The sequence below is a fragment of the uncultured Thiodictyon sp. genome (genome assembly GCA_903837595.1).
Classification (GTDB): domain Bacteria; phylum Pseudomonadota; class Gammaproteobacteria; order Chromatiales; family Chromatiaceae; genus Thiodictyon.
This window is the reverse complement of record CAILVI010000494.1, coordinates 1-81,399: the sequence shown is the minus strand read 5'-3', so window position 1 is coordinate 81,399 and position 81,399 is coordinate 1. Positions and strand designations below refer to the sequence as shown.

Below are 81,399 nucleotides of genomic sequence, written 5' to 3'. Positions count from 1 at the left end.
TCGCGGCTAAAGCCGCTCCCACCGGCTAAAGCCTCGACCGGTTGCTGACGGGCCGGCTGGCCGTCCTGGAATTCCGGCTGGTCGCAGAAGGCGACCAGGTCCGGATAGGTGCCGGCATTGGCGGCGCGGATGCGCACCTTACATGTCGGCGGCGTAGACTTGGCAGGGACGGCCCTTCATCTGGGTCCGTAGTTCGCTGGCGACATTGACCACGATGGCATTGTGGGCCGCGCTCGCCCCGGTCATGGCGTAGACCTCGCCGCCGAGATACTCGCTACGGTCCTCCAAGTTCGCGCGCTCGCCGGCCAGCCAGTCATCGAAGCTTACATGGGGCTTGGGTTGCAGTGACATGGGGGGCCTCCCGGTGTTGGGGTTGGGGCGATTATAGACCCGGACCTTGGGTGGGCGAGGGTGCCGCGGTCCCTCTCGGCGTCGGTCGCCCTGAAGGGCGACCGACATGCCCCCGGTCAAGGCCGCCAAGCCCGGCGCCGGTGTAAACTCCCCTGATCGCCACCATGTTCCCAAGGCTTCTGCCCGCCCGCGGGCCAGCCCCGATACCCCACCGACTCCGGAGTCACCATGAGCACCACCGAGACCGCCACCACCGTCGGCGCCGCCGCGACGGCCAACGCGACTGCCATCGCCCGGGCGACCCCCATGCAGTATCTTGACAAGGCCATGAACGGTCTGCAGGACCTGGGGCTGGTGCCCGCCGAGGGCGCCAAGCAGCTCGATCCCATCATCGCGCTCCTGAACCAGATCTCGGAACTGGACGAGGCGCGCGTCACCGCCATCGCCCGCACCCTGAACCAGTCCTCGCTCTTCAACGACGTGGTGCGTCGCGAAGTCCAGGCCATGGAGATCGGCAGCCGCTACGAGGAGATCACCAACGCCTTCAACAGCATCCGTGATGACGCCAAGACCATGGTGGACCAGATCGCGGACGGCAAGCTCGACAGCTTCGAGCGCCTGGGCAACGTCTGGATGAAGGTCACCCGCGGCGACATCGCCAGCCGTTTCGACAAGATCAAGGGCACCTATCTGGACGTGACCGCCGCCACCAGCGACCAGATCCAGCGCGAGCAGCGGATTCTGGAGGCCTATCAGGATTTCCGCGGGGCGCTCAAGCAGTCCGAGGTGCTGGCGTTGGAGGTGCTCAAGACCGCCCAGGGCCGCCTCGACGCGGCCAAGGAGGCCGTCCAATGGGCGATGAAGGTGATCGACTCGGCCGGCGCCCCCGGTGCGTCCCAGGACGCGGCGGACCGTGCCCGTCTGGAACTGACCCGGGACGAGCAGGTGCGCGCGCTGCAACAGGAGGAGAAGCGCTACCAGATCGCCAAGGACCTGTCGGATAACCTGACGGTGTCCTACAACACCTCCGAGGTCGTCATGGCGCGCCTGCTCCAGACCACCAATGCCAAGGAACGGGTCTATTCGCAGGCGATCAGCTTCTTCAGTACCAATGAGGTGGTCCTGACCGCGCTCACCGCCTCCTTTACCGGCATGTTCGGTCTGCACGAGGCGACCCAGACGGTGGAGGCGATGAAGGATGGGGTGAGCAAGTCACTGGAGGTACTGGCGGAGATGGGCGGCAAGGTCCAGGAGGCGGCGGTGCGCGCCGGCTATGGTCCGACCATCCGCGCCGATTCGGTCAAGAAGCTAGTGGAGTCGGTGGTCTCCTGGCAGACCAAGTCCTACGAGATCATCGAGGAGATGCGCACACAGAGCACCCAGAACGCCAACGAGATCCGCGACGCGGTGGAGGACGGCAAGCGCAAGCTGGCGCGCCTGGCGGAGCAGGGCAAGGGGCTTGAGCTGACCATCGGGAAGAACGCGCCATCATGAGCGAGCCGGTGGCGATTGATCGGGCGGCCACCAAGCCGCCGCTCGATGAGGTCATGCTCGCCATGGACGTGGTGGATACGCTGCGGCGGCGCGAGCGCCTTGCCACGAGCGAGCTGGACGACCTGGGCCGCGAGGAAGACCTGGTCGCACGCCTGCGCAAGATTTACGCGGACCAGGGCCTGGAGGTCCCGGATCGCGTGATCGAGCAGGGCGTGGCCGCGCTCAAGGAGGAGCGTTTCACCTATCAGCCGCCGCCGGACACCCTCGGCACCCGGTTGGCGTTGCTCTATATCCGGCGCGGGACCTGGGGCAAATGGCTGGGCGGTATCATTGCGGTGGGCGTCCTGGCGGTTGGAGTCGGCTATGCACTCTGGGTTGCCCCCGCTGCCTCCATCGCCAAAGACCTGGCCCGCGTCCACACGCAGGCACTCGCGGCTGCCAAGACCGACCAGGCGCGCGACGCCATCGAGCGCACGTTCAACGCCGGCGAGGCCGCCCTGCGCACCGGGGACAAGGGGCGGGCCAAGGCGGCGCTCGGTCAGCTTCAGTCCGACCTCGCCATCCTCGCACAGGAGTATGTGGTGCGGATCGTCAGCCGTCCGGGGGTGCAATCCGGGCTTTTTCGCGTCCCGAACGTCAACACCGGGGCGCGCAATTACTACGTCATCGTCGAGGCGGTGGACCCGGCCGGGCGCGTGCTCCGGCTACCGATCGCCAACGAGGAGACGCGCCAGACCTCGAGCGTGGATATTTGGGGCCTGCGGGTGGACCAGCCCACCTATGAGGCGGTCAAGCGCGACAAGCAGGACGACGGCATCATCGAGCGGGACCGCTTCGGCTATAAGCCTCGCGGCGCGTTGGTGCCCCATTATGAGATGACAACGACCGGTGGGGCGATCACCAAATGGTGAGTAAAGATATGGTTTCCGGCAGACAGACCCTGGCGCGCCTCGAGGAGGCGGTCACTGCCGCGCGCGCCCAGGCCGCGGCGGTGCAGGGTGAGCTCGCGGCGGTCAATCAGCAGCTGCAGGCGCAGCGCGATCGTGAGACCAAGGACTATCAGGACCTGGCACGGCTGCGTTTGGGCGAACTCGGCGATACCACACTAGTGGAGCGGCTGGACCAGGCGCAGCTCACCGTGGCGGCCTTGCTCGCCCCGCGCCAGACAGCCCTGGCCGAGCTGCAGGCGCAACTGGAGACGGCCGCGGCGGCAGCGCGTGCGTTGGCAGCACAGCGCACCAGTGAGGCCGCGGCGGTCGACGCGGCCGCCCAGGCCTTGGACGCGGCGCAGGCCAGGACCCAGGCGCGGCTGGCGGCGGACCCCGACTACCAGGGCCGGCGCGAACGCGCCCAAGCGGCGCAACGCACGGCGGCCCAATCGGAGGAGAAGGCGACCCAGAGCGCCGCGGAGCGCGAGCAGAAGGGGGCCTCCTACCGTGCCGACCCGCTCTTCATGTACCTGTGGGAGCGCCGGTTTGGCCTGCCCGAGTATCGCGGCTGGGGGCTCACCCGGTCTCTCGACGGCAAGGTCGCCCGGCTCATCGGCTTTGCCGACGCCCGCGCCAACTATGACCGCTTAAACGCGATCCCCGAGCGCCTGCGTGAACACGCCGCCACCCTCAAGGCCCAGGCCGAGGCCGATTTTGCCGTGCTGCGCTCCCTGGGCGAGGCCGCCCGGGTGGCCGACGGCGTCCCGGCACTGGAGGCGCAGTTGGCGCAGGCGCAGACCCAGCTTGCCGCCACTGAGGAGCGACTTATCCAGGCCGAGTCCGCCCGTGAGGTGCTCCAGGCGCGGACCTCACGCTATACCTGCGGTGAGGACGAGCATTCCCGGCAGGCGCTGGAGTTCCTGTCCGCCGAGCTCACGCGCGATGATCTGCTGGAACTGCGCCGGGCGGCCCTGGCCACCCCCACGGCGGACGATGACCTGATCGTCGCCCGCCTGATGCAGGCAGAGGATGAGCGCCGTCGGCTCGAGGCGTCCGTGCAGGGGCTGCACGAGGCGCTCGCCGACCAGCAGCGGCGTGTCGCCGAGGCGCAGGCACTGTGCGCGGACTTCAAGACCAGCCGCTATGACCGCGCCGGCTCCAGCTTTGATAACGAGGCGGTGATCACCACGGCGCTGGCCGAGTTTGTGCGCGGCACAGCCGACCGCCAACGGGTCTGGCGCACCCTCCAGGAGCAGCAGCGCTATCGCTCGGAGTAATCCGACCCCGACGTTGGGTCCGGCGGCTCCGGCGACGGTACCGTCTGGGGTGGCGACCGGGCGAAGTCGTCGGTCACCTCGGTGGCTCCTCTCAGGCTCAAGGAGCCTGGGTTGGTTGCGCCATGCACCTGCTTGTGCACATTTTGCAGCAAGACCAATTCCTCCCAAATCTCAGCGGGCCAACCCGAGCCGGCATGACCAACATCCAACAGTTCCAAGAAGAATTTGGAAAATGCCTGGTCATTATGCCATACGGCGATGAGGTAAGCCAGTACCGCCGGAAACTGTACCTCGATTGCGCAACGGCTATTGCTGACGGGTGCACCGGGCTTCTTACCGGTACGTGATGACTCACTAAGAGCTGGCGCTATGTCTGTTCTCGGCAGGCGGCGCAATAGCGAACCGATCAAGGGTGCGATGCTGTCTCTGGGATGCTCGAATTCCAGGTTTACGAGATGCAGGTTTGATCCGTCGAATCTTATCCGATGTGTTGTTTGGATGCCAATAACACGCGCCCTCAACCTCAGTTCAGCCGGATGGTCAGGGCACGCAACCGCAAGGCTGATGCTCTGATCTTGCTCATACCAATTGACCGTGTGCAGGATGAATCGCCCGGCGGCGATCTTCTCCAGGACCTTTCGGAAATCTTCGGGATTACGGGTGCTGACCTGGACCTCGGGGAACAGGTCGGCCGACCCCTTGCGTTTGACACCTTGCGCTTGGCCGCTAAGCATTTTCAGCAGTTTTTCCAATCTAACGTGACTCTCGGGCATAAGGCTGGAAAAACGTACAACAATCAGATATTGATTGTTTGGTAATAGTGCGGTACGCAGGATTTTGGCATGAATCGAAATATGCTGATCCCGCACCCATGGCAGATTGACCAGTAACGAACTGACTCCTCTTGGCAGAGGTTCCGACGCGGTGAAAATCGCTCCGCCCCAAGAGATTTCCTGATTCAAGGCTGACATTGACTCGCCCTTGTCCGGCAAAATCAGCTGGACGGGCGCCTGTAAAGAAAACCGCTGGTGACGGCGGCGTTCTATGGTAGCCGGCATTTCCTGGGACTTTTTCCAGACTTCAACTCCTGCCATTTTGCCGCCTCGGCGTCGCATTTAATCAATGCATCTAAGGTTAGCTGTAGAATCAGCAGTGGCAACTATTGCGAATCCGTCACGGCCAGTGCACGGGCCCGACCAGTACTGGCGGTAGTATAACGAGGCAAAGTCCCAAGAAAGACAAGATAGCCTGAGACTGTTTTGAGACTTTTGGAAATTAATATATTGTATTTATATTGGTTCTGTGAGATCGCTGGCTGAACGCCGCAATCCGCCGTTCGACAGCGGATCTCCATGTGGCGCGGCAAAGTCCCAAGAAAGACATGACAAACTGTCATTTTTGTGACATTCTGTCAGGAATATTGTTCTATCCTAATCGCTTGCTGCAATGAAACCGCTTGCCATGCTCCGTCATCTGACCGCTCTGTATGTGGAGGACGACCCCATGCAGCGCACCGTGACGAGCGAATGGCTATTAAGTTTTTTTAACAATGTACGGATGGCCGAGAACAGTGAGGACGGCCTGCGGTTATTCGCGGAGGGCCCCGTCCATCTGGTGATCACCGACCTCAAGATGCCGGGCATGAACGGTCTCGAGTTGGCCGCGGCGATCCGCCGGCAGGATCGCACGGTCCCCATCCTCATGCTCAGCGCCTATACTGAAACCGCCGATCTGCTGGCCGCGGCCCGGCTCCATCTGGTGGATTACCTGCTCAAACCCTTGTCCTGGGAACGCCTCAAGGCCGCACTCGAGTGTGCGGCCCTGGGTCTGCTCGCCGAGGGCCGGGTGTTCGTCCAGTTGGATGCCGACACGACGTATTGTGTTGCCGACGGCTGTCTGCACCGTCTGGAGCAACGGATCCCGCTGACCCTCCGCGAACGGGCACTGCTCGATCTGCTGGCGGCGCATCGTGGCCAGTGGCTGAGCAAGCAACGCCTGCTGGACAGGCTCTACGGTGCGACTGATACCGGCAGCGAGGCGAGCCTGAAGAATGTGATCCTGCGCCTGCGCCATAAGATCGGGACGGACGCGATTGTCAATCGGTATGGCGTTGGCTATCGGCTGGGTGATCAGCAGGGGACCTTGGTCGCAAGACCACCCACCGCCATGTGATATCCGCAACCGGCACGTCTCCAGATTGGCGTATCCTTGGGCGCTCACCGATCGGTCCGGGCACGCGTCACCGCCATGAACACCACCATTGCACCCCCGCCTCCCCCGACCGGACGCGCACACACCGGTCGCTGGGGGCGGGTTATGGCGACCCTCGCCAACAGTTCGTTGCGCAGCATACTGGTCGCCACCTTCACCGCATTGGTGATCGGCACCGTGGGCGCGGTTGGACTTTTCTCCCGACAGGCCGGGCAGCAGGCCGTGACGACCCTGGCCAACCAGTTGATGGCCGAAATTGGTGAACGGATCGACCAACGCTTGGCGCGGCATCTTGCGGGACTGCGCAACGTCGTCGAGACCAACGAACTCCTGATCCGGGAAGACCGGCTCGACCCCCTCGACGCAGCCGGGCTGGAGCGACATTTCGCCGCCCAACTGGGGCTGTTGCCGAACGCGGACAGCATCGGTTTGGTGAGCGAACGTAGGGATGTCACGATGCTGGCGCGTCATTCGACGAACGCCCTGATTATTCGCCGCTTCGGTGCCGCGACCGGTTACCGCCTGCAACACTATCGGGCCGCGCTGGACGGCCGACAGGGCGAACTGATCGAGTCGCGCCAAAACTATGACCCCCATAACGACCCGCCCAACAACCCCTGGTATCCGGCGGTGCGGGCGGCCGGACAGGGCAGTTGGCGCCTGTCGGTCAGTCTGGCCAAAGGGCAGGATCAGCCGTTACTGGTCTGCTTCTATGCCTTACCCTTCGACGAAGGTCGGGTGGGAACTCAGGGGGTGCTGGTCGCCGGCATGACGCTGGTCGGTATGAGCGAGTTTCTGCGGGGTCTGCGGGTCAGCGCCAGCGGACAGGCCTTTCTGGTCGATCGCGAGGGGTTGTTGGTGGCCACCTCCACCGGTGAGACCCCCTTCGACAGCCGGGCGCGAATCGATCACACGCAAAATGTCGCGGTCGAGACCCGGCGTCTGCCCGCGGTTGCCAGCACCAATGCGGTGACCCGCCAGGCCGCAAGCCAACTGCTGGCCGCTCAACCGGCGCTGAAACAGTTGACGGCGCCACTGAGTTTCGATTTCGATTTCAATGGACAACGCTATCTGGCCCAGGTCAGCGCGGCGGGCCCGGGGATCGGCCAGCCGGACTGGCTCACCGTGGTCGTGGCGCCGCAGCGGGACTTCACGGCCCTGATTGCCGCGCCGCTGCATCAACTGATCCTGCTCGCTAGCCTGGCATTGCTGATCGCCGTATTGCTCGGCCGGTTGGCCGCTGGCGCGATCAGCCGACCCTTGCGGCAGTTGAATGCGGCAACCCGGCGGGTGGCCGACGGTGACTTTGGTCAGCCACTCCCTCCCGCGCCAATCCGCGAACTGCGGGAACTGGGCGAGTCGTTCGGCAAGATGACCGCGCGGTTGCACGATGCGTTCTTCGAATTGCGCGACCTCAACCGGACACTGAGGGACGCCGAGCAGGAGCTGGCTGAGCAAAACCAGCAATTGGAGCGGCGGGTTGCGCAGCGCACTGCCGAGCTGACCACGGCGCAGGTCCGGCTCGAGGAGGCGATGATGCAGGTTGCGGAGTCAGAGACCAAATACAGGACGATCTTTGAGCAATCCCCCCTGGGTGTCGGGCTGACCGAGTCAGCGACCGGGCGCCTGCTCGAATGTAACCGACGCTTCGGGGAGATCCTTGGGCGTACACAGGCACAGCTGGTCGCGATCGATTGGATGAGCATCACCCACCCGGACGATCTGCCGCTGGACCTGGGGCACATGGCGCGCCTGAACGCGGGGGAGTCGGCCGGTTTCGAGATGGACAAACGCTATCTCCGCCCTGATGGCGCGGTGGTCTGGGTGCATCTCACGGTGGCCCCGCTGATCCTGCGGGCGGGAGGCAAGCGCTGTCATCTGGGCCTGGTCGAGGACATCGCGGCCCGCAAGGCCGCCGAGGCGGCACTGCGGCAGAGCGAGGCGCGCCTGCGCAGCTATTTCGAACAGCCGCTGATCGGCATTGCCATCACCTCGCTGGAGAAAGGCTGGCTGGAGATCAATGACCGGCTATGCGTCATCCTGGGCTATTCGCGCGATGAGTTGAGGCACAAGACCTGGGCGGAACTGACCCATCCCGATGACCTGACGACCGATGTCGCCGAGTTTGAGCGGGTCCTGCGCGGCGAGATCGACGGTTATTCGCTGGAAAAGCGCTTTGTGCGGGCCGATGGTCAGACGGTGCCCACGGAAATGAGCGTCGCCTGCGTCCGGGCGCCCGACGGCAGCCCCGAGTATATCGTCGCACTGATACAGGATGCGACGGAGCGCCGCCGGGCCGCTGAGGCATTGCGCGAGAGCGAGGAGCGTTTCCGTCTGGCCTTCGACGGTGCCAATACCGGGATGTGTCTGGTGGACATCCAAGGACGGCTCCTGCAGGCCAACGACCAGATGAGCGCCATCTTCGGTTACAGTCGGCAGGAACTGGAGGCGATGACCGTCAACGACCTGGCGTGTCCCGAAGACCTGAACCTGAGTCCGGCGGTCATCGCGCGTGCGGTGTACGGCGGCGACGACCGCACGACCTTCGAAAAGCGCTATCGGCATCGCCAAGGCCAGGTTGTTTATGCCCAAATCGCCTCGTCGCTGGTCCGCGACGCCCAGGGTCGACCCCGGTATTTCATTTCCCAGGTTGCGGACATCACCGAGCGTAAGCGCCTTGAGCTGGAGGCCCAGCAAGCCCGCGCGGCCGCCGAGGCGGCCAACGCGGCCAAGAGCAACTTCCTGGCCCATATGAGCCACGAGATCCGGACCCCGTTGAATGTTGTATTGGGCCTGGCCCAGGTGCTCAGCCGCGGGCCACTCACGGCCAATCAGCGCGACATGGTCGCGCGCATCCAGATCGCCGGACAATCGCTGCTGGCCATCATCAACGACATCCTCGACCTCTCCAAGATCGAGGCCGGCCAGTTGCGTCTGGAGTCTCATCCCATCGCCCTGGAGACCCTGTTGCAGCGGCTCGACACCCTGCTGGCGCCGGCCGCCCAGGCCAAGGGGCTCACTTTCAATATTTTGTGTCCGTCCAAGCCATTGGGGCTGCTGATGGCCGATGCCCTGCGGCTGGAGCAAGTGTTGATCAACCTGATCGGCAATGCAGTCAAGTTTACCGACAAGGGTCAGGTGACCCTCTCGGTTGCTACGCTTCGGACTGACCCGGCGGCCGTGCGCCTGCGGTTCGCGGTGCGCGACACCGGCATCGGTATTGCCGCGCCGGCGCTGGACCTGTTGTTTACCCCCTTCACCCAGGCCGAGGAAGGAATCACCCGCCGCTTCGGCGGCACCGGGCTGGGTCTGTCCATCAGCAAGCATCTCTTGGCACTGATGGGCGGTGAGATCAAGGTCGAAAGTGAGCTGGGGCAGGGCAACACCTTCTGGTTCGAGCTGTCGTGTGACTGGGCGACAGTCGGTGAGCGAAGGCTGACATCTGCCGCGCCGGATCGCACATCGCCTTCGCCCGCGGGGCGGCGGCTGGCCGGCGTGCACGTCCTGGTCGTGGACGACAGCGCGATGAACCGGGACCTGGTCGAGCGGGCGCTGGCGCTCGAAGGTGCGACCGCCACCCTGGCCGCCGATGGTCAAGAGGCGATCCAACAACTCAGGGCCGGGCCCGCGACCGTCGATGCCGTGTTGATGGATGTAAGGATGCCGGTGATGGATGGCCTCACGGCCACCCGACTGATCCGCGAAGAACTCGGGCTGACCGGGCTTCCCGTCATTGCGTTCACCGCCGGGGTGTTGACTGACCAGCAGGAGGCCGCGCGCGCGGCCGGCGTCAACGGCATACTGGTCAAGCCACTGGACCTGGAAGAGATGGCAGTCCTGTTACTGAAATGGGTCAAACCCAGATGGTCGGTTACCGACCCAGTCACCGCGGCTCAGCCGGTTCAGCCAATCCCGGTCATGCAGGCGGCCACCGGCCATGATGCGGCGGGGGAGTTCCCCGACATTGCCGGTATCGACAGGGTTCGGGCCGCCGAAAGCCTGCGCCATAACCGGGACCTATTCCTCCGGCTGCTGAAGCAGTTCGCGGCGCAACACGCCGACGCGGCAGACGCAGCGGCCCGTGATTTGGCCCAGGGCGAGCGCGGGACCGCCGCCCGGCGGATGCATACCTTGCGGGGCGGGGCGGGCCTGATCGGTGCGCTCAACGTCATGGCATTGGCCGGGGAATTGGATGAGGCCATTGACCGGGGCGAGACGGACTTGGAGGATCGGCTGGCGGCCTTAAGGCGACTGCTCGGCGACCTGATCACGGCCAGTGCCGCTTGGCTGGAAACGCCTCCGGCCGGGCCCACGGTGCCGGCCCAGGCGTTACCCCTTGCGACCTGCCGCCTCGGGGCGTTACACGAACATCTGTGCCGTCGTAACCTCAAGGCCTTGCGGTCCTTCGAGGAACTGCGGCCGGGACTGGCGGGCGCCCTGGGCGAGAGCAGAGTGCAGACGCTCGGGCATGCCATTCGCGGATTTCGGTTTGAGGAGGCGCTGGCCGTCCTGGAGGAATCGGTGGTGTGGCGGGGATCACGAAACGACATGCAAGCCGCTGCCATGGCACCCACGGCGCGACTCTTGGTCGTCGATGATGATCCCGCGGCGATTGAAGTGCTGGGGAATGCGTTGGAAGACCTTGGAGATGTGTGTTATGCAACGGGTGGAGCCGATGCCCTAGCCCTGATGGTGAATGGCCCGATCGACCTGGTCCTGCTCGATGCCAACATGCCGGACATGGATGGTTTTGCGACCTGCCAGCTCCTGAAGCAGGAGTATCCCGACATCCCGATGATCTTCGTCACGGCCTTCAGCGAGGAGGGGCATGAACTCCGGGCACTCCAGGCCGGCGCAGTGGACTTTATCCACAAGCCCATCAAGCCGGCCGTGGTCCGCGCCCGGGTTGGTGTGCACCTTCAACTGGGTGCAGTGAACGCTGAACTGCGCGCACTCAGCGACCGGGATCCACTGACCGGCATCGCCAACCGACGCGCCCTGGACAGCCGACTGGCCCAAGAGTGGTGGCAGGCCGCACGGCAGCGACAACCGCTCGGTTTGCTGATGATCGACGTCGATCAGTTCAAGCGCTACAACGACCACTACGGTCACCTCCAAGGTGACGACTGCCTGCGGCAGGTGGCTGCGGCATTGGCCACGGCCGTCAGCGGAGCCGACAACCTGGTGGCTCGCTATGGGGGTGAGGAGTTTGCGGTCGTGTTGCCTGGCAGTTCACCGGAGGATGTCGTCGCGTTGGGCGCCAAGGTCTGCGCCGCGGTCCGGGCACTGGGCATTCCTCATGCCGATTCGGATGCGGCGCCCCAGGTGACCGTGAGCATTGGCGCCGCCTGTGCCATGCCGTCGCTGTTGGCGACGAATCAAGACGGCTGGGCATCCGATTCACCCGCTGCCGGGGATGCAGCCGGCTTGCAGTCGATCAAAGGACTGCTGGCGCGGGCCGACCGGGCGGTCTATGCCGCCAAGGCAGCCGGCAGGAATCGAGTCTGCGTCGACGACTCGCAGACCGCGACTGAACCGCTTGCCCCTCTGCCCGAGTCTGGTCCGGTCAGGCCGGGTCTATCCGATAGACCCGTTCCGTGAGCTCGGTGAGCCCCCGTTGGCGCATCCCAGGCGACTCCGGCAGTGCGTCAAACGCGGCGAGCGCCGTGATCCGGTGGGTCTCACCGAAGAGGCGCTCCACTTCCGCGTTCGACACCGAGAAGGGCGGCCCTGAAATCATGGCCTGGTCATAGTCCAGGGTGATCAGCAGCCGCGGCACCCCGGCGGGTAGCAGCGCATTAAGGTGCGTGGCATAGCGTTCGCGCAGCGCGGGCGGGAGCGCAATCAGGGCGGCGCGGTCGTAGACGGCCCCGACCCCGGCCACCTGGGCGGCGCTCAGGGCGAAGACATCCCCGCACAGGATCTCCAACTCGTCGACTCGGTAGCGGCGTAGCCCCGCGTCATCCGTGACGGTGGGTGTCAGGCCGTTGTCCACAAAAAAGGCGTCGATCGCCAGCCGACTCAATTCGACCCCGAGCACCCGATAGCCCTGGCCGGCGAGCCACAGCAGGTCGAGGGTCTTGCCGCACAGCGGGACCAGCACCTGGGTCCCGACCGGGACCTCCAGGCCGGGCCAGAAGGTGCTGAGATGGCGGTTGACCGCGTCGAGGTGCCAGCCGGTCTCACCGCGGTGCCAGCGTCCCAGCCAATAGTCCGGTTCCATGCCGGCTAATCGGTCCGCACGATGAGTGACTCGACGACCCAGCGCAGCGGGTCGGCGCTCGCCGGGAAGACGGAAACGGCGTCCAGCGCGTCGGTCAGCAGGTTGTGCGCCATCTCCTTGGCCTCCACCAGTCCGACCACGGAGGGGTAGGTGGATTTGGCCAGGTCCTGGTCGCGCCCGCGGGTCTTGCCGGTGACGGTGGTCTCGGCCACCACGTCCAGTACGTCGTCCTGGATCTGGAAGGCCAGACCGACGCACTTGGCGTAGCGGTCCAGGCGCGCGGCATGGTCTGCCGCCAGGGTGGTGTCGGCCAGAATGGCCAGGCGTACGGCGGCACGGATCAATGCACCGGTCTTGTGGATGTGGATGTGTTCCAGCATCACCCGGTCCAACTGCTTGCCCTCGGCCGCCAGGTCCAGCGCCTGGCCGCCGGCCATGCCGCGCGATCCGCTGGCCTGGGCCAGGGCCGCCACCATGGCGACGCGGGCGGTTGCACTCAGGTCGGGCGCCTCCGCCAGGGTCTCGAAGGCGAGTGTCTGCAAGGCATCGCCGGCGAGGATCGCGGTGGCCTCATCGAACGCCATGTGACAGGTGGGACGGCCGCGGCGCAAGGCGTCGTCGTCCATGGCCGGCAGGTCGTCATGGATCAGTGAGTAGGCGTGGATCAGCTCCACCGCCGCGGCCGGGCGGTCGAGGAGGGCGGGGGAGACCCCCAGGGCCTCGCCGGCGGCATAGCACAGCAGGGGGCGGATGCGTTTGCCCCCGGTGAGCACGCTGTAGCGCATGGCCTCATGCAGGCGCGCGGGCTCCAGGGTAGGGGCCGGCAGCAGTTGTTCGAGGGTGGCCTGGACGCGTGCAATGCAGCGCGCCCGAAAGGCGTCCAGTGCTTGTTCAGTCATGGATGATCCGGGGAAACGGTGGTGGGGACCTGGTTGAAGGGCTCGGGCGTGGCGCCCGGGCGGTTGTCAGTCAGGATGCGTACCCGTTGCTCGGCGCTCTCCAGGGCCTGGCGGCAGGCGCGGGTGAGAGTCACGCCGCGTTCAAACGCGGTCAGTGACGCCTCCAGCGTCAGGTCGCCCTTCTCCAGTGCGTCGACGATGGCCTCCAGTTCGTTCAGCGACTGCTCAAAAAGGGGCGGAGACGGGGCTGCTGGTTTCTTCATAGGGTTTGCATCAAGGTTTAAAGGTACGGTAGCGTACCGCGGTTTTGCGGTCAAACCGGCGGAGCCCCTGACCGTCTCGTCGCCCACTTGCCCTAGGGAGCTATGATCCGCCCATGACAGGCACCTACGACGCCTCAGCCATCGAGGTCTTAAGCGGTCTCGACCCGGTGCGCAAGCGCCCCGGGATGTATACCGACACCACACGCCCGAACCACCTGGCCCAGGAGGTGATCGACAACAGCGTCGACGAGGCCCTGGCCGGCCATGCCCGCATCATCGACGTGGTGCTCTACGCCGACGGTTCCCTCGAGGTGGCCGACGACGGCCGCGGCATGCCGGTGGATATGCACCCCGAAGAGGGCATGACCGGGGTGGAGGTGATTTTGACCAAGCTCCACGCGGGCGGCAAGTTCGGCGGCGGGAGCTATCGCTTCTCCGGCGGATTGCACGGGGTAGGCGTGTCCGTGGTCAACGCACTCTCCAACCGCCTGGAGGTCTGGGTGCGGCGGGCCGGGCAGGAATATCACATGGCCTTTGCCAACGGGGACAAGGCCAGCGACCTGACGGCGGTTGGCACGGTGGCGCGCGCCCGTACCGGCACCCGGCTGCGCTTCTGGCCCGATCCTAAGTACTTTGATACCCCTAAGTTCTCGCCCAAGCCGTTGATCCACCTGTTGCAGGCCAAGGCGGTCCTGTGTCCGGGGTTGACCGTGCGCTTCCGCGACGAGGCGGCGGCGCAGCAGCTTGAGTGGTGCTATCAGGACGGGCTCAAGGACTATCTGATCCAGACCCTGGGGGCCTGCGAGACGGTGCCCAGCGAGCCCTTCGTCGGCGACCTGGAGAGTACCAACGAGGCGGCCAGCTGGGCCCTGGCCTGGACCCCGGAGGCCGGCGAGCCGGTGACCGAGAGCTACGTGAACCTGATTCCGACGGTGCAGGGCGGCACCCACGTCAACGGTCTGCGCAGCGGACTCACCGAGGCAGTGCGCGAATTCTGCGAATTCCGCAACCTGCTGCCCCGCGGGGTGAAGCTGGCCCCGGAGGACGTGTGGAACCGGCTGGCCTACATCCTGTCGGTCAAGCTCATCGACCCCCAATTCTCCGGCCAGACCAAGGAGCGGCTGTCCTCGCGCGAGTGTGCCGCCTTCGTCTCCGGGGTGGTCAAGGACGCCTTCAGCCTGTGGCTCAACCAGCATACGGGCGAGGGCGAGCGGATTGCGGAACTGGCCATCAATGCCGCCCAGGCGCGGCTGCGCGCCGGGCGCACCGTCATCCGTAAGAAGATCACCCAGGGTCCGGCCCTGCCGGGGAAGCTGGCGGACTGCACCTCCACCGACCCGGACCGCAGCGAGCTCTTTCTGGTAGAGGGGGACTCGGCCGGCGGCTCGGCCAAGCAGGCGCGCGACCGTGAGTTTCAGGCGATCCTGCCGTTGCGCGGCAAAATCCTCAACACCTGGGAGGTGGACTCCGCGGAGGTGCTGGGCTCCCAGGAGGTGCATGATGTCGCGGTGGCCATCGGCGTGGACCCGGGCAGCGACGACCTGACGCGCCTGCGCTTCGGCAAGGTCTGTATCCTGGCGGACGCGGACTCCGACGGGGCGCACATCGCGACCCTGCTCTGCGCCCTGTTTCTCAAACACTTCCGGCGGCTGGTGGCGGAGGGCCATGTCCATGTGGCCATGCCGCCGCTGTATCGGATCGATGTCGGCAAACAGGTCTTTTATGCGCTGGACGATGGGGAGAAACAGGGTATCCTCGACCGGATTGCGGCCGAACGGATCAAGGGCCAGGTCAATGTCCAGCGCTTCAAGGGGTTGGGCGAGATGAACCCGGCCCAGTTGCGCGAGACCACTATCCACCCGGACACCCGCCGGCTGGTGCAGTTGACGATTGAGGCAGAGGACGAGAGCAGCAAGGTGCTCGACATGCTGCTGGCCAAAAAGCGCGCCGCGGACCGGCGGGCGTGGTTGCAGGAGAAGGGGGACCTGGCGGAGGTTTGACAAAGGAGCGAGGGCGTCCTGCCCCCGCGTCCCTTCCACCAAGAGACTAAAGCCGATAGCCATGACGCCACCGTCACTAGCCATTCATAGCCCCGACCTTTTCGCCAAAGCTACCTCGCCCCCTTGGAAGGAGTTATTGATTGAGAAGCAGGATCGCCTGTGGGAGACGGTGCGCAATGCCGGGGAGCAGCCGCGCACCCATCTCTCCAGTCGGGCGACTTATGTCGTTGATGATGCCATCGCCTGGCTCGCCGAACTGCCGATGAATTCGCTTCATGCCGTAGTCACGGACCCGCCCTACGGTCTGATCGAATACAATCGCAAACACCACGATAAGCTCAAGAGCGGACGCGGCGGGGTTTGGCGAATTCCACCGTCTTTCGATGGTGCGAAGCGCAGGCCATTGCCTCGATTTACCGTTCTTACCTCGGACGAAATCGTCAAGCTTGATCGCTTTTTTTGCGACCTGGGGGAGGCACTGCTGCGCGTATTGGTGCCGGGGGGACATCTGCTGATCGCGTCCAATCCCTTGCTCTCAACGCTCACCTTTCATGCCCTACAGCGATCCGGTTTCGAGAAGCGTGGTGAAATCATTCGCCTCGTGCAGACGCTGCGCGGTGGGGACCGTCCCAAGGGTGCGGAAGACGAATTCCCCGAGGTATGTATGATGGCTCGCTCCTGCTGGGAGCCTTGGGGAATTTTCCGGAAGCCATTTGCGGGCACGGCGGCCGAAAATCTCCGCCTCTGGGGAACCGGGGGCCTGCGCCGTATCTCCGCCGCTGAGCCTTTCAAGGACGTGATTAGCTGCTCCCCCACGCGCGGTCGTGAACGCGAGATCGCCCCACATCCCTCGCTTAAGCCTCAGCGATTCATGCGCCAAGTGGTGCGTGCCGCGCTCCCATTGGGTGTCGGCATCGTGTATGACCCCTTTGCCGGGAGCGGATCGACACTGGCCGCCGCCGCCGCCATCGACTATACGGCCATCGGCACGGATCGCGACCAGGGTTATCATGCCTTAGCGCGTGCGGCTTTTGGGCCACTCTGCGCCTTGAGCGTTGGTGAGCCATGACGCCTGATACTTTGTTTGACGAGTTTGCAATGGGCTTTCCAGCCCGCAAGTTTTCGGCTGGGCTGTTGTTGGCCTTTATCGATCTCTATATTGAATTGGGTATCCCTGGCTCGGAGACTGGGAGCTATGACGCTGTCATCGCGCGCTTCCCGCGCCAGACCACAACAAGTGGTGGTAAGCGTGCCAACACGCTGATCCTCAAGAGGTCAGACGGTAAGGTCTTGAGCCTGCGGCCCTTCTACAACGCGGTCGAACGCTTGTTTCGCGCCGAGCATAAACGATTTGACTATCCCTCGTGTGCGCCGCACGCGACTCAGGCGTGGCCCGACTATATCCCGTGGTTAGACGCCCTGGCGATCTACAGTCTTGTCGATCTGGAGGAACTTCGCGGACGGGTGATCGACTATGTTCTCAATAGCCTAAAGAGTCAGGCATTCGATCCCGCGGCGATTCAGATTGATCCACCCCTATTTCGTCTGATACTGGAAGGCTTCGATATGACGGCGCGCAAAGGCGAGCCGACGGGCGCTCCTTACCAAGGAATCGTATTCGGCTTTCTGCGTGCCGATAATCCGCATCTCCAAGTTGAAATCGACAAGGTGAGAACTGGCTCTAAACGACTTCAGCGAGTGGGGGACATCGATGCATGGGAGGGTGCGCGCCTTGCGATTTCAGCGGAGGTTAAGCAGTATGAGCTTAAGCCCGAGGATGTTCCTGATCTGGAAGGATTCGGCAATGAAGTCGGTCGGCGCGGTACGCTGGGTTTGGTGGTGTCCCTGGGATTTCGAGAGGGTGTCCGCGAGCTGATTGGCGCGATCGGGCTAAAGCCACTGGACTTGGACGATTTGCTGCGGATCGTAGAGCTTTGGGACCCAGTTAAGCAGCGTACCGCGGTTTCGTCTCTCGTTTACTATGCCCGGCATGTGGAGAAAAACTCTTCGCTTTCTGAGCGTATAGATGTTTTCCTGAAGGCCGCCGTTGGTGTCGAGCAGATCACGGCGCCCTGAAATGATTGATAGACACTAAGGTCGGCGGTGGTCCAGCGGCAGTTGCCTCTCATCATGACCCATCACAGGCTGACCGCTGTGAATTTATGCTACGCTTCGCCGGCACACTTCGTTGAGGCCTGCCCATGGAAACGCTTGATATCTTCTCGGTCCGGAACCTTCGAACACGCTCCGGTGATCTGCTCAAAGACGCCGAACTCGGCCAAATGTCGCTGATCACCAAACATGGCCGGCGGGCCATCCTCGCCTTGCCGTTCGACCGTCGACTGCTGGACCAGGGGGTCCACCGTGCCCTGGCTTTACGCCTGTTCGAGGGGCGGCAACTCACCCTGGCGCAGGCGGCCAAGGTTGCCGGGCTGTCCTTGGACGGATTTATCGACCTGCTCGGCTCGCTCGGTCTGGTCGCCGTGGACTATCCGGCCGATGAACTGGCGGCCGAGCTGAACGCTGCCTTATAGGATCAACCCTGCCCGACTGCCGGAGGTTTAGTCCCCATGCGCCCATTCCGATACGCCCATGCCGCCGGCGACGACTGGCGCGAGATTGCCGACACCTGCCTGAGCCAACTCGGTGAGATTCCCGCGGCCGCCAATCTGGGCTTTCTCTATGTCACCGACTCGCTGACGGACGACTTGGCCGACCTGCTTGGCCGGTTGAAGGACGCCACGCGGGTGCGCGACTGGGTCGGTGCCGTCGGTATCGGTATCTGTGCCACCGGCGCTGAGTATTACGAGGAGCCGGCGGCGGCCGTGATGTTGGGCGAGTTCCCGCCCGACGGCTTTCGGGTCTTTCCGCGCCTGGCCGATGACCTGGACGCCTTCGACACGCGCAATGGTGAGTGGATCGCGGAGCGCCACCCGCTGTTGGCCCTGGTCCACGGGGACCCGACGGACGGCGTCACCGAGGACCTGATCGAGCAGCTTGCGACGCGTACCGTGGCGGGTTTTCTGGTGGGCGGGCTGGCCAGTTCCCGGGGCCATACCTGCACCATCGCCAATGGATTGCACCTGGGCGGCCTCTCCGGCGTCCTCTTCGCCGAGGGGGTCGGGCTCATCACGCGCCTGAGCCAGGGTTGCTCACCCATCGGACCGCAGCGGACCGTCACCAAGGCGGAGCGCAACATCGTGATCACCCTGGACGGACGGCCAGCATTGGACGTGCTAAAGGAGGACATCGGCGAGCTCTTGTCGCGCGACCTGATGCACATCGGCCGTTCGATCTTTGTCGGGCTGCCGATCGTCGGTTCCGACACCGGCGACTATCTGGTGCGCAACCTGGTGGGCCTCGACCCCAACGAGGGCCTGGTGGCGGTCGGCGACCTGATGGAGTCGGGCCGCAAGCTGATGTTTTGCCGCCGTGACGGCGCGACCGCCCGCGACGACCTGAACCGGATGCTCGTGTCACTCAAGGGTCGGCTGCGGGCGCCGCCCCGGGGCGGGGTCTATGTGACCTGTCTGGGGCGGGGGGTCAACCTCTTTGGGCCGGACTCCGCGGAACTGCGGCAGATCCGCGACACCCTGGGCGAGGTCCCGCTGGTGGGCTTCTATGCCAACGGCGAGATCTCCCAGGATCGGCTCTATGGCTACACGGGCGTGTTGATGCTCTTCACGTAGGGTGGATAAGGCGCGCGCGGGGTGTTGCCGGCCAAGCACAGGGCTGGTCGCGCCGCATCCACCAAGCCTGGCGGTGCGGTGGATGCGCTGCGCTTATCCACCCGACGAACTCAGGCCGCCTGCGTTGTCAGTTCCTCCGCCCAACACCCTGTCGGCGGCCCCAGCACCAGCCCCGGTCCCTCGAAGCGGACCAGATAGAGTGTGCGCTCCGGGTCTTCCTCCAGATGACCGATCTTGAGGATCACCCCGCGGGTTCCAGGGGATGCGATCAGTGCATCCTCGGCCAGGTCCGGGATACCCCCGTCGTTGATGATGTCGGCGGCGGCATAGACCAGGTCGCCGGGGCTGAGTTGGTCGAGGGTCATGGGGTGTGCTCCCTTAGCGGTGGGTGTGTTGGATTGGCTGTTCGGGTCTGTCATTAATCCGACCAAGATACTGCGCTGTGCTGTTGCAGAGGCGACAAGGCCAGCGGCGGTTTGCTGTCTTCGATTAGGAAAAACAACGACATGCCGGGTCTTTGGTGGCTGGCATGGGGATTGCTTTTTCCTCGCTAACAGCAAAAGCAAGACTCAAGCCATCCGGAGCACCTGACCATGTTGACCCTGACCCCCAGCGCACTGAAGGCCGTCACCCGTTTCATCAAGGGGTCGGCCGACCCGGTCGCCGGCCTGCGGATCTCGGTCACCGGCGGCGGATGTTCCGGCCTGCAATATGCGCTGGCCCTGGAGGCCGCGGCGCGCGCCGACGACGCGACCGTGGAGTGCGGTGGGGTGAAGATCTTCGTGGACCCCACCAGCGCACCGCTGCTGGCCGGCATCACCATGGACTTCAAGGACAGCATGGAGGGCAATGGATTCACCTTCGTCAATCCCAATGCCACCCAGAGTTGCGGCTGCGGCAAGTCGTTCAGCGCCTAAACGGCCCCGCGACACCCGGCGCCGGCCGCGTCGGTGCGGTTCAGATTCATCTTCTTTCCCGGAGACACGCCATGTGGGATTACTCGGACAAGGTCAAAGACCACTTCTTCAGTCCGCGCAACGCCGGTGCCGTCGCCGACGCCAATGCCGTCGGTGACGTCGGGTCCTTGTCCTGCGGCGATGCACTGCGCCTGTCGCTCAAGGTCGATCCGCAGAGCCAGGTCATCAAAGACGCGGGTTTCCAGACCTTTGGTTGCGGCTCGGCCATCGCCTCCAGTTCCGCACTCACCGAGATCATCAAGGGCATGACCCTGGACCAGGCCCTGACGGTCACCAACCAGGACATCGCCGACTTTCTCGACGGCCTGCCCCCGGAGAAGATGCATTGCTCCGTGATGGGGCGCGAGGCGCTCCAGGCGGCCGTGGCGAACTATCGCGGTGAGGTCTGGAAGGACGACCATGCAGAAGGCGCCATGGTGTGCAAGTGCTTCGCGGTGGACGCGGTCCTGATCGAGGAGACCATCCGGGCGAACGGGCTCTCCAGTGTGGAGGAGGTCACCAACTATACCAAGGCCGGCGGTGGATGCTCTGCCTGTCACGAGGGGGTGGAGGAGATCCTGACCCGCGTGTGCAAGGACCAAGGCCGGGCCTTCAATGCCACCGCGTCCGCACCCGCGCCCGCCGTTCGGCCCAAGCTTGGGACGCTCGCGCGCATCCGCCGCATCGAGGGGGCCATCGAGGCGATCCGCCCGAACCTCCAGCGCGACCGCGGCGACGTGGAACTGGTGGAGGTGGACGGCAAGACCGTCTATGTGAACATGACCGGGGCCTGCGCCGGTTGTCAGATGGCCTCAGTGACCATTGAGGGCATCCAGCAGCGGATCATTGAGGACCTGGGCGAATTCGTGCGCGTCCTGCCGGCAGCGGCCATGCGGGCACGGGCCTGACCCCGATCTATCCTCGTGACACCGCTTTGCGGTGTCACGCCTGTGTCAGGCGCTGCGCGCCGCGCCGACCCGATCTTATCCAACCGAGGCACGACCATGACCGACGGCATCTATCTGGACAATAACGCTACCACCATGGTCTCGCCGGAGGTGGTGCAGGCCATGCTGCCCTATTTCACCGAGCAGTTCGGCAATCCGTCCTCACTGCACCAGTACGGCAATCGGGTCGGGCAGGCCATCAAGCAGGCCCGCCAACAGGTGCAGGCATTGCTGGGCGCCGAGCATGACTCGGAGATCATCTTTACCTCCTGCGGTACCGAGTCGGATTCCACCGCGATCCTTTCCGCGCTGAAGGCCCAGCCGGAGCGCAAGGAGATCATCACCACGGTGGTCGAGCACCCGGCCATCCTGGCGCTCTGCGAACAATTGGAGAAGGAGGGCTATAAGATTCACCGTCTCAAGGTGAACGGCAAGGGCCGGCTCGACATGCAGGAATACATGGACCTGCTGTCGGAGCGGGTCGCACTCGTCACCGTGATGTGGGCCAACAATGAGTCAGGCACCCTGTTCCCGGTCGAGGAGATGGCGGACCTCGCGCGCTCCGCCGGGGTGATGTTCCACACCGACGCGGTGCAGGCGGTTGGCAAGATCCCCATCGATCTCAAGGACACCAGCATCGACATGCTGTCGCTCTCGGGTCACAAGCTCCACGCCCCCAAAGGGATCGGCGTGTTGTATCTGCGCCGCAACACCCGCTTCCGGCCGCTGCTGCGCGGCGGACACCAGGAGCGCGGCCGGCGTGCCGGGACCGAGAATTCAGCCTCCATCGTCGCCCTGGGCAAGGCCTGTGAACTGGCCCTGCAACACATGGACACCGAGAAGCGGACCGTGCGCCAGCTGCGCGACCGCCTGGAGCAGGGCATCCTGGCGGCCGTCCCGCATTGCTTCGTCACCGGGGACGTGACCAACCGCCTGCCCAACACCTGCAACATTGCATTCGAATACATCGAGGGCGAGTCGATCCTGCTGCTCCTGAACAAGCTGGGCATCGCCGCCTCCTCCGGCTCGGCCTGCACCTCCGGCTCGCTGGAGCCATCCCATGTCATGCGCGCCATGGGCATCCCCTATACCGCCGCTCACGGGACGGTGCGCTTCAGCTTCTCCCGCTACAACACCATGGAGGAGGTCGAGACCGTCATCCGCGCCGTGCCGCCCATCGTCGCCCAATTGCGCAAGCTCTCACCCTATTGGGGCGAGAACGGGCCCATCACGGACCCCGAACTGGCCTTCGCACCTGCCTACGCCTGAGGATTGCTATCCCGTCGGTCGGCCGTCAGGCCGACCGACCGGGAGCGCCGCACCCCCGTGCGGCCCGGCCCATCCGCCGCACGCGATGCCGTGATCACGCCGCACTGGGGTGCGGCGCTCCCAGTGGCCGGGCCGATGATCAAGGCCATCGCAGCCCCTCTCGCCGTCCCTTGTCCCTTGCCCGCCTTGAGGTTAGTCTGTCGCCGACGCGTCGGGAGGCGTTCAACTCCCCCGCGCCCGCCTCGTAGCGACCGGACCCCCACCCGAGCGGAGCAACGCCCATGGCCATGGAACTGATCCTCAACTTCCCGGACCCGGCGCACGTCGTCGTCGAGCTGATCGGGGAGGGCCGCCCCCGGCGCACCGCGCCACTACCCTTCGCGGGTCCGCTCACCGCGGCCGACTAGGACGGCCTGCACTGGTACCTGGAGGTCTATCCGACCCACTACGCCGCCGAACTCGAGGACGACCGCGCCGCCGCCATCGCCGCCAAGCTCGATGTCTGGGGCCACGCCCTCTTCAACGCCGTCTTCCAGCAGAGCTAGGATGCCGGCAAGCGCTATGCCGAATTCGCCGCCCAGGCCGCCCGCTCAGCATCGACAGCGGCCATCCCTCCGTCCTCGACCAGCCCTGGGAACAGCTGCGCCACCACGAGGGTACCTGGCTCTTCCTCTCCAACCCGCGCATCAGCGTCTGCCGCCGCCCAACCTGCCCGAGGGCCAGCCATCCGACTTCTGGGGCCGCGCGCGCGAGCTGTGGGGCATCGAGGGCGCCTTCGTCGCCGGCACCCGCCGCCTCTTCGGCGGTCAGGGCAATCCAGCCGCGACGGGTCCAACCTTTGCGTCCACTGGCGGCCGTGACATCTGTCTTCGCGTAGACTGAAAGCGGAGCTTTCAGATCCGCATTCCCAAGCGGAGCTTGGGAAGGAGGAGTGAACGAGGATTGAGGACAGACCTTTAGTCCCTGGTTTTCTTGAGGACGGTATGAACTATCGACGCGAAATAGTGGCCTGCGCGCCTTGGCCGTTATGCCGGTTATGTTGTTTCATGCCGGCTTTAGACAGTTTAGTGGCGGCGTTGACGTCTTTTTCGTCATGAGCGGCTATCTGATCACCACGCTGATTCTGACTGAGTTGGCACTCGGTCGCTTCTCGCTTAGCGATTTCTATGAACGGCGGGCGCGCCGCCTCCTGCCGGCTCTGTTCCTGGTGATGGCGACCTGTATTCCTTTCGCCTGGTGGCTGCTGCCATCCAACGAGATGAAGGATTTCTCCAAGAGTCTCGTGGCCCTCTCGCTGTTTGCTTCTAATATCTTTTTCATGCGCGATACGGGATATTTTGTGCCCGCCGCCGAGCTCAAGCCCCTGTTGCATACCTGGAGCCTGGCGGTTGAGGAGCAGTTTATGTCTTGTTTCCGCTGTTTCTCTTGCTCGCCTGGCGCTTGGGTCGAAAATGGATGGTGGCGCTGCTGGCATGCTTGGCCACCATGAGCCTGGCGGCGGCGCATTGGGGTCCAATGAGCGGACGCGCTACCGCCTTTTTTCTGCTGCCGCCACGTGGTTGGGAGCTGGTGCTCGGTGCCTTGGTCGCCTGCTATTTGTTCAATCGGCAACGCCCGGCAACTGTCGGCATCATCAAACAGGGCTTGGGTGTGTTGGGTCTGTTGCTGATCGTTTATAACATCTTTGCGTTTAGTGCCCGCACGCCATTCTTCGGCTATGCCCTGGCGGCCACGATCGGTGCGGGCTTGATCATGCTATTTGCCTGGCCGGGGACCTTGGTGGGAACCCTGTTGGGGAGTAAGGCGTTGGTCGGTATCGGACTGATCAGCTACAGTGCCTATTTGTGGCACCAGCCACTGCTTGCGTTTGCGCGACAGTTCAGTCCGCGCGAACCGGCTTGGCTTTTTCTCCTGCTGGTGATCGGCTCACTCGTGCTCGCCTATGTCAGCTGGCGTTTTGTCGAGCAGCCATTCAGGCGCAAGAATGTTGTCTCAAGAAAGGCGGTGATGGTGTTCTTCGCCATAGCAACCAGTTCTTTCATTGGCTTTGGTCTGACAGGGAAGGTGTTGAACGGATTTGAGATGTTCGGGCTGAATGAGGCGCAGCGTAAGATCATGCTCACGAGATCAGTCAATCCGAAATACGAGCAATGTTATACCGCGGGGCTTGACTATCGCAAGCCGAGCGATGCTTGCACGTATCACGTGAGTGATCCGGATTGGGTCGTGTTAGGCAACAGTCATGGGATTGAGCTTGCTTATGCCTTGGCGGAGAAGTTGAAGGCTTTTGATACAGGTGTGAAGCATCTTACGTTTAATGGCTGTCCGCCATCATTTGGCAGGGTTGTCGGGGTTGACGGGTGTTCAGCGTGGACACAGGAAGCGGTTGATTACATTGCGCATAATGATCGGCTCAGTCATGTTGTCATATCATACAAGACCTATCTTGCTGATGTTGTACGGTCGCGTCCTTCGGCAGACGACTTCCGGCCGGCGAATGACGCCGGGCGATCGAAAATATGGAAATCCTATGTTGATACGGTGAAATATCTGGTCGCGGCCAAGAAAAATGTGATCGTTGTGATGCAGGCGCCGCAATTGCCGAAACACGTTCAAGCTTATATCGCGGCGGAGCCATATGACTTCACCTGGGTGGGCGCCCTGAGCCGATCTCAGTGGGACCGCAGTTCAGCGTTTATTCTGTCGCGACTGGGCGATTTGCCAAAGGCAGCGACCATCATTAATCCGGCGGAGTTTTTCTGCAATCAAATGACCTGCGCCGCCGTAAGAAACAATATCGCCTTATATCGTGATGACCAACATATGTCTGTCGCCGGTGCTGAGGTCATTGCTGCGGAAATCATCAGGCGGACACTAGGGTCGCCGGGTCGCCAGACACTGGGGGCCGCTGGCGAACAGTGAACCGACATCCGCAACGATCGGGGGCGTGCCGCGCGGCTCTGCTATCATCGCGCCCCCGGCGATGCGCACCAGGGCCAGGGCCGGCCGGCAGGTCAACCCAACGCATCCCCTCCCAGTAAACAACCTTCTGGTTGTGGAGTAGTCACAATGAATCAGTCTCTTGCCAAGCATGCCGCGATCGCGGCGACCGTCAGTCTGCTCGTGGCTGGGTGTGCCTCCGACGGGTCCGGGATGACCGAGACCGGGCAGGGGGCGGCCATCGGCACCGCCACCGGCGCCGCCTTGGGGGCGATCATCGGCTCAGCGAGTGGTCAGGCCGGCCGCGGGGCGCTGATCGGCCTAGTCGGCGGGGCGCTGATCGGGGGGGCGGCTGGAGCCTACATGGAGAGTCAACGCAAGGACTTTGTGAAGGCCCTGGCGCCGGAGATCTCCTCCGGGGTCATCAAGGTCGACAAGCTGCCCGGTGACAAGCTGCTGGTGCGCATGACCGGGGAGACCACCTTCGAGGTGAATTCGGATCAGATCAAGCCGAGCTTCGACAGCACCATGGACCGGATCGCGAAGATCATGAACAAGTATGGTAAGACCGAACTGGTGGTCGCTGGCCATACCGACAGCACCGGCTCGGCGGAGCTGAACCAGCAACTCTCGCAGCGGCGCGCGGCGTCCGTGCAGCGCTATCTGGAGGGGCAGCAGGTGTTGCCCGGCCGCATCTATACTGCCGGCTTCGGTCCGTCTCAACCGGTGGCGAGCAACGAGACCGACGCCGGTCGGCGCCAGAATCGCCGGGTGGACATCACCATCGTGCCCATTACCGAGGGGAGTTGAAACTAGCCGTACCTCGTGACACCGCTCGAGCGGTGTCACGCATGTGTTTGGCGCGGTGCGCCCCGGGGCCGCCGCAGGCCGCATAGCGGCCAACACAGGGGTGACACCGCCAGAGCGGTGTCACCAGAAAGAAAACCTTACCCGGGAACTGAACGGATACGCCAGCAATTGTGGATACGCGGGTTGCGGGCGAAGTCGCGGGGCAGGGTGTCGCGGCCGATGTCGATGATCTCCAGCTCGGGCAGGGCCTCGCTTTCCATACGGAACCGCCGCAGGTTGTTGGAGAAAATCAGGGTCCCGCCCGGCTCCAGCAGGCGCATCGTGGCGCGGATCAGGGCGACATGGTCACGCTGGATGTCGAGCGTCTCGTCCATCCGCTTGGAGGTGGAGAAGGTGGGCGGGTCCAGAAAGATCAGGTCGAAGCGGCGCCGGCCCTCGACCAGGCGCAGCCAGTCCAGGCAGTCGGCGTGGATCAGCTCATGGGCCAGTCCCCGGATGCCATTGAGCTCCAGGTTGCGCCGCGCCCAATCCAGATAGGTGCGTGACAGGTCCACCGTGGTGGTGGCCGTGGCCCCCCCGCGGGCGGCATAGACGGTGGCGGTGCCGGTGTAGGCGAACAGGTTCAGAAAGCGCTTGCCGGCGGCCAGGGTGCCGATCAGCCGACGGGTGTCGCGGTGGTCCAGGAAGAGCCCGGTGTCCAGATAGTCCTCGAAGTTGACCAGGAAGCGGTGGCCGCCCTCGGTGACCTCATGGAAGCGGCCGGTCTCGGCCATGCGTTCGTACTGGCGTTCGCCCTTCTGGCGCTCACGGACCTTGAGATAGACCTGGGTCTCGGCGATCTGGAGCACCTCCGGGATGACACTCATGGCCTCACGCAGCCGGCGCCGCGCATCCCGCGGGTCGATCGACGCGGGGGCGGCATATTCCTGCACGACGATCAAGCGTTGCTCGCCCTCATAGACATCCAGGGCCACCGCGTACTCGGGCAGATCGGCGTCATAGAGCCGATAGCAGGTGATGTCCTCGGCCTTGAGCCACTTACGCAGTGCCTTGAGGTTTTTGGTGAGCCGATTGGCGAGCATGGCCGCGCCGTCGCTGCGTTCCGCGGGCGCAATGGGGCGCGGTCGGTTGGAGACGAAGTGCTGCGGGTCGACCTCGAAGTGCAGCAACCGGCATTCGATCGGGCCGTTGTACAGCGTGTGCATGCGCAGCGCCCGCAGGCCCATCTGTTTGCCCAGGTCGGGGTTGCCGGTCATGACGGCAGCGCGCCAGCCGGTGAAGCGCTCCTTCAGCAGGGTGCCCAGCCGCGCATAGAGTGCGGGCAGGTCGATGTCGGTGCCGAGTCGCTCGCCATAGGGCGGGTTGACGACGACCAAGCCCAGGTCGCCTTCTCTGCCTGGCCAGCAGTCGGCCAGTTCGCGTCGCTCGAAATGGGCGCGTCCGGCGAGTCCGGCCCGCTCCAGGCAGGCTAGCGCCACCCGGATGGCGGTGGGGCTGGCGTCATAGCCGCGTAGCGGGTTGCGTCGCTCCAAACCGGCGCGGCGCCGCTCCTGCGCCTCGTCGATCAGGCGTGCCCAGATGGCGGGCTCATGTCCAGCCCAGCCCAGGAAGCCGAAGTCCTGGTGCAGCAGTCCCGGGGCGATGTCCGCGGCGATCAGCGCGCCCTCGACCACCAGGGTGCCGGAGCCGCACATGGGGTCCAGCAGGGCGCCGCCCGCGGCGGCGATGGCCGGCCAGCCGGCGCGCATCAGTAGTCCGGCCGCCAGGTTCTCCTTCAGCGGCGCGGCTGAGCCCTCTTCGCGGTAGCCGCGCCGATGCAGTGAGCCACCCGAGAGATCGAGCGCGATGGTGGCGCTGCCCTGGAAGGCGTAGCAATGGATCAGTAGGTCCGGGTGGTCCGGGTGGACGTTCGGCCGCGCCCCGCAGTGCTGGATGAAGCGGTCGGCAATGGCGTCCTTGACCTTGAGGGCCGGGAACTGGCTGTGGTTGACCCCGGCGAGGTTGCCGTCAAAGCCCACCGCGAAGGTCCGTTCCAGTGACAGGTGATCCTCCCAGTGGATGGCCCGGGCGCCGGCGTAGAGTTCCTCGGTGTCGGGTGCCGGGAACTGCGCGAGTGGCAGCAGGACCCGGTTGGCCACCCGTGACCAGAGACAGGCGCGGTAGCCGTCCTCCAGGGTGCCCGTGAAGCGGGCGCCGCCGCGCGCCTCCACCGCCCCGGCGAGCCCCAATTGTGCCAACTCCTCGGCGAGCAGACTGCCCAGGTGCTTGGGTGCGGTAGCGAAAAAGGTATAGCGATGCATGGGGCGGGGCTCTGGAATGCGGACCGGTCCGCAGGGTGCTGCGGCAGGCGAAGCAGCCAAGGTTATCACGTCGCGCCAGTCGTGCCCGGTCAGGCCGGAGGCGCTAAATCACGCACTACTGGCGAGGCTCCGCATCAGACCAACCGGGCTTTGCGCCCAAGCGCACGACCGCGAGATCGTACCCGTTGGCTGGAAATAGTTACTCGCACGCCGCTCCGACCTTGCCGCGTGATTGGGCGTGCGGTTGCCCGCTGCCGATCAGGTACTGCGGCCCTTCAGCAACTCGGCCAGCCCTTCCAGTGCCTTGTGAGTGGTCTGCGGGCCGCTGTCGCCGAGCGTCTTGCCGCCTCGGCCGGCGGCCACGGCGGCGCGGTGCTCCTCATAGCGCTGGTGCTCGTTGTCGTGGCAATACAGACACAGCAGTTCCCAGTTGCTGCCGTCCGGTGGGTTGTGGTCGTGGTTCATATTCTTGTGATGGACGGTCAGCTCACGCAGGTTGAGCCGGTCGAACTCGCGACTGCAGCGTCCGCATACCCAGGGGTAGAGCTTGAGGGCCTGTTCGCGGTAACCGACGGCGCGCCCATCGCTGGCCGCACGCGCCTCACTGACGATGCGGTCGAGTTTGTCGGTATCGATCGGTCGACCGGTCTTACCGTGGCGCGGGGGAGTGTTCGGAGACATGGCTTGACCTCATCATGCCTGTTGAATACCGGCGACATACCAGTCGCCGGCGGCGCTTGCCCAGGCGTGCTGGACGTGCCAGAACTCGCGGAACTCCTGGGCCAAGCCTTGCTGATCCTCGCGGATCAGGCCGGAAAATAGGATGCTAGCCACCGCTAGGTCGCCGTCGCGCTGCACGGATGCCAGTTCGGCGTTCAGCCGCACCACCTCGGTGTACTGGGTGCCGCTCAGGCGATCACGGTCCCGCTGCAATTCGGCGAACAGTTCCGGGGTGGTGTAGTCGCGGATGTCCTGGAAGTCCGCCTTGTCCCAGGCCGCTTGCAGGCGGATATAGTGGTCTTTGGCACCCGCAATGAAAGCTGCGGCGTCGAACCAGACCGGGAACTGGTTGCTGCCCGCGAACGGATGCGGTGGCGCACCCAAGCCGGTGCCGCCCCCCGCGACGCCTTGTTCCGCTGCGGCCAGGTCGGTGAGCGCGGTTTTGCTATAGGCCCCGGCCGCCGCGGGCTGGGGCCCGGCCTGGCCGCGGCGCAACCGGCGAAACAGCATGAAGGCGCCGACTGCCAGCGCGGCAATCAGGAGGAAGTCCATGAACTGAAAGCCTTGGAAGGCGCCGCCGAAGAACAGGGAGGCGAGCAGCCCGCCGGCGGCCAGCCCGGCCAGGGGGCCGAGCCAGCGGCTGGCGCCGCCAGCCTGTGGGGGGCGCGCTCCGGCGATGCCCTGTGCGCCCTGGCTGGGCGCCCGTTGGGGTGCTGCGGTCTGGCTCGGCATGCTGTATTGTTTGCCGACACTGCCCCCGCCGCCCATGCGCCTGGCATCGGCCGGTGGGGATGCGATCAGTAGGCCGGCGACCAGCAAGGTAGCCGCTGAGAGGAAGAGTGTCTTGAGTCTCATGGTCGGGCGAGATCCTGCATAGGGGTAGGTGGATGGGGCAATGGCCGATGCGGATGGCGTCGCGGCCCGGTCGCGCTGCCGGGGCCGACCCTTCGCCTCTGGGTCAAAGCGAACTAACAGTGTAGTATCAGGGCCAGATCCGGACTACGCAACCCCTTGCGTCCGGCGCCGACGCAGGCCCAGAATCGCGAGCCGGTTTGCGTCGCAATTTGCAAACGACGCGCTAGTGGTTATTGTTAACTATTTGTTAAGGATGGCTTACTTTATTGGTATGGATATTGCTTATTGCGGTAACCAAGCGCCAGAACAGGCCTGTAACCAGAGGAACACCATGCACCACCCATCATCTCCAAGCGCGCGCGCCAGCGCTTTCCGGCACCGCTTCGATCGTGGCCTTGTTGGTGGGCTCATCGTTGGCCTCGCGCTCACCGTCGCGCTGGTGAGCGCGGCGGCGGCCGGCGCTTTGGCCGAGGTCAAGGAGCGCGGGGTCCTGCGCCACTTGGGCGTCCCCTATGCAAACTTCGTTACCGGTGCCGGAGACGGCATGGACGTCGAGTTGATGCGCGCCTTTGCGGCACATCTGGGGGTACGCTACGAGTTCGTGCAGAGCGACTGGGCCGAGATCATCGGCGACCTGACCGGCCGCAGGGTCAAGAGCAAGGGCGATGACTATGAGGTGCTGGGTGAGACACCGATCCGCGGCGACGTGATTGCCAACGGGATGACCGTGATTCCCTGGCGGGCCAAGGTGGTGGCCTTCGCGGCGCCGACCTTCCCGAACCAGGTCTGGTTGGTCTCCCGGGCGGACCTGCCGGTGTCGCCCATCCGGCCCAGCGCGGTGCTGGACAAGGACATCGCCGCCACCAAGGCCCTGATGCCGCGCCGCACCCTGCTCGGTAAGGCCAATACCTGCCTCGACCCCGAGCTTTATGACATCAAGGCGACCGGCGCCAAGATCACCATGTTCCAGGGCACTTTGAACGAGTTGGTCCCGGCGGTGATCAATGGGGAGTCGCAACTGACCCTGCTCGACGTGCCGGACGCGCTGGTGGCCCTGCAAAAATGGCCGGGAGAAATCAAGGTCATTGGGCCGGTCAGTGAGCGGCAGGACATGGCCCCGGCCTTCCGTCCCGCGGACAATGACCTTCGCGAGTCCTTCAACCAGTTTCTAAAGAAGCTGAAGGCCAGCGGTGAGTTCAGGCGCATCGCCCTGGCCTACTACCCTTTTGTCATCGATTATTTCCCGGATTTCCTGCCGGAATCGCGCTGAGCTTGAAGGTTTAGAGTACAGATCGAGCATGCACGTGCCCAAACCCCGGGGGACGCTCCGCGGCATTGCGCCCAGGTATGGGCTGCCGACCATCCTCATCACTGTCGTCCTGACGCTGTATGTGGGTTTCCTGCTGGTGGCCAACTACTGGTCAGCGACCAACCTGCGCCAGACCATGGAGCAGCAGCGGCGACTGGAGAGTGGGCGGCGGGTGGCGGCGCTGCAGTATTTCTTCAGCGAGCGGCGCGACGACTTGGCCAACCTGGCCCTATCGCGGGAGGTCGCCGGGTTCTTCGAGAGTCGCGCCTTGGGGATGAGCCTGCAATATGGGCTTAAGGCCAGCCTGGTGTCCATTGGCACCCGCTTTGCCAAACTCATTGACCGCAAGCGCATCGGTACCCGCCCGATCTACCAACGCCTGGTCCTGCTCGACGACACGGGAGAGGTGCTGGTCGATGAGCCGGACTTGGGTGAGACGGCCGGCCTCGGTCGGCCCTGGAAGGAGCTATTGAACCCGGCCGACCTGGACGGATCGATCCGGGTGCTGGACGATGGCCACACGCTGGTGGTGTCCCTTGCCTACTCCTTCAAGGGGGTCTATGCCGGGCAGTTCCTTGCCCTGCTGAATGCGGATCTCCTGATGCACGAGATCCTCAATGTGGATCGCAGCACCGACGACACCTGCGTTGCCATCATTGAGGCCCAGCACCTGCGCGGTTTAGGGTGCGACTTGGCCCCCGCCCTGACGCAGATGACCCTGTCGCGGGAGATGACTGACGGCCAGCTTTTCGAGTACCGCGACGGCCCAGCCCGCAACGGCGAGCACATGATCGCACTCGTCCGCCTGGTGCCGGAGACCCAGTTCATCCTGATCGACCAGATGTCCTACGCGCAACTGCGTGGCCGGCTCGAACCCTGGCACCTGTTTCTGGGGATGGCGAGCCTGGCGGTGGTGGTGCTGCTCGGGGTCTTTCTGATCCTGCGGCTGAACCTGCGCGCCGTCGCCTTGCAGTCGCATCTGCGCGAGAGCGCTGTGCGCGAGCAGGCGGTGCAGGAAAAAAACGTGGAGCTCGAACAGGAGATCGGTGAGCGGCGGCGGGTGGAGAGCGAACTGCGCGACGCCAAGGAGGCGGCGGAGGCGGCCAACCGGGCCAAGAGCGAGTTCCTAGCCAACATGAGCCATGAGATCCGCAATCCCATGATCGGGGTGGTGGGGATGGCCAACCTGCTGGCCGAGACCCGACTCGACCAGGAGCAGCGCGAGTATGTCAACGTAGTGCTCAACTCCGCCGATGCCCTGCTCTCAGTCATCGACGACATCCTGGACTATTCCAAGGTCGAGGCCGGCAAGCTGACCCTGGAGGAGACCGACTTCGGCCTGCGCAACCTGCTGGAAGAACTGGCGGACATGTTCGCCTACAAGGCCGATGGCTTGGGCCTGGGGTTCGCCTGCATCTGTGAGCGCGCGGTGCCGGATCGGTTGCACGGCGATGTGGGCCGGTTGCGGCAGGTATTGATCAACCTGGTCGGCAACGCCATCAAGTTCACCGAGCGGGGCGAGATTGAGGTCCGGGTCGAGGTCCGACCCGGGTCCGCCAGCGGTGCGCGTCTGCACTTCGCGGTGCGCGACACCGGCATCGGCATCGCCGCGGACCGGCTGGGGTTGCTGTTCCGCTCTTTCTATCAGGTGGACACCTCGTTTACCCGTCGTTATGGCGGCACCGGGCTCGGTCTCGCCATCTCGCGGCGCTTGGTGGACCTGATGGGCGGCGAGATCGGGGTGGAAAGCTGGGAGGGGGAGGGCTCCTGTTTCTGGTTCGACCTGCCGATCATCCGTGCCACCACGGCGGAGCCGTCGGCGCCGACTTGGCCGGAGCTGCCCCGGGTGCTGCTCATGGACACCCTGGCCATCGGGCGGGACGCGCTCACCGAGACCTTGGCCCATGCGGGGGTGGCGGTCGTCGCTGCCGCCGAGACCGCGGAGGCCATGGATGAGCTGCTGCTGGCGGAGGACCGCGGGACCCCCTTTGGGCTGGCCCTGATCGTCCTGCGCGGGCCGGGCGGGGAGGGTGACCGGTTGTTCGAGCTGGTGCCCCAGCAGCCCTGGCAGGCACCGTTACGGATCGTGGCTCTGGTGCCGCAGGGGCGGCGCCGCGACTTCAAATTGACCGAGGGCAGTCCAGTGCGTGTCCTGACCCTGCCGGTCCATCGCACCGCCCTGCTGGAGGCGCTCGGATTGCCGGTGCCGAACGCCGAACCGACCCCGGTCCCGCCGGCGGATGCCTCGGCGCTCGGGGGGGGGGGCGACCGGTCGGTGGCCCCGCAAGCGTCGGCGGCCGCCGGGGATGCCACGCCTGGGGATGCCACGATCCTGTTGGTGGAGGACAACAAGATCAGCCAGAAGGTCGCGACCGCCATGCTCGCCAAACTGGGCTACCAGGTGGAGGCGGTGGACAACGGCCTATTGGCCCTCGGGGCAGTGGGGCATCGCCGTTACCAACTGGTACTGATGGACATCCAGATGCCGGAAATGGATGGCCTGGAGGCGACCCGGCGCATCCGCGCCGCGGAGGCGGCGGGTGAGTTGCACTTCGAGTCACACTTTGGCCACCTGCCGATCGTTGCCATGACCGCCCACGCACTGGAGTCGGACCGCTTGTCGTGCCTGGCCTCCGGCATGGACGATTTCATCACCAAGCCGCTGAATCGCCAAGTCCTCATCGATACCCTGGGGCGGGTCTTCGGCGGGGCGCCACCAACGCTGAATTGAGGAGGGGCGGCTTCATCGCTCGACGACCAGAACCTCGGGTCTGGTCAGCCATGCAGGTGTTGTTCAAGCAGCGCCTGTGCGTCCTGAAAGCGATAGGCGCGGATCAGCCCCTGAAGCTCGGTGCAGCAGGCCCGTTCGGCGGTGGGGAGGGCGGCCGCCGCGAGTTCCTCCGCCAGGGTCTTGCAGTCTCGCGCCTGGTGCCCGGCCAGTGCCGCCCCCAGCGCGGCATAGCGCTGCGCCAACCAGTCCGGGTCGACACTCGGCCCGGGGTCCGGTAGCGGCGCGCCCACGACCCCGTCACGGGCGGCGGCAATGGCGTCGCACAGGGCCGGGATGCCCGCGGACAGGGTGGCGAGCAGTGGCGGGTAGTCCTGCGGATGGCCCTCGCGGATGGCCTGGTGCAGGGCCGTGCAGACGGGGAACAGCTCAATGGCCGCCAGGTTGCCTAGTACACCTTTGAGGGTGTGGGCCAACTGCCGGGCGGTGGTGGGGTCCTGCTCCAGGGCTTGGGCGATCTGCGTCGGTGTCTCCCGGTAAAAATCACTGAACTCGCCGAGCACCTCCCAGAACAGGTCCAGGTCGTCGCCGACGCGCTCCATGAGCTCGGCACTGTCGATCCCGGGGATCGACGGGTATTGGTCGCCTGGATATGGCTCCATCGCTGCGGGTACCTCTCGGGTAGCGGGACTGGATTGGCGCGGCCAGCCGCGCTAAGGGGCAAGATCCTACCAGAGAAGGGCGTTCCCCCGCGGCCGATCCGTGTCGGGCGCCCCGGCCCAGCGCGTTGCGGCGAGGGCGCCACGCCGCTAATGTCGCAGTTCAGCCACATCCATACTGGCGGCGGAGGCCATGTCCATCAGGCCCCGCATCAGGCTAGCGCGCTCGCCGAGCGGGATGGTCTCGACCAGGGCCTGTTTGTCCTCCGGGCTCAGCGGCAGGTGGGCGCACAGCAGGTTGACGAGGTCGCTGTCGGCCATCTTCTTGACCTCATCCCAGGGCACCTCGACCCCGCGCAGGGTGCAATAGGACTTGAGTGAGACGAGGAAGCCGTCGCGGTCGGCGATGGTCTGGGTCTCCTCATGGCAGTCGGCGGCGAAGCGCTCCCAGTCCACTGACACCCGCCGGTAACCCCCGCGTCCAGCCACCTCGGCGCGCACCTGGAAGCGGCATATCCCGGTCAGGACCAGCACGATCCGACCGTCGGGGGTCTCGCTGTAGGAGGTGATGCGCCCGGCGCAGCCGATGCGGTGGATCTCTGGTTCATCCGCCTCCAGGGTCTCGCTGGTGGGCTGGACCATGCCGATGAGGTGTGCATCGGCCAGTGCATCGGTCACCAGGTTCAGGTAGCGCGGCTCGAACATATTCAGCGGCAGCTGCACTCCAGGCATCACCACTGCACCGGACAGTGGAAAGATCGGGATCTCGACCGGCAGGTCGGCGAAGCGGGGGAAAAAAGGGTTGCGGTTCATGGGGGGCTCCGGGGTGCGGTCGGCCGTCAGGATAGGGCAGGCGCGCCCTGACGTCACCCGCAGTTGGGGGCGGCCGTCCAGGTTCCCCAGTGTGCTCGGGTGCGCGTGCGCGCGGCGGGCCTTTGGCCTTACACTGCAGCCTGATATTCCAACCACCAGTCCCGACCCAGCGCAACCATGATCGATCGTCTTTTTCACCTCTATGAGCGCGCCCTGGCGGCCCTCCTGCTGCTCCTGATCGGTGCCGTGGCGGCCTTCGCCGTGGTGGAGCTCTTGTTCACGCTCTACCAGTACCTGACCAATAAAGACGGTCTGCTGCTGAACCAGCACGAGTTGTTCGAGGTCTTCGGCATGTTCCTGGTCGTCCTCATCGCGATGGAGTTCATGTCGAGCATTTACATGTATTTGAAGGACAAATCACTGCATGTCGAGATGATGCTGGCGATCGCCATCACCGCGCTGACGCGCAAGGTGGTGGTGCTGGATTCATCCGCGCACGACCCACTCTATCTGATGGCCCTGGCAGCCCTGCTGGCGACCCTGGTCGGCGGTTACTATCTGGTCAAGCGCCGGAAGCTGAGCCGCGTCGACGCCGAGGACTGAGCGGGGACGAGGGCAGTGCTGCGATGAGGCGACCCGCCGCACCGATTCGCCCGCCTGTACTCTGCCCCCACGGGTTAGAATGCCGACTTGAGACAATTACCCTAGCGGACGCACGCGGAATCTGTCAATGAATCAGAGTATCCCCGATGGGACCCAGGAGGGACACCAGGTCCTGGACCAGGGCCTGGACCTGGAACGCGACATCAAGCTCTTCACCGCCCTGCTCGGCGAGGTCTTGCGCGAGCACAGCCGCAAGCGCGTGCTGGTGATCGTGGAGCGGCTGCGCGACGGATTCATGCAGTTGCGTGAACAGGAGGACGCGGCCCTGCGCGAAAAGCTGATGAAGCGCATCGACGCGGTGGACCCCCAGACCATCTCGGAGGTGATTCGCGCCTTCACCATTTTCTTCGGGTTGGTGAACACCGCCGAGGAGCTCAACGCCTACCTCTCGCGCATGGACCGCATCTCCTCGGGCGAGCGTCTGTGGTTCGGTTCGTTCGACGACACGGTGCGCCAGTTCCACGCCGATGGGGTGCCCCCGGAGAAGTTCCAGGACCTGCTCAACCATCTGATCTATCTGCCGGTCTTCACCGCCCACCCGACCGAGTCGAAGCGCCGCACCATCTCGGACGCCTTCCGGCGCATCTTCCTGATCGCCCAGGGCCTGCACCGCCAGCGCCTGAACGAGGAGGAGCGTGTGGAACAGCTCCAGGCGATCCTGACCGAGATCCAGGGCCTGTGGAAGACCGACGAGGTCCGCGTCCACAAACCCCAGGTGATCGACGAGGTTCGCCAGGGCCTGCACTATTTCCGTGAGTCGCTGTTCAAGGCGGTGCCGGAGACCTATCGGAACCTGGAGAAGGCGATCCGCCGTTGTTATGGCCCGGAGAGCGCGCTGCAGGTGCCGAGCTTCATCCGCTTCGGCTCCTGGATCGGTGGGGACCGGGACGGCAATCCGTTCGTCAAGCCTGAAACCACGGAGCTCGCGGTGCGCATGCACCATCAATTGGTGCTGGAGGAGTACCACCGGCGGGTCATCGCCTTGCGCCGGGTGCTGAGTCACACCGTACCCATCTGCCAGCCCTCACCGGCCTTCATGGACAGCCTGGACGCGGACGAGGAATACTGGCTGGAGACCATGGGCCAGGGCCTGCGCCGTTTCGCCAGTGAGCCCTACCGGCGCAAGCTCGCCATCATGGACCACCGCCTCGTCGCCAACCTGGACCGGGTGCGCGCCCGGCTGCGCGGTGAGCACCACGCGGTGCCGTCGGGCGGCTACGCCGGCGACCGCGAGTTCCTCGCCGACCTCTATCTGATCCGCGACTCGCTCATCCACCATGGCGACGCCAACGCCGCCGCCGGTGCGCTGCAAGACCTCATCCGCCTGGCGGAGAGCTTTGGCTTCCACCTGGTGCATCTGGACTGCCGCCAGGAGTCGACCCGTCACACTCAGGCGGTGACTGAGCTTTTCGCCCGCCAGCCTGGCGCCCCCTATTACGAGGCCTTCGACGAGGACCAGCGGCTCATGGCCCTGGCCGAGTCGATCGCCCACCCCCACCCGTTCATCTTCGAGAAGGCGACCCTGACCCCGGCGACCCGCGAGACCCTGGAGGTCTTCGAGGTGATGGCGCGCCTCACCGCGGAGATCGGCCGCGGCTGTTTCGGCCAGTACGTCATCTCCATGACCCACACCGCCAGCCATGTGATGGAGGTGATGCTGCTGGCGCGCCTGGCCGGACTCGCCGGGCGTGACCGGCAGGGGTGGTTCTGCAACATTCAGATCTCCCCGCTGTTCGAGACCATCGAAGACCTGGGCCACATCGACGCGGTGATGACCGCGCTGTTCGATAATCCCACCTACAGCGCGCTGCTCAAGGCCTCCGGCAACCGTCAGGAGGTGATGCTCGGCTACTCGGACTCCTGCAAGGACGGCGGCATCCTCTGCGCCAGTTGGAACCTCTACGAGGCGCAGCGCAAGGTGATCGCGCTGGCCGATAACCGCCAGGTCTCCTGCCGACTCTTCCACGGCCGCGGCGGTACCATCGGGCGTGGCGGCGGCCCGACCCACGAGGCGATCCTCGCCCAGCCGCCGGACACGGTCCACGGCCAGATCAAGTTCACCGAGCAGGGCGAGGTGCTGTCTTACCGCTATGCCAACCCGGAGACCGCCCGCTATGAGCTGATCATGGGCATCAGCGGGCTCATCAAGGCCAGCCGCTGCCTGATCGCACCGCCCCCGCCGGACCGCAAGGACTATCTGGGCATCATGGACGAGCTGGCACGCCTGGGCGAGGAGGGCTACCGCAAGCTGGTGCGTGAGACCGATGGCTTCCTCGACTATTTCTATGAGTGCACGCCGCTCGATGCCATCGCCTTGCTCAACATCGGCTCGCGGCCCTCGCACCGAAAGAAGGGCGACCGGGCGCTGTCCTCCATCCGCGCCATCCCCTGGGTCTTCGGCTGGGGCCAGTCGCGCACCACACTGCCGGCCTGGTTCAGTGTCGGCCAGGCCATCGAGCGCTGGCGCGGCAGCGACCCCGAGCGGCTCGCCAAGCTCCAGCGCATGTACCAGGAGTGGCCCTATTTCCGCGCGCTGCTGTCCAACACCCAGATGTCGCTCTTCAAGGCCGAGATGCACATCGCCCGCGAATACCTGCGCCTGGCCCAGGACCAGCGGCAGGCAGCCGCGATCTACGGACTGATCGATGCCGAATATGAGCGCACCTGCACCCAGGTGCTGAATGTTGCCGGCCTGCGCTCACTGATGGAGGACACCCCGGAGCTGGCCCATTCACTGGTCCGCCGCAACCTCTATCTGGACCCGCTCAACCATATCCAGGTGGCGGTGCTCGGGCGCTATCGCGCCGAGCAGGACGAGGCGTTGGAGGAGGAATGGCTCGATCCGCTATTGCGCTCTATCAATGCCATTGCGGCGGGAATGCGCAATACCGGGTGATCCGGCCCGTAGGGGCGGGTTTCAAACCCGCCCCTACATGCGATCCCGTAGGAGCGGCCCCCCGCCCGCGACGCGGTGCCGCAGCAATCCGCGATGCCGCGTCAGCCGCACGCATCCATGTTGCCGAAGTGATCCGTTTCCTTGGTCCACCCGGTCTGCCCCTTTCTGTCCCTGACCTTGACCCACCAGATCTCATCGGGCGCAGTCTCGACCTTGATCAGGCTCTCATCCGAAAAGTCTAGGTTCTTGAACACCTTGCCGTCATACCACGCCTTGTAGAAGCCCTCGCCCTGATAGGTCAGCAGGTAGACGACGGCGCCGGCGGGGGCCTTGTGGCCGCCGATGGTCATCGGCCGCAGCAGCTTGGCCTGGCCGGGCCTGTTGGTGATGACCACCCCGGTCAGGCCCTTGACCTTCTCGCCCTTGCTGAGCGTCAATTTGCCAGTCTGGTCGCGGCCGGGGGGCCGCTCCTACGAGGATCATGGTGGGGTCAGGCTTGGGCCTGGCACTCGGCGAGGGTGGCCACTGCCCCGGCTAGATCCGGATGTCGCAGTTCGGTGCAGATGGCGACGGCGCGCTCGGCGTGGCAGCGGCCCTCGGCGCCGCGGCCCTGGCGGGCGAGGGCCTTGGCGAGGCGTCGACAGTCACTTGCGATCAATTCCTTGCGCCCGATCGATTCGGCCAGGGCCTCCCGGGCCAGTGACTCGCTCGCGGGCCAGTCGTCGCGGTCCAGACTCTGCGATCAAGATCCAATGCTTCGCGGAGGGCGGCAATGCCCCGCAGGTGATTCCCTACAAGCAGATCGCCCTCGCCGCGCAGGCGTATCGCGGCTGCGCGCTCGCTGGCGCTGGCTTGGGCTGTCTGCCAATGGGCCTCCGCCCGCCCGGCGCAGCCGAGCACCCCGTCCGCATTGTCGCGCAGGGTTTGGCACCAGCCGGCGTCATAGGCTCGCCAACCGGCGCTATCCCAGTCCCCTGCCACTTCGGCCCTGAACTCGGTGGCCAGGCTGAGCTCCAGTCAGTCGTCCCAGCGGCCGGAGAAGTCCAGAAAGTCCTTCAGCGCGCCGCAGGTCCCTTGCAGCCGCCGGTTGTCGCCCGCGAGCAGCACAGGCAGGGCCGCCTTGACCTCGGCCCAGGCAGCGTCCAGGACCGCGAAGCGGTCGTATTGATCCCAGTCGTTCTCCTGGGCCAGCGCATCGGCCCGGTCGGCCAGGCGTTCGCCGGTCTCCCCGACCGCCTCGTGCTGGACCCGGCGCAGGAAGCGCGCGGCCAGCGCGGGCAGGAGCCACCGGTCTCCGTCCTCATCCACGATCAGCAGTGCGCGGTCGCGCAGGTCATCGAGCGCCGTCTCCACCGCGGTCCGGCTGAGCCCGGTCAGGGGCAGCAGCCAGTCCGGCTGCGCGGGCTCGGTGAAGTGCGACAGCGCGGCGAGCACGGCGGTCTCGTCCGCGGTGAAGGTCTCCACCAGGTCCCCGAAGACGAACCCCAGCGGGTCATTGCCGGCCTGCGCCTCTTGCAGCCCCGCGACGGCCGCCTCCAGGGTGCGGCAGCGGCCCCGGTCGAGCCCCAGTTGGCCCAGGGTCCAGGTGATGAGCAGCGGGTTGCCCTGCGTCTCGGCATAGAGTCGGGTGCGGTCCTCCGGTGCGAGACAGGCGGCGACCCGGGCGAGTTCGGCGGCGTGGCCGAAGAAGGGGCGCCGCACGGGGAGTGTGGAGTGTGGCGCGGCGGGTCGGGCGGCCTCCGGGGTCGGGGCGGGGGTCGCGATCACCCGGGTGGGGTTCGGCAGGGGCAGGGTCTCGGGCGCAGTGCCCTCGTCCGTTTGCAGCACAGCGTGTGTGTGGTCGGGGACGTAGCGCCAGCGGCCGATGCCCTTGGTCGCGATGCGTGGCCACAGTTGCAGCTGCGCATCCTGGCCCGTGAATCGAATCCGGCCGGCGGCGTAGCCGTGCGCACGCTCCACCTTGGGTGGTTCACCATGGTGCTCCATGCCGAAGACCGAGCCCCCCTGGCACTGGCGCACCGCCTAGGGGTCGCCGCCGCGCCGCAGATAGCTGATCTTGGCCTCGTGCATATGCCCATACAGGTGGGCCGCAAACCGCCCGGCCGGGGCGATCTCCGATTCACCGAGGTCGCGCGCCTCCGGGGTCAGCCAGTTTGGGAGCGAGAAACGCTACGCGCGAAGCAGAGCTTCCGGCATGGGGTTCCCAAGTGGAGCTTGGGAACCAGGAGCTGGTGCGCGGCCCGGCCCACCCCGCGGCCCGTTGTCGGCGATAATGCCGCCCCAGTCATCACCGATCCCCGAGGTCCCAGCCGTTGCGCCCACAGTCATGAGAGTCCTGTTCGTGTTGCACAGCCACTCCTACGGGGGGGCGGAGATGCACCTGTCTGAGTTGGCACGGGGCCTGGCGGCGCGTGGCCATGAGCTTGCCTTCGCCGGACCGGCGGATTCCTGGCTGGCAAGACGCTTCCGGGCGGCCGGATTCGCCGGTTACCACTTGCCGATGCACGGCTTTTTCGATGCCTGGTCGATGGTCAAACTGGCGCGGATCGCCCGCCGCTTTGGCGCCGATCTGATCCACGGACATCTCACCCGCGGAGCCTTCTATGCCGGGATCGGCGGGCGCCTGACCGGACTTCCGGTGGTGGCCACGGCCCATTCGACCAACGCGGGTAAACACTTCGGGCGCGCCAACCGGATCATCGCGGTGAGCCAGGCGGTGGCTGACTTTCTGGTCGGGGAGGGCTATGACCCGGCGCGCGTGACGGTCGTCCACCACGGCGTGGCCGATCCGCTGTTGGTCCCGTTGCGGCCAACCCTGCGCGCCTCGCTCACAGTGCCCATGGGGGCCGTGCTGTGCGGGATCGTGGCCCGCCTGGTGCGCGCCAAGGGGCATGATCTCGCGATCGACGCGCTCGCCGATTGCCCCGAGCGCATCCAGCTGGTCCTGATCGGGGACGACTCGACCCCCTGGGGTCGGGCGATGCGCGCGCGGGCGGCGGCCTGCGGCTTGGCGGAGCGGGTACACTTTCTGGGCTTTCGCGAGGCCGCGCCGCAGTGGATGCGCGAGCTCGATATGGTGCTCGCGCCCTCGCGTCGCGAGGCACTGTCACTGACGCTGGCGGAGGCGGCGGCGGTCGGCCTGCCGGTGGTTGCCGCGTGCGTCGGCGGCATCCCGGAGGTGGTGGTGGACGGCGAGACCGGGCTCTTGGTCCCCCCGGAGGACGCGGCGGCGCTCGGCGCGGCCATGCGGCGCCTGGCCGATGATCCCGCGCTGCGCGCCCGGCTCGGCACCCAGGGGCGGGCGCGCTATCTGCACCAGTTCTCGCTGGAGACCATGACCGCGGGGACCGAGGCGGTCTACCGGCAGCTCACATGAACGGCATCTCCATCTTGATGTACCACCAGGTCGGTGACTTCCAGCGGGTCAAGACCCACCGGGCGGTCTATTGTCACCAGCGCCGCTTTGCCGCCCAGATGGCCTTGCTCAAACGGCTGGGGTGCAGCGTGCTGACCATGGACGAGGTTCAGGCCTGTCTCGCCGGTGAGCGCGCGGTGCCGCCGCGGGCGGTGGCGATCACCTTTGACGACGGGTACGAGAATTTCTACGAGGTCGCACTCCCGCAGTTGCAGCGTCACGGCTTCCCGGCCACCGTCTATGTAGTGGCCGGACTGGTCGGCGGCTGCGCCGACTGGCTGCCGGCCGACGGTCTGCCCGCGGCGCCGCTCATGGGCGCCGAGCGGCTGCGCGAAGTCCGCCGCGCCGGCATCCAGATCGGTTCGCACGCCATGAGCCATGTGCCGCTGGCCGGGCTTGCGGCCGGTGCGCTGGCGGCGGAGTTGGCCGACAGCCGCCGCGTACTGGAGGACCTGCTGGGTGAGCCGATCCGGCACCTCTGCTATCCCTACGGCAGCCATAACCTGGCGGTGGTCGAGGCCACCGCCGCGGCCGGTTACGCGACCGGCGTCACCTGCCAGCGTGCCCGGGCGACTGCCACGTTCGACCCGCTGGCCTTGCCGCGCAAGGCGATCTCACTGGGCGACGACCTGCTCGGCTTCTTGTGGAAGGTGCAGTTCAAACATCGGCCCAAGGGGGTGGCGGTGAGACGTCGCGGCCTGGGGGCCGCTCCTACGACGCCGTAGGAGCGGCCCCCAGGCCGCGACCGGCCTCCACCAGTTCCCGATAGACGGCCAGATTGCCCTCCACCATGGCATCAATGGAGAACTCCCGCGCCATCAGCGCGCGCCCACCGGCACCCAGGGCGCGCCGCCGCGCCGGGTCGGCGAGCAGGGCGCCGAGCGCCGCGCCCAAGGCGTCGCTGTCACCCGGCGGGACCAGGATGCCGTTCTCTCCATCCCGCACCGCCTCCGGGATGCCGCCGGCTCGGCTCGCGACGATCGGTACCCCGGCGCTCGCCGCCTGGAGCAGTGAGACGCCCAGCCCCTCCATCAGGGCCGGGTGGACCAGGATGTCCAGACAGGGCAGGATGTCCGCCAGGTCATCGCGAAAGCCCGCCAGGGTCACCCGGTCGGCGAGCCCCAGTTCGCGCGTCTCCCGCGCCAGGTCCGCCGCCTTGGGACCCTGGCCGAAAAAGAAGACCCGCAGACCCGGGTAGGCCGCCACCAGGGGGGGCAGGGCGCGCAGCAGGAACCGATGGCCCTTGCGCTCGATCAACTGGGCGACCACGGCCAGCCACAGGCCGTCGGCCGATACCCCGAGCCGCGCCGCCACCGCCGCCCGGTCGCACGGCCGGTCATAGCCGTCGGCGTCCACCGCGCTGCGCACCACCCGCAGCTTGGCCGGGGGCAGACCTTCGCTGAGCAGGACCCGCCCGATCCCCTCCGAGATGGCGATCACCCGGTCGTGAAGCCGGTATTTTAGGCCGACCACCCAGGGCGCCTCCGGGTTGTCCACCCGGCGCGTGTGGATCACTGGCACCCCGGTGAGTCGGGCCGCGATCCCGCCCATCAGGTCCGCCCCGATTCGGCTGTGCAGGTGGACCAGGTCCGGGTGCGTCGCGCGGATCAGCCGGGCCAGGCGCGGGAGCAGCAGCAGGTCTGCATCCCCGTGCATGGGCAACCCATGGACCCGTGCGACTGGTGCCGCCGCGCGGCCCAGGTCGCAGCCGCGGGGGCAGGCGAGCAGGTTCTCGTGGCCGCGCCCGTGCAGGCCGCGCAGCAGGTGCAGGACCTGGAAGGCCCCACCGTAGAGATGGCGCCCGCCCTCGACGTGCAGGACCCTCATCTTGGCTCCCACGGCACCATCATGGCGCCTGCCCGATGACCTGGCGGGCGGCTGCCACGACCTCGCTGACGGTCAGCTCGCGCATACAGTGGAATGCACCCTGGCAGGTCGGCCGGCGTCGGCACGGCGAGCAAGGGAAACGATGGTAGAGCACCCGGGCATTGACGCGGGTCGTCTCCACGTAAGGACAGGTGGAGCCGAAGAGCAACAGCGCCGGGGTGCCGGCGGCGATGCCCATGTGTCCCAGTCCGGTGTCCACCGCGACCAGCAGGGCGGCGCGGTCGATTAGCGCCGCGACCTCGGTCAGACTGGTCTGGCCGACCAGGTTGACCAGCGGGCGCCCGCTCGCGTCCGCCGCCTCGGCCGCGCTGTCGCTGATGCGGTCCGCCGCCTCGCGGTCGCGTGGGCCGCCGAGCAGGACCGGCGTGAGCCCCAGATCGCGGCGCAGCCGGATGGCCAGGTCCGCCCAGCGATCCTCGAACCAGTGCTTCTGGGCGCGGGTGGTGAAGGGGCAGAGGACCGCATAGCCGCTGCTGAGTCCCTCGCGGACCAGGGTCTCGTCGGCCGTGCGTGCGGCCACGCCGTCATAGTGGACGACCATCTCGAAGCGGTCGGTTGGCAGCCCCAGGCTTTGTGCAAGATATAGATACTCCGAGCCGACGCGCCGCGGGTCCCCGCCGCGCGGAATGCTACGGGTCATCAGCCGGGCGCTGCCCTCCCGCGAACCCAGGCCGATGCGCTCGGGCGCCCCCGAGAGCCAGGTGAGGATGCCGCTCTTGGCGAGCCCCTGGAGGTCGATGGCCAGATCGAACCGCTGCTCGCGCAGCACCCCCCGCATGGCCCGCAGGCCGCGCAGCAGTTCGCCGACGTGGCGCTGCTGCCACAGCCGCCGCCAGTGGGTCATTGGGCAGACGATCACCTCGTCGAGATCCGGGTGTTGGTCCAGCAGGGCGCGGCACTCGGGCTGCACCAGCCAGGCGATATGGGCCTGCGGGCAGGCGCGGCGCAGCGCCGAGACCAGCGGCGAGGCGAAGACGACATCGCCGATGGCCGAGAGCCGCACCAGCAGGATGCGGGCGTCCGGGGCGATGGCGAGTGGATGCGGATCGGGCATGGCATAGGTCCGAGGGCGTTCGGGGGGCGGGGCGGTGCGCCGGTGTGGCGTCGGCAGGGGCTCGCAGGATAAAGGGAAAGGGCTTGCGGCCCAAGTGTCGCGATGGCAGGCGTGTGGGATCGGCGTCGCACGCCGGGGCCGGACGGGGCATTTTGCCCCGTCCGGAACGTCTCGGATCTCGCTACAGACCGCAGGGCTTGCGCGCCTTGATGCCAATCTCAAACGTTCGCAGAGGTGGCCGATGCCAGTGGCAATAGGGCGGGTGCCAAGGGCTACCTGGAACGGGTCATCGCACTGAAAGCGGATGCGCCGACGGTGGTAACGGCAGAGAAGCGTCTGGCGCAACTGTGGGCCTTGATCATCATTCCGGCCACGGATCCATGCGGCGCAAAGCGCCGCAACTCTGGGGGCGCCGCACCCCAGTGCGGCCCGGCCTCGCAGTAAACCGCAACGCCGCGATGACTTGCGAGGTTTCGCCGCACTGGGGTGCGGCGCTCCCAGTCGGTCGGCCTGACGGCAACCGACCCGCCTTGGTGGCCGGAACGATGATCAAGGCCCAACTGTGAACCGCTGACTGGGCCTTGTTCATCGCTCCGGGTAGCCGCATCCGTGCAAGTTACCTAGTCCCCGCAGCGAAGCACTTTGTTCATGTTCTCGAGCGCCGCATTCAGTGCCTCGATAACTGTTGCGGCCGGATGGACTGATCTACACCCCCACTCAATGACTCCGAGCGCAGTGCGAGGCGCGAACATATGCGGACCGCGGATGGCGTTCAAGATCTCCTGAGTCTTGGGGTCGCGCGTGGGATTGAGCGCCGTCAGTATGTCTCCCCATTGGGCATTCCTTTTATGAAGAACGATAACCTCATCGAGCAGCGCCTGCGCTGTGCCCCGGCCTTTGCCGGATGCTCGCGGGCTACTCTGGGGCCGTGCTTTCTGCGTCCTGCCGGGACTTGAGTTGCGCCGCTTCTTTTCAGGCGTCTTGCCAGCCCAGAAGAATGCCGCAACTCCCAATGCGAGGGCAATGAAGAAGAGCCAGTAACTGATTCCCGCAAGCGCCCTAAGAACCAGCAGGCCAGCCATAAAAACGGACGCGATTCCCCATAACTCCATAGGAATGAAAAAAAACGAATGATCGACTCGACCACCATGCGTGTTAAGTCGTCTCCCTTCGCTCCATAAAATGGTACCAGAAAGTAACAGTGAGACGATTGCTGCATATTGCATGTACTGCGGAGAAAATCCCTTACCAAATATTAGGTTAAGCCCACCTACGATGCCAAAAAAAACGCCGAACGTAATGATACCAACCAGTCTGCCAGAGCCCTTGTAAATAATAATCGCGATCATAGGGGTACGTCCTTCAGCGGCCGGCAACGTGGTGTTGAGATGCCGGATCAGTGCCCGCTTGCCCGAACTGGAGGTCGACACGATGCCCTCCTCTTGCGTTTACGAAAAATTAACGCAAGCAGCATGGAGGAAAATTCTAACGCTGGTTCTCCTTTGGAAGCAAGGTTCTTTTGCCTCGTTGCCGGGGGACAGATTCCTATTGAGTAGAGGCGTCATCCTTGGTTCAAGGCGGTTCATGGGGGCCTGGGAGTCGCTGCCGGGCCTGGTGTTCGGACCCGGCCACCCTCATGGATGCCAAGCGCCTTGCAGCCATTTCCCTGACTGGCGACCTGTTCAAGCGGTCTCGATGGCTAGGCCCAATGGTTGGGAGTGGCGACGGCAGAGGATTATCAGTCCTCTGCGGGGGTGTGGACAAGGGAGCCAGGCATCTGAATGGAGTGGACGAGTTCACGCTCGGGCTGCGCCGGCGCCAGAGTGAACGCAGGTCGAGGCTTCAGCCGGTGGTGCCCGCGCGTCGTCGCCGGAGCCTCGCTTCGACCGCCACCGGCTGAAGCCTCGACCTTGTCTTGTCCGGAACCTTTGGGCGGTTCGCCCGTGACGGCGCGGTCGCCATGCGTCGCATGTCCTCGGTAACCGGACAGTCATCAAGACCGGTTAGGCTACCCTCCTTAATTTGCGGATGAGGCGTGGCCCGTCTGACCGGTCACGACGTGAGAAGCAGAACGATGGCTACCAGATACCAATGTCCGAACCGCGGAAAGTGCGGCAAGGCCGACAGCGGCGCGCTGATCCAGTCGGAGGACGGCAGCCCGGCCGCCTGTCCGGAATGCGGCAGCAAACTCGCGCAGCCACAGGGCGGGGGCCGCGGCCTCTTCATCGGTGCCGGCGCACTGATGGTCCTGCTGCTCGGTGTCGGCATCTTGTTGGGCCAGACCCGGACGATCGATTGCGCCGCGCCGGGCCACTGGGATTTCGTCAGCAACAGCTGCATCACCCCGCGGACCCAGGTTTGCACCGCGCCTCAGACAGTCGACGCGCTTACCAACAGGTGCCAAGCACCCACGGTCGCGGCGGCGCCCAGCTGCACCCCGCCCGCAGTCCTGGATCCGGCGAGCAACAGTTGCCAGGCGCCTAAAGCGGCGGCTGCGCCCCACTGTAACGCCCCGGAGTCGCTGGACCCCGTCACCCAGCGCTGCAAGGCACCCGCGGCGCCGCCCGCGCCGGTCGCCGCCACGCTGCTGCGCTTTCACGGCTCCAACACCATCGGCGGCAAGCTGCTGCCGGCGCTGGCCGAGGCCTTCCTGAAAGCGGAGGGCTACACCCAGGTCCACCGGGTGCCGGGTGCCAAGGACGAGGAGGTGTTCATCGTCGGTGAACGCGACGGTGCGCAGGGGCAGATCGCGGTCGAGGCCCACGGCTCCAAGACTGCCTTCACCGATCTGAAGTCCGGCAGCAGCGACATCGGCATGTCTTCGCGCCCGATCAAGTCAGAGGAACGCCAGGCGCTGCTGCCGACGCTGGGCGACCTCAGCGCCAACGCCAGTGAGCACGTGCTGGCGCTCGACGGGATCGCCGTCATCGTCCACCCCGCCAATCCGGTGAAGACGCTGACGCTGGTGCAGCTCGCCGATATCTTCAGCGGGACCCTTACCGACTGGTCCCAGGTCGGCGGCACCGCGGGGGCCATCGCGGTGTATGCCCGCGACCACAAGTCCGGCACCTGGGACTTTTTCAACGAGGCGGTCCTGGTGAAGCACGGTAAGACCCTGGCCGGCACCGCCCAGCGTTTCGAGGACAGCGGCAAGCTCTCCGTGTCCGTCGGCGCCGATCCCCTGGGCATCGGTTTCATCGGACTCAACTATGTCGGCACCAACAAGGCCATCGCCCTGGCCGACACCGGGGTGGAGGCGCGCCGACCCAGCCTCAACACGGTCCGGACCGAGGACTATCTGCTCTCCCGGCGGCTCTTTCTCTACACCGCGCAGACACCCGCCAATGCGAGTGTCTTCAAGTTCATTGAGTTCGCCCTATCCGACGCGGGTCAGTCGGTCGTCAGCAATACCGGCCTGATCACCGTGGCGCTGTCCGAACCCACACCGGCCGGGGACCCGGGCGACGACCCGCGCGCCAAGTCGGTGAAGTGGCGCGAACTGACCGCCAAGGCCGCCGCCGAGATCGGGACCCGCTTTCGCTTTCGCCCCGGTACTGCCGAGCTCGATACCCGCGCCGGCCGTGACATCGGGCGGGTCGCCGGCCTGATCGCCAGCGGTAAGTATCAAGGCCGCTCACTCATGCTCATCGGCTTCACCGATACCGCCGGGCGCCGTGACCAGAACTGCCGACTCTCCCAGGAGCGCGCCGAGATCGTTCGCCAGGAGTTGGCCGTCGAGGGGCTACGGGTGGCGCGGGTGGCCGGCCTGTGTGACGAGGCTCCGGTCGCCTCCAACGACACGCCCGAAGGCCGAGAGAGGAACCGGCGGGTCGAGGTCTGGGTGAATTAGCGCGCGGGCCCCGTTTTGTGGGTCCCAGGCTCCGGCGCGGGAACGAGAAGGCGATTGAAACAAGATACCGTGTCCATGGCGCGCACCGCGCAGACCAGCCGCCGGCCAATCTCTTGGAGTACCGCGTCGCCCGCCTCGTGTCCGGCGCTGTCGTTGACCGCCTTGAAGCCGTCGAGATCCAGATACAGCAGGGCGCAGCATGCCTGATTGCGTTGGGCGATCAGCAGGCTGCGTCCCAGTCGGTCGGCGAACAGGGTGCGGGTCGGCAGTCCGGTGAGTGCATCGAACAGGGCCAGTTCACCGCACCCGCAGATACAGTGTGTGCAGGCGTCGGTTGGCGATGGCGAGCCACTCCCGGCCGTGCAGCACCGAGGCCGCCAGCGCGGTGAGGGCCAGAAGACGCAATCGGTGCGGCCCACTGCTCGGGGCTGGGCTCAGGGATGCGGGCCCGCAGGCGCCGGTCGCCGGTGCCGAGCAGGGCGGTCACGTCCTGGGTACCGATGTGCAACTCCCGGCAGTAGCCGGTGAATGACTGCGGGTCCACGGCGGCGAGGACCAGCCCGCCGAAGGATCCGTCCGGGTTGTCGATGCGCCGCGTGATGCGGAAATGATAGCGGCCGGTGATGCGGCCCGGTTCGACGGCCGAGATGAAGAGCCGGTCTTGCGGGGTCGCTGCATGAAAGCGGAAATACTCCCGGTCGGCCACGCTGCGGTTGCGCGCCGCCGGGTCGTGGCTGATGAGGATGGTCCCCTGGGGGCCGATGAGATAGAGGTTGTGAATCGCGGTCCGGTCGAATGCCAGTGCATCCATAGAGTGCTCGGTCTGCGCCAGCGAGCCGGTTTGGCGGTAGACCCAGCGCAGGCCGTGCAGCAGCGCGTCCACGTGGTTGAGCAGATGCATGGTGTGTGCGCTGAATGCATCCACCGTCAGGCCCGCCTCGTGGGTGGCCTGGGCGATCTCGGTGCCGTAGGTCGCCTGGCTCACATAGGCGCTGCTGCCGAGGATGCCGACGCAGATCAGACCCGCCGTGAGCCACAGCAGCCACACGCGCGACTTGGGCGGGCGTGCGGGTGTCAGGTCCGGCTCGGCAGCGGCGTCCGGGGACTCGATCGGGGATTGAGTCATACTGGGCTCCATGCGGTGCGGCGCGCACTGTCAGCCGGCCATCCACGGCGCGCTGTAGCGTGCGTTGCCGGTATTCATTGTAGCCAAGGTTGGCGATCCTGCAGGGCCGTCAGTTCGGCAGGATGCCGGAATCGATCCCCCATGAGATCAAGCGGGACTGACTGCGGCGGCCCGGCTCTTGAATGGTGGCCAGGAGTTTCTTCGGTCTTGTCGTACCATACGCGAGGGTCGGCGCCGATCAAGGCCGCCAGGGCCTTGCATCACCACCGGTGGCCGTCAGTTGCTTCTCAGCACCACACAGAGCCGAAGGAAGGATGGCCATGTCATGCGCACCGCAAACGTTTTCTGGTTGGTTCTTGGCGCGGCCGATGGCGTCCGTGCTCGCCCTCTGGTGTTCGGTCGCGGCGCTGGCCGAGCCCCCGTCTCAGCAGGCACTCGCCTTGCCGGGCTGCGGCCCGGCGTGGGCCGAACGTCTGTTGGCTGCCGCACAGCAGGGTCAGGACGAGGTCGTGCGGAGTCTGCTTTATTGGGGCACCGCGGCCGAAGCAAGAGACTGCGAGGGTCGCACTGCCTTGCTGATCGCCGCGCAGAAAGGTGACCGCGGCGTCGCGCAGATTCTGCTCGAGGCGGGCGCCGACCCTGACGCCAAGGACCCGGACGGTTGGACTCCTTTGCTTCAGGCATTGCGATACTGGAATTCTCGCGCGCTCGCGTTGGAGCTGCTCGCCCGAGGCGCCAACGTCGATGCCCCAGGCAGCGACGGCACGACCGCGTTGATGCTCGCTGCACGCCAGGGTGATCCGCGGGTCGTCCGGTTGTTGCTCGCCCATGGCGCACCGGTCGATGCCAGGGACGCCAAGGGTATGACGCGCTGACGGTTGCGGCCCGGCAGGGCCACACGCTGGTCGTGAAGGCGCTGCTGACCAATAGCCCCAAAGTTGATGCCAAGACGCGCCACCAGGTCACGGCTTTGCTGGCCGCCGCGCAGAAAGAGCGGACGACAGCCGGCTCATCCCGGGTACCCCGCGCCGTGGGCGTGCCGATCAAGGCCCAGGGCGACACGGACGCGGCGGTCACTGCCCGCGACGGTGCCGGGGAGATGACGTTGTGGCGTGCCGCCTCGGATAGTTCCCCGGAGGTCGTACAGGCGCTGCTCGAGCGGGGTGCGGCGGTCAATGCCAGAGATCGCAGCCGGTCAATCGCCTTGATATCGGCCACGAGCTGTAATGGCCCCCCGGCGACCCTGCGGGCGTTGCTCGACCAGGGTGCCGATTTAAATGCGAAGGCGAGTAACGGCAAGACCGCACTGGCCATGGCCGCATCGCAGCACAGCTTTGAAAAGGCGCTGCTTCTGCTCGAGCGGGGCGCCGTTATCGATGCGCGGGGCAAAGAGGCTACCTCCCTCGTCTCAGGGGCGGCGCACTCCGGCTACCCGGAGCTGGTGCGGGCACTGCTCGAGCGCGGCGCCGATGTCGAGACCCAAAATGAGTATGGCCGCACCCTCTTGTTGGACGCCGCTCCGGAGGGCCATGGCGAGGTCGTGCAGGTACTACTGGAGAAAGGCGCCAACGTCAAGGCCGGGAACCGTGACGGTCAGACCGCCTTGGACGAGGCCGCGAAGCGGGGTGACCTCGAGGTGGTGCAGGCCCTGCTCGCAAAGGGCGCCTATGTCCAGGTCATCAATGCGTAGGGCGACACCCCCTTGTTGAGCGCCGCGCAGCGGGGCAACGCGACGGTCGTGCGGGTCTTGCTCGCACAGGGGGCCAACTCTGAGGCCAAGAACAGCATGGGCGCGACCGCGTTGGAATTTGCGGTGCGTCACGGTGACACGCAGGTCGTCCGGGCGCTGCTCGACCACGCCGCCGCGGCCCAGGTCAAGACTGAGCGCGGGGCTCATCTGGTGCTTGAGGCTGCGCAACGCGGCTACGGCGAGATCGTGCAGGCGCTGCTGGCGAAGGGTGCCGCGGCCGATGCCCGCGGTCAGAATGGCAGGACTGCATTGATGTTCGCCGCAGAGCAAAATCGGGCGGCGCTCGTGCAGGCACTGCTGGATCATGGCGCCGAGGTCGCGGCCAAGGACCAGATGGGTGCCGCCGCCGTGCACTATGCCACGCGGCGCGGCCACCGTGAGATCGTGTGGGCGCTGCTCGGCCAGGGTGCGGCGACCGACGCAAGGCTGTTGGTGGACGCCGCGGGTGGCTGCCACCTGGACCTCGTGCGGGGGCTGCTCGACCGGGGCCTCGCGGTCGAGGCCAGGGATGAGCGCGGTGTAACCGCCTTGGACTATGCCGCGGGGAGCGGTTGCCGCGAGGTCGTCCAGACACTGCTGGGGAAGGGTGCCGCGGTCGATACGCAGGACGCCCGAGGCGCAACCGCCTTGTTCAATGCCGCGCAGAGCGGTTGCGCAGAGGTCGTGCAGACCTTGCTTGACCAGGGTGCCGCGGTTCCGGCCAAGGACAAGGACAAGCGCGGAGAAACCGTCCTGCACGCGGCCGCGCAGAACAATCTCCACGCGGTCGTGCCGGCGCTCCTGGCCCAGGGTGCCGCGGTCGATGCCAAGGACCCAACAGGCCTTACCCCCTTGCTGATCGCCGCGGCCTGGGGCCACGCCGAGGTCGTGCGGGAGTTGCTCGCCCAGGGCGCGGTTCTGGAAGCCCGCGATCCGCGCCGCTGGAGGGACGCCCTGGTCTACTATGCCGAGCGCGAGGTCGAACCGGCGCAGCGGCAGTCGCCTGGACCCGAAAGGATCAGGTTGAAGCCGCCGTGCCAACCGACGCCTGCCGAGATCTGGGTGGAACTGCAACAGGAGGGCCGCTCGGACTGGGCAAAGAGCGATGCCCGCTGGACCGCGTTGATGCTCGCCTCGGTCCTGGGCCACAGGGAGGTGGTGGCAATGCTGCTCGCGCAGGGGGCCGTGGTGGACGCGGCGAGCCAAATGGGCAGGACCTCCTTGATGCTCGCCTCGCTCACCGGAGATATTCAGGTCGTGCGGGCGCTGCTCGACCGGGGTGCCGCGGTGAACGCCAGGAACTCGGATGGCGAGACGGCATTAATGGTCGCCCAGCGCCATGGTCACGCCGATGTCGCGCAGGCACTGCGCGAGAAGGAAGTCCCTGTGCGTCCACCGTTGGGCCTTGGCATCAAGTCACCTTGATCTCGATCCGCTCCCCGCTGCCTGGATCGGCCAAATGGACCGCGCAGGCGATGCAGGGGTCGAAGGAGTGGATGGTGCGCAGGATCTCCAGTGGCTGCTTCACATCGGCCAGTTGGTGATTGTCCGCCAGCGCGGCCTCGTAGGCGCCGGGCTGGTTGGCGGGGTCGCGCGGGCCGGCGTTCCAGGTGGACGGGACCACCGCCTGGTAGTTCTCGATCAGCCCGTCCTTGATGACGATCCAATGGCCCAGCGCGCCGCGCGGGGCCTCCATGAAGCCAGCGCCGCGTGCCTCGCGCGGCCAGGTGGCCGGATCCCAGCGCCCCTCGTTGAAGGTCCGGTCCTCGCCCGCTTTGATGTTGGCGATGAGACTGTCATACCAGCCCTGCATGGCGTCGACCAGAATCTTGGTCTCCAGGGTGCGGGCGGCGGTCCGACCCAGGGTCGAGAAGAGCGCGCGGGGTTCGAGCTTGAGGGTCGAAAGCGTCATGTCGACCAGCTCCTTGGTCTGGGCGTGGCCGGTGGCATACAGCATGAGCACCCGCGCCAGCGGTCCGACCTCCATAGCGTGGCCCTTCCAGCGCGGCGCCTTGAGCCAGGTATAGCCGTCCGTGACGTCGAGTTGGGAGTAGGGCGGTTGGACCCCGCCGCGCCCGTCATAATCGAGTGTGGTCTCGCCGGCGTAGGGATGCAGGCCGGCGTCCTTGCCGCCCCGGTAGTCGTACCAGGCGTGAGAGACGAACTCCTGGACTTGGGAATCGTCGTGCAGGTCCACCTCGTGGATGGTGCTGAGATCGCGGTTGAGGATGGCCCCCCGCGGGAACAGGAAGCCTTCCGGGTCCATGAGCCCGCTGGCGGGCAGGTCCCCGTAGCAGAGGAAGTTGCCGAGCCCCTCGCCGCGCTGGAACCAGTCCGGGTAGAAGCCGGCGATGGCGAGCGTATCCGGCACATAGACCTGATCCACGAACTGCTGCATAGAGGCGATGACGGTCTGTACCTCCGCGAGCTTCTTGGCGTTGATGGCCGAGTCCGAGTTGAGATCGATGGGGCAGGCCACGCCGCCCACCACGAAGTTGGGGTGCGGGTTCTTGCCGCCGAAAATGGCGTGCAGGCGCGCCGCATCGCGCTGCCAGGCCAGGGCCTCCAGATAGTGTGCAACGGCCATCAGGTTGGCCTCCGGCGGCAGCTTGTAGGCCGGGTGGCCCCAGTAGCCGTTGGCGAAGATGCCGAGTTGGCCGGAGTCCACGAAGCCCTTGAGGCGCTTCTGCACGTCCCGGAAATAGCCGGGGGAGGACTTGGGCCAGGGGCTGATGGATTGGGCCAGGGTGGACGTCGCCTCCGGGCTGGCGGACAGCGCGCTCACCACGTCCACCCAATCGAGCGCGTGCAGATGGTAGAAGTGCATCACATGATCGTGCACAAACTGGGCGCCGATCATCAGATTGCGGATCAACTGGGCGTTGGGCGGCAACTCGATCAGCAGCGCCTCCTCCACCGCGCGCACCGAGGCAAGTCCATGTACCAGGGTGCAAACCCCGCAGATGCGCTGCGCAAAGGCCCAGGCGTTGCGCGGGTCGCGGCCCTTTAGGATGGTCTCGATGCCGCGCACCATGGTGCCGGAGCTGTAGGCCTGCGCGATCTTGGCGCCCGCCAGCTCGACCTCGATGCGTAGATGGCCCTCAATGCGGGTGATGGGGTCGACGACGAGGCGTTCGCTCATGATGGGTCCTCTTCTTTATCGACCAAGTGCTCGGCGATCAGTTCGGTGAGACCGATCACCGGGATGTCCATGTTGAAGTGCTCCAGCCCCTCCTCGAGCTGGGTCCGGCAGGAGGCGCACATGGTCACCATCCGCGCCGGCTCCACCTCCTCGATCTGCGCCTTCTTGCGCCGGAAGGCGGCGAGTTTCAGGTCCGCCGCCCGCTCGTTGGAGCCCACCCCGCCGCCCGCACCGCAGCACCACTGGAAGCGCCCGTGCTCGTTCAGCTCGACAAAGTTCCCGGCGACCAGGTCCATCAGATGGCGCTGCTCGTCGATGACGCCGCTCTTGCGCGCCAGGTTGCAGGGGTCGTGCAGTGACAGGCGGTCGGTCTCCAAACCCTCGGTCTTGATCCGGCCCGCGGTGCGCAGTTGGTCCAGTATCTCGATGATGTGGAAGACCTTGAAGGGGTACGACTTGCCGATCAGGTTGGGCCCTTCCCAGCGGATGGCGGTGTAGGCGTGACCGCACTCGGGGCTGATGACGTTTCTTACGCCGAGCGCGACGGCCGCATCCACCACCCGTTGAACCAGGATCTTCGCCACGTCCTTGTTGCCGATCTGGATGCCGGCGTTGGTCGCCTCGAAGCACTGGGTGCTGAGCGTCCAGGTCACTCCGGCGTGGTCGAAGATGCGGGTGATGGCCTCCAGATATTCCGGGAAGTTGATGATCTCCATGGAGGAGAGCATCACCAGATAGTCGACGCCGGCCTGGTCGATCGGTACCGTGAGTCCGGTGCTGGTCTGGACATGGTTGATCTGGACCTGGAGCGTCTTCCACTGGAGCCCCATCGGGCTGCCGGTCTGGATGGCCCGCACGCAGGCGCCGATCAGCCCTTCAGGGGCGTGGCCGGAGGCGACCATGCCCTCGCGCGACTTGCGCACCATCGCCTGGATGTCGTTACCCACCGGGCACACCAGTGAGCAGCGTCCGCACATGGAGCAGGAGTCATAGATCAGCTCCTCCCATTGCGTCAGCATCGCGTCCGTGACCTTCTTGTTGAGTCCCAGCAGCCCCTTGAGCCGGCCGACCAGGGTGAACTCGGCGGCCCAGATGCGGCGCAGGGGTTCCAGTTTGAGGATCGGCGTGTATTTGGGATCGCCGGTCTCAAGATAAAAGGAACAGGACTGGGCGCAAATGCCGCAGTGGACGCAACTGGAGAAGAAGGCGGCCACCGGGCCGTCAATCTCCGCGCGGAAGGCGGCCAGGCCCCGTTCCAGCGTGAATGCCGTGGCGGCTGGCTTCATGACTGGACTCCCCGGCGGCCGAAGCTGGCCCCGTTGTACCACCGTGCGATGAATGCGGTGAAGATGTGGGTGAGCTTGGTGAATGGCAGACAGATCAGCAGGATCTCGGCGCTCAGGATGTGCAGCCCCAGTGCCAGCGGATAGGGGTTGATGATCCGGTTGTAGGCCAGGTAGCCGGAGAGCACCACCAGGAAGACCACGGCCCACACCAGGTAGTCCTCCATGGTGCTGATGCGCTTCTTCACCGGGTGGGTGAGGCGGTGGACCAGGGTCGCGACCAGGGCGACCAGGGTCACGGCGGTGACCAGATTGACCGCCGGGTTGGGCAGGCCCGGCCAGGACAGGCCGAACAGGCTTTGGATCAGGGCGATGTGCGGGATGAAGAGCAGCAGGGTGAGGATGAAACCGAGGTGCCAGAGCCACCCCACCACCACGTCGAAGGGTGCGCGCTTAAGGGTGCCCGGGTCCGCGATGCTGCGGGTGACGACGGCCCGCAGGCCCGGCAGCCATTCACCCGCGCGGGGTTCCGAGTAGTTGGGCTTGCGCCCGATGACCAGGATCTCCAGGATGCGCGCGGCCAGACCCAGGGCGCAGATGCTGATCGCCACGGTGAACAGCGGGCCCTTGGTGAGTAACAGAAAGGCCATGGGGTCGATCATAGTTTCTGCTCCAACTCTTGCACCGTGACCGGTTGGCGGTCGGTCAACTCGGCCCTGACCCGGCTCTTCGCCTTGGTCGCCACCACGCCGCCGATGACTGCGCCGGCCGCACCCGCCGCCAACAGGGCCTTGTCGGGCATGCCGAGCGGCACCGACAACTGCGTATAGAAGCCGCCCGCGTCCCAGAACCGGGGCTCGGAGCAGCCCAGGCAGGGGTGCCCGGCCTCGATCGGCCAACTGATGCCCGCGTTCCAGCGCATGGTGGCGCAGGCGTTATAGGTGCTGGGGCCTTTGCAGCCGAGCCGGTACATGCACCAACCGGCCCGGGCGCCCGCGTCGTCGAAGGTCTCAGCGAACAGGCCCTTGTCATAGAAGGGCCGGCGGTAGCAGCGGTCGTGGATGGACTGGCCGAAGAAGGCGAGCGGCCGGTGGTATTCGTCCAGCTCCGGCAGCCGACCAAAGGTCAGAAAGTGTGCGAGCACCCCGGTGATGACCATGGGGACCGGCGGGCAGCCGGAGACATTGACCACCGGTTTGTCCTTCACCACGTCCATCACCGACACCGCCCCGGTGGGATTGGGGTCAGCGCCCGGCAGCCCCCCGAAGGCGGCGCAGGTGCCGACCGCGATGACGGCCGCGGCGCCCTGCACCGCTGCCATCAGCATGGCGTAGTTGCTGACGCCGGCGATGGTGGAATAACCCGGGTTCGCATCCGGACCGGGCAGTGAGCCGTCGACGATCAGCAAATACTTGCCGTCGTTCTCCTTCATCGCCTGTTCGCGGGCGGACTCGGCGGCGGCCCCGGCGGCGGCCTGGAGGGTGTGGTGATAGTCGAGCGAGATCACCCCCAGGATCAGGTCTTCGATGGTTGGCGAGTGGCTACGCGTGAGTGATTCGGTGCAGCCGGTGCATTCCTGGAAGGACAGCCAGATCACGCTGGGGCGGCGCGCCGCCTCCAGGGCCGCGGCGATGGCCGGGACCGCGCCCGGTGGCAGTGCCATCAGGGAGGCGATAGTGGCACAGTAATTGAAAAAGCTGCGGCGCGTGATGCCTTGGTCGCGCAGGCGCTCACCCAGACTCGTGTGGTTGACTGACATGGTCCCTCCTAAATCAGGCTGGTCAGGACGGTGGATGCGGGTCGCCCGGCGCCGTCGTCAGGCCTTCGAAATTAGCGCTCTTTATAGACTCGATTGTCTTTGCGGGGTCACGGTTGCGTGCCGTCTTGTGCATCCCAGCACGCGAGCAGTGCGCGCACCTGGGCTATGGCCTGCGGGACCGCCGCCGTCACTGCCGGGGTGAGCCCATCGCCCCAGTCGACCAGCGCGGGCTCGATGCCGATCAGTGCACGCCGCGCGGGCAGGCGCTCGGTCAGGCGCACCATATCCATCAGGTCCGCGAGGCTGACCTCGTGGACGCTGGTGGCGGGCCGACTCACCTGGCGGTCCATCGCCGCGCCCTCGAAGACCCGCACGCTGCCCGGGGACTCGCCCATGGCCGCGGCGTCCACTACGATCAGGCGTTCGCACTCCTCAATCGGCGGTGCCAGGGTAAAGCTTAAGGTCCCACCGTCGAGGAACCGCAGTTGCGCGGCGGGCGCAGTCTCGGACTCGAGTTGCGCCACCACCGTGGGTCCCGCTGCCTCGTCCGTGAGCAGCACGTTGCCGAGTCCGAGGATCAGTGTGTTGCAGGTCACCATGCCGCTCCAGTCGGTAGGCGCGGGCCCCAGGCCGCGACGGGCTGCCACGAGTAAAGCCCGTCTTGCCCCGCGGGACCAAGGCGTCTAGTCTGCGTCGCTTCGCCAGGGTTCGGAGGTCGTCCACCGTGTGTCTCGGCATCCCCATGCAAATCCAGTCCATCGACGGCTTCCTCGCCCGCTGCACCGCCAAGGGCGCCGCACGGGAGGTGAACCTGTTCATGCTCCAGCATGAGCCGCCGAGCGTCGGCGACCATGTGGTCGTCCACCTGGGCTACGCCGTCGACCGCGTCAGCGCGGCGGATGCCGCCGCTGCTTGGGAGGTCTACGACGAGATGCTGGCGGCGGCTGGGGGAGATCAGCCACCTGTTCTTTGATATCGGCATGTCAGGTGCCCCAAAGGCGAGCGGAAAGCCAGATTTATAATTGTTTTATAATGCGTTTTTCGCTGCACAACGCTCAAGTCCCGGATGAGCCCTGGGCGAAAAACGCATTAGCGATGGCATACTGACGCTCGGCCTCGGTCTGCGCCGCCACGTCATCGCCCTCCATCAGCGCGCAATTGCTCGCCATGCGCGCCTGCACCGCGGCCCGCCAGGCGGGGTTCTGCCGCTCGGTCTTGAGTCCGGTCGGCGTCGCCTCGGGCGTCGCCTCGGGCGTCAGGGCTGCCGCGGCGGCGGCGGCGACGAAGTGATCGGCCTGCGCCGGCCAATCGGTGTCTTTGCCGCACTGGGTGTAGGTCTTGATCGCATGGCCCTTGGCGGCCTTGAAGGCGTCTTCGAGTTCCCCCGCGCCGACGCCTTCGCGCAGCGCCGTGTCGATGGCGCGCTTGACGCGTTCGTCCTTGCCGAGGTGCGCAACACGCTGGGCGAAGCGGCCACCGAGCAGTCGCTGCCGGTCGGGCGCGAGCGTCTGGACGGCCTCGCGCAGCGCTTGATCGTTGTGAATCTGCGTCATGGGATTTGGGCTCCGGGAACCTGCTGGTCACAGATCGGGCACTGGGCGCTGGGGCAAGCGCCCCAGTCCGTCACCAGAATATCAGCAAATGCCGATGGATGCAGCACTGATGCGGGGCGCCGGGCGATCCCCGGCGTCAGCGGGCCAGACCGCCCGCTTGCCCGTCGTCTGCGCCGGGCCTAAGATCGCTGCCAGACCCGGCCCCGCCGGTTGACCTTTCTATCCGCTCATCGGTGATCAGCATGACGGCCGCCAGTTACGAAACAGACGTGGTTGCCTGGTCGAACGAACAGGCGCGGTTGCTCCGGGCCGGACACTTTGACCAACTCGACCTCGAACACATTGCCGAGGAAATAGAAGACGTGGGCAAGAGCGAACAACGGGAACTCGCCAGTCGCATGGCCGTGTTGATTGCCCACCTCCTCAAGTGGCAGTATCAGCCGGAACGTCAAAGCACCAGTTGGCAGCGCACCATCAGAGAGCAACGCCGGGCGCTCGCCTTCCATCTCAAACAGGTCCCCAGTCTGAAGCCAAAGCTTGCCGATCCCGAATGGCAAGAGGCGATATGGGCCGATGCAGTGACGCTCGCCATCAATGAAACCGGGATGGGTGGGTTTCCTGACCAGTGCCCTTGGGCGGTTGCAGACATCCTGGCGCAGGAGTGGCTGCCTGCGGGCTGAGTCATCGTTACTGCGTCCGAGACGCCCCCAACGGCGCTAAGGACTTGATCATCTTTCCGGCCAGCTGCCATCTTCTGGAGTCCAAGTCTTCAGCCTTGGTCCTGTCCATCCAAGGCTGAAGCCTTGGACTCCGGCCCCGGTGTGGCCGGGACGACGATCACGACCTCTTTCGCGGCGGGCGGGAATTGGCGAGCGAGTAGCGCGGCAATCGGATCGTGAATAGCAATATAAATCAGCGCCGCGCTCAGGTTCAATAACAGAAAAGCCCAGGCCGCCTGCAATGCGGGATCCGGGCTGAGCCGGGCGATCAAGGCCATGACCAGCGGGATATGCAGGTATATTTCAATATAATAAAAGATAATGAAGAGTGCCGCGCCGGTGACGTTGAAGAGATTCTCGAACCGCACCAGTTGACGTGCTGATCCGCTCAGCGCGGCACCGAGCAGCGCCTTGAAGGCGGTCGAGCCCAGCGCCGCGCCATAGATAACCAGTAAGACTTCCTCGCTCGTCAGAATATCTCCCTTGGCCAGGCCGATCGCGACCACCACGACGGCGGTCGAGGATTGCACGATGAATCCCAGCAAGACGCCGACGAAGATGTTCAGTCCATGCCACTCACCTGCCACGGCCAGGACCTGCTCGAACCAGGGCTCCGCGCGCAACGGGCGCACGCCATCCAGCATCATTTCGATGCCCAGAAATATCAGCCCCAGTCCGAACGCGACGCTGAGGACATTTCGCAGCCGCTCTTCCTTGCTGAAATAGAGCAGGATGGATGACACGCCGACCAGAAAAAAGACCGCCGTCCGGATCTTGAAGGATATCAGAAAAGGTATGAGGCAATTGCCGACACTGAAACCGGTCAGGACGGACATCGCTTGACTCGCGGTAACGCTGCCGACTGAAATGAGGCTCGCCAGAGTGAACATCGCCGCCGATGTACTCTGCAGTGCCGCACCGGCGCCCACTCCGAGTAACAGTGCCTTCCAGCGCGGTGTCATATACCGCGCCGCCAGGTGAAGAAACCTGGGGCCACCAATGCGCTTGAGTGAATCTGACAAGAGGCTGATGCCAGTCAGCAATAGCCCGATACCCAACAACAAGAGCGCCAGCGGCAGCATGCGATTGGTTGCGCCTGCCGCTACTCAGGTGCCCAACACATAGGTCCCCGGTGCCGCGCAGATCGGGTATAGGCCCTTGTCCGGCGCCCCCAGCGGCGGCGGGGCCACGCGCTGTTCAGCCGAATGCTCGGCGAGCCACCCCTGCCAGGCCGGCCACCAGGAGCCACTCTGGGTGGGTGTCGTCGCCTGCCAGGTATCGGCATCGATATAGCAATCCCGATCGCTGCGATGGGCCATCTGGTAGCGGCGCCGGGCATGCCCCGGCTCGCTGACGATGCCAGCATTGTGGCCGCCGCTCGTGAGTACAAAGGTGACCTCGTCGGCGTCTGTCAACAGATTGATCTTATAGACGGAACGCCAGGGCGCGATGTGGTCCTGTTCGGTGGCGACGGCAAAGATCGGCGCGCGGATATCGGTGATGGCGATGGGGCGATCATTGACCTTGTAATGGCCGCTTGCCACCTTGTTGCCGAGGAAAAGCTGGCGTAGGTACTCCGAATGCATGCGGAAGGGCATCCGGGTTGGATCGGCGTTCCAGGCCATGAGGTCGGTCTGGGATTGACGCTGACCCAACAGATAGTCATGGACCATGCGCGACCAGATCAGGTCATTGGAGCGCAGCAACTGGAATGCGCCCGCCATCTGATCGGCATCCAGGCCGCCTTGCTCCCACATCATGTCTTCCAGAAACGCCACCTGGCTTTCGTTGATGAACAACAGTAGTTCGCCGGCCTCGCTGAAATCGGTCTGGGCCGCGAGCAGGGTCAGTGTCTTGATGCGGTGATCGCCGTCGCGCGACATGGCGGCGGCAGCGATGGTGAGCAGGGTTCCCCCCAGACAATAGCCGACCGCGTGGATCTTGCGATGTGGCAGGACCGCGCTCACTGCATCCAGCGCCGCCATCAGCCCCGCTTGCAGATAATCATCCATGCCGAGATCACGGTCCTGGGGGCGCGGATTGATCCAGGAGATGGTAAAGACGGTGTGCCCCTGCTCCACCAGATAGCGGATCATAGAATTATGGGGCGACAGGTCGAGAATGTAATACTTCATGATCCAGGCGGGCACGATCAGCACCGGCTCGGCATAGACCTGCGGTGTCGTTGGCTGATACTGGATCAATTCGATCAGATGGTTGCGGAAGATGACCTGCCCGGGTGTGATCGCGACATCGCGCCCGACCACAAACCTTTCAATGGTGTCGTCCGGGCGTTGGCCGCCGATCTGGCTTTTCATGTCGGCCATGAAATTGGCCCAGCCGCGGACCAGGTTCTGGCCACCTTCCTCCATCGTGGCCTTGAGTATCTCCGGGTTGGTGAGCGGGGAGTTCGCCGGCGAAAACATATCGAGAATCTGCCGGGTCACGAATGAGACGATGGCCTCGTTGCGCTTGTCGACTCCGCGGTTGTCGGTGGTGGCGTTGTGCCACCACTGCTGGGTGAGCAGGAATGACTGATAAATGAGGTTATAGGGCCATTGCTGCCAGCCCGGGTCGGCGAACCGCCGATCCTGGGGCAGGGGCTCGATACAGGGCGGTGCCTGGTGGTCGTGCATCGACTCGCCGGCGTACAGGGTAAATCGCACCATTTTACGGACGGCCTTTTCGGTCAACAGCGCCTGTTTACCCGGCGCCAGCCCGAGATGCACCAGCCAGTCGAAATAGGCCATGGCCAGCACCGCCGGGGAGATGCCCCCCGTGCTGCGGGCGAGATTGGCGTTGACCATCCGGTCGATGGTTTCGGGGATGTGTGCCCCGAGGAACGAGTGCTCGATGCCCTCGCGGCGGCGCGGCGGGGCGGAGCGGTCGGTCGGCCGATCGGTGGTTGGGGTCGTCGGCTTGGGCGCGTTCGCGGCCGGCTCGGATACAGGAACGCGCGCCGCGGCGGTCGGGAGTGGTTCGTTGGCGTCTGACATGGTGGCGCACCTGCGGCGGTCGGATCTAAAGGGTCTTGGGCGCCAAGCAAGTTTGCAGCAACGCCCGCTGGCAGCAATGCTCGTAAGTTTAGGCGGTCTCGACGGGGTAAGCATAGCGCATCGCGCGGCCGGCGGGCCGCTCCTCGGACCGCGGTCGGTCTGCCGCAAGGGTCGGTGCCGGAGTCTTGAGGCCCGGATCGAGTGTGATCACCTGAAGGCCCATATTCGGCCGCGTGCAGGGCAGCGACGCCCGCGGCCGGGGTGACCGGGCTGCTTCGTGCAGTGGACCCGGTTCCGGTAGTTGCCTGCATTGAGCCCCGACATGATAATGATCCGAATCATGCCGCCCCGCCGGCGGCCTCCCTCCCACACCGACAGGAACATAACAGCATGAAGATCGGGGTTCCCCTGGAGACTCGGGCGGGAGAGGCGCGTGTCGCGTCTACGCCCGAGGTGATCAAGAAGCTCGTGGCCAAGGGCTTCGAGGTGTTGGTTGAACGCGGTGCCGGGGTGCGGGCCGGTTATCCGGACGCCGACTATGAGTCGGTCGGTGCGCGGCTCACCGATCGCGCCGGCGCCTACGACAGCGACCTGCTGCTCAAGGTCAGGCGCCCCGAGGCGGCGGACGTCGCGGCCATGTGCCCGGGTGGCATCTATATCGGGCTCATGGAGGCCTGCGGTGAGGACGAGATGGCCGCCGCCATGCGCGCCAAGGGTATCCGGGTGCTCGCCATGGAGCGCATGCCCCGGACCTCGCGTGCCCAGTCGATGGACGTGCTGTCCTCGCAGGCCAACATCGCCGGCTACCGGGCGGTGATCGAGGCGGCGGCCCGCTACGGGCGCTTCTTCCCGATGATGATGACCTCCGCCGGCTCGGCCAAGCCGGCCCGGCTGGTGGTCTTGGGGGTCGGGGTGGCGGGCCTGCAGGCGATTGCGACCGCCCGCCGGCTGGGTGCCGAGGTCTTTGCCTACGACGTGCGCCCCGAGACGCGCGAGCAGATCCTCTCGCTCGGCGCCAAGCCGATCGATCTCGACCTCGGGGAGAGCGGGGCGGGGACCGGCGGCTATGCCAAGGAACTGTCCGACGAGGCCAAGGCGCGCCAGCAGGCGGCCCTGGCCGACCAACTGGCCAAGGCCCATGTCATCATCACCACCGCGCAGATCCCCTGTCGGCCGGCCCCGGTGCTGGTGACCGAGGCGGTGGTGCAGCGCCTGCGCCCGGGCTCGGTGATCGTGGACCTGGCGGCGGCCGGTGGCGGTAACTGCCCGCTGACCGTCGCGGACCAGGTGGTGGAGCGTCATGGGGTGGTGATCGTGGGCCATACCAATTACCCGTCCATGGTGGCCGCCGATGCCTCCGCCTTCTACGCCAAGAACCTGTTCAACCTGATCGAGATCATGGTCGATAAGGGCGACGCCGGACCGGTGTTGAAGGATCTGAGCAAGGACGACATCACGCAGGCAATGCTGGGGTAGGGCGCGCCGCGCCCACCGCCGCAGCCGGAACCCTCAATCCCACGGTGCGCCCGGCGCACCCAACGGAAACCAATGCCATGTCTGAATCGCTGCTTGCCCTCTATGTCTTTGTACTGGCCTGTTTTATAGGCTATTACGTCATTTGGGGCGTCACGCCCTCGCTGCATACCCCACTGGTGGCACTGACCAATGCCATCTCCGGCATCGTGGTGGTCGGCGCCCTGCTGGTGGCCGGGTCCGAGCAGGCCGGCATCGGCACCGAGCTGCTCGGCTTTCTCGCCGTGCTGCTCGCCTCGATCAATGTCTTCGGTGGTTTCCTGGTGACCCACCGGATGCTTTCCATGTTCAAGAAGAAGGCCAAGTAGGGGCGTCGCTCCCCGGTCCACCCGACGCTTAACCAACTTTAAGGAATGCCCATGGAATTCTCTGTCAATACCCAGGCGGTGGCCTATCTGGTCTCTGCCATCCTCTTCATCTTCGCGTTGAAGGGGCTTACCCATCCCGCCTCGGCGCGCCGCGGCAATTTCTATGGCATGCTCGGCATGGTGATCGCCGTGGCCGCCACCCTGCTCGGCCATGAGGTCCGCTCCTACGGCTTCATCATCGCCGGCGTGGCCGGCGGGGCGGTGATCGGCACCATCCTGGCGATGCGCATCCAGATGACCGCCATGCCCCAACTGGTGGCGGCCCTGCACAGCTTCGTCGGTCTGGCGGCGGTGCTGGTGGCGATCGGCACCTTTATCAATACCGGCCACCCGGGTGCGGTGATGATGGGTGAACTCTCGGCCGGTGTCATCATCGGTGCCATCACCTGCACCGGTTCCGTGATTGCTTTCGGCAAACTCCAGGGCCTGCTGAGCGGTGCGCCGGTCAAGTTCACCGGTCAACACCTGCTCAATGCCGCGTTGGGCATCGCCACCATCGGGCTGGGCGTCCACTTTGCCATGACCGGGGCCGTGTGGGCGCTCGCCATCATGACGCTGCTGGCCTTCGTCATCGGTGTGACCCTGATCATCCCGATCGGCGGCGCGGACATGCCGGTCGTCATCTCCATGCTCAACAGCTACTCGGGCTGGGCGGCGGCGGCCACGGGCTTCACTCTGCACAACAACCTGTTGATCATCGTCGGCGCCCTGGTCGGATTCTCCGGCGCCATCCTCTCCTTCATCATGTGCAAGGCGATGAACCGCTCCATCATCAACGTGGTGTTCGGCGGCTTCGGCTCCGGTGATGAAACGGGGGACCCGAGCGCTGGCGCGCAGGCCGCGCAGCGCGGTGTCAAGTCGTCCTCGGTGGAGGATGCGGTCTATTGGATGGAGGACGCGAACAAGGTCATCATCATCCCCGGCTACGGCATGGCCGTGGCACAGGCCCAGCACTCATGCAAAGAGCTGATGGAGCAGCTGGAGGCGCGCGGGGTGGAGGTCAGGTTCGCGATCCACCCGGTGGCGGGCCGCATGCCTGGTCACATGAACGTGCTGCTGGCGGAGGCCGACATCCCCTACGACCGCGTGCTGGAGATGGACGAGATCAATCCGGAGTTCCCGGGCGCCGACGTGGCCCTGGTCGTGGGCGCCAACGACGTGGTGAATCCGGCCGCCAAGGAGGACAAGACGAGCCCCATCTATGGGATGCCGATCCTGGAGGCGGGCAAGGCACGGCAGGTCTTCTTCCTCAAGCGCTCCATGCGCCCGGGCTATTCCGGCGTGGATAACCTACTGTTCTACAGAGAGAATACCTCGCTGGTCTTCGGTGACGCCAAGGACACCATCGAGGGGATGGTGAATGCGCTCAAGGGGTCCGCGCATTGACCCGGTCCGCGCCGCGGGGTCCGGCGACGGACCCCGCCATACGCTGGCACCTGGTGGTGGGGTTATTGATTGGTGTAGCCCTGGGTAGCGGGGGAGGGTACTACTTTGCGGCCCATTCCCGCTCGCCGTCGGCTGCCGACAGTGCGGCCGCCACGCCCGGTCGGGCGGACGCGGTCAGGGCCGGCGGACGTTTTGTCCAAGCCGATCCCGCTGACCGTATCCATTACGGCAGCGGGGGGCTCACCGTCTATGACGACCGGATCGAACTGGGGGAAGACTTCGCCGTCGGCCCCGGACCCAAGTATCACCTCTATCTGGTGCCCCAAAAGGGGGTCGACCCGGATACGCGGGTGGAGGAGACCATGTTCATCGACCTGGGGCCGCTCAAGTCATTCACCGGTATCCAGGCCTATCCCATCCCGGCGGGAGTCGCCGTGCGTGATTACGCAACGGTGGTGGTCTGGTGTGAGCAATTCAATACGCTCATCTCACCGGCAGAGTTGGCCGCGAGTCAGTAAGCGACTGACAGCTGGTCTCATATCCCTGCGCTCATGGTCCCACAACTGCGCGCCAACCGGCGCGGCCGGGCAGTGCCTGCGCCATATCGACATAAGTCGCCGTGACGGCCTTCGCGGCAGTGATGTTGCTCAAGGTGCAAGTCCTTCCGGCTTGGCCCGCGCAGTCCCCGCGCCAACCGGCGAAGCCATAACCGGGGTTGGCGGTGGCCGCACAGAGGCTCGTGCTGCCCTCGTCCACCGGGTTGGGCGTACAGCTTGCCACGCCGCCTGCTGCGGGCGCGGCGCTGGCGGTGATGGCGTAGCTGTTGAGGTTGGTGGTGACAAATGAAAAGGCATCGGTCGCGAAGCCGGCACCACCCGACATGATCTCCTCGCCCGCCTCCAGATCATGCAAGTACCAGGAGCGATCCAGATACCCGCGCGCCAAGGCATCCCTAATGAAGTCATTGAGATCGAGATTGACGGCAGTCACCCGCTGCGGCTGCCGGTAGGCGATGTACTGCCAGTTACGCCCCGCGTTGGGTGCGTCATACCAGACCTCCCAGGTGGCGCCGCCGATGGTCGTCGTAGCAACCCGCGTACCGCTTGGCACCATGCCGTTGGAATCGAGCCAAATCATCAATTCGCCGCCGCCGTCATAGCCGAGTTGCGCATCCGGTGCCTGGCGAGGACTGAACCAGGCCTCGGCCGCGATATTTCCGGTGACGGAGGGCGCGGGCGTGACGCTCCAGCTAAAGGGCGCCCTGGCGATCCTGCCGATCGCCACCGGCATGCCGCTATTGGTCGTACAAGTGGCCCAATGGCATCCCCGAAAAATCGATGGGTAAGAAGCGACCGTGGTGGCATTGTGCGCCGATTGTGACACCGCGAAACCCGCGACCGTCGGGTCGACCTTTACACATTGGGTAGTCGTCGCGTTCCACACATTGTTCTGGACACTATATTCCCCTTGCATCACGGGGACGGTGCCGAACTGTTGACATTCTTCGACCGCCGAGGGGCCGAATACCGGATAGGCCTTGGCGTACTGATTGTTAGTCTCGTTGGCCTCTGACGCCTGGCAGGCGCTGTCAACGAAGGCCCGCAGGGTCTTGGCGCCGGCGACACCTGCGGGCAGACCGGTGACCGTGACGGTCTGGCTCTCGCCAACCGCGAGGCTCGGCAGAGCAGCCGATTGGTCACCCACGGCGCCGCAGAACTGCGCGCCGGTCTGGTCGCCCCAGACCTGGAGTGCCCCCGGATTGCCGGCAGCCGTACCCTGGTTCGTCACCGTCACCGCGGCACTGAAGGTGCCGTTGGCGCTTGGGCTGGCTGGAGTCAGGGTGACGCCGGTCACGATGAAATCGGGTGCCACGACCGTATAGGGCTGGGTGGTCTGATTGTTGGTGGTGTCGCTCTCCGCAGCCGAACAGGCGCTGTTGATGAAGGCGCGCAGGGTCTTGGCCCCAGCCGCACCCGCCGACAGGCCGCTGAAGCTGACCGTCCGGATCGCGCCCACCGCCAGGGGCGACAGGGTGCTCGTTTGATCCCCCACCGCACCGCAGGGTTGGGCGCCCGCCTGGTCGGCCCAGACCTGGAGGGTCCGCGGCTCCCCGGCCGCCGTACCCTGGTTCTTGACCGTGACATCGACATCGAAATAACCGTTGACACTCGGGCTGCCGAGCGGCAACGAAATCCCGGTAACCACGAAGTCGGGCATCTGACCGATCCCGAGGACCTTTCCCGGATTGGCGTTATCCGTGGTGGTGCCGTCGCCGAGTTGGCCATACGCATTCGAACCCCAAGCCCAGAGCTTACCGTCGGTCGTGAGGACCAGGGTGTGAGCGCTAGAGCCGCCCGCTACCGCCGCGACCCCGCTAAGCGCCTGCAACGGACTCAGACGATTCGTGGTCGTGCCGTCGCCGAGTTGGCCATATGCATTCCAACCCCATGCCCACAGGCTGCCGTCGGGCTTCAGCGCCAGGGTATGAGCAGCACCGGCCGCCACGGCCGCAACCCCGCTTAGAACCTGGACCGGAGTGCCTCGATACGTGGTTGAACCATCGCCGAGTGCGCCAGCCCCGTTGTACCCCCAGGCCCACAGGCTGCCATCAGGCGTGAGTGCCAGGCTGTAATTACTACCGGCTGCCACGGCCGCAAACCCGCTCAGGACCTGGATCGGAGTCGCTTGATTGTCGTAGTTCGTGGCGCCACCGAGCTGACCATAGGTGTTATTCCCCCAGGCCCAGAGGCTGCCATCAGTCCTGATGGCCAATGTATGGTAAGCACCTGCCGCCATGGCCGCGACCCCGGTCAGGATGAGAACGGGGCTCGGCTGATCCGTGGTCGTTCCGTCGCCGACTTGGCCACACCAGTTCCAACCCCAGGCCCAAAGCTTGCCGTCGGTCGTGAGGGCCAGGGTGTGATAGGCACCGGCCGCCACGGCCGCGACTCCCGTGAGTATCTTGACTGGAGTCAACTGACTCGCGGTTATGACGTCACCAAGCTGACCGTTGCCAAGCTGACCATGCGCGTTCTCCCCCCAAGCCCACAGACTACCGTCGGTCTTGAGAGCGACGGTATGAGCCTCTCCCGACACGACGGTCGCGACCCCAGTCAGGACGCGGACCGGATTCGAGCGATTGTTCCAAGTGCCGTCACCGACCGCAACACCCTGCCCCCAGGCCCACAGGTCGCCGGCAGCATCGATAAACAGACTCTGCCCCCAACCCGCCGCCAGCCGCCGCATATCCGCATTGCCGCCCGGATAGCCGATGACCGTCTGGTTGTCGGTCTCGTCGGTCTCTGCCGTCAAACAGGCGCTGTCCACAAAGGCGCGCAGGGACTTGACCCCGAGCGCGCCGGCAGGCAGGCCGGTGACGGTAAAGGTCTGGCTGGCACCCGCCGCCAGGGTCGGCAGGGCGACTGACTGGTCGCCGACAGCACCGCAGGTCTGCACCGCGGGTTGATCGGCCCATACTTGCAGGGTTCCTGCCGCCCCATCCGCGGTACCCCCATTGGTCACCGTGATCTTGGCCTCGAAGGTGCCATTGACCGGTGCGGTATGCGGATTGACCACGATCTCGCTCACCGAAAAGTCAGGGGCCGGTGCCGACACGTGATAGGCCGTCGCGCTCTGGTTGTTGGCCTCCTCCGTTTCCGGGGTCGCACAAGCGCTGTCGACAAAGGCGCGCAGGGTCTTGGCCCCGAGCGCACCGGCCGGCAGACCGGTAAAGGTGACGGACTGGCTGGCACCCGCCGCCAGGCTTGGCAGGGTGGCGGATTGGTCGCCGATGGCGCCACAGTCCTGCACCGCGGACTGGTCGGCCCAGACCTGGAGCAGCGCCCCGGACGCGGTGGCCACCGTGCCCTTGTTGGTCACCGTCACACTGACGTCGAAGGTCCCGCCAGGCACCGGGCTGCGCGGTTTCAACACCACCGCGCTCACTGCCAGGTCGATGTCCTGCGGCACCACGGTGTAGGGGGTGGCCTGCTGGTTGTTGGTCTCGTCGCTCTCCGTGGTCTGGCATTGGCTATCGATGAAGGCGCGCAGGGTCTTGGCGCCGGCCACACCTGCCGGCAGACCGCTGACCGTGATCGTCTGGCTCTCGCCGACCGCGAGGCTCGGCAGCGTCGCCGATTGGTCACCCACCGCGCCGCAGAACTGCGCGTCGGTCTGGTCGGCCCAGACCCGGAGTGTCCCCGGATTGCCGGGGGCCATACCTTGGTTCGTTACCGTCACCGCGGCGTCGAGGGTGCCATTGGCGCTTGGGCTGCTCGGCGTCAGGGTGACGGCGGTTACCACGAAATCGGGGGCCACGACCGTGTAGGACTGGACGGTCTGGTTGTTGGTGGTGTCGGCCTCCGCAACTGAGCAGTCACTGTTGATGAAGGCGCGCAGCATCTTGGGGCCACCGACCCCCGACGACAGGCTAAAGGTAACGGTCTGGCTCTCGTCCACCGCGAGACGCCTCAGGGTCGCGGCTTGATCGCCCAGGGCCGGGCAGCCCTGCGGCGCGGACTCGTTGGCCCAGATTTGGAGTGTCCCCGGCTCGCCGACCACCATGCCCTGGTTCGTCACCGTCACATCGGCACTGAAGGTGCCGTTGATACTCGGACTACCAGGCGTCAGTAAGACACTGGCGACCACAAAGTCGGGTAGTTGACCAAATCTGCGGACGCCCCCCGGACTCGAACGATCGATCGTCGTACCGTCACCGAGCTGACCTCCGGGATTAAACCCCCAGGCCAAGAGTTGACCGTCTGTCGTCAAGGCAAGGCTGTGGAACCCCCCAGCCGCCATAGCCGCGATCCCGGTCATTACCTGGACCGGGGTGGTCGGGTGGATCCCATTGTCGAAGGCACCAACGCCAAGTTGGCCAACCGCGTTGGACCCCCAAGCCCACAGACTGCCGTCGGTCTTCAGGGCCAGGGTATGATCTTGTTTTCCTCCGGTTGCGGCCACGACTCCGGTTAGGACCTCGATCGGATTCGGGCTAGTCGTGATCGTACCGTCACCGACCTGGCCTGAGTTATTCGCCCCCCAGGCCAACAGTTTACCGTCTGTCATAACGGCGAAGCTGTCGCCCCCCCCAGACGTCACGTTCGCAACTCCGGTCAGGACCTTGATCGGAATCAGACTATCCGTAGTCGTGCCGTCTCCGAGCGAGCCAGCCAAGTTGCACCCCCAGGCCCACAGGCTGCCATCGGTCTTGACTGCCAGCGTGTATGGCGCTCCGCCCGCCACGGCCGCAACCCCGGTCATGACCTGGGCGGGTAGCCCCGTACTCGTGGCGATACCAAGCTTGCCACATGTATTCGATCCCCACGCCCACAGGCTACCATCACTCTTGATTGCCAGCGTGTGATTATGTCCGGCCGCCACGGCCACAACCCCGGTCATAATCTGGACCGGAACTAGACTATTGATCCCAGTGTCGTGACCGAGTTCGCCATTCGCGTTATTGCCCCAGGCCCACAGGCTGCCGTCGGTCTTGATGGCCAGGGAGTGGAAAGTCCCGGCCGCCACGGCCGCGACGTCGGTTAGCACATGAACCGGACTTTCGCGGTTTGTGGTCGTATTATCGCCGAGCTGGCCATACCAATTATCCCCCCAGGCCCACAGGTCGCCAGTGGCGTCGATAAACAGGCTATGTACGTTCCCAGCAGCCAACCGCCGCATATCCGCATTGCCCCCCGCGGCAACCGCCGCCACCAGAGGCGAGGTCAGCAGCTGGTTCAGCGCAGTGGCATTGACCCGCACCGTAAGGCTGGCCTCGCCCGGCACATGCAGCGGCGAGTCGTAGGACCCGGCGGTCAATCCGAGCAACAGGTCCTGCGCCGCCTGGTCCCAGTCGGCCGGCAGGGGGGGCACCGCGGCGCCTGCCGGTGCGTTCAGGTCCACCCGCACCTGCACCCACCCAGCGATCGAGACCCGATCGCGCAGCGCCTGCTCGGTCACCGCCGGTGTTGCGGCCACCGCGAGCGAATTCCGTCCGCACCAGGGCGCCGCCAAGCGTCAGGCAAAGGACCATGATCGAACAGAAGCCGATGGCTCCGGCGTATCGGGTGCCCTGCATAGAACGGTGCCAAACAGATCGGACGGACATGACTCATCCCCCTCGCTGCGCGTGTCGTTGGCTGCGTGCTACATCTATTGTTTGCAGTGGTCCCGGCCAGCCGGTCTTGATGGGCTCGGCACTGCCAATGGCACCGGGTCAGCGACGGATGGTGCAGCGGCTTAGGCCGTCCAACCCGGCGCGGGGACCTGAACGCCCCCGTTTACATCAGGGTTGAGCGCGCTTGGCAACCTTTACGCGTCAGAAAAAGCGAGCAGCACCAATGACCAACGATAATGGTCTGGTCTTATTCTTGCCTCTGGCGGGGTAGGCGATGGGTGGTCGCGTGACAGCGGTCCCGCCCAAGCCCTCCATGGCTTGGCTTTCCGGCGGCAGGCCCAACGCCTTGCGACCACCCGTCGCGGCCTGGGGACCGCTGCTGCGGCGGTAGGCGCGGCCCCCAGGCGCGACGAAGTCACCCGGATTGCAATGCTTAGAGCGACGCCTCCGCGATCCGCGCCTCCGCCTCTTTGTCGCGCTCGATCAGTGCATAGGCGGAATGGTTGTGGATCGACTCGAAGTTCTCGGACTCCACCACATAGGCCGCCACCCGCTCATCGGCATTGAGGCGGGTGGCCACGTCGCGCACCATGTCTTCCACGAACTTGGGGTTGTCATAGGCGTGCTCGGTGACGAATTTCTCGTCCGGGCGTTTCAATAGCCCATAGAGCTCGGATGAGGCCTCGCGCTCCACCAGCTCGATGATGTCCTCGATCCAGATGAAGCCGCGGGTGCGCACCTGCACCGTCACATGCGAGCGCTGGTTGTGGGCGCCGTAGGCGGAGATCTCTTTGGAGCAGGGGCAGAGGCTCGTCACCGGCACCACTACCTTGATCTCCAGGGTCGGGACGCCGTCGCGGATCTCGCCGATGAAGGTCACCTCGTAGTCCAGTAGGCTCTCGACACCGGTCACTGGCGCGCGCTTGTTCACGAAAAAGGGGAAGCGCATCTCGATATGGCCGGCCGCGGACTCCAGCCGGGCGGACATCTCCTTGAGCATCTCTGTGAAGGCATCCACGCTCAGTTCGCGCTCATGGCTGTTTAAGATTTGCACGAAGCGTGACATGTGCGTGCCCTTGAAATTGTGGGGCAGGTACACGTACATGTTGAAGTTGGCCACCGTGTGCTGCTCCAGGCCGCCGCGGTCGCGCACCCGCACCGGGTGGCGGATATCCTTGATTCCGACCCGGTCGATGGCGATACGGCGGGTGTCCGCACTCGCCTGCACGTCGGCGATGCCCGGCGCGCAGCAGGGTGCATCACTGGGCCTGGACTCGGGTGTGGATTCGCTTGCTTGCTGCATGCAGTCTTCCTCGACGGGACCTTTCGGCCTGATTGATCCGGCAACTGGGTGTCCGGCGACGGCCAGACAACCGCGCAAACGCGCGGTTAGGCGTCCGCGGCCGCAACCCCGGACACCTCAGCGCCTGGCAAACCGATTATTATCGGGTGTTGGCCCGGGCTAGGCAAACCAGGTGCGCTGCGGGCGGCGTCCCGTCTCAGCGCCGCCTAGCCATTGCCTGATAGGCGCCGCTGGACAAAAAAACACCTAAGGTGACCGCCGCAATTCCGATGTAATCGACCGGTTTGGGCGTTTCACCGAGCAGCGGTATCGCCGCCAGCATCGCCAGCACCGGGACCAGTGAGGCGAAGCTGGCGCCCAACGAGGCCCCCAGAATGCCGACCGCCCTGGTGTAGGCATACAGCGAAACGATCGCCACGAACACGCCCTGATAGACAGTCTGGATGATGAGTGCGCTCCAGGGTGCGGCGGCCAGGCGGTGCGGCAGCCACAGTGCGTAGACCGGCAAATACCAGGCCGCGGACACGACTGAGACGACGGCGGCGGCGTGTAATGCCGTGAAACCCTTGGCTCCGGCGCGGCGCATGGCCACCGTGAAGCTGGCCCAACACAGGGCCGCCAGGAGAAACAGCAGGTGGCCGCGCCACCAGCCCGCGGCGAAGTCGGTCAGACCGGCGCCGACGAAGATCACAATGCCGACCGGAATCAACAGCAGCCCGACCCGACGCGACTCCGAAATCGGTTCGTGCAGAAAGAGCATCGCGAGCGCCGCGGTCCACAGGGGCATGGTGCCGGGGATCAGTGCACCGGCGTGGGCGGCCGGCGCAAATTGCAGTCCACCGGAGGCGATGAGTACATAGGGCACCCCGGCGCCCGCACAGATCACCGCCAAGAGCGGCAGGCCGACCTGGCGCACCGCGAACCCTTGGCGGATGACGATCGGCAATAGCAGCGCACCGGCACAGCCGAACCGCAGTGCCGTGATATCGAAGGGTGAGAGTGAGGTGGTCACGCCGAAGCGGGTCAACAGGATCCAGCCCACCCAGATCGAAATGGCGAACAGCCCCCAAAGTGCGCCCGTGACATAGGATGCAGGCGGCAGGGTCGGGTCGGTCGAAGGCATCTGAGGTCCGGCGGGCGGGGCGACAGGGCGCGTGGCGGCAGGCAAGGGGCGAGCGTTGGTGCCGCCCTGGTAGGTGGCTGGCGTCCGCGGTGCCGTCGCAAAGACCACGCAGTGTGGTCATCATACCCATTTTGCTGCGCGTCGTCCTGCGCAGCCGCCGCCGACCGGCTATGCTTGCCGTCTATGGCTGACCCCGTCGTTGCCAGCGGCGGGTCAAGTTGCGTTGTTGTCCTGTTTCAATGGGAGAGGCAAACGACATGAAGATGCAATCGGCGATCGTCGCGTTGGCGTTGGTGCTCGGCGTGCGGGGCGCGGCGGCGCTGGATGCGAGCACGACGGTGCAGGTGACCCCCTTGCTGAAGACCACGACCACTTGGAACGGCGCGCCGCTGGCCTATCCGTCCGGGCCGGCGCAAGTTACCGCGCTGCAGATTGAGATCGCCCCGGGAGGGGAAACCGGCTGGCATCGGCACCCGGTCCCGTCCTTTGCCTTCGTGTTACAGGGCACCCTGGAGGTCACGACGGAAGCCGGTTTGGTGAACCATCTGGAGGCAGGCCAGGCACTCGCGGAAGTGGTCAACACCGTGCACAACGGACGCAATGTCGGCACTGTGCCGGTCAAGCTGGCGGTGTTTTATGCCGGGACCGTCGGGCAAGCGGTGAGCGAGAAGGTACCTCCCGCGCCCTGACATTGCGGCGGCGCACCCGCGATTGCATATACTGTTGCGCGAGTGCGCCCCGGCTGGCGCCGGCGGCAGCCGTGTCGCCAACCGCGCCGGGCGTGCCACTGCATCCCTTCGGTAATGCACTGACCTTAAAGAGAGGAGCCCCTATGAACGAGCCATTGTCAGCGCGACTGCCGCGGTTGGCCGAGTCCGTCGCCAAGCTGGTGACGATGTATCACCCCCGCACCTGGAAAGAGAAGGGCCTGTGGTGGACTGCGGGGCTTTTTCTGATCACTTATCTGGTGGTGGTGGTGATCCTGGGGGTCCTGTGGTCGCGCTCGCCAGGCCCGTTCGACGTGCGGGAAAACGCCCTGAAGCTGGTCGGCAACGACCCGGCCAAGTTGGTGACCGGCGCCGTGACCACGGCCACGGCCATCGGGATCGCCGCGACCCTGCTGGACAAGCCCGGCGGCTATCTGAGCAACGACATCGCCCCGCCCGGCGTCTACCTGGACAATATCCCGAACTGGGAGTTCGGTGCCCTGACCGAGCTGCGCGACCTGACCAGTGCGCTACGCAACGACTTCGCGCGGTCTCAGAGTCAATCGGTGGAAGACCCCGACCTCCAGCAGGCCGAGCCTAAGTTCAATTACGACAACGAGTCCTGGATCTTCCCTTCCTCTGAGTCTGAGTACCGCAGCGGTGTTGCGTGGCTGCAGCGCTATCTGCGGCGGCTCTCAGACGCAAAGCAGTACGACGGTCAGTTCTTTGCCCGCGCCGACAATCTGACCGCCTACCTGCAGGTGGTCAGCAAGCGACTGGGCAGTCTGGGGCAGCGACTGTCCTATGCCGTGGGTCAGAACCAACTCGACACCGCCTTGGCCGGTGACCCGAACGCCCGCCAGTCGACGCCGGTCCCCGCCCAGTCGCGGACCAAGACCCCCTGGCGAAAGATCGACGACTATTTCTTCGAGGCGCGCGGCTATACCTGGGCACTGCTCCAGAGCCTCAAGGCGATGGAGATCGACTTCGCCCCGGTGCTCCAGAACAAGAATGCAGTGGTGTCGATCAAGCAGATCATCCGTGAGCTGGAAAATACCCAGAACACGATCTGGAGCCCGATGATCCTAAACGGCACCGGCTTCGGGCCCATGGCCAATCACTCGCTGGTGATGGCGTCCTATATCTCGCGGGCCAACGCGGCGGTCATCGACCTGCGTAATCTATTGGTTCAGGGGTAGCGTCGGTCTGCCCCTGGGCGGGGGCGTCACGCGCCGCGCCGCCCGCGCAGCGGCTATCGTCTCCGGCGATCTTTGTGATTCAGCGGAACATGATCCGGCGTGTACCCACAAGAGTTACCGGGTGCGCGGCGCCGGTCGCACTGTTAGCATCGAGAAACCGCAAGACTGAGAGGATCACCAATGAGCGACACATCCATGACTGAACCGGGGCCCGCGGCGTACGCGGCGGAGGAGGAACTGCATAGTCGTCGGAGCTTTCTGATCGGACTGGGCCGCTGGTCGAAGATCGTGATCGGCGCGGCCGTGTTTGGCGGCCTGGCCTTACCCGAATCGGATGCCGAGGCGGGTTGGATTAACCGTCGTGGCGGCGGTGGTGGCGGTTGGGTCAACCGCCATGGTGGCGGTTATGGCGGCGGCAGTTGGGTTAACCGCAACGGCGGTGGTGGTGGCGGCTGGGTCAACCGCCATGGTGGCGGAGGTTGGGCCAACCGCCATGGCGGCGGTGGCGGGGGTTGGATCAACCGGCGCTGAGCGAGGCGTTATTCCCATCCGGCCGGCACCGGGACTGCGGTCCCGGGTGCCGGCCTTGAATGCCGCGCACTGGCGCCGCGGGGAGCCAGTTAAGCATGACCAACCAGACAGCGATCCCTCCCGGGGACCATCCGGACTTAGTCCTTTTCAATATCCCCGTCGCCCTGTTTCGCGCCTTTCCAGGACGCCCGGTGGCTCTGCGGACCGCCGACCCTGGCGAGGCCCCGCAACTGCTTGGACCTGAGGTCCCGGCGGAGGTGGCGTTCCTGCAGGTCACGGACCTGACCCAGGACCTGGCGCCGCTCGCGGATTGGGGCGACGGTCTGGCGCTGGATTTGGTCATGGCCGACCCGGCGACCGAACTCCCCTTACTCTACCGCTGCACCGGCTTGATTGACCGCCACCCGGTGCGGGTGACGATACCCTTGATGCCCGGTCTGGCCCGGGCCGTCAAGTTGGCCGTCTCGCTTGGGTTCTCGGTCCGACTGCTCGGCCATCAGCCGACGCCCGACGGTGTCACTGAGGCCCTGCAGGCTCTCGACGGTTATCTGCATAACACCACGGTGGCCCGGCCGGTGGAGCCCTTTCACTCGGTGTTGCTCGGGTTCCTGAACGACTCCCCGCTCGGCCTTTGGTCGCTCCTGGAGCAAGACCCGGACGAGATCCGCATCCTGGACGACCAGGGAACAGTGTCACCCGACCAGGGGCCGGCGTCAGTCACCACTTGGTGCGATACCCTGGTTGCCGACGGGGCCGAGTGCCGCGGCTGCCCTTACCTCAGGCCCTGCGGTGGCTACTTCAAATGGCCCCAGACCGACTATGACTGTGCCGGCGTGAAGGCGCTGTTTGCCGGGCTGCGCGCGGCGGCGGATGAATTGCGCCAGGGCTTGGCCGACTATGCCGCAACCGGGGGTTGAGCGGCCATGGGCGCCCGCGTCTTTTCGCTCATCCTGCTGCCGACCCTCCAGTGCAATGCCGACTGTGACTACTGTTTTGAGGACAAGACCAACGATCGGTTAAGCCTTGCGCGACTCCAGGTCCTGATCGATAAGGTATTGGATCATCTAGTCGAAAAGGACATCTCCGGGCTGCTGATCCACTGGCAGGGCGGCGAGGTCATGACCCTGCCGCCCTCCTGGTTCGCCCGCGCCTACACGCTCATTGGCGAGGCGGCCGATCAGCGCGGGCGGGGTGTGACCCATGGCTTGCAGACCAATATGATCGGCTACAGCGCGCGCTGGGACCCGGTGATCCGCGAGATGTTCGGCAATTGTGTCAGCACCTCGCTGGACTATCCCAACCTCTATCGCCGTCGGCGCGGTCGTGATGCCGGCGACTTCAATGCGGTATGGCTGGAGCGGGTGCGTCTGGCGCGCGCGGCGGGCATTGAGGTGGGTGTCATTGCGGTGCCGAACGCCGCCACCTTGGCGCTTGGCGCCGAGGGTTTCTATCACCAGTTCGTCGATGAACTCGGGATCCGTAGCTTCCAGGTCAACACCCCATTCCCCGGCGGCGAGTCGAACACGGCCAAGGGACTGATGCCGTTGGCGAGCGACACACTCGGGCGCTTCTTTATCGAGTTGGCCGAGGTCTGGCTGGCGCGCGGATACCAGCAGGGGGTGCGTCTGGACCCATTCAACGAACTGCTGGCCTATTTCAGCGGCACCCCCAGGGTGCTGCCATGCATCTGGACCGACGACTGCGCCAACCACATCCTCTGCATCGACCCGCGCGGCAACGTTGCCCAGTGCGATTGCTGGGTGGCGAGCTACCCCGACTATTGGTTCGGCAACATCTTTGAGTGTGACAGCCTAAGCGCTATGTTGGCCGCGAGTCCGGTGCGTGAGCGTTTCCACCAGCGCCCGATGGCCTTGGTCGCGCGCGACTGCATCGACTGCGATTTCCTGGCCCTGTGCCACGGCGGCTGTCCGGTACGGGCCTTTTCGGTGCATGGGACCCTCTTCGAGAAGGACCCCCACTGCGCACTCTATCAGCGGCTATTCGGGCACATGGCGTCCGCCGCGGCACGGCTGGCCCGCGCGGCGGCCTGTGGCGCTCGGGGCTAGGCGCGTACTCTTCGGGGCTGCCATTGCCAACGCCCATTGGCCGCGCTTTGCGTGCCGTGCGAGGTTGGGGGTGGATTCATGAATCGCACGGCGCCGCCAATGATCCACCATGCCCTGAGCAAAATTGGCCTGCACCAGTTTGGCCCGCGCCTCGCACCAATCGGCCGAATCCCGACGGATCACGATCCCCTCGATTGGCCCTTGGCGGTAGCGGCTGGGTCGGGTGGCGAGCAGGTGCTTGAGCGCGGCAGAGTAAAGCGCCGGTGTTCGAGCGTTGGCACCAGGGCTAGCCCCAACGAGGATGCCAGCGCATCACGGCGGGGTGTGCTCCAGAACCGCTCTTTTCCGCGGTGATAGACATCGAACAATAGGAATCAGTCAGGCAGCCCGGCATAGTCCAGTGAATGCCGCGCTGCACAGCACGCGCCGAAGAGCATCAGATTGGCATTGAGTGCATCGCTGAGTCTGAAACGATGGGCCGCCAGCCAGGGAGCGAGACGGGAAAACTGACCCGTCAGTGGATGAATCAAGTACTGACCCCAATTCTGTGCGCGCAACTCGCCGTCCGGACCCAGTGACAGACCCAGGTTGGTACCGTCGAGTTTCTCCTCGACCACCAGTTCGGCCGCCAACAAGCCGTCAACCTCGCGGCGCGTCAAGAGCTTATCGTCGCGCGGCAGCCATTGACCCAGCCAGGCGATGTGGGGGGGCTGTGGAAAACGAGTTATCCTATAGCGCTCGATGGCGGCGACGATGTGCCCGCCGATGAAGTCGGTGGTGTCTTCCAGCATCCATATGAAGTCGTGGGCGCTCTGCATCGCCGCCAGCGGGATGGCGGAGGCGCTGGTGCCGTCCGCCAGCAGAGAGACCGGGGCATCGGCATTGTGTCCTCGCACTGCGTCCCGGAAAGCCATATTCTGGCACGGTGTTCGCCCGCGAGATCCAAATCGAGCAACCCACTGGAGCGCCGGATCGGTGCCGACGATCGCCTGGGCGGACGCCGCTCCAGCTCTAGGCGCAGCTCGGTGGTGCGGCGGCCCGGGGCCGCGTCGTGGGCGAGGGGGGGCAAGGTCAGGTCTTGCAACCAACCATAGTCAGCCAACACATGATTGCAAGACCTGCCCCCTCGGCTGAGAACCTGCAGGAGCTAACCGCCTACACCATCATTGGCAATCAGGTCAGTCTTTACTCATACGCCAGGTTCGCGTATAGCGCGCGACGTCATGACGGGGTTGCCATTAATCACCACGTGTAGATGTCGATACGATTCGCGAAACAATAGCCGTTATGCAGTTTCGTGTCGTCTATCGAAAACCCCGCGTTCTTCTGGGTCGCAAGGGCCAACTGCGCCTGG

68 protein-coding genes and 1 pseudogene are annotated in these 81,399 nt (G+C 65.5%); 38 read left to right on the top strand and 31 right to left on the bottom strand.

Features of this window, described 5'->3' with window-relative positions; translation table 11 throughout:
• Positions 1-138: 138 nt before the first annotated feature.
• The gene (locus QZY44_RS29955) at positions 139-351 is read right to left on the bottom strand and encodes a Uma2 family endonuclease (protein ID WP_295456371.1); all 213 of its coding nucleotides are present in this window, start codon (positions 349-351) and stop codon (positions 139-141) included.
• A gap of 228 nt (positions 352-579) precedes the next feature.
• Here QZY44_RS29955 and QZY44_RS29950 point away from each other — a divergent pair, with 228 nt between their 5' ends.
• The 3 genes from QZY44_RS29950 to QZY44_RS29940 are packed head-to-tail and all read left to right on the top strand — an operon-like array spanning position 580 to position 4,051.
• Positions 580-1,845 (top strand): cell surface protein, encoded by a 1,266-nt coding sequence (locus QZY44_RS29950; RefSeq protein WP_295456369.1) that lies wholly within the window; start codon positions 580-582, stop codon positions 1,843-1,845.
• On the top strand, positions 1,842-2,756 hold the full coding sequence (locus QZY44_RS29945; RefSeq protein ID WP_295456367.1) for a DUF6384 family protein: 915 nt from the start codon (positions 1,842-1,844) through the stop codon (positions 2,754-2,756). Before QZY44_RS29950 ends, QZY44_RS29945 begins: the two co-directional genes overlap by 4 nt.
• An 8-nt stretch (positions 2,757-2,764) precedes the next feature.
• Complete coding sequence (locus QZY44_RS29940; protein WP_295456365.1) at positions 2,765-4,051, top strand: hypothetical protein; 1,287 nt, start codon at positions 2,765-2,767, stop codon at positions 4,049-4,051.
• On the opposite strand, the gene QZY44_RS29935 is transcribed toward QZY44_RS29940, so the two are convergent.
• The gene (locus tag QZY44_RS29935; RefSeq protein ID WP_295456363.1) at positions 4,036-5,145 is read right to left on the bottom strand and encodes a PilZ domain-containing protein; all 1,110 of its coding nucleotides are present in this window, start codon (positions 5,143-5,145) and stop codon (positions 4,036-4,038) included. The two genes, QZY44_RS29940 and QZY44_RS29935, sit on opposite strands and share 16 nt — an antisense overlap.
• Before the next feature lie 367 nt (positions 5,146-5,512).
• Between QZY44_RS29935 and QZY44_RS29930 the strand changes: the two genes are divergently transcribed.
• A complete protein-coding gene (locus QZY44_RS29930; RefSeq protein ID WP_295456361.1) occupies positions 5,513-6,223 on the top strand; it encodes a response regulator transcription factor in 711 nt (236 codons plus the stop codon).
• Between the two features lie 75 nt (positions 6,224-6,298).
• Entirely contained in the window at positions 6,299-11,863 is a 5,565-nt protein-coding gene (locus tag QZY44_RS29925; RefSeq protein ID WP_295456359.1) for a PAS domain S-box protein, read from the top strand.
• On the opposite strand, the gene QZY44_RS29920 is transcribed toward QZY44_RS29925, so the two are convergent.
• Genes QZY44_RS29920 through QZY44_RS29910 form a run of 3 tightly spaced genes read right to left on the bottom strand, consistent with a single transcriptional unit; the run spans position 11,829 to position 13,647 of the window.
• Entirely contained in the window at positions 11,829-12,485 is a 657-nt protein-coding gene (locus QZY44_RS29920) for a thiopurine S-methyltransferase (RefSeq protein ID WP_295456357.1), read from the bottom strand. The genes QZY44_RS29925 and QZY44_RS29920 overlap by 35 nt on opposite strands.
• 5 nt (positions 12,486-12,490) lie before the next feature.
• A complete protein-coding gene (ispA, locus tag QZY44_RS29915) occupies positions 12,491-13,384 on the bottom strand; it encodes a (2E,6E)-farnesyl diphosphate synthase (RefSeq protein ID WP_295456356.1) in 894 nt (297 codons plus the stop codon).
• Positions 13,381-13,647 (bottom strand): exodeoxyribonuclease VII small subunit, encoded by a 267-nt coding sequence (locus QZY44_RS29910; protein ID WP_295456354.1) that lies wholly within the window; start codon positions 13,645-13,647, stop codon positions 13,381-13,383. The genes ispA and QZY44_RS29910 overlap by 4 nt, the downstream gene beginning before the upstream one ends.
• Before the next feature lie 113 nt (positions 13,648-13,760).
• Here QZY44_RS29910 and parE point away from each other — a divergent pair, with 113 nt between their 5' ends.
• From parE to QZY44_RS29885, 5 genes are all read left to right on the top strand, one after another.
• The gene (gene parE, locus QZY44_RS29905) at positions 13,761-15,647 is read left to right on the top strand and encodes a DNA topoisomerase IV subunit B (RefSeq protein ID WP_295456352.1); all 1,887 of its coding nucleotides are present in this window, start codon (positions 13,761-13,763) and stop codon (positions 15,645-15,647) included.
• Positions 15,648-15,783: 136 nt separating this feature from the next.
• Positions 15,784-16,716, top strand: a complete 933-nt coding sequence (locus QZY44_RS29900; RefSeq protein WP_295456350.1) for a DNA methyltransferase — start codon at positions 15,784-15,786, stop codon at positions 16,714-16,716.
• On the top strand, positions 16,713-17,723 hold the full coding sequence (locus tag QZY44_RS29895; protein WP_295456348.1) for a hypothetical protein: 1,011 nt from the start codon (positions 16,713-16,715) through the stop codon (positions 17,721-17,723). Before QZY44_RS29900 ends, QZY44_RS29895 begins: the two co-directional genes overlap by 4 nt.
• Positions 17,724-17,848: 125 nt before the next feature.
• A complete protein-coding gene (locus QZY44_RS29890; RefSeq protein ID WP_295456346.1) occupies positions 17,849-18,181 on the top strand; it encodes a UPF0175 family protein in 333 nt (110 codons plus the stop codon).
• A 36-nt stretch (positions 18,182-18,217) separates the two neighbouring features.
• Positions 18,218-19,336: an FIST N-terminal domain-containing protein gene (locus QZY44_RS29885; protein ID WP_295456344.1), complete on the top strand. Its 1,119-nt coding sequence runs from the start codon at positions 18,218-18,220 to the stop codon at positions 19,334-19,336.
• A 110-nt stretch (positions 19,337-19,446) separates the two neighbouring features.
• On the opposite strand, the gene QZY44_RS29880 is transcribed toward QZY44_RS29885, so the two are convergent.
• On the bottom strand, positions 19,447-19,701 hold the full coding sequence (locus QZY44_RS29880) for a nitrogen fixation protein NifZ (RefSeq protein WP_295456341.1): 255 nt from the start codon (positions 19,699-19,701) through the stop codon (positions 19,447-19,449).
• Between the two features lie 228 nt (positions 19,702-19,929).
• On the opposite strand from QZY44_RS29880, the gene QZY44_RS29875 reads away from it, so the two are divergent.
• From QZY44_RS29875 to QZY44_RS29845, 7 genes and pseudogenes are all read left to right on the top strand, one after another.
• Positions 19,930-20,253, top strand: a complete 324-nt coding sequence (locus QZY44_RS29875) for an iron-sulfur cluster assembly accessory protein (RefSeq protein WP_295456339.1) — start codon at positions 19,930-19,932, stop codon at positions 20,251-20,253.
• Positions 20,254-20,324: 71 nt separating this feature from the next.
• Entirely contained in the window at positions 20,325-21,200 is an 876-nt protein-coding gene (gene nifU / locus QZY44_RS29870; RefSeq protein ID WP_295456338.1) for a Fe-S cluster assembly protein NifU, read from the top strand.
• 96 nt (positions 21,201-21,296) lie between these two features.
• The gene (gene nifS, locus QZY44_RS29865) at positions 21,297-22,508 is read left to right on the top strand and encodes a cysteine desulfurase NifS (RefSeq protein WP_295456336.1); all 1,212 of its coding nucleotides are present in this window, start codon (positions 21,297-21,299) and stop codon (positions 22,506-22,508) included.
• A 281-nt stretch (positions 22,509-22,789) separates the two neighbouring features.
• Complete coding sequence (locus QZY44_RS29860; protein WP_295456334.1) at positions 22,790-22,915, top strand: hypothetical protein; 126 nt, start codon at positions 22,790-22,792, stop codon at positions 22,913-22,915.
• Between the two features lie 620 nt (positions 22,916-23,535).
• Positions 23,536-24,401, top strand: a pseudogene (locus QZY44_RS36025) (acyltransferase); the annotation flags it as partial.
• Between the two features lie 114 nt (positions 24,402-24,515).
• Positions 24,516-25,430, top strand: a complete 915-nt coding sequence (locus tag QZY44_RS36020; RefSeq protein WP_365305566.1) for an SGNH hydrolase domain-containing protein — start codon at positions 24,516-24,518, stop codon at positions 25,428-25,430.
• Between the two features lie 147 nt (positions 25,431-25,577).
• Complete coding sequence (locus tag QZY44_RS29845; protein WP_295456328.1) at positions 25,578-26,258, top strand: OmpA family protein; 681 nt, start codon at positions 25,578-25,580, stop codon at positions 26,256-26,258.
• A gap of 137 nt (positions 26,259-26,395) precedes the next feature.
• Here the strand turns inward: QZY44_RS29845 and rlmKL are convergent, their stop codons facing one another.
• The 3 genes from rlmKL to QZY44_RS29830 form a co-directional block, all read right to left on the bottom strand.
• Positions 26,396-28,558, bottom strand: a complete 2,163-nt coding sequence (gene rlmKL / locus QZY44_RS29840; protein WP_295456327.1) for a bifunctional 23S rRNA (guanine(2069)-N(7))-methyltransferase RlmK/23S rRNA (guanine(2445)-N(2))-methyltransferase RlmL — start codon at positions 28,556-28,558, stop codon at positions 26,396-26,398.
• A 258-nt stretch (positions 28,559-28,816) separates the two neighbouring features.
• Positions 28,817-29,239 carry a YajD family HNH nuclease gene (locus QZY44_RS29835; protein WP_295456324.1) on the bottom strand — a complete coding sequence of 141 codons (423 nt, stop codon included), beginning with the start codon at positions 29,237-29,239 and terminating at the stop codon, positions 28,817-28,819.
• A gap of 12 nt (positions 29,240-29,251) precedes the next feature.
• Positions 29,252-30,133: a TIM44-like domain-containing protein gene (locus QZY44_RS29830; RefSeq protein WP_295456322.1), complete on the bottom strand. Its 882-nt coding sequence runs from the start codon at positions 30,131-30,133 to the stop codon at positions 29,252-29,254.
• A 331-nt stretch (positions 30,134-30,464) separates the two neighbouring features.
• Here QZY44_RS29830 and QZY44_RS29825 point away from each other — a divergent pair, with 331 nt between their 5' ends.
• Both QZY44_RS29825 and QZY44_RS29820 read left to right on the top strand, forming a co-directional pair.
• On the top strand, positions 30,465-31,403 hold the full coding sequence (locus QZY44_RS29825; RefSeq protein ID WP_295456320.1) for a transporter substrate-binding domain-containing protein: 939 nt from the start codon (positions 30,465-30,467) through the stop codon (positions 31,401-31,403).
• Positions 31,404-31,437: 34 nt separating this feature from the next.
• Positions 31,438-34,173 carry an ATP-binding protein gene (locus QZY44_RS29820; protein WP_295456318.1) on the top strand — a complete coding sequence of 912 codons (2,736 nt, stop codon included), beginning with the start codon at positions 31,438-31,440 and terminating at the stop codon, positions 34,171-34,173.
• Between the two features lie 44 nt (positions 34,174-34,217).
• Here the strand turns inward: QZY44_RS29820 and QZY44_RS29815 are convergent, their stop codons facing one another.
• Together QZY44_RS29815 and QZY44_RS29810 are read right to left on the bottom strand one after the other, a co-directional pair.
• Complete coding sequence (locus QZY44_RS29815; protein WP_295456316.1) at positions 34,218-34,832, bottom strand: Hpt domain-containing protein; 615 nt, start codon at positions 34,830-34,832, stop codon at positions 34,218-34,220.
• Positions 34,833-34,979: 147 nt separating this feature from the next.
• Positions 34,980-35,642 (bottom strand): LON peptidase substrate-binding domain-containing protein, encoded by a 663-nt coding sequence (locus QZY44_RS29810; protein ID WP_295456314.1) that lies wholly within the window; start codon positions 35,640-35,642, stop codon positions 34,980-34,982.
• Between the two features lie 177 nt (positions 35,643-35,819).
• Here QZY44_RS29810 and QZY44_RS29805 point away from each other — a divergent pair, with 177 nt between their 5' ends.
• Together QZY44_RS29805 and ppc are read left to right on the top strand one after the other, a co-directional pair.
• Positions 35,820-36,245, top strand: a complete 426-nt coding sequence (locus QZY44_RS29805) for a phosphate-starvation-inducible PsiE family protein (RefSeq protein WP_295456311.1) — start codon at positions 35,820-35,822, stop codon at positions 36,243-36,245.
• A 127-nt stretch (positions 36,246-36,372) separates the two neighbouring features.
• Positions 36,373-39,201 carry a phosphoenolpyruvate carboxylase gene (gene ppc / locus QZY44_RS29800; protein ID WP_295456309.1) on the top strand — a complete coding sequence of 943 codons (2,829 nt, stop codon included), beginning with the start codon at positions 36,373-36,375 and terminating at the stop codon, positions 39,199-39,201.
• A 101-nt stretch (positions 39,202-39,302) separates the two neighbouring features.
• Here the strand turns inward: ppc and QZY44_RS29795 are convergent, their stop codons facing one another.
• From QZY44_RS29795 to QZY44_RS29785, 3 genes are all read right to left on the bottom strand, one after another.
• On the bottom strand, positions 39,303-39,638 hold the full coding sequence (locus tag QZY44_RS29795; protein WP_295456308.1) for a hypothetical protein: 336 nt from the start codon (positions 39,636-39,638) through the stop codon (positions 39,303-39,305).
• 53 nt (positions 39,639-39,691) lie between these two features.
• The gene (locus QZY44_RS29790) at positions 39,692-39,859 is read right to left on the bottom strand and encodes a hypothetical protein (RefSeq protein WP_295456306.1); all 168 of its coding nucleotides are present in this window, start codon (positions 39,857-39,859) and stop codon (positions 39,692-39,694) included.
• A 359-nt stretch (positions 39,860-40,218) separates the two neighbouring features.
• A complete protein-coding gene (locus tag QZY44_RS29785; protein WP_295456304.1) occupies positions 40,219-41,220 on the bottom strand; it encodes a hypothetical protein in 1,002 nt (333 codons plus the stop codon).
• 307 nt (positions 41,221-41,527) lie between these two features.
• Between QZY44_RS29785 and QZY44_RS29780 the strand changes: the two genes are divergently transcribed.
• Complete coding sequence (locus QZY44_RS29780) at positions 41,528-42,577, top strand: glycosyltransferase family 4 protein (protein WP_295456302.1); 1,050 nt, start codon at positions 41,528-41,530, stop codon at positions 42,575-42,577.
• On the top strand, positions 42,574-43,341 hold the full coding sequence (locus QZY44_RS29775) for a polysaccharide deacetylase family protein (RefSeq protein ID WP_295456300.1): 768 nt from the start codon (positions 42,574-42,576) through the stop codon (positions 43,339-43,341). Before QZY44_RS29780 ends, QZY44_RS29775 begins: the two co-directional genes overlap by 4 nt.
• On the opposite strand, the gene QZY44_RS29770 is transcribed toward QZY44_RS29775, so the two are convergent.
• The 3 genes from QZY44_RS29770 to QZY44_RS29760 all read right to left on the bottom strand — a co-directional run bounded on the left by QZY44_RS29770 (position 43,328) and on the right by QZY44_RS29760 (position 46,987).
• Positions 43,328-44,443 carry a glycosyltransferase gene (locus QZY44_RS29770; protein ID WP_295456299.1) on the bottom strand — a complete coding sequence of 372 codons (1,116 nt, stop codon included), beginning with the start codon at positions 44,441-44,443 and terminating at the stop codon, positions 43,328-43,330. The genes QZY44_RS29775 and QZY44_RS29770 overlap by 14 nt on opposite strands.
• A 19-nt stretch (positions 44,444-44,462) precedes the next feature.
• Positions 44,463-45,557 (bottom strand): glycosyltransferase family 9 protein, encoded by a 1,095-nt coding sequence (locus tag QZY44_RS29765; RefSeq protein ID WP_295456297.1) that lies wholly within the window; start codon positions 45,555-45,557, stop codon positions 44,463-44,465.
• A gap of 620 nt (positions 45,558-46,177) precedes the next feature.
• Entirely contained in the window at positions 46,178-46,987 is an 810-nt protein-coding gene (locus QZY44_RS29760; protein WP_295456295.1) for a hypothetical protein, read from the bottom strand.
• A 644-nt stretch (positions 46,988-47,631) separates the two neighbouring features.
• Here QZY44_RS29760 and QZY44_RS29755 point away from each other — a divergent pair.
• Complete coding sequence (locus tag QZY44_RS29755) at positions 47,632-49,407, top strand: phosphate ABC transporter substrate-binding/OmpA family protein (RefSeq protein ID WP_295456293.1); 1,776 nt, start codon at positions 47,632-47,634, stop codon at positions 49,405-49,407.
• Here QZY44_RS29755 and QZY44_RS36015 read toward each other — a convergent pair.
• On the bottom strand, positions 49,404-49,646 hold the full coding sequence (locus QZY44_RS36015; RefSeq protein WP_365305564.1) for a diguanylate cyclase: 243 nt from the start codon (positions 49,644-49,646) through the stop codon (positions 49,404-49,406). The two genes, QZY44_RS29755 and QZY44_RS36015, sit on opposite strands and share 4 nt — an antisense overlap.
• On the bottom strand, positions 49,628-50,533 hold the full coding sequence (locus tag QZY44_RS29750; protein ID WP_295456292.1) for a hypothetical protein: 906 nt from the start codon (positions 50,531-50,533) through the stop codon (positions 49,628-49,630). The genes QZY44_RS36015 and QZY44_RS29750 overlap by 19 nt, the downstream gene beginning before the upstream one ends.
• Before the next feature lie 368 nt (positions 50,534-50,901).
• Between QZY44_RS29750 and QZY44_RS29745 the strand changes: the two genes are divergently transcribed.
• Genes QZY44_RS29745 through QZY44_RS29735 form a run of 3 tightly spaced genes read left to right on the top strand, consistent with a single transcriptional unit; the run spans position 50,902 to position 53,687 of the window.
• On the top strand, positions 50,902-51,408 hold the full coding sequence (locus tag QZY44_RS29745; protein ID WP_295456291.1) for an ankyrin repeat domain-containing protein: 507 nt from the start codon (positions 50,902-50,904) through the stop codon (positions 51,406-51,408).
• Complete coding sequence (locus QZY44_RS29740) at positions 51,405-52,223, top strand: ankyrin repeat domain-containing protein (protein ID WP_365305561.1); 819 nt, start codon at positions 51,405-51,407, stop codon at positions 52,221-52,223. The genes QZY44_RS29745 and QZY44_RS29740 overlap by 4 nt, the downstream gene beginning before the upstream one ends.
• Positions 52,224-52,235: 12 nt before the next feature.
• On the top strand, positions 52,236-53,687 hold the full coding sequence (locus QZY44_RS29735) for an ankyrin repeat domain-containing protein (protein ID WP_295456288.1): 1,452 nt from the start codon (positions 52,236-52,238) through the stop codon (positions 53,685-53,687).
• Here QZY44_RS29735 and QZY44_RS29730 read toward each other — a convergent pair.
• The 5 genes from QZY44_RS29730 to QZY44_RS29710 form a co-directional block, all read right to left on the bottom strand.
• Positions 53,674-55,404: a nickel-dependent hydrogenase large subunit gene (locus tag QZY44_RS29730; protein ID WP_295456285.1), complete on the bottom strand. Its 1,731-nt coding sequence runs from the start codon at positions 55,402-55,404 to the stop codon at positions 53,674-53,676. The two genes, QZY44_RS29735 and QZY44_RS29730, sit on opposite strands and share 14 nt — an antisense overlap.
• Positions 55,401-56,690: a (Fe-S)-binding protein gene (locus tag QZY44_RS29725; RefSeq protein ID WP_295456283.1), complete on the bottom strand. Its 1,290-nt coding sequence runs from the start codon at positions 56,688-56,690 to the stop codon at positions 55,401-55,403. The genes QZY44_RS29730 and QZY44_RS29725 overlap by 4 nt, the downstream gene beginning before the upstream one ends.
• A complete protein-coding gene (locus QZY44_RS29720) occupies positions 56,687-57,349 on the bottom strand; it encodes a hypothetical protein (protein ID WP_295456281.1) in 663 nt (220 codons plus the stop codon). Before QZY44_RS29720 ends, QZY44_RS29725 begins: the two co-directional genes overlap by 4 nt.
• Positions 57,346-58,446 (bottom strand): hydrogenase small subunit, encoded by a 1,101-nt coding sequence (locus QZY44_RS29715; RefSeq protein WP_295456279.1) that lies wholly within the window; start codon positions 58,444-58,446, stop codon positions 57,346-57,348. The genes QZY44_RS29720 and QZY44_RS29715 overlap by 4 nt, the downstream gene beginning before the upstream one ends.
• 107 nt (positions 58,447-58,553) lie before the next feature.
• Positions 58,554-59,042 (bottom strand): HyaD/HybD family hydrogenase maturation endopeptidase, encoded by a 489-nt coding sequence (locus QZY44_RS29710; protein WP_295456373.1) that lies wholly within the window; start codon positions 59,040-59,042, stop codon positions 58,554-58,556.
• Between the two features lie 128 nt (positions 59,043-59,170).
• Here QZY44_RS29710 and hypC point away from each other — a divergent pair, with 128 nt between their 5' ends.
• A complete protein-coding gene (gene hypC, locus QZY44_RS29705) occupies positions 59,171-59,419 on the top strand; it encodes a HypC/HybG/HupF family hydrogenase formation chaperone (RefSeq protein WP_295456277.1) in 249 nt (82 codons plus the stop codon).
• Positions 59,420-59,501: 82 nt separating this feature from the next.
• Here the strand turns inward: hypC and QZY44_RS29700 are convergent, their stop codons facing one another.
• Complete coding sequence (locus QZY44_RS29700) at positions 59,502-59,999, bottom strand: hypothetical protein (protein WP_295456276.1); 498 nt, start codon at positions 59,997-59,999, stop codon at positions 59,502-59,504.
• Between the two features lie 242 nt (positions 60,000-60,241).
• Between QZY44_RS29700 and QZY44_RS29695 the strand changes: the two genes are divergently transcribed.
• Positions 60,242-60,679, top strand: a complete 438-nt coding sequence (locus QZY44_RS29695) for a DUF29 domain-containing protein (protein WP_295456274.1) — start codon at positions 60,242-60,244, stop codon at positions 60,677-60,679.
• An 89-nt stretch (positions 60,680-60,768) separates the two neighbouring features.
• Here the strand turns inward: QZY44_RS29695 and QZY44_RS29690 are convergent, their stop codons facing one another.
• Together QZY44_RS29690 and QZY44_RS29685 are read right to left on the bottom strand one after the other, a co-directional pair.
• Entirely contained in the window at positions 60,769-61,800 is a 1,032-nt protein-coding gene (locus QZY44_RS29690) for a Na/Pi symporter (RefSeq protein ID WP_295456272.1), read from the bottom strand.
• Between the two features lie 24 nt (positions 61,801-61,824).
• On the bottom strand, positions 61,825-63,714 hold the full coding sequence (locus QZY44_RS29685) for an alpha/beta fold hydrolase (RefSeq protein WP_295456270.1): 1,890 nt from the start codon (positions 63,712-63,714) through the stop codon (positions 61,825-61,827).
• A gap of 390 nt (positions 63,715-64,104) precedes the next feature.
• Here QZY44_RS29685 and QZY44_RS29680 point away from each other — a divergent pair, with 390 nt between their 5' ends.
• The 4 genes from QZY44_RS29680 to QZY44_RS29665 all read left to right on the top strand — a co-directional run bounded on the left by QZY44_RS29680 (position 64,105) and on the right by QZY44_RS29665 (position 67,519).
• Positions 64,105-65,190, top strand: coding sequence for a Re/Si-specific NAD(P)(+) transhydrogenase subunit alpha (locus tag QZY44_RS29680; protein ID WP_295456269.1), 1,086 nt, complete (start codon positions 64,105-64,107; stop codon positions 65,188-65,190).
• 77 nt (positions 65,191-65,267) lie between these two features.
• Positions 65,268-65,555 carry a proton-translocating transhydrogenase family protein gene (locus tag QZY44_RS29675; RefSeq protein ID WP_295456268.1) on the top strand — a complete coding sequence of 96 codons (288 nt, stop codon included), beginning with the start codon at positions 65,268-65,270 and terminating at the stop codon, positions 65,553-65,555.
• 51 nt (positions 65,556-65,606) lie between these two features.
• The gene (locus QZY44_RS29670) at positions 65,607-67,001 is read left to right on the top strand and encodes an NAD(P)(+) transhydrogenase (Re/Si-specific) subunit beta (protein WP_295456266.1); all 1,395 of its coding nucleotides are present in this window, start codon (positions 65,607-65,609) and stop codon (positions 66,999-67,001) included.
• On the top strand, positions 66,998-67,519 hold the full coding sequence (locus tag QZY44_RS29665; RefSeq protein ID WP_295456264.1) for a DM13 domain-containing protein: 522 nt from the start codon (positions 66,998-67,000) through the stop codon (positions 67,517-67,519). Before QZY44_RS29670 ends, QZY44_RS29665 begins: the two co-directional genes overlap by 4 nt.
• A 31-nt stretch (positions 67,520-67,550) precedes the next feature.
• On the opposite strand, the gene QZY44_RS29660 is transcribed toward QZY44_RS29665, so the two are convergent.
• From QZY44_RS29660 to QZY44_RS29650, 3 genes are all read right to left on the bottom strand, one after another.
• Positions 67,551-72,977, bottom strand: coding sequence for a CARDB domain-containing protein (locus tag QZY44_RS29660; RefSeq protein ID WP_295456262.1), 5,427 nt, complete (start codon positions 72,975-72,977; stop codon positions 67,551-67,553).
• A 572-nt stretch (positions 72,978-73,549) separates the two neighbouring features.
• Positions 73,550-74,419, bottom strand: coding sequence for a GTP cyclohydrolase FolE2 (gene folE2 / locus QZY44_RS29655; RefSeq protein ID WP_295456260.1), 870 nt, complete (start codon positions 74,417-74,419; stop codon positions 73,550-73,552).
• Positions 74,420-74,615: 196 nt separating this feature from the next.
• Positions 74,616-75,542, bottom strand: a complete 927-nt coding sequence (locus QZY44_RS29650; protein ID WP_295456258.1) for a DMT family transporter — start codon at positions 75,540-75,542, stop codon at positions 74,616-74,618.
• Between the two features lie 257 nt (positions 75,543-75,799).
• Between QZY44_RS29650 and QZY44_RS29645 the strand changes: the two genes are divergently transcribed.
• The 5 genes from QZY44_RS29645 (at position 75,800) to QZY44_RS29625 (ending at position 80,045) form a co-directional block, all read left to right on the top strand.
• Positions 75,800-76,231, top strand: a complete 432-nt coding sequence (locus tag QZY44_RS29645) for a cupin domain-containing protein (protein ID WP_295456256.1) — start codon at positions 75,800-75,802, stop codon at positions 76,229-76,231.
• Positions 76,232-76,374: 143 nt separating this feature from the next.
• Complete coding sequence (locus QZY44_RS29640) at positions 76,375-77,448, top strand: DUF2333 family protein (RefSeq protein WP_295456254.1); 1,074 nt, start codon at positions 76,375-76,377, stop codon at positions 77,446-77,448.
• A gap of 180 nt (positions 77,449-77,628) precedes the next feature.
• Positions 77,629-77,979, top strand: a complete 351-nt coding sequence (locus tag QZY44_RS29635; RefSeq protein WP_295456252.1) for a hypothetical protein — start codon at positions 77,629-77,631, stop codon at positions 77,977-77,979.
• A 95-nt stretch (positions 77,980-78,074) separates the two neighbouring features.
• Entirely contained in the window at positions 78,075-78,896 is an 822-nt protein-coding gene (locus tag QZY44_RS29630; RefSeq protein WP_295456250.1) for a hypothetical protein, read from the top strand.
• Between the two features lie 6 nt (positions 78,897-78,902).
• Positions 78,903-80,045 carry a radical SAM protein gene (locus QZY44_RS29625; protein ID WP_295456249.1) on the top strand — a complete coding sequence of 381 codons (1,143 nt, stop codon included), beginning with the start codon at positions 78,903-78,905 and terminating at the stop codon, positions 80,043-80,045.
• Between the two features lie 374 nt (positions 80,046-80,419).
• Here the strand turns inward: QZY44_RS29625 and QZY44_RS29620 are convergent, their stop codons facing one another.
• Entirely contained in the window at positions 80,420-80,959 is a 540-nt protein-coding gene (locus tag QZY44_RS29620) for an RNA ligase family protein (protein ID WP_295456247.1), read from the bottom strand.
• Positions 80,960-81,399 lie beyond the last annotated feature (440 nt).

Coding starts and splice junctions, on each gene's coding strand:
- QZY44_RS29630 (WP_295456250.1), top strand. CDS start 78,075: ATGACCAACCAGACAGCGATCCCTCCCGGGGACCATCCGGACTTAGTC.
- QZY44_RS29755 (WP_295456293.1), top strand. CDS start 47,632: ATGGCTACCAGATACCAATGTCCGAACCGCGGAAAGTGCGGCAAGGCC.
- QZY44_RS29935 (WP_295456363.1), bottom strand. CDS start 5,145: ATGGCAGGAGTTGAAGTCTGGAAAAAGTCCCAGGAAATGCCGGCTACC.
- QZY44_RS29670 (WP_295456266.1), top strand. CDS start 65,607: ATGGAATTCTCTGTCAATACCCAGGCGGTGGCCTATCTGGTCTCTGCC.
- QZY44_RS29920 (WP_295456357.1), bottom strand. CDS start 12,485: ATGGAACCGGACTATTGGCTGGGACGCTGGCACCGCGGTGAGACCGGC.
- parE (WP_295456352.1), top strand. CDS start 13,761: ATGACAGGCACCTACGACGCCTCAGCCATCGAGGTCTTAAGCGGTCTC.
- nifU (WP_295456338.1), top strand. CDS start 20,325: ATGTGGGATTACTCGGACAAGGTCAAAGACCACTTCTTCAGTCCGCGC.
- QZY44_RS29725 (WP_295456283.1), bottom strand. CDS start 56,690: ATGAAGCCAGCCGCCACGGCATTCACGCTGGAACGGGGCCTGGCCGCC.
- QZY44_RS29750 (WP_295456292.1), bottom strand. CDS start 50,533: ATGACTCAATCCCCGATCGAGTCCCCGGACGCCGCTGCCGAGCCGGAC.
- QZY44_RS29775 (WP_295456300.1), top strand. CDS start 42,574: ATGAACGGCATCTCCATCTTGATGTACCACCAGGTCGGTGACTTCCAG.
- QZY44_RS29765 (WP_295456297.1), bottom strand. CDS start 45,557: ATGCCCGATCCGCATCCACTCGCCATCGCCCCGGACGCCCGCATCCTG.
- QZY44_RS29895 (WP_295456348.1), top strand. CDS start 16,713: ATGACGCCTGATACTTTGTTTGACGAGTTTGCAATGGGCTTTCCAGCC.
- QZY44_RS29830 (WP_295456322.1), bottom strand. CDS start 30,133: ATGAGACTCAAGACACTCTTCCTCTCAGCGGCTACCTTGCTGGTCGCC.
- QZY44_RS29845 (WP_295456328.1), top strand. CDS start 25,578: ATGAATCAGTCTCTTGCCAAGCATGCCGCGATCGCGGCGACCGTCAGT.
- QZY44_RS29945 (WP_295456367.1), top strand. CDS start 1,842: ATGAGCGAGCCGGTGGCGATTGATCGGGCGGCCACCAAGCCGCCGCTC.
- QZY44_RS29620 (WP_295456247.1), bottom strand. CDS start 80,959: ATGGCTTTCCGGGACGCAGTGCGAGGACACAATGCCGATGCCCCGGTC.
- QZY44_RS29805 (WP_295456311.1), top strand. CDS start 35,820: ATGATCGATCGTCTTTTTCACCTCTATGAGCGCGCCCTGGCGGCCCTC.
- ispA (WP_295456356.1), bottom strand. CDS start 13,384: ATGACTGAACAAGCACTGGACGCCTTTCGGGCGCGCTGCATTGCACGC.
- QZY44_RS36020 (WP_365305566.1), top strand. CDS start 24,516: ATGGTGTTCTTCGCCATAGCAACCAGTTCTTTCATTGGCTTTGGTCTG.
- QZY44_RS29925 (WP_295456359.1), top strand. CDS start 6,299: ATGAACACCACCATTGCACCCCCGCCTCCCCCGACCGGACGCGCACAC.
- QZY44_RS29770 (WP_295456299.1), bottom strand. CDS start 44,443: ATGAGGGTCCTGCACGTCGAGGGCGGGCGCCATCTCTACGGTGGGGCC.
- QZY44_RS29885 (WP_295456344.1), top strand. CDS start 18,218: ATGCGCCCATTCCGATACGCCCATGCCGCCGGCGACGACTGGCGCGAG.
- QZY44_RS29910 (WP_295456354.1), bottom strand. CDS start 13,647: ATGAAGAAACCAGCAGCCCCGTCTCCGCCCCTTTTTGAGCAGTCGCTG.
- QZY44_RS29645 (WP_295456256.1), top strand. CDS start 75,800: ATGAAGATGCAATCGGCGATCGTCGCGTTGGCGTTGGTGCTCGGCGTG.
- QZY44_RS29860 (WP_295456334.1), top strand. CDS start 22,790: ATGGCCATGGAACTGATCCTCAACTTCCCGGACCCGGCGCACGTCGTC.
- QZY44_RS29810 (WP_295456314.1), bottom strand. CDS start 35,642: ATGAACCGCAACCCTTTTTTCCCCCGCTTCGCCGACCTGCCGGTCGAG.
- QZY44_RS29690 (WP_295456272.1), bottom strand. CDS start 61,800: ATGCTGCCGCTGGCGCTCTTGTTGTTGGGTATCGGGCTATTGCTGACT.
- QZY44_RS29625 (WP_295456249.1), top strand. CDS start 78,903: ATGGGCGCCCGCGTCTTTTCGCTCATCCTGCTGCCGACCCTCCAGTGC.
- nifS (WP_295456336.1), top strand. CDS start 21,297: ATGACCGACGGCATCTATCTGGACAATAACGCTACCACCATGGTCTCG.
- QZY44_RS29680 (WP_295456269.1), top strand. CDS start 64,105: ATGAAGATCGGGGTTCCCCTGGAGACTCGGGCGGGAGAGGCGCGTGTC.
- QZY44_RS29930 (WP_295456361.1), top strand. CDS start 5,513: ATGCTCCGTCATCTGACCGCTCTGTATGTGGAGGACGACCCCATGCAG.
- QZY44_RS29675 (WP_295456268.1), top strand. CDS start 65,268: ATGTCTGAATCGCTGCTTGCCCTCTATGTCTTTGTACTGGCCTGTTTT.
- QZY44_RS29950 (WP_295456369.1), top strand. CDS start 580: ATGAGCACCACCGAGACCGCCACCACCGTCGGCGCCGCCGCGACGGCC.
- QZY44_RS29685 (WP_295456270.1), bottom strand. CDS start 63,714: ATGTCAGACGCCAACGAACCACTCCCGACCGCCGCGGCGCGCGTTCCT.
- QZY44_RS29720 (WP_295456281.1), bottom strand. CDS start 57,349: ATGATCGACCCCATGGCCTTTCTGTTACTCACCAAGGGCCCGCTGTTC.
- QZY44_RS29715 (WP_295456279.1), bottom strand. CDS start 58,446: ATGTCAGTCAACCACACGAGTCTGGGTGAGCGCCTGCGCGACCAAGGC.
- QZY44_RS29650 (WP_295456258.1), bottom strand. CDS start 75,542: ATGCCTTCGACCGACCCGACCCTGCCGCCTGCATCCTATGTCACGGGC.
- folE2 (WP_295456260.1), bottom strand. CDS start 74,419: ATGCAGCAAGCAAGCGAATCCACACCCGAGTCCAGGCCCAGTGATGCA.
- QZY44_RS29730 (WP_295456285.1), bottom strand. CDS start 55,404: ATGAGCGAACGCCTCGTCGTCGACCCCATCACCCGCATTGAGGGCCAT.
- QZY44_RS29825 (WP_295456320.1), top strand. CDS start 30,465: ATGCACCACCCATCATCTCCAAGCGCGCGCGCCAGCGCTTTCCGGCAC.
- QZY44_RS29635 (WP_295456252.1), top strand. CDS start 77,629: ATGAGCGACACATCCATGACTGAACCGGGGCCCGCGGCGTACGCGGCG.
- QZY44_RS29890 (WP_295456346.1), top strand. CDS start 17,849: ATGGAAACGCTTGATATCTTCTCGGTCCGGAACCTTCGAACACGCTCC.
- QZY44_RS29780 (WP_295456302.1), top strand. CDS start 41,528: ATGAGAGTCCTGTTCGTGTTGCACAGCCACTCCTACGGGGGGGCGGAG.
- QZY44_RS29875 (WP_295456339.1), top strand. CDS start 19,930: ATGTTGACCCTGACCCCCAGCGCACTGAAGGCCGTCACCCGTTTCATC.
- QZY44_RS29745 (WP_295456291.1), top strand. CDS start 50,902: ATGGCGTCCGTGCTCGCCCTCTGGTGTTCGGTCGCGGCGCTGGCCGAG.
- QZY44_RS29640 (WP_295456254.1), top strand. CDS start 76,375: ATGAACGAGCCATTGTCAGCGCGACTGCCGCGGTTGGCCGAGTCCGTC.
- ppc (WP_295456309.1), top strand. CDS start 36,373: ATGAATCAGAGTATCCCCGATGGGACCCAGGAGGGACACCAGGTCCTG.
- QZY44_RS29815 (WP_295456316.1), bottom strand. CDS start 34,832: ATGGAGCCATATCCAGGCGACCAATACCCGTCGATCCCCGGGATCGAC.
- QZY44_RS29955 (WP_295456371.1), bottom strand. CDS start 351: ATGTCACTGCAACCCAAGCCCCATGTAAGCTTCGATGACTGGCTGGCC.
- QZY44_RS29880 (WP_295456341.1), bottom strand. CDS start 19,701: ATGACCCTCGACCAACTCAGCCCCGGCGACCTGGTCTATGCCGCCGCC.
- QZY44_RS29695 (WP_295456274.1), top strand. CDS start 60,242: ATGACGGCCGCCAGTTACGAAACAGACGTGGTTGCCTGGTCGAACGAA.
- QZY44_RS29700 (WP_295456276.1), bottom strand. CDS start 59,999: ATGACGCAGATTCACAACGATCAAGCGCTGCGCGAGGCCGTCCAGACG.
- QZY44_RS29940 (WP_295456365.1), top strand. CDS start 2,765: ATGGTTTCCGGCAGACAGACCCTGGCGCGCCTCGAGGAGGCGGTCACT.
- QZY44_RS29835 (WP_295456324.1), bottom strand. CDS start 29,239: ATGTCTCCGAACACTCCCCCGCGCCACGGTAAGACCGGTCGACCGATC.
- rlmKL (WP_295456327.1), bottom strand. CDS start 28,558: ATGCATCGCTATACCTTTTTCGCTACCGCACCCAAGCACCTGGGCAGT.